Raw genomic sequence first — 111,673 nt, forward strand, 5'->3', positions numbered from 1 at the left:
CGTCCCCGAGGAGTCGTACTGAGTCAGGCGCACTGAAGCCTGCTGTCCCCCGGCCGCACCTGTGGCCGGGGGAGGACACCTCCGGCGCCATCCGTCCGTTCCTCCTGGGGAAGTCGTGGTGGCCCGGGGTTCGCATTGAGGGTGGGAGTCATGCTCTCCGCCCTCACCGTCGCCGCCGCCGTCGCCCTGGGTTCTCCCGCTCCCGAGACGGGAGGACCGCTGGAGCTGGCGCGCTTCGCCGGCCACGTCGTCGCCTGCACGGAGGACGGCCTGGAGGTGCTTGATTCTTCCGGCAAGCCCGTGCGCGGCGTCTCCACGGAGGACGGGCTGCCGAGCCCCTTCTGTCTCGCGCTGGAAGTCGCGGGCGACCGGCTCTTCGCGGCCACCGACGCGGGCATCGTCTCGCTGGATGCGTCCTTCCGGGTGGAGCCCGTGCTCGACGTGCGCTGGCACGCGCTGCCCGACGCCGAGGACGCGAGCGAGGCCGAGTACGTCGAGCGACTGGACGCACTCGCACGGACCCTGCCCTCGGATGCGACCTACACGGTGCTGACCTCGCGCCATGCGGGGACGGAGGATGGGCGCGTGATGGAGCTCGGCACCCACCGGGTGTGGACCGTCGCCGGACCGGTGCTGCACATCGAGGAGGAGCGTCGGGGCGTGCGCGTCGCGACGGAGGACGGGGTGTTCCTCATCGACACCGAGGGGCGGCTCGCGACGCGGTAGCCCTCGCGCCTCGCACCGAAAGCGAGACATCATCGGCCCGTGGCGAAGGTCGGGTCCGTATGCCCATGGAGGGCACGCCGGGTCAGAGCCCTTTTCGGGCCACGGATGGGCAGACGCGCGATGCATGGACGACAAGCGGCACTGGTGGTGATGCTGGCGGGGCTCTGGGCGTGCGGCGGTGAGGATGCGGTGACGAGGGAGGGCTTCGGCGGCGAGGTCGTCCAGGCGCTCTGTGCGCGGGCCGAGCGCTGCGGCGAGTACGCCCACGCGAGCGCCTGCGAGCAGGACATGCGCGGCTGGGGCCGTGACGTCTTCCTGGGGCTCGGCATCCGCTACGACGAGTCCCTGCGCTCCGGCCAGCTGCGCTTCGACGAGGGCGCGGCCCGGCGCTGTCTGGACTCCATCCGTGGAGGCAGTTGTGACAAGCCCGCGCTGTCGCAAGACGCGTGGCAGTTCGGCGTCGAGTACGACGCGGCCTGTCCGGTGCTCGTGGCGCCCGAGTCACCGACGGACTGTCGGAGCAACGTCGACTGTGGCGGGCAGGGGTACTGCGGCCACACGTCGGCGAACGGCTGCGAGGGCGTGTGCGAGGCGCGGGCCTCGGAGGGAGCCTCCGCCACCCTGCCCTGGCACTGCGCGCCCGGACTCGTGCTCCAGGGCTCGCCCGCCCGCTGCGAGCGGCCCCTGGAAGAAGACGCCCCCTGCGTCGCCCAGCAGGGAGGAACCACCTACTCCCTGCCGTGCGCGGAGGGGCTCTGGTGCGACTCGAACGGCTACAAGACGTGCAAGCGCGTGGGTGCGCAGGGCGACATCTGCGAGAACCAGGGCTACTACCCTTGTGGTCCATCCCTCGTCTGCACCAACAACAAGTGCGCCCGCTACGCGAAGGAAGGCTCGGCCTGCACCGCGCCGGTCCATGACCCGAGCCTCGGGCTCCTCGTCAACGTGTGTCAACGGGAGCTCTACTGCGAAGCACTCCCCGGAGAGGCGGGGCTGTGCCGTCAGCGCCGCGCGGAGAACCAGGAGTGCCGACTCGACACCGAGTGCTCGGAGGGACTCCGGTGCAAGGGGGCTCGCTACGAGGTGGGCCTCTGGGGCGTCTGCACCAAGGCCACGGGAGCCGGAGAGGTCTGTGACCATGAGAGCCTCTCCTGTCCCATGGGCTATGCCTGCGCCCAGACCGGCTCGGACAATCGCTGCCTGCCCATCGTCCGAGAGGGAGAGGTCTGCGGTTGGCAGTCCGGCGTGTGCAACGTCAGCAACGCCTGCGAGGACCAGCGGTGCGTCTCCTTCGACGCCACGGTCTGCCGCTGAGCGGGTGACAGGCTCGCGGCTCAGGTGCCCTTCGGGGCCTGGGCCCGGGCGGACAGCTCGCGCTCCACGTACAGCCGCAGGATGTGCATGAAGTCCTGGGCGTTGGTCACCACGCCGAAGGCCTGGTGCGTGCCCCGGTCCTTCAGCTTGCTGACCACGAATTCAGACGAGTCCACGCAGATGGTGGCCAGCTCCCGCAGCGAGCCGTCCTTTTCCGTGACGAACGCGGGCAACATGTTGCCGGTGGCGATGGCATGCAGCGCGGTGGCGACCATCACCGCCATGGTGGCCTTCACCGCGTGACGGCGCATGGCGTCCTGTCCCGCCACGTTGTCCGTCACCACGTCCGGCAGCGGACCGTCATCACGGATGGAGCCCGTCAGGACGAAGGGCACCTGGTGCGTGACACACGCGTGCATGATGCCGTTGGTAATCACGCCCGCCTCCACCGCCTTCGCGATGGAGCCCGCCGCGCGCACCTTGTTGATGGCGCGCATGTGCAGACCGTGTCCTCCAGACGTGGCCTCGCCAGTGCCGCTCATGCCCAGGGTGGTGCCGAAGATGGACGCCTCGATGTCATGCACCGCCACGGCGTTGCCCGCGAGCAGCGCGCCCACGAAGCCGTTGTCGATGAACCACGTCATGTCCGCGCGTGCCCGCGAATGCACCAGCGCCGGCCCCGTCACCCACACCGGATAGCCGCCGCGCTCGCGCTCCTCCACCAACAGCCGCGCCATCTGCGCGTAGTCGATGGGCTTCTCGCGAGACACCTCGCTCGTCATGAACTTGAACTCACCCTCGCCGCCGCCGCCCAGGTACGCCGTATTCACATAGACGCCCTCGGAGCCGTCCTCCGCGTGCCCCACCACCACGCGCTCTCCGGCGCGGACGCGGCGGCCCTCGCGAATCCACAGCACGCCCTGCTCGTCCAGCACGAGCGCGCCGTCCATGCGCGGCTCGCGCGGCATGCGCCACTCACCGCCGAGGCGCACGTAGGTGGGCAGGTTCGTGGTGGTGAAGAAGCCCTCCGGCAACACACCGTCCGCGGGCGCTGGCTGGAAGCGCGCGTCCGGACACCGGGAGAACCGCTCGACCGCGAAGTCAGGATGGGGGATGGAGGTGCTCACGCCGGCACCATGCGCGGACCCACCCACCCGGTTCAAGAACCTTGGCGCGGCCTGGGGCCGTCCGTCCGGTAGGAGGCAGCGCGAAAACTCCTACTCCCCGAGAGAAGGACTCCGACTCCCGGTGACTCGGCCCTCGTGCAAGTGCGCGAGACTTGTTGATCTCACCGAAAGCCCGGGGGAAATACGCGCCGCCAAGCAACTCGGGGTCTCAACCTCCGAGAATAGGTGCAAGTCGTACCTGAAACTCCTCGCCCAGCCGCGAGCCCACGTCCACGGAGCCCTCGTTCCATGAGCTACCGCATCCAGTCCGGCGACACCCTGTCCGCGCTCGCCAAGCGCTACGGCACCAGCGTCGACGCCCTGCAGAAGGCGAATCCTCAAATCAAGAACGTGGACCTCATCTACGCGGGTGACACGCTCAAGCTCCCTGGCGCCACGGACGGCTTCGACGGGCCCTCGGGCCGCACGGGTCCGAACCTCACGGGCGGTGTGGACGGCCCCTCCGGCCCGACGAACTCGGGTGACGGCGTGAAGGGCCCGAAGGGCAGCCCGTTCGACATCGCGCGCTCGCACCTGAACAAGAACGCGGGCTCGTTGAAGATGGAAGGCAGCGGCGTGGGCGCGGACATGGAGGACTGGGTCCCCAACAACGTCAACTGCGCCAACTTCGTCTCCGCGTGTCTGGAGCAGGCGGGCCAGATTTCCAACAGCCAGCACGACAACAGCGTGATGGGCCTGCAGCGCAAGCTGGACGCGGACCCGAACTTCAAGCGCGTGTCCATCCAGGACGCGAAGCCCGGCGACGTGGTGTCCATGAAGGTGGGCGGCGGCGAGCACGTGGTGATGTTCGCGGGCTGGAAGGACGGCAAGCCCCAGTTCATCGGCTCCAACAACGTGAACTCGGACGGCTCGCAGCGCATCAGCTTCAGCAGCATGAGCTACCCCATCATGTCGGTTCACCAGTACCAGGGCTGAGCCGGCGCGACACAGGCCACGAGCAGTGCCCCCGGGGCTTCGCCTCCGCCAATCGAGCGGAAGCGGGGCCCCGTTTCACTTCCGGCTCACGGCTTCGGCGCGAGCGCGAGCGCGGCCTGGATGAGCGGGCTCTTCGCCGCGGACTTCCGCCAGGCGGCGTGAATGCTCCCCGAGGGCACACCGGGCAGGGGCCGCGAGACCACACCGGCCTCGCGAGGGCCACCCGGTAGCAGGGATGCGAGCAGCGAGTAGCCCAGCCCCGCCGCGACGAAGCCGAGGATGGTCTCCGACGAGTCCGCCGCGTGCAGCCGCTTCGGTCTCACGCCCGCTCGCGCCAGCTCCCCAAGTTGGAGCTCTCGCAGGTGTCGGTCCGTGCTGTACGCGATGAAGGCGTCATCCCGGAGCGACTCCAGCCGCACGCGGCGACTCTTCGCCTGGGGATGATGCGAGGGCAGCACCAGGAAGGGGTACGTCCGGCCCACCTCGCGCGCCTCCGCCTCGTCGGGAACTTCGGGCAGGTGGTCCACCACCAGGTCCGTGTCGCCGGAGCGCAGGATGTCCACGGCGGGGACCTTGGACTCGAAGAGGACGACCTCGATGTCCGGGCGCTTCGTCTGGAGTCGCCGCAGCCAGGCGGGCAGCAGGTGGCGCAGGACGTGTCCGGAGGCATGGATGCGCAGCGTGCCGCCCACCTCGCCCTTGCGAAGCGACTGCACCACCGAGTCCAGTCCCTCCAGGAACGGCGCGACGTGCGAGTACAGCGCGCGGCCCTCGGGGGTGAGGACGACGCGGTCCTTGCCCACGCGCTCGAAGAGGGCGACGCCGACCTCGGCCTCCAGGCGTTTGACCTGCTGGTGGATGCCGGGCTGGGTGATGGGATACGGGAAGGAGCTCACCGCTCGCGCGTAGCCTTCTGCACGGGCCACGCGGTAGAAGCCCTCGAGGCGCTGGAGCTGAATCATGCACTCCAGGTTATCAATCTCGCATTGATTAGTTCCATGCGCTTTACGAGCGGAAGCGGCATGTTTTCTCCACGTCAGCGAGAGTACGGCTCGTTTTTGAGGAGACCATCATGTCCCGCTCCACCCCGAAGGTCGTCGTCGCGCACAGCTCCGCCTGGGTCATCCAGACCTGGCTGTCCTTTGCCCTCTCCGTGGGTGTCACGGCCGTCGGCATCTGGAATCTGCCGATGGACCCCTGGGTGAAGTCGTTCCTGGGCATGGGCCTGCTGTTCAGCGTGGGCTCCACCTTCAGCCTGTCCAAGACGGTGCGAGACCAGCACGAGATGGAGCAACTCGGCACGCGGCTGGATGAGGCCCGGGTGGCGAAGATGCTCTCCGAGCACGACCCGATGTCGCCGCCGAAGGTTTAGCGCCTCGCGCGCCCGCCATTGGGTCCGCGCGGGATGAGGTAGCGTCACGCGCATGTTCCAGGGGCTCAGTCTGTTGATTCCAGCCAAGGCCGACCCGGAGCGCGACGCGGTCGCTCGCGCCTGGGAGACAGGGGGAGGCACGGTGCTGCGACTGGACCGCTTCTGGAGCCCGCCCGACGTCACGCCCGCGCGGACCCGCCTCTATGGCAACGACACCTTCTGTCTCGTCCTGGCGCAGAAGCTGGGCCTCACCCTCGTCTCACCGCCCGATGACTTGTTGCTGCGCGTGGACTCCGACTGGCTGGGCCGCGAGGTGCGCGGCTCCACGCTGGAGCAGGTCCTCACGGAGCCCTTCCCACGCTTCATCAAGCCGCAGGTGCCCAAGGTGTTCCGCGCGAGCGTGTGGAATGACCCGGAGTCCCTGCGGAGTGAATGCAAGGGCCTCACGCCCGAGACGCCCGTGCTGTCCTCGGAGGTCGTCACCGTGCGCGCGGAGGCCAGGGCCTGGGCACTCGACGGCCAGCTCCGCACCTGTGCGATGTACGAAGGTGAAGGGGACCTCGCGGAGGCGCGCGCATTCCTGACCACCGTGGCCAGGGAAGCGAAGCTCCCTCGCACCTGCGTGCTGGACGCGGCCTGCGTCGAGGGCCGCGGCTGGGTGCTCCTCGAAGCCAACGCCGCCTGGGGCGCTGGCCTCAACGGCTGCGATGCGAGGGAAGCCGCCCTCTGCATCGCCGAGGCCTCACACGCCTGAGCCGCGACTCAGGGCGCGCCGCGTCCCGAGCGAACGCTGGCGAGTGCATCCTCCAGCAACGGCAGCGCATTCTCCGTCCAGCCCTTCAGCCGCGCGCGGGGAGACAGCGCACGGTGGTCAGGATGAATCAGTCCCGCGACCGTTGCCTCCTCGATGAACTGCGCCTGCTGCTCCGGATTGAGCTCCTCCCAGCGCAAGCCCTTCTCCACCCCCTTGCGCCAGTCATAGCCATCTCCCGAGAGCTGCGCGGCAATCGCCGAGCTGAGGTACGCGGTGCCTCCATGCTGGTGCTGCCACACATGCACCAGCTCATGCACCAACAGCCCCAGGTCGGTGGGGCCACTCCTCGGCGGGACGAAGACGGTGTCACCATGGACGAACGCGCGCCCCGACACACCCAGGATTCCGATGGGCCCCTCCTTCACCCGCACCGCCGCGTAGTCCAGGCTCGCGCCGAAGATGGGGCGCAGCAGCTCCACCTCGAACCCCGACAGCCGGCGCCCCACGGGCTCCATCCACAGCAACACCTGCACCGCGCTCACCACACGCCCGGCCAGCATCAGGAACAGGTCCACCGGAAGCTGCGCCACGCGCCACAACCCACGGCGCAACTGGAAGCGCCCTTCACGCGGACGCGCTCGGGCATACAGGACCAGTCCACCGAAAACGCCCGTGAGCACCACGCGCAGCCCCCGCGCGACACCCCTCAAGGCGCTCACCACCCCCGTGAGCAGACCACGGCCCGCGTCCACCAGCCGCGAGGCCAGCGAGAAGCCCACGCTCATGGGATGAACCTCAGCGTCCCGCGGCGACTCGAAGCGGCTCGCTCAGCCCCAGCGCCGACTCCACCATCGAACGCATCGCCCCCGGACGCCACGGACGCGCGAGCGCGAAGTGCGTCAAGCAGGAGCCACCGAACGCCTCCGCGAGCTCCGGGCAGAAGCGCGAGGACACCAGGATGCGCGGGCCCGCGAAGTCCATCTCCACCAGCCGCGCGAGGAAGTCGTGCGCGGCGCTGCGCTCCGCCGAGTCCAGCACCACCACCACCGCCGCCGGCACCACGCCCATCTCCAGCCGCCGAATCGCCGACGCGATGCCCGTCGCGTGGATCAACCCCACCACCGGCGCCAGCTCCCGCCCCATGGCCAGCCGCAGCAACGGGGACTCGGACACCACCATCACCGAGGGCGCACCCGAGGCCCGCATGGCGCGGCGCGTCTCGTAGACCTCGACAGTACCCACCTCCCTCAAGCGAGGCGCGGGGACGGACTGGAGCAAACGCGGCTGGACGGTGGTGGCGGGGGGCACGCATTGAACAATAGCCAGGAATAGCGGAAATATCAAACTACACTTCAATTATCCGAGTAGTCCGCTCTCTGGGACTCAATGACATACCCACGGCCCCACGGCACAGACCGGGGGGCCATGGATTTATGTTCAGTGAGTCATGACCAACCCAGACATCACTTCCTGCGCTGCGGCATGGGCGCGCGCGGAGGCGGGTTCTCCCAGGGCTCCAGCTCCTCGACGAGCGTCCTCAGCACGGGCAGCTCCGTGGAGCCTCCGTGCTCCAGCGCATGGGAGAGCAATTCGGTGAGGGAGGGACCGACGACGGGGATGTCCGTCGCCGTCTGGCGGGAGCGAAGCGGCGGCGTCACCCGCTCGAGTTCCAGCATCACCTCATCCTCGGGCTGCTTTCCGGGAGGCACCGTCAGGGGCTCCAGCGCGTCCGAGCGCAGGCGCACGTAGCAGTGCGGACGACGACCGCTGCAGTAGCGCAGCGCGATCACCGTCCCATCCGGCAGGTCGACGAGGCACCGCACCGGCACGACGAAGTCTCCGTTTCCGTCAACCGGGATGTGGACCTCGGTGTGCTCGGCCGTGGAGCGCAGGCGCCAGGGCATCGTGTCCGGGAAGAGCATGGCGCGGGCGAGGTGGTCATAGAGCGCGTTCAACTCGGCGACGCCGTGGAAGGTGGAGGCCTCGGTGGCGCGAGTCACGGAGTGCTCGGCGACGATGCGCTCGATGACCTGGGACATGGAGGCGTGGGACCTCCGCACCAGCACCCCCGCGCGAGGCACCAGCGCGCCCTCCGAGTCCACCGCCACCGCGAGCACACCCGCCTCCAGGGACCACGTCTCGCTCCAGTCCGACGTGACGGCCGAGAGCTGGAGCGGAACGCAGGACAGCCCGGCGGGCGCCTCATGCAGCGCGAGGCCAGGCCCCCAATGCCAATCATTCTCATCCCCGTTCTCGACCGACTTCATCATGTCCGCGTGGGACTGCTCGAGAATGGGGTTGCGTCGGTTGAAGCGCCCGGCGTTCCCCACATACGGGAACAGTCGCGTCACCCAGCCCGACGCGCGGTCCCAGCCATACGCCCGACGAGGCTTGTACAGCTCCGACCAGAGCTCGCGGTCCGGGTGGCCTTCCGAGGTGCGCACGAACTCATCGACAATCGGGATGAGCGACGAGGTCCACCAGCCCAGGTCGAACTCGGCGAGGACGTCGATGCGGCGGCGGATGGCCCGCCAGTCCTCCGGAGTTCCAAGCAGGGTGATGCGAGGGATTCCACACATGACGGTGATGGCGAAGTCGAAGTACGGGGACATCGCGTCCATCAACACCACGTCCCCCGCCATGCGCTCCACGTCGGTGCTGGTGGAGAAGTCACACGACAGGAGCCGGGGGAGTCCCGGCCCCAGCTCCTCGCGGAGCAGCTCACGGAAGGACGTGAGGGTGGCGCCGAACTCCTCCTCGGTCCGGGGCGCGGCGGAGACTCCCACCGTCAGCGTCCGTCGGCCCGAGTGTCGGACGAGCCGGCCTCGCAGCGTCTCGGAGTGCAGGCGGATGTGGTGGGCGAACCCCTGGGCCAGGGTGAGCCACACCACGTCCGGGGACAACACCAGGGGGCGATGCTCGGCGAAGGCGATGTGGACGGCGGCGAGCAGCGGGTGCACCCCCTCGGGGTCCACCACCCGGGTGTCCGCGGCCGGCGCCAGCCACAGCGCCTCACCCACCAGGCTCCCCAGGGGTACGGTCTCCAGGGGCGTCACAGCCTCTTCGACGGAATCCACTGCGAAGGTCGTCATCGGTACGTCCCCTCGTCACGGTGTGTGGAATGAAGCCGCCAGCCGACGCCGGCTTTCACGCCCACCTGACAGGACGCTCGGCACGCCACGGGTTGAGATACAGCAGCGTATCCCCGCCGCAAGCAGCGCGGGGCCCGTGCCGTGAACTCAACCCCGCAGGGAACGGACGAGCTCGGGGAGCAGCTCCTCGGCCCGCCCCGTCACCGCCTGGATTCCCTGGGGCGGGGCCACGCCTGAGGGGTCGATGCTGAACATCGGAGTGAGGCGCTTCAGCGCGAGGGCGCGGATGCTCTCCGTCACGCCCACCGAGAACGACGTCCCGATGAAGATGACCAGCCGACTGTGTCGCGCCAGTTCGTACACCCGCTCGATTTCGTACCCGAGGTGCTCCGAGTAGTACTCGTCGAACCACAGGATGTGAGGTCGCACGCGACTGCGGCAGCTCGGGCAGCGCGGCACCGTCTCGGCGCTCGGGCTCGCGTGGAACGCACTGAAGTCGAGCGTCTCCAACGGAATGGTGCCGGTGGGCGGCCCCAGCTCGCAGCCACGGGCGGAACACCGCGCCAGCTGAAGGCTCCCATGCACCTTCACCAACGCCTGACTCCCGGCCTGCTCATGCAGTGAGTCGACATTCTGCGTGACGACGGTGAAGCCGCCCCCCTGCCCCGTCTGCCAGCGCTCCCAGTCCACCAGGGCCGCGTGCGCCGCGTTCGGCTTCGCCTTCCGGGCCAGTTCGAGGCGCTGGAGGTACATCTTCCAGGACTCGTGCGGGAACAGCTTGAAGTAGGCGCGGGTCCCCTTCTGCGTCACCTCGTTCGCCCACACCGCGCCCGGGTCCGTGCCCCGGAACGTGGGGATGCCACTGGCCAGGCTGATGCCGGCCCCCGTGACGACGAGCACGGACTCGGCGGCCACGCCGCGAGCCGTGGTGAGGAGTTCATCGAAGCCCAAGGTCGTCATGAAAACACCTCCACACGGGCGGACGGACGCATCCCGGTGAGCATGACACGCCGCCGCCGACTCCAGGTTACAAAAGCTACTGTGCTGCCGGAACCAGCGTCAGCTCCGCGATTTCGGGAGAGGGTCCCAGCCGCAGGGGCGGCCCCCAGTAGCCTGTGCCCCGGTGCGTGTACACGCGCACGCCGGAGACGGTGGCGAGCCCCCGCACCACGGGCTGCTGCAGCTTGATGAAGAACATGAACGGGAACACCTGTCCGCCATGCGTGTGTCCGGACAACTGCAGGTCCACGCGCACACCGGCCTGAGCCACTCGCAGCGCCGAGCGCGGCTGATGCGCCAGCAACACCACCGGCACGCCTTCGGGAGCCCCGGCGAGCGCCGCGCCTGGACGACTCTCGTGCGAGGGAACGATGTGCCCCGCGTCGTGGTCCGTCACGCCCGCAACGACGAGCCGTGCCCCATCGCGCTCCACCACGCGGTGCGTGTTGCGCAGCACCGTGAGCCCCAACCGAGCCACCTCCGCCTCCCACGCGGGGCCTCCGTGGTAGTACTCGTGATTGCCCGTCACGTAGAACACGCCGAGCGACGCGCGCAGCTCCTCCAGCGGGCGCACCTCCTCGCGCAGCTCCTCCACCCCACCGTCGACCAGGTCTCCCGTCACGGCGATGATGTCTGGGTTCAGCGCGTTCACCTGCTCCACCACGCGCCGCAGCCACCGTCCATCCAGCGTGGGCCCCACGTGGACGTCGGAGATCTGCACCACTCGCAGGCCGCCCAGCCCCGGCTGGAGCCCCTTCACCGGCACCGTCAGTCGCTCCACCGTCGCCTTGCCGCGCGCCGTGACGAACGCGAACACCACCGCCGGCACCGTCACCGCGCCCACGACGCCAGCCTTCCACCGGGCCAGCGCCGGCGCATCCGTCACCACGCCCGTCCACCCCAGCACCACGCCCACGACGTCCGCCGTCACCACCGCGCTGAGCAGGATGCCGAAGCTCCCCAGCCACAGGTACGACGTCCACTGCAACACGCGCCGGGCTGTCGATGGCTCGCCCCGGCCGCCCAGCACGCCGGCCGGTATCGACACGAACAGCAGCACCATCAGCACCACGCCCAGGACGCCCCAGGGTGACGGCCACGCCGGGCTCACGAACAACCGCACCGCGAGGTACGCGTGCAGCCCGCCCATCAGCGTGAGGATGCCGCCCAGGGACATCAGCCAGCGCAACACCCGCCTGGGCGTCGCACGCGACTCCCGCCGTGACTCTCGCTCCACGCTCTCCGACAGCTCCGCCACGGCCAGGACCTCCGAACAGGGTGAATCGCACCCGGTGGGGAGGCGGAGCATAATGGCCGCCTCCGTCGCCTGCCCGGCAACCCGCGCGACCGCCCGTTAGTGAGGGGACCCGGAGATCCTCATGCGCCCGCACCGCCTCGACAGTCCCTGGCAGAGCTGGATGGTGGCGGCCGCGCTCGTGCTCGGCGGACTCGGATGCTTCGCTGGCGGTGTGGCCTGGGTCTCCCGCTCGCTCTTCCAGGGCATCGAGCAGGAGCTGCGCCGCAATGACGTCCACCGCCTGGCGCTGCGCACCGCGGAGTCCAGCCCGCTCGCCACCGGGCGACTGGGCACCCCGCTGACGAGCAGCTTCCTCACCCTGCGAGCCCACGGCTCCACGCCCGACGAGGGGCTCGTGGACTTCGACCTCACCGTCCAGGGCCCGCTCGGCCGGGGCGTCCTCGAGGCCCAGGTGGCCTACGCGACGGACCGCTGGACGCTGCGCAAGCTGGTGCTGCGCCCCGAGCGTGGAGATTCCGTGGAGCTCCCCGCCGGAGGCAGCACGCCCGCCCTGCCTGCGGACTGAGCACACGGGGTGTCCCCACGACCTACCTTGAGTCGCATGAAGACCCCGCGCCTCCTTGCCTTCGGCCTGCTCGCCTGTGGCTCCGCCCTGGCCGCGCCAGCAGCGCCCTCCTCCCTCAACCTCAAGACCCAGGACCGCTCCGTCACGGTCGGCGTCACCGACGACAACCTCTCCGGCCCGGACATCCAGCTCTCCTTCGACGACGATGCCGACGCCGTGCGCGGCCAGGCGTTCGGCCGCCCCGTCAACCTCACCCTGGAGAACGACACCATCCGCGGCACCTACGGCCAGGGTCCCGTGAACGTCAAGGTGACGGACACGAATGACACCCTCGATGCCGTGGGGACCTTCGGCGGCAAGCTCACCAACTTCCAGGTGAGTCCCCAGCAAATCACCGGCACGGTGGGCGCGTGCAGCTACGAGCTGCTCATCACCCGCCCCCACCGCTACGAGGGCGCGCGCACCTGCGGCACCAAGCTGGACAGGAGCGTCTCGCTGACCATTCCTCCGTCGCTCGCGGACGAGGATGAAGAGCTCGTCACCGCGCTCTCCATCCTGCTGGCGCAGTAGCAGCGCGAGCCCTCCGTCTTTCACGCATCGACAAACCCGTGAGGCCGGGACGCGTTCCCGTGTGCTCGCGGGTTGAGCCATGCAACGGGGCGGCTATGGTGCGCCGTCCCTTTACGACGACGGAGCGATTCCATGGCGCAGATGCACGAGGTCGACTTCCACATCTACGGCGACGACCTGCAGTTCGTGGAGGTGGAGCTGGACCCGCAGGAAGCGGCGGTGGCCGAGGCCGGCACCCTCATGTACATGGAGGACGGCATCGAGATGGAAACCATCTTCGGTGACGGCTCGGAGAAGAAGAGCGGCTTTCTGGGCTCGCTGCTCGGCGCGGGCAAGCGGCTGCTGACGGGCGAGTCCCTCTTCACCACCGTCTTCCTCAACCGGGGTGGCGGCAAGCGCAAGGTGGCCTTCGCGGCGCCCTATCCCGGCAAAATCATTCCGGTGAACCTGCGCGAACTGGGCGGAGAGCTGATTGCACAGAAGGACAGCTTCCTCGCGGCGGCGAAGGGCGTGTCGCTGGGCATCGCCTTCCAGAAGAAGCTGGGCACCGGCCTGTTCGGCGGCGAGGGCTTCATCATGCAGCGGCTCCAGGGCGACGGCCTCGCCTTCATCCACGCGGGAGGCACGCTGCGCGAGCGCACGCTGGGCCCCGGCGAATTGCTGCGCGTGGACACCGGCTGCATCGTCGCGTTCCAACCCACCGTGGACTACGACATCCAGATGGTGAGCGGCATCAAGACGGCCTTCTTCGGCGGCGAGGGACTCTTCTTCGCCACGCTGCGAGGGCCCGGCAAGGTGTGGCTCCAGTCCCTGCCCTTCAGCCGGCTCGCGGGCCGCATCCTCTCCGCCGCGCGTCCGGGTGGCGCGCGCGACGAGGGCAGCGTGCTCGGTGGTGTCGGCCTGGGCTCACTGCTCGGGAGCGACGACTAGGCTTTCGCGTCGCCCGCGGAGTCAACCGGTGGCGAGGCACGGCGCGCCTCGCCACTGTGGTTGGGAAGCAGGCTCCGTCACGGGCCCCGACGCCTGCGCATCAAGGTGGCCACACCCACCAGCAGGACCCACGCACCCGCCGCGCCCACGGGAGACGCGCCGCAGCCGCCGCAGCCCACGTTCAACGCGGTGGGTCCACGCACCTCGAAGCCCGTGTTCGGGGACCGGGGGCCCGGCGTTCCCGACTCGCCGTTGACCGAGTACGCCGACACGGCATGCGCCCCCATGGAGAGCGCGCTGTCCGCGGGCACGACGTGACGGAACGTGCCCGTCGAGTCCGCGACGACGGTGACCACGAGGACCCCATCCACCTCGAGTGACACGGAAGCACCGGCCTGCGCGACACCGGCGAACAGGGGCGTCGAGTCCACCAACTCACCCTCGGCGGGCACCACCAGCACGGGCGTCTCACGAGTGACCACGGCGCCACCATCTCCCGAACCCGCGTCCGGGCCCGGCGTCCCCGAGTCCACGGTTCCCGAATCTCCAGCGTCCGGCACCGTCGTGCCCGCGTCCTCGTCCTCCATGACGACCTCGAAGACGGTGTTGGGAGAAGTGGGCCCGGTGTCGTCATTGTTGTGCCCATGAGCGTTGACCCGGTGCGGGCCCGGAGTCAGCGGCGCGTCGTCGGGAATCTGGTAGCGGAAGCGGCCCAAGGAGTCCGTGGGGACGATGACCTCGTCGCGGTTGTCCACGTACAGGCCTACCGTCAGCGCATCGGGCGCCACGCCCGCGATGTAGGGCGTGGGGCCCGTCACCTCGCCATCCTCGGGCACGACGATGATGGGCTGGGAAATCACGGGGGCGGCGGCGACGGTGAAGCTCGAGGCCCCGGGTCTGCTGTACGCGCCCAGGCCCTCGGAGATGGCGGAGACCGTGTGAGCGCCACCAGACAGGGCGGGCAGCGGCTCGTCCACCTCGGTGAAGAAGCTTCCATCGGTGCTCGACGTCACCTGGGCCAACTCAACGCCATCCACGGAGATGATGATGCGCAAGCCCGGGTCCGCCACGCCCTCGATGCGCGGCCGCGCGGAGACATCCACTGCATTCGCGGTCGGCAGGGTGATGGTCGGCGTGGCGGGCGTGGCATACGAATAGGTGTACAGCGTCACGGAACCGCCGCCTCCAACGCCCGCGCCATGCGTGGGGCCATGCGCGCCGGCGCTGGCGGACGTCACCCCCGCGGCGCCTCCCGAAGACCCCACGCCGCACGATAGCGGCGTGCCATTCAGCAGCACGTAGCCACCCGAACCACCCCCTCCTGGCCCGAGCTGGAAGGACGTCGCGAGCACGTTGCCGCCGCTCCCGCCTCGCACATCGAGTTGACCGCAGTTCAACGCGCCAGAGGTCCGCACGATGATGGAGCCACCCGCGCCTCCACCTCCGGCGCCGTCCTCGCCACCCGCCGCCAACGCGTTCACGCCCGTGGCGGAGATGCGGCCCGTTCCCGAAACGTTGGCCGCGCGGAGGAACACCGCGCCTCCGCCCGCGCCTCCCGCGCTCCCCACGCCGTTGTCGCCCTCACCCGCGCCACCACCGCCGCCGAAGAGGAAAGCCTCCACAATCGAGTAGTCCATCCGCGAGCCGCCCAGGCCGCCCACGTCACGCGAGCCATCCAAGAAGGAGGAACGTCCGCCCGTTCCGCCAAAGCCCCGGTGCCCACCGCCCCCACCGCCCGCGTTGTTGCAGTTGCCGCCGCCGCCGCCGTTGAGCAGGTTGCCGCGCCCGGAGGCCGAGCCGAAGCGCTCCACCACCAGGCCCTCTCCCTTGTAGGAGCCGCCCAGCGTGGTGGAGAGGTCTCCTCCCTCGCAGGCCATGCGGGAGCCATTGTTGGTGAAGGCCCCACCCCGGAAGCCCGCGCCGTCGGCGTGGATGGCGCCGTTGTTTGTCAACGTGCCCGAGGCGAGGAAGGCCAGGATGCCTCCGCTGTTCCCATCCCAGGCAGGCGCCACGAGCGAGCCGGACGCCGTCACGCTGACGGTGCTGTATTCGGGCACCGTCACGACCTGGGCGCCCGGAGAGGTATAGGTGTACATGAGCGGCGCCGTGAGCCGGAGCACGGTGGGAGTGCCGACCGTCACCAAGGACACGCGCGCCAGCTCCCAGCGCCCCACGTCCCCGGGGCTCGTCTGGCCCGTGCTGCCCGAAGGGGTGCTGGACGGGAAGCCCATCGTCTGGTGCACCATCACCAGTCCCCCCGTCGGAGGTACCGTGGAGGTCTCCACCGCGAGCGTCGAGTCACCGCGCTGTGCGCCGGTCGGCAACCGCATCGCGGTGTTGATGATGGTGCGCGCGGTGTTGACGGTGAGGGCGCCGCTGCGAGCGTTGCCGAGACCAAAGGAGTCCGGCTCGGCCAGGACGGCGGAGGACCACAGCAGCAGGAGCGGCAGGCAGGGCGCTAAACGCATGTGCCCCCCATGCTGCCTCAGAACCTGGGATTACCGCGAGAGCATGCCAGGTCGTATCTGACGTCAGTCGACCGGACGCGTCAGCGCCCGTGCGTTTCGGGGCGCGAAGAAAGGCTGGCGCACGAGGCGCGGCAGGGTGGGCTTGTCGACACACCAGAGCTGGAGGGCGTCCTCCCATTCCCCCAGCTCGGCCACCGCGCGCACATCGGCGGCGGCGCGGTAGAGGTCATTGAGGTTGTGGACGAGGACGGAGAGGTCCTCCACCTCCCAGCGCTCGGTGATTTCTCCAGCCTGGACGTGCAGCTCCAGGACGGGGCGCTCACGGACGTCCACGACCTTGAGGTTCCGCGCCGCGCCGCCCATGGCCAGGGTGAGGGGTCCCATGAGCTCGTCGGGGCGGACGCCGTAGGCGACGGAGAGGCCGCCGACGAGCAGCCCCGCGTCACACAGGCGCAGCAGGGAGACGTGGGGCGGCTCGCCACGGGGAAGCAGCTCCGTGGCGGCCTCGCGGTCCTTGAGGAGTCGCTCCCGGGTGAGCACGTCGAGCAAGGGGGACATGAGGGCGGTAAGTCTATCGCTCCTCGCCGCTCCAGTAGTCCACCTCGGCGGAGAAGGGCAGGACGGTGTACAGGGTTCGCGCGGCCTTGTCGCCACCTGGGGCGGAGCCAGCGGTGACACAGACCTTCTTCGAGTCCGGGTACACCATGACGTCCGGCTCCACCATGGTGGAGAAGGCGAGGTAGCGGAGCGTCTCGGTGCCGTCGTTGACGAGCTGGTGCGCGCCCGTGGGGCCTATGGGGAGGGCCACGTAGTCGCCGGCCTTCACGGGCAGAGACGTGTCACCCAGGCGCAGGCGGCCAGTGCCGGAGAGGATGAAGTAGGCCTCTTCGTTGGCCAGGTGGAAGTGGAGCGGGAAGGCGTGTTTGCCGGGTGCGAGCTCCATCAGGCTGCAGCCGAGCTTCTGTCCCTTCGCGGCTGCGCCGAGCTGCTTGCGCCGGTACGAGACACGAGCGCCCTGCGTGATTTCGGTCCACGGGAGCGTGGGTTCGTGGACGAGGTGGGGATGTGAGGACATGGGGTGTGCTCCAGGTTCAGGGACGCGTGGCGATGAGGGCGAAGACGCGGTGAGGGATGTCGAGCGCGGGGTGAGGGAAGCGCTCGGCGAGGAGTCGGGCGTGGGCGGCGTCGAAGCGCTCCACGGCATCCGGAGGCAGGGTGGCGCCGACCATGGCGCTGGCGCGGGAGCGGCCTCGCCAGGACTCGTGGGTGTAGGGCAGGAGCACGTCGAAGGAGAACGTCTCCAGGGGTGTGAAGCCCGCATCGCTGACGTCGCGGAGCCACTGCGGGTAGAGACCGACGCCGCAGCCGAAGCGAGCGTGGTCTGGTGGGTTGGGATTGAAGGCATCCATGAGGGCCTCGGTGGCGGCAACAGCGTTGCCGGGCATGGAGACCCAGTCCAGGTGCGCGATGACGAGCTTGCCGCCAGGGACGAGCAGGCGAGCGGCCTCTCGCGCGGCGGTGGGACGGTCGAACCAATGCCAGCACTGACCGGCTGTCACGAGGTCGAACGCGCCGGAAGGCAGGCCCGTGGCTTCGGCGGGAGCTTCGTGTGAGTCGATGGGCAGACCTGCCTCGGAGGCGAGCTGGCGTCCGGCCGCGAGCATGGACGCGGACACATCGAGCGCGATGACCGAGCAGCCGTGTCGCGCGAGCCCTCGTGCGACGGTGCCAGTGCCGGAGCCGACGTCCACGGCACGGAGTCCGGGGCGAAGGACGTTCTCTCGGGCCAGACGGGTGAAGAAGGCGTCCGGGAAACCCATGCGGTGTTTCGAGTAGTCCTCGGACGTGCGACCAAAGTCGACGACAGGCATGACAGTGCTCCTCTCGCGTCGTCCCGAGCGCCGTGTGGGCCGAAAGGCTCACATCGACACGGGGGTCGAGTCGAGTCGACAATGAATGTTCTGGAGGTTGCGGGGATATGAGTAGACGCAAGGGTGGACGCTCTCAATCTCGATTCGACCATCGACCCGAGGAGCAGCTCGTCACCGCGGTGGAGGCGGCGGCGCTCCTGGGGGTGAAGCGGGCGACGCTGTACACGTACGTGAGCCGGGGGCTCGTGCGCTGCGTGCCGGAGCCGGGGACGAAGGAGAACCGTTATGTGCGCTCGGATTTGGAGCGCCTGAAGACAAGGCATGACGCACGTGCAGGGCACGCGGCGGTGGCCTCGGGGGCGCTGCGCTGGGGTGAGCCGGTCATCGACTCATCGGTGTCACAGGTGGGCGCGGAGGGGCTGGCGTACCGGGGACACTCGGCGGTGGCGCTGGCGCTGGCGGGGCGGAGTCTCGAAGCGGTGGCGGAGTTGCTGTGGACAGGGAGGCTCCCGGAGCAGGACCCACGGTGGGCGAGCGAGGAGCCACCGTTTCCACCGTCGGAGCTGGCGAGACTGTTGCCGCGAGACACACCTCCGGTGGCGGCGCTGTCCGCACTGGTGCCACTGCTGGCGGCCAGGGATGTGGTGCGCTTCGCCGCGCCGCCCGAACAGGAGAAGGCACGAGCGAGACGATTGCTGCGTCAGTTGGCGGCATGGGTGTGCGTGGCGCATGCACCAGGGCGGGTGGTTCGGGCACTGCGGGCGGGAACGGTGGCGGAGTCACTGGCGCTGGCGTGGGACACCAAGGTGAAGCGAGCACCGGAGTTGCTCAATCGCGCGCTCGTGTTGTGCGCGGACCATGAGCTGAATGTGTCGACCTTCACGGCGCGGGTGACGGCGTCATCGGGAGCGGACCTGTACGCGTGCCTGTGCGCGGCACTGGGAGCGCTGTCGGGTCCGAGGCACGGTGGGGCGTGTGACAGGGTGGAGGCGCTGTTGACGGAGGTGGGGAAGCCAGAGCGCGCGGCGGCCGTGGTGTACGAGCGGCTGCGCCGAGGCGAGGCAGTGCCCGGCTTCGGCCACCAGCTGTACCCCGAGGGAGACCCGAGGTCCCCGCCCATCATCGAGGCGGCAAGGGAGGTACGACCGGAGGCGCCGAGAGTCAAAGTGGCAAGAGCGGTCCAGGAGGCGATGACAGAAGCGGGGCATCCAGCGCCGTCAGTGGACCTGGGACTGGTGATGCTGGCGGACGCGCTGGGCCTTCCCACGGGAGCGGCGGCGACAATCTTCGCGGTGGGACGCGCGACGGGCTGGGTCGCGCACATCCTGGAGCAAAGGGAACAAGGCCACCTGCTCCGCCCCAGGGCCCGCTATGTGCATGCTCCCCACTCCTCGACTCGAGAATGAGAACCTTCCGCATACAGGGCTGAGGCTTCGAACGATGAACGGGAATCCAATCTCCGAGGGGTGGTAGTCGTGGCCGCGCTCAAGCCGATCCTTTGGGTACTCACCATCATCTCAACAGCCCTGACGACATGGCTCCTTACCGGCATCCAAGGGGAGTGCCTTATCGATGAGGATTGTCGAGGGATGTCTGCTCAATACTGCATGGGGTGGCCAAGAGAGGCGATGCCACTCTCAAAGCCTTGGTGGGGTCGATTTCAGTCGTATCGAAGCTGCGAAATCCTCTGCGGTGATGGGCACCCAGCCTGCCCAGACGATATGGCCTGCGCTGGTTCGGCCCATGGCGCCCCACCGATCTGCATACCCAAGAAATGAGACCCCTACATATCGTGGTGGCCCTCATCATCTTCGCGGCCTGCGTGATCCTCTCGTGGCCCTACTGGATATTCATGTCCCGAACCGACACAGGCGTCCCCCGTGGCTTCTATGCCTGCGGCCCATTTGAAGAAGAGGGCACACTGCGCGTTCGGTATTGCATCGTCGGTGTCGACGGAATCATCCTGCGCGATGAGCGCTCTCCGAGCGGTCGGACTGAACGCATCTGGTACTTGAATGCGAATGGCCGGACAGAATACGCCAGAGAGGTCATCAATCCATGAGCCGATTTCGACAGGCTCAGCATTGCCCCTCCCATGTGGTACCTGCTGAGCTGGAGCAATATCCATGACATCGATTTGCGCTGGACTCGCGATTTTTGGCCTTTGCTTGCCTGTGCCAGGACATCCTGTGGACAGCGTGAAAGCCGCGGGCTGGGTGAACCAGTCAGAGGAGAAGGACACGTGAATGTCCGTACACATGCTCGCCTCGAATTCGTACCAACTCGGGGCGCTTGTCGAGGGCGACCTGAAGCGCGTGACGAGTGTGTGGCTACGGGAGTCGCGCTCGTCGGACCGTGAGAAGCCCGATTCTCCCCTGCGCCGCGCCCTCGATCAGGCCTGTGGTGGCGCGAAGGAAGGGAAGCCGTGTCGCCTCCAGGGGTACTCATTCTGGCGAATCGAGTGCGGCGGAGGATTGCTTTTGTATTCGACGGAAATGAGTCCCGATCGGCATCAACTTCAAGAGGATTGCAAACGTTTCGGTGCGCTCTTGAAGTAAACAAGTGCTCTCCGAACTATGTGGTGCCCGCTGAGCAGGGACAAAAAGGACATGCCTGTCTTGCCGCACAAATCAAAAAAGCCAATCCCGTCCAGCACAGAGGGCATCGCACCTGTACCTGCCAGAAGCGCCAAGCTTCTGCGCAACCGACCTTCCAGAGTCGTGATTGGAAGCGAGGTGACTCGTGTCGTTGACTTGGAGCCAATGGACGTCGGAGGAGAAGAACTCAGGCTCAGGATTGAAATCTGTCGGGCGATGTCAGGCACTCGGCAGTACTTCAGCCGTCTCTGGCGAATCGAACGTTATCGAATCCAGTCAACCTTTCCGCAGCAAGCTGGACGGCCAGCACATGAACCATCCGATCAAGAACTGCTACTGATCGAAGGCGACCTACCAGTCGGCAAGACCACAGGGAGGACGGCAAACGTGGTCCTTCAGGGCACGCTGCGGAAACTGAGGCTACTCCTTGACCGATAGCCTATCTCGTCCAGGTGGCTCGCCCCGCCATTTTCCGAACAAGTTGCCCATGGGGTTGAGCAGGAAGGCCATACTCATGAGAGTGAGCGCTGGGTTCGCTGTCTTGGCGGCCATCTTCCTGCAAGTCTGGTCTGAATCATCGTATTTCAGCGCCAAACCCATGCGACATCTTAAAAACATAGCAACAGCAGTCGTTGACTACAAAAGGGAAACAGGAGCATGGCCTCAGTCGCTGGAAGACCTAGCCCCGCCCAGATGCGCGGGTGACGCATGTATCCTGACGCTAGGGGTTCCCCTCGATGACTGGCGCAAAGAGCTCATGCTCACCAACGATGCTGGATGTCTCGCTGTATGGTCGTTCGGTCGCGATGGGCAGCCCAGCTCCGACGACCTGGTCGTCCGCATCCCAGAGTCGTGTCAGCCCGACAAAGAACACTGACCATCCGACAGAAACACGGCCTGTATCCCGAACAAGGATGTCGCCTTCCCGCCACCCCGCGCACTCCCAGGTTGGCCGCACGCGCGGCACGGTGGACACTGCGCCCGTGGACACACGACGCGCCTATCCTCGTTTCGCCATCGCCTCCCTCTTGGGCAACGTCGCCTTCCTCGCCTCCTGGGGTGTCCTGCTCTCACGCCCCTCCGGTTGGCTCGTGGCAGGCCCCATCCTCCTGGCCCTCTTCGTCATCCTCCGCGTGGGCGGCATGTGGCTCTACGCGCGCCAGCGGACGGAAGACAGCCCGCGCATCCGCCGCGCCGCCATCTTCACCACCCTGCTCGCCTTCGTCGGCGTCGGCCTCTGGGTCCTCACCGCCGTGCGCGGCCCCACCATCAGCTTTTGAGCCGCCCCCCAGAAACGCCTCGCGGGCGCTCCCAGAAGGCCCCAAGGCCCTCCAGAACGCGCCCGCGCGGTACATCAGCTCGCGGCTTCAGAGGGCCGCGTCAGCCCGTCACACGTTGAAGCGGAAGTGCATGCAGTCGCCGTCCTTCACGACGTACTCCTTGCCCTCCATCCGCAGCATGCCCTTCTCCTTCACCGCGGACTCACTGCCCAGCTTCACCAGGTCCTCCCAGCGCATCACCTCGGCCTTGATGAAGCCGCGCTCGAAGTCCGAGTGGATGACGCCCGCCGCCTGCGGCGCCGTGTAGCCCTTGTGAATCGTCCAGGCGCGGCACTCCTGCTCGCCCACCGTGAAGTACGTCCACAGGCCCAACAGCGTGTAGCCCGCCCGCACCACCTTGTGCAGGCCCGGCTCCGTCAGCCCCGCGCTCTCCAGGAAGCCCGGACGCTCGGCCTCGGGGAGCTGCTGGATTTCCGACTCCAGCGCCGCCGCGAGCACCACCACGCCGAAGCCCTCCTTCGCGGCCATCTCCTTCACCGCCGCGACGTGCTTGTTGGCGTCTTCCTTGCCAATCTCGCTCTCGCCGATGTTCGCCACATACAACACCGGCTTGTCCGTCAGCAGGAACAGGTCGTGGATGACGGCCTTCTCCTCCTCGGTCAGCTTCTGCGCCCGCACCGTGATGGCGGAATCCAGCCCGGCCTTCACGCGGTCCAGCAGGGCGACCTCGGCCTTGGCCTCGTCACCGGCCTTGCCGCCCATCTTCGTGTTCTTCAAGGAGCGCTCGCGGCGCTTCTCCACCGTCTCCAGGTCCTTGAGGCACAGCTCCGTGTCGACCACGTCCCGGTCCCTCACCGGATTCACCCCGCCCTCGACGTGGGTGACGTTGTCGTCCTCGAAGCAGCGCAGCACATGCAGCACCGCGTCCACCTGGCGGATGTTGCCCAGGAACTGGTTGCCCAGGCCTTCGCCCTTGGAGGCGCCGCGCACCAGGCCGGCGATGTCCACGAACTCCAGCGACGTGGGGACCTTCTTCAGCGGCTTGATGAGCTCGGAGAGCTTGTCCAGCCGCTCGTCCGGCACGGGCACCACGCCTACGTTGGGCTCGATGGTGCAGAAGGGGTAGTTGGCCGCCTGTGCGCCCGCGGCCGACAGCGCGTTGAACAGGGTGGACTTGCCCACGTTGGGCAGCCCGACGATTCCGATGGATAGCGCCATGGTGATTCCCTGGAACACGCGCGCCGGGGGGCGCGCTTCCCCGAACTAGGCCGACCGGCGGACGCCGGCGTTGCCGGAGCCGCTCAGCGGAAGGCCCTTCACGAACTGCTCGGCCAGCGCGCGGTGCTTGCTGTCGTCCATGCGCTCGCCGATGAGCTTGCCGGCCACATCCATGGCCAGGTCCACCGCCATGGCGCGGACCTCGGCGATGGCCTTCGTCTTCTGCTCGTCGATTTCACGACGCGCGCTCAGCTTCAGCTCCTCCGCCTCCTTGCGGCTCTTCGCCATCAGCTCCTCGCGGAACTTCTCCATCTCCTGCTGGTTGCGGCGCGTCTCCTCGGCGGCCTGACGGCGGGCCTCGGAGATGGCCGTCTTCTGGTCGGCCAAGAGCTTCTCCGCCTCGGCGCGCTCACGCTTGGCGCTCTCGATGGCGGCGGAAATCTGCTTCTCACGCTCCTCGACCAGCTGAAGGATGGGTCCCCACGCCTTCGCCTTCAGGACGAAGAACACGATGACGAAGGTGACGAGGGTCCAGAAGATGAGGCCCGGCTGGACGCTCACGAGGCTGCTGGCGGCGAGGACGTTGGGCAGGAACATGGTGGCGTGTCCGGCGTGAGGGAGGAGACAGCGAGGGAGTCTTCAGGGTGAAACAGCCTGCGAAGAGGCACCGGCACCCGCGATGTGACCCGCGAGCACCGGCGCTTCCCAGGCACCTGCGTTGAAACTAGGCGGTCTTGGTCGCCAGCAGAACGCAAACAACCAGCGCGAACAGCGTGGCGCCTTCGATGAGGGCCGCGGCGATGATCATCGTGGTGCGGATGTCGCCACCGGCGGCGGGCTGACGGCCCGTGGCGTCCATGGCGGCGGCGGCGAGCTTACCGATGCCGAGCGCGGCACCGATGATGGACAGGCCAGCGCCGAAACCGGCGGCGAGGAAGGCAAGAGCGAGGTTGGTCATGGCGGTGCTTCTCTTTTCTAGCGAAGGACCCACTTGTGGGGGGGTCGTGATTCCCTTCAGGACTACCTCTGACGGCCTTTCGAACCGCCAGGTCTTCTACGCGGGGCGCTCGACTGCTCGCGCCCCGCTAACCTGTCTCAGGCGTGCGCCTTGCCGTGGTCGTGGCTGCCGCCCAGCTCGGAGTGGCCGTGGCCGTGGTCATCCGCGTGGCCGTGGTCGTCGTGGTGATGGCCCGTGGCCACCGCCATGCCGATGAACAGCGCCGACAGCAGCGTGAAGACGTACGCCTGCACGAAGGCCACGAACAGCTCCAGCAGGTAGATGGCGAACGCGAAGGGCACGCTCACCACCGCCACCGCCGGATGGCCGAGGATGAAGATGAGGCCGATGAGGAAGAAGAGGACGATGTGGCCCGCCAGCATGTTGGCGAACAGACGCATCGTGAGCGCGAAGGGCTTGGAGATGAGCCCGAGGATTTCCACGGGGATCATGATGATCCACAGCGACCAGTGCACGCCGCCCGTCAGGTGCTTCAGGTAGCCGCCCAGGCCCGCCGAGCGGATGCCCGCAGCCTGCGTCACGAAGAAGGTGCACAGCGCCAGGCCGCACGTGACGGCCAGGTTGCCGGTGGCCGTGGCCATCCAGGGGACGAGGCCCAGCAGGTTCATGAAGAGGATGAAGAAGAACGCGGTCAGCAGATACGGCACGTAGCGCGGGCCGTCCTCCTTGCCGATGTTCTTGATGGCCATCTCGTCACGAACGAAGAGCACCAGCATCTCGATGAGGTTGGCGCCCGTACCGCGCGGCACCAGCTTCGTCTTGTCGCGGCTGCTCCAGATGAAGATGGTGGCCAGGAGCAGCAGCGCCGCCAACCACATCATCACCGTGTGCTTGGTGATGGAGAGGTCCAGGCAGCCCGCCATCAGCCCCGGCCAACCCGTGGGCGCCACCAGCCCGTGGTCCGTCATCACCGGCTCGCAGCTGCCGATGCGCAGCGGCGGAATCGCGCCCAGGTGGATGGGCTGGCTGAGCGGGACCTCGAGCTCGAAGTCGTTCGTGTCCGCGACGTGGTGGAGGATGTAGTCCGGAACACTCGGCTCGCTTCCCTCACCGTGGCCCCCGGACTCCGAAGCCCACGCCGTGGCCACGAACAGAGAGGCGAACAGCACCATTGCCTTGCGCATCACTCGTCTCCGCCCGCCGCGCCCTTGGACGCGGCCATCACGTAGCTGACTTCAATCCATTGCAGCGCGAAGTAGACGCCAAAGAAGCCGGCGATGAACGGCACCGGCTGCAGACCTCGCGAAATCATCCCCAAGAGCCCCACCAACACCGCCACCGCCCGCAGGCCGAAGACCACCGCCACCACCTTCATGGCCGCCTTCAGGTCTTGCTTCACCGCCCGCCGCTTCAACAACAGCGCCACCACGCCCGTCACCGCCGCCAGACCCACACCCCACAGCGCCGACACCCGGTTTTCCACCACCGTCGGCAACAGCCCCGCCACGGCCGCGCCCACCACCGCCACCCCGGCCGCCAGCCCCGCGTGGGAGCCGAAAGGGTCCTTCTCTTCGCCCTGCCCCGTCACTTCCGCTTCCCCAGTCGGGCCATCTCCCGGAGGAATCCGTAGAAGCCCACGCAGATACCCAGCAGGCTCAACCCCAGGAGCAGCCACGGCGCCGTTCCCAGCTTTCCGTCCAGCCAGTAGCCGCCCAGCACGCCCACCACCGCCCCACCCACCAACTTCCACACCGCCGAGACGTAGGGCTCGGCCGCCCGCATGTGGCGAGCCATGGGTCCCAGCTCGCTGCCGTCCGAACCGACCTTATTTGGGGGTTCTTGCTCCACCATTCGGACGCCTCCCCAAACCCTGGGAAACCCTCGGATTTCCCATGCCACCCGATCCAACCCCTTCACACGCGGGCGCCGCTTAACACCGAATGAGCGACACGTGCAACCGCTACAGTGTCCCGGCACGGGACAGCGCCAGCGGGGGTTGCGGCACCGGCAAGCGCAGCTATCACCTCCAGAGCGGGAGCCGGCCCTTTTCGCGAGCCTCACCGAGGGCCCGCCCGCCCCGCTCCCCTGGTGCCCGGCGCCCCAGCGGCCGGGGCGTCGCTCATCCGCGCCGGGGTGTGCGCGTCGCCAGCTTGCTCCTATCCCGATTGTCGGAGGACTCCATGCCCAAGCCCCTCGTGCTGACGTCCCCCCGTTTCAAGGACGGGGACCTCATCCCCATCGCCTTCACCGGCGAAGGAGAGGACACCGCCCCACCCCTGCACTGGGAGAACCCACCCGCCGGGACGAAGAGCCTGGCGCTCATCGTCGAGGACCCGGATGCTCCGGACCCCAAGCATCCCCAGCGCATCTTCTGCCACCAGGTCCTCTACAACATCCCCCCGGGCGCCCAGGGGCTGCCGGAGGGGGCCCAGGTGGACGTGCTGCCCCCAGGGACGCGGGTGGGGCTCAACGACTTCGGCCACCAGGCGTACGGGGGCCCCATGCCCCCCATCGGCCGGCACCGGTACTTCTTCAAGCTGTACGCCCTGGACGTCGTGCTGCCGAACCTGGGCCGGCCTACCCGCAGGGATTTGTTGAAGGCGATGGAGGGCCACATCGTGGGCCAGGCGGACCTCATCGGCCTGTACGAGAAGGTCCACCACCGGGGCTCAGCGCAGGGACCCGGCGCGTCGGCCTGAGTCGCCGCCTGCTCGCTGGGAGACCTGGCGAGTTCATGGACTGACTTGTGGGCGGAGCCCTCGTTTCCGGGCCCGCCCGCATCATTTCCTGTCATCGCCCGCATCGCGCGTGACGCGCGTCAACACATGACACGGGCGTCTCGCGATGTAAGGGAAAACCGCGAGTCGTTGGCCGCGTCTGTGGTCTGGTCATCTAAGTGTCGGGAGCCCCACTTCTCCACCCTTGCATGCGGTGGAAGAGTCATGGGTGCCGTGAATCCATCCATCCGGGGCGGAGCTCCCTATGGCTCCTTCGACGAGATGTCCGTTGGCGTTTGCGTCATCCGCGAGCGTCGCTTCGTGTATGTGAATGATGCACTCGGCATGCTGGTGGGGCACCCGCGTGAGCTCATCGTGGGTCGCCCGGCGACGCTCCTCCTGACGGAGTCGAGCGTGACGGAAGTGATGGAGCAGCAGTCACGCCGACTGCGCGGTGAATCGGTGTCCAGCACCTACGAGGCGGCGCTTCGCACGGCAACAGGAGAACGACAGGTGGAGATGACCATCATTCCCAGCGGGCCCGACTGGGTGGCGCTGGTGCGCGACGTCACGTCGCGGGGCCTGCGGCGCAGCGTGCTCCAGCGGCTGGCGGAGCTGGGCGCGGGGCTGCCCTCCCTGCGCACCGAGGGCGAGGTGCTGCGGCGGGTGTTCTCCGGGCTCGAGGAACTGGGGCTCGCCTTCGCGTGGCTGTCACCCGAAGGTGAGGGCGTGCGGCTGGGGCAGACCTTCGTCCCCGTCGCGCTGGTGCCTCCGGACGCGCGGATGATGAGCGGACGGTGGGTGCGGGACGTGGTGGGCCGCTGGCCGTCCCTGCTGTTCCGGGCGTGGAAGGAGGGCTCGGCCTACTCGAATGACTTGTCACAGGAGGCGGCCTGGTTCCTCGACGGCGCCCAGGCGGACCGCGCTCGGAGCGCGCTGAACCGGGCCGGTCCGGCGCACACCATCGCCGTGCGCATCGACGTGGAGGGCCGTCCCCGCGCGATGCTGGCGGTGGCGGGAGAGTGGCTGCGCGAGGAGGAGATGGCGCCGGTGCGGCTGTTCGGCGCGCAGGTGTCCGCGGCGCTCGATGCGGCGCTCACCATTTCCCGACTGTCCGCGCAGAACACGGCGCTGGCGGCGCTCAACCGACTGGCCTCGGAGGCGGCGTCCGCGCCCCACCCGCGCGCCTTCTTCGGGCCGGGCACGGAGGAAATCGTCGGGCTGGTGGCCTGCGACGCAGTGACCATCCTGCTCCCTCAAGAGAACCAGATGGAGCTGGCGTACGCGCGCGGCATGGACCTGGAGGACGCGGACACGGACCGCTTCGCGCGGCTGTGGCTGGCGGGAGGACTGTGCAACCAGGCCCAGCAGGAGGGCGCGCCGCTGGTGGTGGAGGTGGAAGACTGCCCGAACGGGCTGCGCGAGGACTTGCGACAGCGCGGCTTCCAGACGCTGGTCATCATCCCCCTGCGCGTGCGCTCCCGAGGCGTGGGCACGCTCAGCATCCTCTTCCGTGAGCCCCGGTACCTCACTCCGCTGGAGCTGGAGACGCTGCAGGCGATGGGCACCCACTTCGCGGCGGCCATCGAGACACATCGACTGTTGCAGGAGCTGCGGGGACGCGCCGAGGACATGGCGCTGCTGCACGAGGTGGCGCGGGCCCTGGCCACCACGCTGGAGCTCGACAAGCTGCTGGCCACGGGGGTCACCAGCCTCGCGCGCATCATCGACACACCGGATGCCTATGTCCTCATGCCGAACTCCACGGGCGAGTGGCTGGAGGTCCGCGCGGTGAGTGGCAGCCACCCGGAGCTGCTCGGACGCTGCCTGCCCGCGGGCGCACCGGATGCGTCCGCCACCGGGTTGGCCTTCCTGACGCGCGAGCTGGTGATGGTGGAGGACGCCGTCACCGACGTCCGTGTGGACCAGGAGCTGCGAGACAGCTCCTCCGCGCAGGCGTTCCTGGTGCTGCCCCTGGTGGTGCGGGACAGGCCCGTCGGGGTCATGGTCGCCACGGAGACACGGAGGACCCGCCGCTTCTCCCCCGCTGAAATCGAGCGGGCGAGCGCCATCGCCAACCAGCTCGCACTGGCCCTGGAGGGCGCGCGACTGGTGGAGGATTTGAAGGACAGCTACGTGGAGCTGGCCCGGACGCAGGAGCAGCTCGTGCGTCGCGAGCGACTGGCGGCCCTGGGCGAGCTGTCCGCCGTGGTGGCCCACGAGGTGCGAAATCCCCTGGGCGCCATCTTCAACTCGGTGGCCTCCATCCGCAGAATCATCGGCCCGGGCAGTCCGGCCGAGCCCCTGGTGGACATCGTCGCGGAGGAGGCGGACCGCCTCAACCGCATCGTCGCGGACCTGCTCACCTTCGCTCGACCTCCCGCGCCGCATCCCCATCCGGTGCCCCTGGCGCCGCTGGTGGAAGACGCGGTGCGCGGGGCGCTCGCGGAGTCACCCGGCGCGGTCCGCGTGGAGCTGGATTTGGAGGAGGACGTCCCGCCCGTCACGGTGGACGAGCGGATGATGCGTCAGGCCTTCCTCAACCTGGCCATCAACGCGATGCAGGCCATGCCACAAGGAGGACGCCTGCGGGCCGCGGTGCGACGCGCCGCGGGTGCGCCCGAGGTCATGGTGGAGTTCAGCGACACCGGTCCGGGCATCACCGCCGAGGTGCGCGCGCGCATCTTCGAGCCATTCTTCACCACCAAGGCCAAGGGCACCGGCTTGGGGCTCGCCGTGGTGAAGCGCATCATCGAGTCCCACCAGGGACACCTCACCCTCGACTCCCAGCCGGGCACCGGCACGTGCTTCCGCCTCTACCTGCCGTTGGATTCACCCGCTTCCACGCGCCCGCTGCTGGCCGTTCCGTGACTTGAAGTCGAGAGGAGGGTGGGCTGTCAGCGCCACATCGTGAGCCACGCCACGAGCAGCCCCAGCAGCGACGCGCCCGTGAACAGCGCGACGGCGAGCCAGACGCGGGAGCCCTGAAGCCATCCACCGGAGGGCTCGGGCTCCGCGGTGAGGACCTCGCCGTCACCGGTGATGGCACGCACCAACTCCAGTCGACGCGCCTCGAGGGCCTCCGTGGCCACCGTCTGCGAGATGTCGATACCGAAGCCGACCTGCGTCTCACGCGGCGCGCGTCGGGGGGCGTGTCGCGACATCGCGGGCGTCACCGTGTCCTCGGCGCCCGGCGGGAACAGGGGCTCGTGGGCACCACTGGCTCGCGCGGAGGCCGCCTGCTCGATGGCCACGAGGACCTTCGCCGCATCCAGGGCCTCGGTCGCTTCGACGGGAGACGTGGGCTTCGAGCGAGTCCCTGTGCCGACACCTCCACGCTCGGAACTCGCGTCCGACTCCGAGAGGTAGGTTCCGTATTGCGCGGTCCGCGCTGCGAGGTCTTCCGCCCGGAGAGGCATCGTCGCCAGGGGGTCATCGACACGCGGTGCGTCCGCTCGCGGAGGCACGGCCACGGCGGTGGGTTCATCCTCGTCGGCGTTTCCCCATCCATCCGCGCGCGTCGGCTCGTCGTCGCCGGGACCTTGTCTCGGCTCGCCTGACCCCGGCCTCCTCGGACCAGCAGCGCGCGTCGGCTCATCGTCGCCGGGGCCCTGTCTCGGCTCGCCTGACCCTGTTCGCACCGGACCAGCAGCGCGCGTCGGCTCATCGTCGCCGGGGCCTTGCATCCCCTCCGCGTGTCTCAACTCGCTCGACGCTGTTCGCCTCGGACCAGCCGCTCGCGTCGGCTCATCGTCGCCGGGGCCTTGCATCCCCACCGCATGTCGCAACTCACTCGACGCGGTTCTCCTCGGAGCATCCGCGCGCGTCGGCTCATCGTCGCCGGGGCCGCGTCCACCCGCCACATGCGTCGGCTCATCCTCACCGGGGCCACGCCCGCCAGCGACATGCGTCGGCTCATCCTCGCCCGGACCGCGAGCACCGGCCGCGCGCGTCGGCTCATCCTCGGCCTCGGGCCGCGGGCCCACCTGCGCCCGCTCGGACGGAACGAAGTCATCCGGCGTGTAGATGGCATTGTGCTCGAACGCGAGCGCCGTCGGCGGGGTGAGCGTCGCGACGAGCTCCGGCTCGGTATGCGAGCGCTTCGCCTCCTCGCGCAACAACTCGTCGAGCAGCTTCTCCTCCGCCTTCTTCTCGCGCGGGAAGACCAGCGCCAGCAGCCTCGCGAGCTCCGCGTCCCCCACGCCGGGCGCGAGCTTCGCCTTCAGTCGCGCGAGTTCCGCCCCCATCGCCGCCGCGTCCGGGAAACGATTCGCCGGCTCCGCCGTCAGCGCGCGCATCAGGAACGCATCCACGCTCGACGGCAGCCCCTGCCGATGCTTCCCCGCATTCTCCCACTGCGGATACGCCGCGCGGCGCCAGCGCTCCACCGGGTCTCCCCGCTGCGACAGCGGCTTCCACGCGCACAGCTCCCACAGCAACACGCCCACCGCGTACACATCCGCGCGCCGGTCCACGAAGCGCTTGCGCGCCTGCTCCGGCGACATGTACGTCAGATTCCCAATCACCACCCGGGGCGCCGTCTGCTGCTCCTTCAGCGTGGACTGCGCCGCGCCGAAGTCGATGATCTTCACCTCGCCGTCGTAGCTGATACACACATTGGCCGGTGACAAATCCCGGTGCACCAGATGCAACGCGTGCCCTTCTTCATCCGTGGCATCGTGCGCATAGGCCAATCCCTCACACAGCCGCTCGCCCAGATGCAGGATGATACCCAAGGGCATCATCCGCCCCAGTTGCCGCAGCCGATACGAGAGCCGGCTCAGCGTCTTGCCCCGGACGTACTCCATGGAGAGGTACAGCTGCCCCTCCACCTCGCCCATCGCATACACGCGGGCGATGTTGGGATGCGTCAGCCGCACCACCACCCGGGCCTCGTCGCGGAAGCGCCCCACGAACTGCGGGCTCTCCATGAGCTGCGGCAGGACCTTCTTCACCACACATGCGCGGCGCGGAGCCTCCTCGCGCGCGAGGAAGACCTCTCCCATCCCCCCGGCGCCAATGCGGCGCACCAGGGTATAGGGACCGAAGCGAACGGGCCCCTCGAGGGGCGTCGGCTCAACCGGTCTGGCCAAGCGAGCGGAAGGCCTTTCTCGCCGCCCCGAGCACGTGCGCCACCTCTGCCTCGCCAATGGCCAGCGAGACGAAGGCCGCTTCGTACTGGCTCGGCGGCAGGTACACGCCCGCGTCCAACATGGCGTGGAAGAAGCGTCCGAAGCGCCCCGTGTCAGACGTCTTCGCGCTCGTGTAGTCGAACACCGGCTCCGCCGTGAAGAACACCGTCAGCATGCTGCCCACGCGGTTGACGGTGACGGGCACACCGGCGGCCTTCGCCTCGGCGATGAAGCCCTCCTCCAGCATCCGGCTCACCTGCTCCAGCCGCGCGTACGTCCCCGGCGCCGCCAGCGCCTTGAGACACGCCAGCCCCGCCGCCACCGCCACCGGGTTCCCGGACAACGTGCCGGACTGATACACGGGCCCCGCCGGCGCCACCTTCCGCATGATGTCCGCGCGACCGCCATAGGCGCCCAGCGGCATGCCGCCGCCAATCACCTTGGCCATCGTCGTCAGGTCCGGCTTCAGCCCGTACACTTCCTGCGCCCCACCACGCGCCAGCCGGAAGCCCGTCATCACCTCGTCCAGCACCAGCAGCACGCCGTGCTTCTGACACAGGGCCTGGAGGCCCTGGAGGTAGCCCGGCTTGGGCACCAGCACGCCCATGTTGCCCACCACCGGCTCGATGATGGCGCAGGCGATGTCCTGCCCCTTCTCCGCGAAGATGCGCTCCACCGCCGCCAGGTCGTTATAGGGCGCGGTGAGCGTGAGCTTCGCCAGCGCGGACGGCACGCCCGGCGAGTCCGGCAGGCCCAGCGTCTCCACGCCACTTCCCGCCTTCACCAGGAACGGGTCTCCCGCGCCGTGGAAGCAGCCCTCGAACTTGAGGATGTGCTCGCGACCGGTGAAGCCTCGCGCCACGCGGATGGCGGCCACCGTGGCCTCCGTGCCGCTGGACACCAGCCGCACCATCTCCACGGCCGGCATCGTCCCGCAGATGAGCTCCGCGAACTCCACCTCGCCCGCATGGGGCGCGCCGAACGACGAGCCGCGCCGAGCCGCGTCGATGATGGCCTCCACGATGGGCGGGTAGGCGTGGCCAAGGATGAGCGGCCCCCAGCTCCCCACCAGGTCGACGTAGCGGTTGCCATCCACGTCGGTGAGCCAGGCTCCGGAGCCCTCACGGAAGAAGACAGGGTCCCCGCCGACGCCACGGAAGGCGCGCACCGGAGAGTTCACTCCACCCGGGATGCGCGCCTGCGCGCGGGCGAACAGGGACTGACTGTGAGCGTGATTCATGCCGCGTTCCATAGCACGCGCCGCGACGTCTCCCGCCTCTCCTCTCGCCTGCCCCCATGCTCGCCGCTTCTCCGTCCTGTCGAGTGTCGGTTATGGACACGTCGCGTTGAGACGTCGGCAACGTATCCCTGGAAAATCACACCAGGACGCACATCCGAGCGAGAGGCCGGGGCATCATGGACCTGGAAGACGCGCTGATACAGCGATGTGACGGCGGACCCGAGGACCCAGGAGACTCCCATGGACTTCAAGACGGCGGACCTGTGTGACACCCACTCGGGCACGGCCCACTTCCAGGTCGCCGAGCCCGGCTTCATCGACTACGGCGGGCGGACCACGTTCTCGGGCCTCATCAGCACCGTGCGCGCGCCGGAGGACAACTCGCTCGTCCGCAAGGCCCTGGAGGAGCCGGGCGCGGGGCGAGTGCTCGTGGTGGATGGCGGTGGCAGCCGTCGCTGCGCGCTGGTGGGCGACCAGCTCGCGTTGCTCGCGCAGCAGAACGGCTGGGCGGGCATCATCGTGAACGGCTGCATCCGTGACTCGGAGGAAGTGGGCCGCACCGCCATCGGCGTGAAGGCCCTGGGCACGCATCCGCTCAAGAGCTCCAAGCGCAACGAGGGACAGCGCGACGCGGAGGTGCGCTTCGCGGGCGTCATCTTCAAGCCCGGTCATCGCCTCTACGCGGATGCGGACGGCATCGTCACCTCGGAGTCGACGCTGGACTGAGTCCACGCGCTCCGAGGCCAGATGAGGGCCACGGCGTCGTGGCTACCCGAGGCCAGGAAGGCGCCGTCCTCCGAGAACGCCAGCGCGCCGACCGAATGGGCGTGGCCTTCGAGCGTGGCCAGGAGCGTCCCCTCGCGGCTCCACACCCTCACTCGGCCCGCCACGTCACCCGTGGCCACGAGCAGTCCGTCAGGGGAACACGTCACGGCGAACGTGGGGTCGGGGACCTCCAGCCGGACCTGACGGTACGGGTGCTCCAGTTCCACCAGGAGCACGTGCCCGTACTCCTTCTGGAGCACGACCCACTTGTCATCCGGGGTGAGCGCACGAAAGCGATTCCCCTTCGACACATGGACCGAGGACAGCCATTCATCCTTCTCCAGGTCCACCAGCCGCAGCTCGACGGTGTTGTCCCCGGGCGGCGGACATCTGCGTGAGATGACGCCGAGCCGCCCCGACCGGGACAGCACACGCAGCGCGAGGTCCTCGGGCGCGAGGTCCTTCCTCCAGAGAGGCCGTCCGGTCCGTGCGTCGACGACGCGTATCCAGCGATGCTCGTACCAGCTCTCACTCTCCGCCAGCATCCCCATGTCGTCGGACCAGACCGTCGACGAACCGTTGGAGCATCTCTCCTCCAGTTCCACGTCAGCCCCTCCGAGCAGGCCGCTCAGTCTCATGCCCCCATGCTGGGGCAACAGCCTGAATACACGCCCGCCCCTCACATGGACGCAGGCCCCCTCCGATGCGAACGACTCACGACGCACCTCCCGGCCTGAGTCGCGGTCCCACACCCGGACCGTGCCATCTCCCGCAGCAGTGAGGAGGTGCCTCCCGTCGGAAGAGAAGGTGAGCTGCTCCACCCCGTGGCGATGCGCGGGCCCTGGCACCTCGCGCCGGGTCTGGAGGTCCACCAGCAGGTGGGCCCAGGACTCCCGCTTCGCGAACGATGCCCACCGACCATCAGGGGAGATGACGAAACTCCAGCCAGCGCAACCGTATGAGCTCGGCAGCTCCAGCCACTCCTCCAGCGCCTCGCCTCGGGTGAAGAGCAACCGTCGATTCAGTATTCGCACCTGACGACCATCGGGGAGCAACTGACTTGCGCTGCTGGACACGCGTTGCTCGACGTCGCCCACACACTCCCCCGTCCGGGCGTCATACGTGCGCACGATGCGCCTCAAGCCGGCCCCTGACTGCTTGCACCGGATGAACGCACCCTCTGGCGTGAAGTGCACCCATGGCGGCCCGCACTCGGCATCCCCCTGGACGGACCAGCGCGGGCTCCAGTTCGCCGTATCGAAGACAGACAGCCGAAAAGGCTCGTTGCTGTTCTCCAGCACCAACAGGCTGCCGCCATCCGGCGAGAACACCAGCCACTCCGCTGAACCAGGACTGTCTTCGAGCTGGACGCGCCGGACTTCTTCTTCCCGCTCCAGGTCGAACACGACGAAGCCACTCGGATACTGGGTGCCGGCCAGCAACATCCGCCCGTCCGGCGAGCGCGCGAGGCTGCGGATGTCCGTGCCCAGTCCCTCCCAGCGCCGCAGCTCCGCGCCACTGCGCGCGTCCCACAACCTCATCGTGCCCCCATCGCTCCCGGTGACGATGCGCTCGTCCGGCAGGTAGAGCACGGCGTTCACCCTCCTCGAGTCTCCTCGGAGCGAGAGCAGCTCCCGGCCGTCCTCCAGGTTCCACACCCGGGTCGTCGAGTCTCCCGACGTGACGAGCCTGCGCGAGTCCTCGGAGAAGGCGTGCGTCACCACGCCTCGTGGAAAACCCTCAGGGCCCGGTGCGTGCCAGAAGCGCACAGTGCCACAGCGACTGTGTGCCTGCTCCTGGAGAGGGTCACCGAAAGCATCGAGCCGGGGAAAATTCCGTTCGGGTAGGGGCATGCGGGGCGCCCCCAGCGACGCGCTGGCCCCACGGACCTGACAGGCCTTCGTTCGCGCCCCGTTTCCCTGGCGCAATGTGTCATCACCCGAAACATTTTCGCCGTGCGAAACACAATCAAGACAACCTTCCAGGACGTTCCGCCCTGCGAAATACAGCCATCGAATTACGGGTGACTGTCTTTCCTCTTCGAGGGGAGTGTGGCTACTGTTCCGCCACGATTCTGACGGGGAGAGTGCGATGCAACGACTCGTGGTCGGACTCCTGGCGACAGCTTTCTGTTTGATGGCTTGCAAGAAGGAAGAGGCTTCGACACCACCGTCGGAGGGCGCGCAGGAGCGTCCCGTGGCGGCACCAGACATCAAGACAGACAAGGGCGTCGACCTGGAGAAGAAGGTCGTCTACATCGGCGCGCTCAATGACGAGAGCGGGCCCGGCGCGGCCATCGGCAAGCCCTTCGCCGCGGGCAAGCGGCTGCTCGCCCAGCAGGTGAACGCGGGTGACTCCGGCCTGCTGCCGCCCGGCTGGCGCATCGAGCTCGTCGAGAGGGACCACGCCTACAACCCGCAGAACGCCGTGCAGGCGTACAGCGACATCCACGACCGCGTGCTGTTCCTGGGCACCAGCTTCGGCACGCCCAACACGCTGCCCCTGCGCGACAAGATGACGGCGGACAACCTGGTGGCCTTCCCCGCGTCGCAGTCCTCGGAGATGGCGCGACACCAGTACACGCCTCCCATTGGCGCCTCCTACAAGATGGAGGCGATGCGCGCCATGGACTGGGCCGTGGAGCACGCGGGCGGCGCGGACAAGGTGAAGGCCGCCATCGTCGCGCAGGGTGATGACTACGGGAAGGACGGCCTGGAGGGTTGGAGCGAGGCCGCGAAGCACCACGGCGTCACCATCGTCTCGCAGCAGAGCGTCGCGCCGGGGCAGAAGGACTTCGCCGCCATCATCACCGCGCTCCAGCAGTCCGGCGCCAACTACGTGTTGCTCACGGTGCTGCCCAGCGCCTCGGGTCCCATCCTGGGCACGGCCGCGCAGCTCAAGTATCAGCCCACCTGGGTGGGCCAGACGCCCGCGTGGGTGGACCGCTTCTTCGACGCGAAGGTCATCCCCGGCGCCGTCTTCGCCAACTTCTACTGGGCCACGGGGCTCACCTTCTGGGGCGACGACGTGCCCGGCATGAAGGACTTCCTCGCCCTGGTCGCGAAGTACCCCAACACGCCGAAGGACTTCTACACGCTGTCCTCCTACGTCCAGGGCCGCGTGCAGATTGAAGCGCTCAAGGCGGCCATCGAGTCCAAGGACGTCACGCGGGCCGGCTACCTCAAGGCGCTCAAGGGCATCACCCGCACCACCGCAGGCGGCATGACGGTGGAGCCGGTGGACCTGTCCCGGTTCCCCTACGAGACGTCCGTCGGCGCGCGGGTCCTCAAGCCCGTGCTCGACCAGGGGAGCTGGAGTGTCGTCGCGGGCTTCGCGCCGCCGAAGGCGCTGGGTGCCTCTGCCGCCAAGGCCGCCGATGACAGCAAGTAGTCCTGCCCTGCTGCGCGTGCAGAACCTCCAGGTCGTCTACCACTCGGCGGTGCGAGCCCTCCGGGGCATCACCCTGGAGGTTCCTCACCAGGGCGTGGTGGCCCTCCTCGGGCCCAATGGCGCGGGCAAGTCCACCGCGCTGCGCGCCATCAGCGGCCTGCTCGACATGCACGACGGCGCCATCACCCAGGGCAAGGTGGAGCTGTCCGGGCAGAGCCTCCTGGCCCTTCCCGCCGACGGGCGCGTGCACGCGGGCGTGGTGCAGGTGCTCGAGGGACGTCGCATCCTCGGCGAGCTGTCGGTGGAGGAGAACCTCCTGGCGGGCGGCTTCGGCATGGGCGCCCAGGCACGCAAGGAGCTGGTCGAGTCCGCCTTCACGCGCTTCCCCGTGCTGCGCGAGCGACGGCGACAGAAGGCCGGCTACCTCTCCGGTGGAGAGCAGCAGTTGCTGGCCATCTGCCGGGGACTGATGCGACGGCCCAAGGTGCTGCTCCTGGACGAGCCCTTCCTGGGCCTGTCGCCCAAGGCCGTGGGCGAGGTGTCGGAGCTGATTCAGCGCATCAGCGCCGAGGGCGTCGCGGTGCTGCTCGTGGAGCAGAACGCGCGGGTCGCGCTGACGCTGGCCAGCCACGGCTACGTGCTGGAGACGGGCAAGGTGGTGCTGGACGGCCCCGCGGACACGCTGCGCGAGGACCCCGACGTGCAGGAGTTCTACCTGGGCTTCGGACGCGAGGGGCAGCGTGGCTACCACGAGCTGAAGCGGTATCGCCGCAAGCGGCGCTGGCTTTCGTGAAGGGTGAGGAATGGCACTGCTGGAGCTCGACAACGTGGGCCTTTCCTTCTCCGGGGTGCGTGCCCTGGATGGCGTCTCGTTCTCCATCGAGGCCGGCGCGCTGCACGCGGTGATTGGTCCCAATGGCGCGGGCAAGAGCAGCCTCTTCAACTGCATCAGCGGCATCCATCGCCACATGGAGGGCCGCGTGAAGCTGGAAGGACAGGCGCTCGCGGGCCTGGAGCCTCCGGAGATTGCCCGGCGCGGCGTGGCGCGGATGTTCCAGAACCTGGCCCTCTTCGAGCACCTCACGGTGTTGGAGAACCTGCTGCTCGGCCGTCACCCGAAGTACCGGACGGGACTGTTGCGCAACCTGTTCTGGACGCGAGGGGCGCGCGCGGAGGAGGTCCGCCACCGCGAGAAGGCCGAAGAGGTCATCGACTTCCTCAACCTGGAGCACTACCGGTGGATGCCCGTCTCGGTGCTGCCCTACGGCATCCGCAAGCGCGTGGAGCTGGGCCGCGCGCTGTGCATGGAGCCGAAGCTGCTGCTGCTGGATGAGCCCACGGCGGGACTCAATCAAGAGGAGACGGAGGACATGGCGAACCACCTGCTCGACATCCGTCACGAGCTGGGGGTGACGCAGGTGCTCATCGGCCACGAGCTGCGCTTCGTGATGGACCTGGCCACGCAGGTGACGGTGCTGGACCGGGGTCAGGTCATCGCGAACGGGCCGCCTTCCGCGCTGCGCGAGGACACACGTGTACTGAGCGCGTACGTGGGCGGGGCGGTGGCGGCATGAACGCGGCGCTTCCCCTGAGCCTCCCGGGCCAGCTCTTCCAACGCGCGGAGCAACACCCGCACGCGGTGGCCATCCGCGAGAAGCGCCTGGGCATCTGGAACGAGCTGTCCTTCCAGGGCTACCTGGAGCGCGTCGGCTGGGCGGCGCGGATGTTGTGGGAGCTGGGCGTGCGCGCCGGAGACTCGGTGGCCATCATCAGCGACAACCGTCCGGAGTGGCTGTTCGCGGACCTGGGCACCCAGGCGCTCGGCGCGCGTTCCGTCGGCATCTATCAGACGAATCCACCCTCCGACGTGGCCTACATCCTCAACGACGCCCAGTGCCGCGTCGTGCTCTGCGAGGACCAGGAGCAGTACGACAAGGTCGCCACCGTCGCGGCCGAGACACCCTCCGTCCAGCACATCCTCGTCGTCGAGCCCCGCGGGCTGCGCGGCGTGGAGGACGCACGGCTGCGCACGTGGGAGCGCTTCCTCGAGGAAGGGCGCGCGCTGCTGGAGCGGGAGCCGGGCTGGCTCCGCGAGCAACTCGCGCGACGCACGCCCGACGAGGGGGCCATGGTCATCTACACGTCGGGGACCACGGGGGCGCCCAAGGGAGCGCTCATCTCCAGCCGCAACATGCTGGAGGGCTCGGCGACCTTCACCGCGCAGCTCGGGTTGGGCCAGGACGACAGCGTCGTCTCGTACCTGCCGCTGTGTCACGTCGCGGAGAAGCTGTTCAGCCTGCTGTTGCCGCTCGTCGTCGGAGGGAAGGTCCACTTCGGTGAGGCCCTGGAGACGGTGCAGCACGACGTGGCCGAGGTCTCCCCCACCGTGTTCCTGGGCGTGCCGCGCATCTGGGAGAAGATGCACGCGGCGGTGACGGTGAAGATGCGCGATGCCTCGTGGCTCAAGCGCACCCTCTTCGACACCTTCACCCGACTGGGCGCCGGGATTCGCGAGCGGGAGCGCACCGGACAGCGGCGCTGGTGGGACGCGCTCGTGTGGCGCGTCGGAGACCTGCTCGTCTACCGGCCGCTCCAGGAGCGCCTGGGACTGCGGCGCTGTCGCTTCCCCATCTCCGGCGCGGCGCCCATCTCTCCGGAGCTGCTCGCCTGGTACGACAGCATCGGCGTCCGCATCTACGAGGGCTACGCCCAGACGGAGGGCTCGGGCTCCAGCCACCTCAACGTCCCGGGCGCCACCCGACTGGGCACCGTCGGACGCGCCGTGCCGGGCGTGGAGTGTCGGCTCGCGGAGGACGGCGAGGTGCTGGTGCGCGGGACCAACGTGTTCCTCGGCTACCTCAACAAGCCGGAGGCCACCGCCGAGGTCCTTGATTCCGAGGGCTGGCTGCACACCGGAGACTTGGGCGATATCGACGCGGACGGCTACCTGCGCATCACCGGCCGCAAGCGCGAAATCCTCATCACCTCCGGCGGAAAGAACCTGTCGCCCGAGCGCATCCAGAACGCGCTGAAGAACAGTCCGTACATCAAGGAGGCGGTGGCCATTGGCGACCGCCGGGCCTTCGTCACCGCGCTGGTGCAGGTGGACCCGGAGACGGTGGCGGACTGGGCGCTGCGCCGCAAGATTGCCTTCACCTCGTACACGGACCTCACGCTGCGGCCCGAGGTGCGCAAGCTCATCGAAGAGGAAGTCGCGCGCGCCAATGAAGGACTCGCGCGAGTCGAGCAGGTGCGCACCTTCCGGCTGCTCGCGCGCGAGATGACGCAGGACGCGGGTGAGGTGACGGCGTCCCTCAAGGTGCGGCGCAAGGCGGTGCTCGCGCTGCATTCAGCGCTGGTGGAAGAGATGTACGCGAGGACACGCGAATGACGCAGTTGCTCCAGCTCAGCATCTCGGGACTGGCGCTCGGGGCGAGCTACGCGCTCATCGCCCTGGGCTTCTCGGTCGTCTACCGAGCCTCCCGACTCTTCAACTTCGCGCACGGTGAGCTGCTCAGCCTGGGCGCGTTCCTGATGACGGCGCTCGTCGAGGTGATGCCGTGGTGGCTGGCGCTCGCCGCCTCCGCGTGCCTCACCGGTGGACTGGCCGCGCTCCTGGAGCGCACCGTCCTGCGGCGCATGGTGGGGCGGCCCGTCTTCACCACCATCATCCTGACGCTGTTCCTGGGGTTGCTCCTGCGCGCGGGCATCGTCATCGCCTTCGGCACCGACACGCGCGGCATGCCGACGCCGTGGGACGCGATGGCGGAGGTGCAGGTGGGCAACTCCACCGTGCTCCTGTCGTCACTCATCTCCCTGGGCGCGACGACGGTGGTGCTCGTCGGGATGCACGCGCTGGTGCAGCGCACGCCGATGGGCGTGGCGATGCGCGCGGCCAGTGAGAATCAGGAAGTGGCGCTGGTGCTGGGCATCCCCGTGGGCCGGGTGCTCGCCTTCACCTGGTTCCTGGCGGGAGCGACGGCCGCGGTGGCCGGCATCTTCCTGGGGATGTTCCCGCGCTCGGTGGACTCCAACCTGGGTTACGTGGCGCTGCGCGCCTTCCCCGCCATCATCGTCGGAGGACTGGAGTCGGTGGTGGGCGCGGTGGTCGCAGCGTTCATGTTGGGGCTGCTGGAGGTGCTGTCCCAGGCGTACGTGAATCCGCACCTGGGTGCCTTCGGGCACAACTTCCACGCCGTCTTCCCCTACGCCGCGATGATTCTCTTCCTGGTCCTGCGTCCGCGCGGACTCTGGGGCGAGCACGAGGTACGCCGCGTCTAGGCGCGCCGCGAGACGACATCATGCCAACCCGCCCCCTGGTGATTCGGTACGAGGACGACCTGAAGCTCTTTCCCGGCCTGTGGCAGAGGGCCGGCGTGGTGCTGACATTGAGCATCGCCCTGGCGTACCCGTGGCTGGTGAGCACGCGGTGGCTCACGGTGGGCAACCTGGGGCTGGTGGCCATCGTCGGCGCCGCGTCCTTGATGGTGCTCACCGGCTTCGCGGGACAGGTGAGCCTGGGGCACGCGGCCTTCCTCGCGCTGGGCGCGTACACGGTGGCGGTGCTCGGCGCGAAGCATGGCTGGCCGTTCTGGCTGGCGCTGCCCCTGGCGGGTGGCGTGTCCGCGCTGGTGGGCGTGGTCATCGGCGCCTTCGCGCTGCGGCTCAAGGGTTTGTATCTGGCCATCGTCACGCTGGGCCTGGTGTTCCTCACGCAGCACGTGCTGCTCGCGTATCCAGAGGTGACGAACGGGCTGAGCGGGACTGCGGTGCCCATGTACTGGTGGTTCCGCGATGACGCGGGCGTGGCGGCTTCGCTGAGCGAGACGTGGCGGGTGGGTGGGGTGGGCTTCACCTTCGAGCGGAAGCTGTACTTCGTCTTCGCGCTCCTGGCCGCGGGCACGGTGTGGCTGACGAAGAACCTCCAGCGCTCCGACAGTGGCAGGGCGATGATGGCGGTGAGGGACCAGGACCTCGCGGCGGAGGTGCTCGGGGTCGGCACGACGCAGGCGAAGCTCCAGGCGTTCGGTGTGTCGTCCTTCCTCGCGGGTATCGCGGGGGCGATGTTCGCGTTCCAGCAGCAATACATCACCGTCGAGCCGCCCTTCGACCTGAACCTCTCCATCCAATACATCGCGATGATTGTGTTGGGAGGGGTGGGCACGGTGTTCGGCGCTGTGAGTGGCGCGCTCGCGTTCACCTTCTTGAGTCCCCTGGCGGAAACGGTGGGCGGCGCGATTCCCCTGGTGAACCAGCTCACGTCCGCGCAGCAGGCGACGGTGTTGCTGTCGCTGGTGGTGGTGTTGGTGCTGGTGCTGGAGCCGCTGGGGTTGTTCGGCGTGTGGCTGCGGGTCCGACGGTACTTCCAGGCGTGGCCGTTCCGTTACTGAGTCAATCCAAGTCGTCGACGTTCAATGAGGGAGGGAATCACCATGAAGCGCGTGCTGCTCACTGTCCTGTTCGTATCGTTGCTGTCGGCCACCGGTGCCCAGGCCCAGCAGGCGGACCTGCGTGACTACGAGGCCGGTTTCTTCGTGCCGCACCGGGGCATCATCTCCAACATGTACCTGCGTCACGTATCTGCCTCCGGCGAGCGTGACTTCTCACAACTCCAGGCGGCCTTCCGCGCCACCTACGTGCTCAAGTTCGGTGACCTGGTCGTCGTCCCCTTTGACGTGAGCCTGCCAGTTGTCGACGTGACGGTGTTCACGGGCAACCCCGCGACGCCGTCCGCCCCGAAGACGGCGCTGCGCGCTTCTGGCGTGGGTGACGTCACGTACATCCCCACGATTGGATATGGGCTCGTTCAGAACCCCGAGGACAACACCCATACGTGGTTCGCCTTCACGCCCTACGTCACCGTTCCGGTGGGCCAGTACGACAGCAACAAGCTGGTGAACATCGGCGCCAACCGCTGGGTGGTGCGCCCGCAGCTCGTCGCGGGTCAGCGCTTCAAGAAGATCTTCACGGTGGAGGCGATGGCGAGCATGGCCTTCCAGGGCGACAACGACGAGTTCCTGGTGCCGAGCGCGGAGGGTGGCTCGAAGCTGGTGATGAGCCAGGCGCCGTCCTTCGGCGGCATCTTCCACTTCGGCATGGACCTGTCCTCCACGTTCTTCACCGGCGCGGGGTACATCGTCGAGGCGTCCGGCAAGCGCACGATTGATACGCCCGTGGGTGAGGTGGAGGTCGCCAAGCGCACCACGGTGCAGTCGTTGCGGCTGACGATGGGCATCCGGCTGGAGAAGGCGTCCACGCTGATGCTCCAGTTCCAGCCTGACGTCGCTGTCTCGGAGGGCGTGACGAAGAGCCAGTTCATCGGCGCGCGCTTCACGCACGTGTTCTTCTAGGCCGCGCGTCTTTGGGAGACGGCCCTGTCACTCGGGCCGTCTCCTCGCGGTTGGATGTGCATGGCTCACGTCCGGGTGATGGACACGCCTCCGTCCACCAGCGTCGCGGTGCCTGTCACGAAGGATGCGTCATCGGAGGCGAGGAACAGCGCCGCCTTCGCGAGCTCCTCGGGCGTGGCCACCCGCTTCAGGGCGTGCAGCCCGGTGATGAACGTCTTCGACTCCGGCGACGCGTTCACCGATTGATACATCGGCGTGTCGACACCACCCGGCAGCAGCGCGTTCACCCGGACGCCCTTCGGGCCGTACTCGGCGGCGAGCGCCTGGGTCAGCCCCACCAGTCCGGACTTGCTCGCGGAGTAGGCCGCGGTGCCCGGGAAGGCGAAGCTGTAGCCGACGAACGTCGACGTGAAGATGATGGAGCCCGCGCCCTGCTTCACCATGGGCCCCAGTTGGTGCTTCGCGCCGAGGAAGGCCGCGGTCAGGTTCACCGCCAACGTGTCGCTGAAGCCCTGCTCCGAAACCTCGGTGCTCGGGCCGCTCTCGCCCATGACGCCCGCGTTGTTGAAGGCGATGTCCAACCGGTCGAAGCGCCGCACCGCGAGCGCCACCAGCGCGCGGGCGTACTCTTCCGAGCGAACATCGCCCGCCAGCGCTACGGCCTTTCCACCGGCCGCGACGATTGCGGCGACCAGCGAGTCCAGTTCCTCCTTGCGGCGCGCGCCCACCACCACCTTCGCGCCCTCGGCCGCGAACAGCTTCGCCGCCGCCCGTCCGATGCCCGCGCTCGCTCCGGTGATGATGGCGACCTTCCCGTTCAACCGTTCCATGACTGGCTCTCCCGCGATTCGGCCGGCGAGGTGCCGGCGTCGATGAAAGAGAGATACGCCTCAGCTTTCCTGGGCGTAAGGGTTGGAAGCTGGTCGACTCATTCAGTTTTTATGAATGATGGGAGGCCGCACCCGTGGATCGTCTCCGAGCCTTCGAGGTCTTCGCCTCCGTCGTCCAGCGAGGCAGCTTCACCCAGGCGGCGGACGCGCTCGACACGTCGGCGGCCAACGTCACGCGCTACGTGCACGAGTTGGAGCGACATCTCGGCACGCGCCTGCTCAACCGCACGTCACGTCGAGTGTCGCTGACGGAGAGCGGCAAGGCACTGTACGAGCGGGCGCGCACCATCCTGGAGGAAGTGGCGGAGGCCGAGGCCCTGGCTTCGGCGAGCACCGTCCAGGCACGAGGCCGCCTGCGCCTCAACGCGCCGTTGAGCTTCGGCATCCTGCACCTCGCGCCACTGTGGCCCGTCTTCCTCGAGCGCCATCCAGAGGTCGAGTTGGATGTGTCGCTCTCCGACCGCGTCGTGGACCTCGTCGAAGAGGGCTACGACCTGGCCATCCGAATCTCGCGTGGTGGAGCGGGGAGCAACATCGGCCGGCGGCTCTCCACTTCACACAACCTGGTCTGCGCGTCGCCCGAGTACCTGGCCCGCCACGGTGTGCCGAGGCAACTGGAGGACCTCTCCCAACATGTGTGCGTCGCATACAGCAACTCGTCGATGGCCGAGGAGTGGCCGCTCACGGACGCTGCGGGCAGGACTCAGGTCGTGCGCATGCGCAGCGTGATGCAGAGCAACAATGGCGACACCGTCCGGGCCGCCGCGCTCGCGGGCCGGGGGCTCATCTGGCAACCGAGCTTCCTGATTGGTGAGGACCTTCGCGCCGGGCGCCTGGTGCGAGTCCTGTCGGAGTACTCGCTGCCAGACATCGACATCCTCGCCATCTATCCCAGCCGGCGACACCTCTCCGCCAAGGTCCGACTGATGGTCGACTTCCTCGCCGAGCAGTTCCGAGGGACACCTCCCTGGGAACGGACGTAGTACGAGTCACACAGCAAGGAGGGGCGGGTGAGCGACGAGCAGCAGAGGAGTCTCGACGAGCTGGGGCGGAGGATGGAGGAGCGGGGCTTCGTCTACCGGGACGTTCGCTTCTTCGCGACCTCGGGGATTGTCGTGGGCACCCGGCCCATCCCCAAGTTCATCCCCATCGAAACGCCGCACGGCACAATGGAGCTCGACGTTTCCAGCAGTGAGAGGCGCGTCGCGCTCTATGCCAGCCCACGGGGCTGGGCGGCCCGCGTCACTCCGCATGGAGGTCCGCACTGGATACGCGGTGCGGACACACTGGACGAACTGGAGGCCATCGCGCTCGAGGCCCTGGGGACTTCGATTGTTCCCCCAGGGCCGGACTGGCGAATCGCCGACGATGCGGAATAGGAGCCCGCGCGTCAGAAGAGGACTACGCCCCGAGCATTCACTCCGCTGTTCATGTCGGTGAAGGCCCGGTCGAGCTGGTCCAGCGTGTACGTCGTCGTCACCAGCTCATCCAGCTTGAGCTTCTTCTGCGTGTAGAGCTCCAGCAGCCGGGGCATGTCGCGGTGGATGTCCGCCGTCCCGAACCAGGAGCCGAGCAGCCGCTTCTCGAACAGGGGCAGCACGAAGACGTTCAGGCTGATCTGCTCCTTCACGCTGCCCACGCCGACGACGACACAGGTGCCAGCCTTGCGCGTGCACTGGTACGCCTGCTCGATGGTCTCCTTGCGACCCACCGCTTCGTACGCGTAGTCCGCGCCCCGTCCCTTCGTCAGCTCGCGAATGGCCACTACCGGGTCCGTCTCTCGCGCGTCGATGACGTCCGTCGCGCCGAAGACCTTGGCGAACTCCAGCTTCCTCGGGTGGACGTCCACCGCGATGATGCGCTCCGCGCCGGCAATCACCGCGCCCTGGATGATGTTCAACCCCACGCCGCCCGTGCCGAACACCACCACGGAACCTCCGGGCGGCATCTGCGCCGTGTTGAGCACCGCGCCCACGCCCGTCGTCACCGCGCAGCCAATCAGCGCGGCCTTGTCCAGCGGCGCGTCCTCCGGGAGCCGCACCGCCGCCCGAGCGGGAACCACCGCGTACTCCGCCAGCGCACCGAGCGCGGAGAAGACATTCAGCTCCCGCGAGTCCTTGCGCAGCCGCGAGCTGCCGTCCGGCATCCGGTTGCTCGCGTTGATGCGTTCGCCCAGCTCACACAGGTTCGGACGTTGGATGCGACAGAAGTAACACTCCCCACATTGCGCGACCCACGAGAGGACGACCTTGTCGCCCTTCTTCACGTGGGTGACGTCCTCGCCTACTTCCTCGACGATGCCCGCGCCCTCGTGCCCGAGCACACAGGGGAGCTTCATCTTCACGGTGCCGTTCACCACGGACAGGTCCGTGTGACAGACACCACAGGCAACCATGCGAACGAGTAACTCGCGCGCCTTGGGCGGCTCGAAGCTCACGTCGGTGATGGTCAGCACGTCCTTCTCGAAACACACGGCGGCCTTCATGGGGGCTCCTGATTCGGAGGGAGACAACGAGAGGGGGGACGACGGACGAACGTCAGAGCTGCATCGCTTTGAGTTCCTGGAACTCCTCCAGCCCGTACCGGCCCAGCTCACGGCCATGTCCGGACTGTCGGTAGCCACCGAACGGTGCCAACGGATTGAAGCGGCCACCGTTGATGTCCACCTGACCGGTGCGCATCCGCCGAGCCACCCGCTTCGCGCGCTCCACATCCTCCGACCAGACGCCACCGGCGAGGCCGTAGATGGTGCTGTTCGCGATGCGGACCGCGTCGTCCTCGTCGTCGTACGGCATGATGGCGAGCACGGGACCGAAGATTTCCTCCTGCGCGATGCACATCTCCGGGGTGACGTTCGCGAAGACGGTGGGCTTCACGTAGTAGCCCTTCGGGAGTCCCTCTGGCTGCTCGGGACCACCGGCGACGAGCTTCGCGCCCTCGCGGATACCCTGCTGGATGTACTCACGAACCCGCGTGCGCTGCGCATCGGAGATGACGGGACCGAGCTTCGCCTCACCCTTGAACGGGTCCCCCAGCGTGAAGCCGGCGGCCACCTCCGCGGCCAGCTTCACGGCCTCTTCATGCTGCGCGCGCGGAACGAGCAGGCGCGTGTGGGCCGTGCACGTCTGCCCGCTGTTGAGGAAGCAGTTGCCGACGCTCCGCTTCACGGCGGTCTTGAGGTTCGCGTCATCGAGGATGATGGACGCCGACTTGCCGCCCAACTCCAACGACACCCGCTTGACGGTGGCCGACGCCACCTCCGACACGCGGCGCCCCGCGCGCGTCGAGCCCGTGAAGGACACCATGTCCACCTCGGGGTGACGCACGAGCGCCTCGCCCACAACGGGGCCCGTTCCCGAGACGAGGTTAAAGACCCCGGGCGGCACTCCAGCCTCGTGAAGAATCTCCGCGAGCATGAAGGCGTTGAGCGGAGCCACTTCGCTCGGCTTGAGGACGACGGTACAGCCCGCCGCCAGCGCGGGAGCCACCTTCGCGATGGTCTGATGGAGCGGATAGTTCCACGGAGTGATGCAGGCGACGACGCCCACCGGCTCGCGCACCACCAGGGAGTTGCCCACCTGCTCCTCGAAGGAGAGGTCCTGGAGGAGCTGCACATAGGTGCCCGTAACGGCGATGGGCGTGCCCACCTGGATGGGCTTCGACAGCGCGATGGGCATGCCGAGCTCGCCCGTAATCGTCCGGGCCAGCTCATCTTGCCGCGCCGTCAGCCCCGCCTGGAGCCGGCGCAGCAGGGCCGCGCGCTCCTCGACGGGGCGGGTGGACCACGTGTCGAAGGCGGCACGCGCGGCGCGCACCGCCCGGTCCACGTCCTCCACGGTGCCTTCTGGGATTCGCCCCATGACCTCCTCGGTGGAGGCACTGAGCACATCGATGTGTCCCGTCCCCAGGGACGCCACCCACTCACCGTGGATGTAGAGCTTGTCGTAGACCTGCATGCGGTTCTCCCAACGTCAGAGGAATGAGCGGAGCCGTCAGACGCGCTCCAGGACGGCGGCGATGCCCTGCCCCACCCCGATGCACATGCTGACGAGCGCGTAACGACCACCGGAGACCTGGAGCTGGCGCGCGGCCGTCAGCGCCAGACGCGCACCGGACGCCCCCAGCGGATGACCGACAGCGATGGCGCCGCCATTCGGATTCACCCGGCTGTCGTCCTCGCTCAGCTCCAGTAGCTTGAGGCAGCCGAGCACCTGCACGGCGAAGGCCTCGTTGACTTCGATGACGTCCACGTCGGCCAGCGTCAGTCGCGCCCGCTCCAACGCCTTGCGCGCGGCCGGGACAGGACCCAGGCCCATGGTGCGCGGCGGAACCCCGGCGATGGCGGCCGAGACGATGCGCGCCAGGGGCCTGCATCCCGCCTGCTCCCCCACGTTGAGGGAGCCGACGAGCAGGGCCGCCGCACCATCGTTGATGCCGGACGCGTTGCCCGCGGTGACGACCCCGTCCGGCGCGAGCGGCTTCAGTGTGGATAACTTGTCGAGCGTGGTGTCCGCGCGCGGATGCTCGTCCGCCGACACCGTAGTGACGGCGCCCCGTCGGCCCGGAAGTTCCACGGGGACCAGCTCGCCGGAGAAAAAACCGCGCGCCTGAGCGGTGGCGTATTTCTGCTGGGACGCGAGGGCAAAGCGGTCCGTCGCCGCTCGACCAATGCCCAGATCCCGGGCGATGTTGTCCGCCGTCTCTGGCATCGTGTCTCCGCCGAAGCGAGCCACGAGGCGTGCGTTGGGGAACCGCGCGCCCAGCGTCGTGTCGAAGACCTGGGCTTCACGGCTGTAGGGCGACTCCGCCTTGCCCATCGCGAAGGGCGCGCGGCTCATGCTCTCCACGCCTCCCGCGACGAGTAGCTCACCCTGCCCCGTCATCACGGCGCGCGCGGCATCCAGCACCGCGGCGAGACCGCTGCCGCACAGCCGATTCACCGTGACGCCGCCGACCTCGAGAGGCAGTCCCGCGAGCAGCGCCGCATGGCGCGCCACATTGCGGCTGTCCTCGCCCGCTTGATTGGCGCAGCCGATGACGACGTCCTCGACGGCACCGGGCTCGAAGGGGCCTCGAGTGAGCAGCGTCCGGATGACACCCGAGAGCAGGTCATCGGGACGCACCGGGGCCAGGGCTCCGGCATGACGACCGAACGGAGTGCGCAGCCCGTCGTAGATATAGGCGCTCATGAGAGTCACTTCTCCGGAGTAAGGAGGGAGACACCGAGCCGGGCTCGGCGGGACAACCACGGACTGGCGCGGTAACGGGGGTCTCCGGAGGCGGAGTGAATGGCCTCCAGCACCCTCAGCAGTCTGCGAGGCCCGAGCGCGTCACCCCAGGCCAGCGGCCCTCGGGGATAGCCGAGCCCCAGCGTCACGGCGGCATCAATGTCCTCGGGACTCGCGATGCGCTGCTGCGCGATGTCGCAAGCGATGTTGACGAGCGTGGCGAGCACGCGCTGCGCGACGAAGCCCGTGCTGTCATGGATGCGCGACACCGCAGTGCCGTCCGCCGCGAGCAGCGCCAGCGCCGAGTCCAGGAATGGCTGACGCGTCACCGGCGTCGTCATCACCGTGCGGCGACGCTCCGGGCCGAACAAGAGGTCCACGGCCACGGTGCGCTCGGGGTCCACCTCCAGCGCCAACGCGGTGGTGGTCGCATCACGCCCCAGCGGCGCCACCAGACACAGTGACTCCGGCTCGGGTCGCTCACCGTCATCCGGGAACCAGCCCGCCGCGCGCACCAGGGACAGCAGGGCGTCGCGCCAGCCAGGCTCATCGGCGGCGACCCACACGGGCCGACGCTCGCCCGACGGAATCGCGGGCTCCGGTTCGACGTGAGGTTTGCCCCCCTCGTGTGAATAGAAGCCCCGTCCGCTCTTGCGTCCAAGCAGTCCCGCCGTGAGCCGTTGCCGCAGCACATACGAAGGACGGAAGCGCGGCTCCTGGTAGAACTGCTCGTAGACGGACTCCATCACCGGGTGGGAGACGTCGAGCCCCGTCAAATCCAGCAGCTCGAAGGGCCCCATCCGGAACCCCGCCGCCTCGCGCAGCACCCGGTCGATGTCCGCGAAGGAGGCGACGCCCTCCTGGAGGATGCGCAGCGCCTCTGTGCCGAAGCCGCGCCCCGCGTGATTCACGATGAAGCCCGGCGTGTCCGCCGCACGCACGGGCCGGTGGCCCAGACGCAGAGCCAGCGTCACCAGGGCCTCGCCCACCCAGGACTCCGTACGAGCGCCCTCGATGACCTCCACCACCTTCATCAACGGCACGGGGTTGAAGAAGTGGAAGCCACCGACGCGCCCCGGGCGCTCGCATGCCGAGGCGATGGCCGTCACTGACAGCGACGAGGTGTTCGTGGCCAGCAGGCAATCAGGACCGACGATTCCCTCCAGGCGCGTGAAGAGTTCCTGCTTCACACGGAGGTCCTCGACGATGGCCTCCACCACCACGTCACAGCCCGCGAGTGACGACTCCTGGGGAACCGGCTCCAACCGAGCCGTCGCCGCGCGCGCGGCCTCGGGGGACAAGCGTCCCTTCGCCGCCAGCGAGTCCAGCATCGATGCGACGCTCGCGCGGGCTTCGTCGGCTGCCCGGGGACGGGCATCGAACAGGCGCACTGTGATTCCGGCCTGCGCGGCGAGCTGGGCGATGCCGCGACCCATGACCCCGGTGCCGACGAGGCCCAGCGTGAGCGTGGAGGATTGGACGTCGACCATGTCAGCGTCCCTCGAAGGCGGGCTTGCGCTTGTCCAGGAAGGCCCGCATGCCTTCCTTCTGGTCCCTGGTCGCGAAGAGGAGCTGGAACGCCTTGCGCTCCAGCAAGAGCGCCTCCGACAGCGACGCATCCTGCCCCGCGAGGACGACCTCCTTGATTTGCCGCACGGCCAGGGGCGGCATGCGCGCCACCTTCCGCGCGAGCGCCAGCGCCCGCTCCAGCACCTCCGCGTCGGGGACGACCTCCGTGACGAGCCCCATCGCCTCCGCTTCCCGGGCCGTCATCGGCTCGCCGGTGAGCAGCAGCTTCATCGCCTTGAACTTCCCCACCGCCCGCGTCAGGCGTTGAGTGCCACCCGCGCCCGGCATGATGCCGACACGAATCTCGGGCTGGCCAAAGCTGGCGCCCTCGCCCGCGACAATCATGTCCGCGTGCATCGCCAGCTCACAGCCACCCCCGAGCGCAAAGCCATTCACCGCGGCGATGACCGGGCTGGGGCACTCCACCAGGGATTGCCAGAGTCGATGTGTGTCTCGGAGCAACAGCTCCACGGGCGTCGCCTCCGCCAGCGCTCGCAGGTCCGCGCCCGCGGCGAAGAACTCCGGTCCGCCCGTCAGGACGATGCAACGAACGGCCGTGTCCGCTCCCAGCTCCAGGAAGCAGGCAGCCAGCTCCTGACGCAGCTCCAACCCCAATGCATTGCGAACCTCGGGGCGATGGAGTCGCACCAATGCGACGCCTTCCTCTGGCTTCTCAATGAGCACCTGGGCCATGGGCTGGTCTCCCTAATTTCGCTGTGCGAAATTGAGTTTCGCAAACCTTGACCCATTTGTACTGTCTGTTTATCGTGAAGGCAATCCCGCACTTTCAGGACCGCTATGCGACGCTTCGCAGCCCTCTCATCCCCTCCCAATGACGATGGTGCCCCCTACGTGGAGTCGCTGGAGCAGGTGGGCGAAGAGGAAGTGAAGGACCGTCAGTTCGTGACGGCGCTCGCGCGCGGGTTGGAAATCCTGCGCGCCTTCACGCCTCAGCGCCCCATGCTCGGCAACCAGGAGCTCGCGGCGAGCACGGGGCTGCCCAAGCCCACCATCTCCCGGCTCACGCACACGCTGACGCGGCTGGGCTACCTCACGTATTCCCAGCGACTGGGCAAGTACCAGCTCGGCACCCGCGTGCTGGCGCTGGGCTTCGCGGCGCTGTCCAACATGGGCGTGCGCGATGTGGCGCGGCCCTTGATGCAGGACCTGGCGGACTACGCCAACGTCCCGGTGTCCCTGGGCAGTCGAGACCGTCTGAATGTCGTGTACGTGGAGCACTGTCGCTCCACGGCGGCGGTGACGCTGCGGCTCGACATCGGCTCACGGCTGCCGCTAGGCACCACGGCCATGGGGCGGGCGATTCTCGCGGCGCTGCCGGAGGGCGAGCGTCGCTACTTCATGGGACACATGGCGAAGCGCGAGCCGGAGAAGTGGCCGCGCATCGAGGCCAGCATCGAGAAGTCGCTCGAGGAGTACCGCACGCACGGCTTCACGCTCTCCGTCGGCGACTGGGACAAGGACGTCAACGCGGTGGGCGTGCCCTTCATCGCGCCGGACGGCAGCGGCTTGCTGGCCTTCAACTGTGGCGGCCCGTCCTTCCTGCTCCCACGCCAACGACTGCTCCTGGATATCGGTCCCCGTCTGGTGAATCTCGTCCGCAACGTCGAAGCGGCCCTCCAGCACCGCTGACAAGGAATCCCTGCCATGATTCGCGAGGACGACACGCTGGACCCGCTGCTCGCCATGCTGGAGCGCTTCGTGAAGGAGCGCTTGATACCCAACGAGCATCGCGTCGCGGATGAGGACGCCATTCCTCCCGACATCATCATGGAGATGCGCGGACTGGGCCTGTTCGGCCTGTCCACTCCCGTGGAGTACGGCGGCATCGGACTGAACATGAGCCAGGAGGTGCAGGTGGCCTTCGTGCTCGGACAGACGTCGCCCGCCTTCCGCTCGCTCATCGGCACCAACAACGGCATCGGCTCGCAGGGAATCATCCTGGACGGCACGGAGGAGCAGAAGAGCAAGTACCTGCCCCGCCTGGCCTCGGGAGAGATTGTCGGCGCCTTCGCGCTGACGGAGCCGAACGCGGGCTCGGATGCGTCGTCGCTGAGGACCACGGCCCGGCGCGACGGTGACGTCTATGTGCTCAATGGCACCAAGCGCTTCATCACCAACGCGCCGGAGGCCGGGCTGTTCACGGTGATGGCTCGCACCAACCCCGACGAGAAGGGCGCGGGTGGCATCTCCGCGTTCCTCGTCGAAGCAGGCACACCCGGGCTGCACATCGGCCCCGCCGACCGGAAGATGGGACAGAAGGGCACGCACACCGCCGACGTGCTGTTCGAGGACTGTCGCGTCCCGGCGACCCAGTTGCTCGGGGGCGTGGAGGGCCAGGGCTTCAAGACGGCGATGAAGGTGTTGGACAGGGGCCGGCTCCACATCGCGGCCGTGTGTGTCGGTGTCTCCGAGCGCCTCATCCGCGAGAGCCTCCGCTACGCGATGGAGCGCGAGCAGTTCGGCAAGCCCATCGCGGAGTTCCAGCTCATCCAGGCGATGCTGGCCGACAGCCGCATGGAGGCCTACGCCGCCCGGTGCATGGTGCTGGACGCGGCCCTGCGCAGGGACCAGGGACAGAACATCAGCACCGAGGCGTCCTGCTGCAAGCTGTTCGCGAGCGAGATGGTGGGGCGCGTCGCGGACCGCGCGGTGCAGATTTTCGGCGGCGCGGGCTACATCGCGGATTACGGCATCGAGCGCTTCTATCGGGATGTGCGACTCTTCAGACTCTACGAGGGCACCAGTCAGATTCAGCAACTGGTCATCGCGCGCAATATGATGCGCGAGGCGAGCTGAGCCGGCCCCGCGAGGCGCCGGCGCCACCCCGCCTTGGGAGCAAGCATGTACGTGGCATTCGGAGTCCTTGCTGGCATCACCGTCTCCGTGCTCGCCCTGCGGCAGTGGTTGCTGCGCAGGGAGGGCACGCCCAGCCCGAGCGAGCCCTTCGACGGGCACGTCTACCGGGTCGGCAAGGCGGTCATCGCCGAGCGACGCTGCGAGCAGCCCCGCGCCACGGTCATCGGCATGCACGGCTTCGTGGCGGACATGCGCTACTTCACTCGCCACTACGGCGAGGCGGACATCCAGCTCATCCTGGTGACGAGCTGCGACTACCACCTGCCCATCACCACACCTCGCGAGCAGCCCGCTCCCTGGGCGAAGGTCCCAGCGCAGCCCGAGGGCACCATCTCCCACGACGCCGCGGTGCTGGTGCAGGCACTGGAGCACCTGCCGAAGACGGACGTGGTGCGGGTGCATGGCCACTCGCGAGGGGGCGCCGTCGTGCTGGAGGCCGCGAAGCAGCGACCGGACCTGTTCGAGCGCGTGGAGGTGGTGCTGGAGGCCCCCGTGCTCCCGCAAGCACGGCCGTACACGAGCATGACGCGCTCGCAGGTCTGGCTGCTGCCCTTCGTCATTCCCCTGTGGCGCCGCGCGCCCATCTCCCGCCACAACCGGGGCGCCTGGGGACCGCTGGAGGACGCTCGCAAGCGCGAACTCATCATGGCCTTCCCCTTCAACCCGAAGCGGGTGTCGACCATGGTGGCCAACGTGCTGGACATCGGCGCCTGGAGTCGGGAGCGCGACGCTTCGCTGTTCCGGAACATTCGGCGCGGCACGGTGCTCGTCCCGGGCAAGGACCGGGTGCTGGAGTCCTCCTCCATGCTGGAGAGCGCGCAGCGTGCGATGCCGGAGCTCAGCGTGGTGACGCTGGACGGGTGCAGCCACTTCGTCCTGTGGGACCGGCCGGACGCGCTGCCCTCGCTGGCTCGCGCCACGGAGCGTCCCGCCGCGAGTGGGTGAGCTTCCTACTTCCGATGCCACCAGCGCTTGCGCGCGGCGCGGACATCGGACCAGTCCACCAGGCTGTCGTGCACGTTCTCCTGGCCCCGCTGCGCGTCGGGCATGTCGCCCGACTCCACCCGAGCGATGAGCTCCGGCAGCCGCTCGTAGAACGTGGGTGAGCGGTACTGCGGATGCAGCGTCCACAGGCCAGGGCCCGTGCCCAGGAAGTCCAGCCGCCACAGTCCCTTGCGAGCCATGGTCCGGGTGACGAGGTTCTCCGGCTCCCGGTAGGGGGGGTTGCCGGCGCGCAGCGCCCGCAGGGCATGGATGGGGGGCGCCAGTCGCGCGCGCAGCGGGCCCAGGCGCCGCGTCATGGCGTCGCGGTCCACCAGGAAGACCCGGCTGCTGAAGCGACGGAAACGGAACGCCTGGGGCGCGCCATCCGGCTCATACCAGCGGGCGTCCACGCCAATGGTGCCATCCGCCCTCGGAGGACCCGAGAGCGGACTGCAGCTCACCAGTTCCTCACGCGCGGCGAGCTGCTCCGCCGCCTCCGCCACCCACGACCGTGAGCCGCCGCCAATGAGCATGTCCGCGTCCAGGTGCAGGACATGCCGGTGCGCCGCCTGGGCCACGCCGAAGAAATAGGAGTGATAGGGGCCGCCGCGCGAGTCCTTCATCGGCAGGCGTGAGCCCCCGAAGAAGCGCTCGGAGAGGGCCTGGGTGGTGGCGGGCGAGTAGTCCACCTCCACCACTCGCACCCGAGGGTCCGCGGCGCGCAGCTCCGTGAGCAACGCCTCCATCTTCGGCTTCCGCTCCAACCACGCTTCCGCGAAGCGACTGCCCTGGCTGCGATGCAGGTCCAGCACCAGCAGGATTTCCCGCACGGAGGGACCGAGCTGACGGAGCTGGTGCGGCAGGATGAGTCGCGCGTGCGGGTGGTCCGTGGGCGCCAGGTTGATTTGCAGCGTGACGGCGCTCATGGCGCGCCCGTTCCGGCGTGGAGACCCGAGGCAACACGGACGGGCCTCGCCCACCACGGCCCCTGGTGGGCCGCGAGGCAAAGGCAGACATCTACGAGGTTTGAAGTGGGCTCATCCATGGCGGGCGGGTCACTCCTTGCCACAACCGGATGAATGACTCAACGCGCGGGCGCATTTCCTCGCGCCTTGCTTGCATCGAGAGTGCACGCCCCGGGAGTCGAACCCGGCGAAGGCGGTACGTCAGACCGCTGCCGTCACCCGCTGGCTCGGCGTGCATGTTGCGTATGGTCCTGGCAGGAATCGAACCTGCGACCTCTCGGTTCGCAACCGAGTGCTCTCATCCGCTGAGCTACAAGACCTGAAGAACCGCGTGAGTACCCCGTACGGGAGTCGAACCCGTCTTTCCGCAGTGAAAGTGCGGCGTCCTTCGCCAATAGACGAACGAGGCAACTGGCTGCTGCGAGACCGCTTGGGGAAGTACCTCGTACGGGAGTCGAACCCGTCTTTCCGCAGTGAGAGTGCGGTGTCCTTCGCCGATAGACGAACGAGGCAAGTGGGTACTGCGAGTGAGGGGACCCGGGGAAAAGGAAGAGGCCGGGTCCCCTCTGGGAGCCCGGCCTCGGAGAGCCATGCCGCGTCGGTCGACGTGGCGTGGAAGCTCAGAGTCCGGGTGGAGCTCCACGGAAGGACGCGATGCCTTCCAGGAACTCATCCTCTTCAGAAGCGGTGTCCTGCTCGGTGTTCGCGAACAGCACGGCGATGCCGCGGACAGTGTCGTTCTTGCGCTTGAGATTCATCGGGCTCATCGGATTCACCGTCGGCATGGTCACCGCTCCTTTCGCCTTGGACTGACGCATCTAAAATTGGCTCCTGACAAACCGTGTATTCACGTGAGCAACCCTGATTTAACGTCTCAAGCATGAGTTCATATCGACTCCCCGTTCGGGCGCTCGTTGTCACATGGAACGCCGTCGACGGCATCGGCACCCTGCGCACGGAGGATGGTGGCGAGGTCCGCTTCGGCGCCTCGGCGTGCACCGACTTCGAGCCTGAGACAGGGCTCGACGTATGGCTCGTGGAGACCAAACCCGACCCGCTGGGCCGTGGCGAGCGCGCCAAGGTGGTGAATCGCTCCGGACGCGTGGAGCAGGACAAGCTCTCCCAGTTCGAGCAGGAGGCCGCCGAGGAGGAGGCCCGCTTCGAGCGGGAAGCAGCGCTGCTCGACACCGTGGGGCTCTCCGAGGAGCCGGAGTCCACCGACTACGAGGCGCTGACAGCCAAGGAGCGCTCGCGCCTGGCCCGAGGGCTGATGGAGCTGAAGCGAACCTCCCATCTGGCCGAGGAGCCCTTCACCCACCTGGTCGAGCTGGAGCCCGCCCTCTTCCACCCATACCTCGACGAGCTTTCCCGCGAAGAGGAGCCGGAGTGCCTGGCCTGGGTGGACGCACCGCTGCACCGCGCCCTCGCGCTCACCCAGGAGCTGCGCACGGACTGGACGCCGAATCGTGGCGGGCCTCCCGTGGGCTCGGTGATGAGCCACCAGGACGCGGGGCGACAGGAGCGAGCCCCAGGAGACCCGGTGGCCGCCGCCGCGCTCGCGCTCGGGCGCAGCGGACACCCCGAGGCCCTGCGCGCCCTGGAGCAGTGGATGGCCGGGCTCGGGGAAGAGGAGCAACGCGAGGCGCTCCACCTGCTGTTCCTGGCGGATGTCGGAAGACGCCCCTCTGGAGAGCTGGTGTATCTGTACTCACGGACATGTCTCGAAGGTGTCGCGAGCGAGGCGTCCGAGGACGGCCCCGCGCCCGTGGCGAAGGGACTGCTGTGGTTCCCCACCGTAGGTGCCGCCTGTCTGACCTGCGGTTCCGGACTGGTGGACGCGCTCCGGCTCGATGAAGACACCACGGGCCACCCCTGGCCCACGCGCCTGCCCACCTGCCTCGCCTGCATCTTCCAGGGCGGCGTGGTGCACGTGGAGGTGTCACGGGATGGAACGCTGGGACGGGCCGTCTCCCAGGTCTCTGAATCCCCGCATTCGCACAAGATCCGCCCCCCACCCACGGGCACGGTGGAGCTCGTCCCCGGGCGCATCCGACGAAGCGTTCCACGGAGCGAGCGGGAACAGCACCACCGGCTCGGAGGAGCCCTCTCCTGGATTCAGTCACCGGATGTCTTCGACTGCCCCAACTGTGGCGAGCCCATGCGCGCCGCCGGGCAGGTCCGGGACGAGGACGCATGCTTCTCCGACATCGGCATGCTGTACGCGGTGGCCTGCGGGCCCTGCAGCATCGTCACCACGTTCTCCCAGTCGTGAAGGCCCGCGCGCGGCCCGACCTCCAGCGCTATCCTCCCTTCATGTGGAGGGTGTGGGATGCACGAGGGTGAGGCGTTGGGCGGCTACACGGAGGTGTCGCCCTCGGGAGTCCTGGCGGACCGGGTGGACGCCTTCTGGCGCTTCGTGGCCCCGACGTCCCAGGGAGCAAGCGAACCTCCCCGCGTCCACCGGGTGCTCCCCGACGGCTGCACGGACCTCATCGTCCACTTCCGCGACGCCAGCGCCGTCGGCCGAGGTGCCGAGCCCCGTCTGACGGTGGTCGGCCCCATGGAGCGCTTCGCCCTCGTCGACCTCGAGCCGGGCTCAGTGAACCTCGGCATCCGACTCAGGCCCGGCTGGGCGCTCGCGTTGCTCGGAGTGAGCCCTCGCGAGCTGCGGAACCTGAACGTCCCCGTGGAGGAATGCGCGCCGGTGTTTCGGGCCCTCCAGCAGCGACTGTCGTCCTGTCGCTCGCTGAAGCACGCCATGTCTCTGCTTCAAGAAGAGCTCTCGATTCGCAACGCCTCCCCTCGATACATGCCGAGGGCTCGCACCACCCATGCCCTGCAGTGCATCCAGTCGTCCGCCGGGCAGGTGCGCATGTCCTCACTCGCCCGCACCCTGGGCATCAGCGAGCGGACACTGCATCGGGATATCCTGGAGGAGGCAGGGGTGGCCCCCAAGCTGCTCGCCCGGGTGCTCCGCTTCCAGCGGGCCCTCGCGCGCCTGCGCACGGGGCAACAGGACCTGAGCACCCTCGCGCTCGACTGCGGCTACGCGGACCAGTCCCACTTCACCCGTGAGGTTCGCGAGCTGGCGGGAGTGTCCCCCACCGGGCTCCTGGAATGAGGCCTGTCCGAATTCTTCAAGACGCTCCAGTGGGGGCATGAGAGACCCGCGACTCCTGGCGGTACCTCACCTTCTCCTCGGAGCGTTCCCATGCAGCTCGGCTATGTCATCCTCTACGTCCCGGATGTGCCCGCCACCATCGCCTTCTACGAGACGGCGTTCGGCCTGAAGCGGCGCTTCATCCACGAGAGCAACTCGTACGGAGAGCTGGAGACGGGCACCACGGCCCTGGCCTTCGCGTCGGAGGAGATGGCGGCCCACAATGGCCTCACCGTGCGCTTCCACCGGCCGAAGGAGACCGCCGCCGCGGTCGAGGTGGCGCTCGTCACTCCGGACGTCGCGGCCGCCTTCCAGCGCTCGGTGCAGTCGGGTGCGAGCCCCGTCCATCCACCCAAGCAGAAGCCCTGGGGACAGACGGTGGCCTACGTGAAAGACCTCAACGGCGTGCTGGTGGAAATCTGCTCCCCCATGTCCGCCTGAGGTGAATGGAATCGCCGGGAATCGAACCCGGACCGCCCGGACGCCAGCCGAGTGCTCTCCCGTTAAGCCACGATCCCTGAAGGGGTGCTGCCAGCGCTCCGACAGGGAATCGAACCCTGTTCACACGGTAGACGGCCGTGCTGCGATCCAATCGCATCCCGGAGCTGATACGAACGACACATCTGGATGACAGGATTTGAACCTGCGGCCTCACGGATCCGAACCGTGCGCTCTGGCCAGACTGAGCTACATCCAGGAAACTCACAGCCACTGCGTGCAACGAGTCGGGACGACTGGATTCGAACCAGCGACCTCACGCACCCCAAGCGTGCGCTCTATTCCAAGCTGAGCTACGTCCCGAAACCACCATGCCGCGAGCGGGAGTCGAACCCGCAACCTCTGCATTCTGAGAGCAGCGCCTCTACCAGGTTGGGCTACCGCGGCGTTTGAAACAGACACGAACAACAACTGTGATTGAGTGGAGCCGCCGGGATTCGAACCCGGGACCGCTCGGATGCGAACCGAGTGCTCTCCCGCTGAGCTACGTCCCCATGAATGTCTTTGAGTAAGCAGCCTGCGGGATTTGAACCCGCGTCGTCCTGAGTGGCGCTCAGGTGCCTCGCCTCTCGGCCAAGGCTGCGTGTGCTGGTACTGGTGCGTGCCCGGAAAAAGAGAAGGGCCGGGTCCCCTTTCGGGAGCCCGGCCCTGCCTGCCGTGCCACGTTCGAGAACGGGCGCGGAAGAGTCAGGTTCCGGGCGGACGACCGCCGGCGGTATCTCCCAGCAGGGCTGGAGCAAGAGCGGTGGCAAGACCGGCGGGCGCGAGCGCATCGATGCCGCTGACAGTGTCGTTCAGAATCTCGGGGTTCATCGGGCTCGTCAGGTTCGCCGTCGTCATGGTCACCGCTCCTTTCATCGAGAAATGACGCGCGGATATTTCATCCCTGACATGCGAGTGTTTTCAGACAGGGATTGCCCCGCACACACCAGCATCCGCGAGGCGACACCCTTGTCGCACCGGGGCTGACCGGGCTTCCGGTTCGGGGTATGAGTCAGGACGAAGCCCGCGCCGCTCCCCCCTGGCCGGAGGGGACGCCGACGTCGGGGTGAGACCCCTCGGATGAAGACCACCCTTCCCCTCGCCCTGGCCGCCCTGCTCGCCCTCCCTGGCTGTGCGCAGAACGATGAACCGGCCCTCTGCAACTTGTCGCTCCCAGGGGAAGCGCCAGGCATCGACCCACTGCTCGTCCCGGTGGGCGCTCCCGCGGCGATGCGCGTGGACATCGCCACCCGGACGCTCCAGTGCGAAAGCGGCAAGACGGCCCAGGCTCCCGACACCGCCACTGCGGAGGTCTTCGACCCGGAGAACCAACTCATCCCCTCCGAGGTCTCCCTGCAGGCGTCGGGCACGGTGGCCACGCTGAGCTTCACGCCCACCGTCGTGGGTCGGCACCACGTCATCCTCGCCTTCACCCCGGTGGGTGGCATCCGGCAGCTCGGCGTCTATGCGGCGAGCCACTGGGCGGGGGCTCCCTCCCCCGTCACCCTGCCCCTGCCCCGATGTGGCCAGCTCGAGCGCACCGCGCACGGCCTGTGGCTGTGTGACGGGGTCGCATTGCGCAGCCCCTCCGACCGGCCCCTGCGGCTGGGCACCGGCGCTACGCCTCCCGATGTGGCCGTGTCGGGCAACGTCGTCTGGGTGGTGGGAGATGGGCGGGTGCGCCGGTACGTGGATACGGGCTCCGAATTGGAGCTGACAGGCTCGCTGCTGCTGAGCACGACGACGGGCGTGAAGGTCATCCAGTCGCGACTGGCTTCGGAGAACGAGCTGGTGGTCCTGGACGCCGAGCTCCTGCACCGCTTCGTCTTCACCGACACCGGGGTGCTTGAGTCCCCCACTCCCACGTTCTGGGCGACAGGGCAGCCTCGGATACCCTTTGGCCTGGACAGCGCGGTGGGGCTGCTGGTGCGCGCGGCGGAGGACCAGGTGTTGGTGGTGAGTCAGCCTGGGCCGATCGACAACAGCACGGCCTGCGCCTTCAAGGTCGGAGCGGACGGGGGCTTCCTGCCCGAAGGCCTGCTGTGCGCTCTCGTACGCGGCAGACCCGTGGGGATGGAGGACGGCATCCTGTGGACCCAGGTCGGCGTCAACATCCCCACGTTGAACGCCGGACGCATGCTGCATCGCTGGGGCATCTCCGAGGGGCGGCTCGAGGAACGCAACGCGCTCATCCTGGATGCCTCCATCGCCGTGGCCGACGCGCCCCTCCGAGGGGGCTTCACCGTCCCCGCCCTGTACGCCGTCCCCCGGAAGAACACCGCGCTGACACGGCCGAGGGTCCTCCCTGACAGGTCCGCGCTGGGGCTGGAGCTGATGCCCACCAACATGCCGCTCGCCGAGGGCGCTCGCGCCACCTCACCCCGCTTTCATTGGGGCGGAGACTCGCGCCCCACTGTCGGCTTCACCACGGTCTACGAGCAGGCCCTGCCCTGAATCCACCGGTCCGAGCCCCGGAAGCGACTGGCTGGGGCTCCCACGAACGGTCCACGGCCCCGGGCTGGTGACAGGTTCGGAAAAAGCGAGGGGAGATGGTTGCCTGCCTCTCGCAGTGCCCTCCGTGCGGGTGTAGAGAGGCCGGCGCGTCGCGACTGGCCGCGCGCTCCCACCCTCGGAGGCGAGCCCCATGATGGACAGCCCTCTCAGCGCCTCGCTCTCCATGGAGGAGCTCCATGAAGCGTGGCCGGTGCTCTCCATCGACGAGCGCCTGGAGGGCTTCCGCCTCTTGCCGACCGCGGTGGCGGACGACTTCTTCCTCGCCCTGTCCGCGCGCGAGCAGGCTGAACTCATCCTCCACCTCCCGACATCGGAGCGGCGCACGTGGGTGCGGCTGCTGCCCCCCGACGACCTGGCGGACCTGGTGCAGGCGGTGGAGCCCGAGGAGGCCGACGCCATCCTCGCGCAGCTCGACGACGCGAGCCGGCGCGAGGTCAACGTGCTGCTGGCCTACGCGGAGGACGACGCCGGCGGTCTGATGAACCCGCGCTTCGCCCGCGTGCGGCCGGACATGACCATCGACGAGGCCATCGGCTATCTGCGCAAGCAAGCGCGGGAGAAGGTGGAGACCGTCTACTACGCCTATGCGCTGGACGCGGAGCAGCGGCTGCAGGGCGTGCTCTCGTTGCGCCAGCTCTTCCAGGCCGCCAGCGACAAGAAGGTCGCGGACGTCATGCACCACGACGTCATCACGGTGTCGGAGAACACGGACCAGGAAGTGGTGAGCCAGCTCTTCGCCGAGCACGGCTTCATGGCCCTGCCCGTGCTCGACGAGCAGAACCGGATGAAGGGCATCGTCACGGTGGACGACATCGTCGACGTCGTCCAGGAAGAGGCCACCGAGGACATCCAGAAGGTCGGCGGCATGGAGGCCCTGGAGGCCCCCTACTTCGAGGTGGGCTTCTTCGGCATGCTGAAGAAGCGCATCGGCTGGCTGCTCGTCCTCTTCCTCGGACAGATGCTCACCGCCACGGCCATGAGCAGCTTCGAGGGCGCGATTGAGCGCGCGGTGGTGCTCAGCCTCTTCGTGCCGCTCATCATCTCCTCCGGCGGCAACTCCGGCAGCCAGGCCTCTACGCTCATCATCCGCGCGCTGGCGCTCGGCGAGATGAGGCTGAAGGACTGGTGGCGCGTGGCCCGGCGCGAGGTGCTCTCCGGGCTGGTGCTGGGCTTCGTGCTGGGCGCGGTGGGCCTGGGCCGCATCGTGTTGTGGCAGGAGGTGTCCGGCGCCTATGGCGAGCACGCCTTCCTGCTGGGCTGCGCGGTGGCGCTCTCCGTGCTGGGCGTGGTGACGTTCGGAACGCTCGCGGGCTCCATGCTGCCCCTGGTGCTGCGCCGCTTCGGGTTCGACCCCGCGAGCGCCTCCGCGCCCTTCGTCGCCACGCTGGTGGACGTCAGCGGCGTGGTCATCTACTTCACCGTCGCCAGCCTCCTGCTGCGCGGCACGCTGCTCTAGAGGCGCGAGCCACATCCCTCGCGGGAGGTCCGGCCATGATTCGCACCACCCTTCGGCGCACCCTCACCCTGGAGGCCCCTGAGTCTCCGGGCCGCATCGCCCATGTCTCCGCCGCCAGTGGACTGGTGCGCGTGGGGGAGTGGCTCTACGTCGTCGCGGACGACTCGCTGCACCTGGCGACGTTCCCCGCGCGCGGAGACGCCCCGGGACGACTCGCGCGACTCTTCGCGGGCGAGCTGCCGGAGGAAACCCAGGCACGCAAGGCGGCCAAGCCCGACCTGGAGGTGCTCTGCGCGCTGGGGCCCTTCGCCGGGGCACCTCATGGGGCCCTGCTCGCGTTGCCGTCGGGCTCCTCCTCCGTGCGCATGCGCGGCGCCGTGCTGCCGTTGAGCGCGGAGGGAGCGCTCGCGGGCGAGGCGCGCACGGTGGACTGCTCGGCGCTGTACCAGCAGATTGGCCGGGAGCTGGGCTCGCTCAACATCGAGGGCGCGGCGATGGTGGGCAGCCGCCTGCGGCTGTTGCAGCGGGGCAATGGGGACGCGGGCGTGGACGCGCTCGTGGACCTGGACCGCGAGCGCGCGCTGCGCGGAATCGAAGTGGGCGCGCTGGGTCCGGAGGTGCTGCGCACGATTCGGCGCTGGGACCTGGGCCACGCCGACGGGGTGCGGCTGTCCTTCACCGATGCGTCACCGCTGCCGGATGGGCGGCTCGTCTTCACCGCGACGGCCGAGGACACCCGGAATGCCTACGCGGATGGCCCTGTGGCGGGCTCCGCGGTGGGGCTGCTGGCGCCGGATGGGACGCCGCTGTTCCTGGACTCGGTGGACGCGAAGGTGAAGCTGGAGGGCGTGGACGCGCGGGTGGAAGGTGGCCGCGTGCACCTGCTGCTGGTGGCGGACGCGGATGACCCGACGGTGGCGGCGCCCCTGCTGGAGGCGGTGCTGGACGTACCGGCGTAGGCGCCCTGGATGGGCCCCTCGTCAGTCGTGCTCGTGCGCCGCCTCTTCGGGCCTGCCGCCCACGGCTTCGAGCGAGGAGCGCGCGGGACGGGCCCGGTCGAAGGCCACCTCACGCTCGCCCACACCCTCCGCCGTGGTGTTGGCGATGCGCTTGCGCGCACGGGCGATGTAGTCCTGCACGAGCGTCGGGTCCGGGTGCGTCTTCAGCGTCTCCACCCAGGTCTCGATGGCCTTCTCGTGCTCGCCCGCATCCGAGCGCAGCTTGCCCATCTCGAAGAGGGCGTGCGGGGACAGCTCCGAGTCCGGGAAGCGCGTGCGCAGGTCCGCGAAGGCGCGCGAGGCCTCCTGACGTCGGCCCTCCATCATCGCGATGGCCTGCGCCTGGAGGAACAGGGTGTCGTCCACGAAGACGCTGGTGGCGAAGCGCTCGACGAGGCGGCGCGTCTCCAGCTCACACTGCTGATAGTCGCCCAGCTCGAAGTAGAGCTTGCCCACCTGGTAGTGCAGCTCCGCGCCTTGCGGAGGATTGCGCTGGAGCGCGGCGGTGAGCTGGTCGATGGCGCCGCGCAGGTCGCGGTAGTGCACCCGCAGCAGCTCCGCGAGGATGATGCGGGCCTCGAGTGCCTCGGGGGACTCGGGGCACTGTTGGATGAGCTCGCGGTAGACGCCCACGGCTTCCTTCACCTTGCGCTGCTCCAGCCAGTAGACGTCGGCGGCGCCCTTCAGCGAGCGGGCGCGCAACACGAGCGCCTCCGGCGAGCTGTCGTGGCGCAGCATGTCGAACGCCTTGCGGTATTCGACGAGGGCCTCGTCGGGACGCTTCTCGAAGATGGCGTCGCGGGCTCTCTGGAGGTGGTCGACAGGCTTGTCGCGACGACACCCGGCGCCCGCCAGGGCCAACGCGACGAGGGCGAACCGGAGCGCCCGCACTAGCACTTCTCCGGAGTGACGGTGACGCACCGCGAATCCTCGCAGCTCACACACTCGGCGATGGGCGAGACGTCGGTGACGCACACGTCGACGCGGGAGGTGCGAGGGCAGTCCTCGGACGTGACACAGCGGAAGACGCTCCCGTCTTCACGGGTGACGTCCTGGGCCGTGGAACCGCAGACTTCCAGGTCGTTGCATCCCAGCAACCCCGCTCCGATGGCGGCGAGGACTGCGTGCGTGGCGCGTCTCACGGCGGCGGTTCTACCTGGATTCGCCCACGCCGTCACGGAACGGTGTGTCTGCTCGTCTGCCTACCGGGAGACCCCTTGCACCCTCACCACAGACGGTGAAGCCTGAAAAGCAAGCGTGTCACGAAGTACCCGGCACAATGCCGGTAGGATTTGGCTCACACCCAGGTGAATCAACATGACCGAGGCCATCCACTTCTACAGCGTCACCGACGACCACGGCTGGTGCTCGAACTTCGCGCCCTACCCCATCAAGCTGGGTGGCAAGACGTGGCCCACCAGCGAGCACTACTTCCAGGCCCGGAAGTTCGAAGACCCCACGGACGAAGAAGCCATCCGACAAGCCCGGACCCCGATGCTCGCGGCCCGCCTGGGCAGGGACCGCAAGCGCAAACTCCGACGAGACTGGGAGTCCATCAAGGTCTCCATCATGCGCGAGGCCGTGCGCGCCAAGTTCACCCAACACGAGGACCTCACCCGGCTCCTGCTGGAGACCGGCGACGCGAAGCTCGTCGAGCACACCGACCAGGATGACTACTGGGGCGACGGCGGAGATGGCCGCGGCAAGAACATGCTGGGCCGCATCCTCATGGAGATTCGAGAAGAGCTGCGCGCACGGTAGGGCACCCCGAGTTCCTCTCCTCCCTGGGCCCGTCACTCGCCTGAATCAAGGCCAGTGCATCGATGCCAGGTCCTCGCGAAAGCCCGCCGCGAAGACAAGACTCACCACCACCGCGCCCAGTGCCAACAAGGACACCGCGCCCGCCCACCGCGTCCCAGGGGGCGTCGCGTCCTCACGCCGCCACACCCGCGCGAGCCCCAGCCCCACCACGCCTCCCGCGAGGGCGCCTCCCACGTGCGCCGCGAAGTCGACCTGATTCCCCGTGCGCGACACTGCGATGGGAATCAGTGAAGGCACCAGCAGCCGCAGCGCCATCATCTGAACCTCCACACGGCCCGGCCCCACGGGCAGACGTCGGCTCACCGCCAACACCGCCGCCAGGAGCCCCATCAGTGCCCCCGACGCGCCCACCGACACCACCGCATCCCCATTGAGAGCCATCGACAACGCCCCGCCGCCCAGCGCGCTCACGACGAGCAACACCCCCAGCCACGCTCGGCCCACCATGCTCTCCAGCACCATCGCCCCAAACCAGAGGCAGAAGCCGTTGAGCAGCAGGTGGATGAGGTCTCCATGCAGCAGCGGCGCCAGGAACAGCCGCCACCACTGCCCATGCTCCAGCACCAGCCCCGAGACCAACCCTCCCAATCCCACCAGTGTCTGGAGACCCGGCGCGAGCAGTCCCGTGCCCGGTGAGCCCACGGCGAAGAGGTGCTCCGCCGCGAAGCCAAGCGCCAGCGCCACCAACAACGCCACCGTCAGCACCGGCTTGCGCTCGATGGCCTCCGCGACCTCGACCTCCTGCCCCTCCACCACGCGAGGCTCCCGGAGCAACCCTCTCACGTAGCCACGCGACACCATCGCGCGCCGCCACGTGTTCGCCCACACCTCGCCAGAAGACACGTCCACGTGCATCGCATGCAGGTGGACCTTGTTGAACATGCCGAGCCGGTGACGCTCCAACCGCTCCTGGTCCTCCCGCGTCGCGGGCCCGCTCCCCACTTCGATGAGCTGAAGGCCCACGGGCAGCTTCGTCCCACTCACCGTGCCCGAGTAGTGCAGACACGCCTTGCCCACGCGCTCCAGCGCCGAGGTCTCCAACGTGAAGCGCCGCGAGGGTTCACGCTCCCGGTCCACGATGCAGACGATGACGCATGAGTACCCGTCCGAATACGTGAGCACCGCGTCCGACGCATCGACCAACTCCGCCGCCTCTGTATGCGTGCCGGGCTGAAAGCCCTTATCGGCCATCAACCGCCGCGACAGGTACTCCGCGAACGGCGGCCCGGAAGTCACCGCGGCGGGCGGCGCGGGCACCTGCCCTGTCAACGCTTCCTCGGAGGCGGACTGCGTGGAAGGTGGCGGCGACACAGCGGTTCCTTTCCCAAAGCCCTGACCGATGAGCCTGCACGAGAAGCCCTTCTCCACGCCAGCCGCCCGGCCCCTCCACCACTCATCCCGCACCAGAACCGCTCATGGAGTATCCGGGGCTCCTGGCTGCCCGGCGCGTACCTTCTTCCTCGCCCGGCGCCGCCATCCCGGCGGCGTCCAGTTCGTGGGAGTCCTCCATGTCTCGTGCCCTGCTCCTGGCGGCGTTCGTCGCCGTGCCCCTCATCTTCGGCTGCGCCACCACCTCCGGCGCCAGCAGCGCCGCCACTCCCACTGCGCCCTTCGCGGTGAAGCGCTCCGGACAGGGCCAGCCCGTGCTGTTCATCCCCGGTCTCGCGTCGTCGGGCGAGGTGTGGGAGGAGACGGTCGCCAGGCTCCAGACTCAGTACGACTGCCACGTCTTCACGCTCGCCGGCTTCGCGGGCCAGCCGTCGGTCCCCGCGCCCTTCCTGCCCACCATGCGGCGCGCGCTCGCCGAGTACATCCGCGCGCAGGGATTGAAGAAGCCCATCATCGTCGGACACAGCCTGGGCGGTGCGCTGGCGCTCGGCCTCGCCGCCGACGCACCGGACCTGGTGGGCGGCATCTTCATCGTGGACAGCGTGCCCTTCCTGCCCGCCTTGATGTACCCGGGCGCCACCGTGGAGACCTCGAAGCCGTTCGCCGAGCAGTTCCGCACCCAGATGCGCATGCAGACCGTGGAGCAGCGCAGCCAGGGCTCGCGTCACGCGCTGCAGGTCTACATCTCCGATGAGGCACGACGAGAGGTCGCCGCGCGCTGGGGCGCGGACTCGGACCAGGAGACGGTGACGCAGGCGATGTACGAGTTGGGCATCACCGACCTGCGTCCAGAGCTGTCGCGCATCACCGCGCCCACCTTCGTGCTCGGCTCGTGGGTGGCCTTCGAGGGCCGTGTCCCGCGCGAGGCCGTGGAGGCCAACTATCGCGGCCAGTACCAGACCCTCACCACCGCGCGTGTCGTCATGCACGACACGGCCCGGCACTTCATCATGTGGGACGACCCCCAGGGCTTCCTCGCCACGCTGGAGGGCTTCCTGAAGACCCCCGCTCCCGTGGAGTCACGGCGCTGAGCGTGGTGAACTCTGGTCCCACGCAAGGCAGGAGCTCGCATGTCATCCCGACGCGCCAAGGTGTATGCGGCCTGCCAGGTGGGCGGCTGGGGCCTCTACGGTCTCGTGAACATCCTGCTGACCCTCCTCACGGTGGTGGCCCTGTCGCGAGGCACGGAGCAACTGCTGCCCCGCACGTTGTGGACCCTCGCGATGAGTCTCTCGGGCGGAGTCATCACGCACTTCGCCCGAGCCCCGCTGAACCTTCGCGCGTGGGTGCGACTCCCGCTGCTTCGCCTGGCGCCACGCGTCGTCCTCGCGTGCGTGGGACTGGGCGCAATCCAGCAGGCCGTGGGCCTCTTCCTCGCCTACCCCGTGCTCGGCCTCTACAAGCCCGAGGACTTCTCCTTCGCCTTCGCCATCACCGGCGTCTCGTTCTGGGCCGTGGTGATGCTGATGTGGCTGCTGACCTACTTCACCGTTCACTTCGTGGACCGGGCCCGCACCATGGAGCGCGAGCGCTGGCAACAGCAGGCCGCGGCCCAGACGGCGGAGCTGCGCTTCCTCAAGGCCCAGCTCCAACCCCACTTCCTCTTCAACTGTCTCAACAGCGTGCGCGCCCTCATCGTCGAGGACCCCGCCCGCGCGCAGCAGGCCGTGACGCGCCTGTCCTCCCTGCTCCGCCACGCCCTCTCCGCGCGCGGCCCCGAGACGGTGCCACTGTCCCAGGAGCTCCAGGTGGTGCGTGACTACCTGAGCCTGGAGGCCATCCGGCTCGACGAACGCCTTCGCGTGCGCGAGGACGTGGCCCCGGAAGCGCTCGACATCCCCGTGCCCGCCATGCTGGTCCAGACGCTGGTGGAGAACGCCATCAAGCACGGCATCGCGCGGACTCCGGAAGGTGGCGAAGTGAGCCTGTTCGCCCACGTTCACGGAGGCGCGCTGCTGTTGGAGGTGGCCAATACCGCCGCGCCTCTCGGCACTCCCACCGCGCCCCACTCCAACGGCGTGGGCCTCCACAACGCGAGCGAGCGACTGCGCCTGCTGTGCGGCGCCCACGCCTCGCTCCTGCTCGACCAGACACATGCGGCGCTCACCACGGCGCGCGTCCGGATTCCCCTGCCCTCATGAGAGTCCTCATCGTCGACGACGAACGACTGGCCCGCGCCGAGCTGCGCCGACTGCTGGCCGCCTTCCCTGACGTGGAGGTGGTGGGTGAAGCCACCCACGTGGAAGACGCCTGCCGACAGGTGGAGGCCCTGGAGCCGGACCTGCTGCTGCTCGACATCCAGATGCCAGGCGGTACGGGCTTCGACGTGCTGGCCCGACTCGACGAGCCTCCGGACGTCATCTTCACCACCGCGTATGACGCCCATGCGGTGCGTGCGTTCTCCGTCAACGCACTCGACTACCTGCTCAAGCCCATCGAGGCGGAGCGGCTCGCCGAAGCCCTGGAACGGGTACGCCAGCGCGGCGGCCATGTACCGCACGCGCCTTCACGCACCCAGGACGCATCCCTGGAGCGGGTCTTCGTGCGAGACGGTGAGCGCTGCTGGCTGGTGCAGCTCGCGCAGGTGCCGCTCATCACCTCCGAGGGCAACTACGCCCGGCTGCACCTGGAGGGACATCAGCCGCTGCTGCTGCGCTCGCTGAGCTACCTGGAAGAGAAGCTGGACCCGACGCGCTTCTTCCGCGCCAGTCGCCAGCACCTCATCAACCTCGACTTCGTCGAGACCCTGGAGCCCGGCCCCGGAGGCACGCTGGTGGCGCGCCTGCGCGGAGGCACCGAGGTGGAGATGTCACGCCGTCAATCCCAGCGCTTCCGTGAGCGCATGAGCCTCTGAAGCGCGCGTCAGTTGGCGCCACGCTGGCGCTTGGACGACTTGCCGGAGGTGAGCACCGTGTCCACCGCGGCCACGCTGCTGCGACGCCGCATCTGCTTCACGCGCTCTTCCATCTTCTCGTAGTGCTTCATGCGCGCCAGCATGTGCGGTTCCGAAGTCTGACAATGCAGCTGCGTCACTTCCTGGTGACGACGCCCCATCTCCTGCCACGTCTGGAGCATGGCCTGGTTGCCCAGGAGCCGCTCCTCGACATTGTCCAACACCGCGTCCAGCTGCTCGGCTTCCGCCTCCAACGCCGCGAGCCGCTCCTGGGACTCTTCCGAGGGCGTCGAGCACCCCGTGGTCACCGAGAGGCCCACCACCACCACCGACAGCCCGAGCCACCTCTGCATCCCCACATCGCCTCCCACGTGTCTCGCGCCATCCGCAAGCCTCTCGCGCGAAACCCAAACTAGGGAGGCCCCCCTGACGCGACAACCCGTGCGGGCAAGCGACCCGGCGGACTTTTCACGAAGTGACGATTCTCAACACCGCGGCGCGGGTTGGCGGCGGTGCCAACGCCCTCTTTTCACTCTCGAAGCGCTGGCACATGTACGCCGAGCACGGTGAGCATCGCCCACCAACCGAGAACAGTCCCCGCGCCCGCGCCAAGGACGGGCACAGGAAAGTTTCCGAAGAACGTCGAGCCCACCAGCGCGGCGAAATACAGGACGAAGGCGACGCCCAGTCGCGCGGTCCGCGAATCCCGACTCCGCGCCGCGAGGAGTCCCGGGAGCAACAACCCCGTCATCGCGGCAATCGCCAGGAAGACCCCCAGCACGCCTCGCGAAACGATGAGCACGAGGATGCGCTCCACATGGTCGACCGGAGCGAGCGGGTCGCTCCGCGTCCAGGTGACGACCGCGAGCCCCAGCATCCCCATCGCGATGGGGATGCCCATGCGCCTGTTCACGAAGTCGCCCCCCACCAGCAACGGCAGCGTCGCGAGCGCGAGCGCCGTGGCCTGCGAGGCATCCGGTTGCAGGAGGTGAAATCCCTGCACCAACACCATGAACCCGCACGCGAGCCACCGAGGCCAGCCCCCGCGAGACGCGACGCCGAGCAACAGCCACGGCAGGAAGGCCGCTGACGCGTTGACTCGCACGGGCCCCAGCGACCACCAGCGATGAACACCCTCCAGCCCCGGCGCGGCCAACGTCGCGGCGATGGCGAGACACGCGAGCACGGGGAGCACGCGCTCCGCCCGGCGATGCGACTCCCACGGGCCCCGCGCCAGCAGCATGAAGCCCGCGCCGCCCAACACGATGGCCACGAGGTTCGGAAGAAACGCGGCGGGACGGACACCGTGAGCACTCGCCGCCCAGAGGCCGACGCACGTCGCGAAGACGGGCGCGACGAACCACCAGGGCCGGGAGACCTTCATCACGCCCACGGGCTTCTCATCCAAGACCCCTCGCCTCCGTCCACGCAGGCCCGCGAGTGGCTACGGCCGGTGACGAAGGATGAACTCACACACTTCGCGCGCGGCACCGAAGCCCGCGGGCTTCTGGGCGACGTAATGCACCTGCGCGCGCACCTCGTCGGGGGCCTCGGGCGGCGCGGAGGAGAAGCCCACGGCCTTGAGCAGCGGCAGGTCCACCACCTCGTCACCCATGTAGCCACAGTGCTCCGCGGAGACGTTCAGCAGCGCCAGGAGCTTCTCGAAGTGCGCCACCTTGTCCTGGCTGCCGAAGTGCACGTGTTTGATGCCCAGCGACTGCATGCGCATCTGCGCGGACAGGCTGTCGCCCCCGGAGATGGCAGCCACCTCGATGCCCACCTCCTGGAGTCGCTTGATGCCCATGCCATCCCGCACGCTGTACATCTGCGTCCAGCCGGAGTTGGGCACCCAGAAGATGCGTCCGTCAGTGAGCGTCCCGTCGATGTCGAAAATCATCACCGACAGACGCGCCACCCGCGCCTTGAGCGATTCCAGGTTCTGATTCATCGCGAGCGGCCTACTTCGGCACGGCCTTGAGCGAGGCCTTGCCGTCCTTGATGACGACCTTGAACTCCACCGCCTTGGCGTTGTGCTGCTTGAGCAGCTCCGGCACCTGCTTGCGCAGCGTCGCCGCCACCGACTCGTAGGAGATTTTCGAGGTGTCTTCCTGGCACCGCCGCTTCGCGGTGACATACGCGTCGTACACCGCCCGCAGCTTGTCGTCCGACATGCCTCCGCCACCCGCCGAGGGTGGCTTGGGCGGCGCCGAAGCCACCGGAGCTGGAGGCCGGCTGGGCGCCGTCACAGCAGGCACGGAGGACGGACGCGCCGGGGGAACGGTGGTGCCCGCCGGCTTCGCGGCGGCCATGCCCGGAGGCACCGTCGCGGTGCCCCTCGCCGGAGTGCCACCCACCGGCGACGTAATCGTGGGCAGTCCGCGCGGAGGCGTTCCCGTCACCGGCGCCACGGTGGGCTGGCCCCGAGGGGGCGTTCCCGTCACCGGCGCCACCGAAGGCATTCCACCCGAAGTCAGCGGCGCCACACCCGGCACGCCCGCTCGCGACGCGGGCGCCACGGCGGGTGCCACCGAAGCCACCGCGGAAGACCCGCGCGCGGGCATGGCCGAAGCGGCGGCGGCGATACCGGCCAGCTGCGGCTCGTTGGTGGGGCGGGGGCGGAGCACTTCCTCCACCTCCTCGAAGTCCATGTCGGAGATGTCCTCCGGCAGCTCCACCACGCCCTTCTTCGCGTCACTGCTGGAAGATGTGCCGCGCACCTCCGCGCGACGGCGGGCCTTGAACAAGTCCCTCTTGTACGTGCCCGCCTCGATTTCCTGCAGCGTGCGCGTCCAGAGCCGCTCGTACGTGAGGTACTTGCCGTGGATGCTCCCGACGCGGAACTTCGCGGCGGTGCTGCGGATGAAGCCGGTCTTCAGCCGCATCACCCGCTTCTTGAAGTCGTCGTGGGCCCGCGTGGGCGGATGACGCTCGTTGCCCAGGAAGTACTGCTCGTAGAGGTTGCGGAGCACGGCCAGCTCCGCCTCCAGCGCCTCACACTCCTGGAGGACGGCCTCACTGGAGCTGCTGTCCGCCTGGGGCTTGCCAGCGAAGGACTTCGAAGCGGACTGTCGGGCGTCGGGGGGAGGCATGACTCCTCAGAGTGTCCCCAACCCGCGCCCGGGGATCAACCTCACGCCGCAGACGGTGTCGGCCCCAGACCGCCCGCCGCCTCGCCGGCCCCTCGCCGCCCCTTCTGGTAGAGCAGCACGGCGCCAAAAGCGAACATGCACAGCGAGATGAACTGACTGGTGGAGACGTTGTACCAGGCCTCCAGCGGCACCGCGCCCGCCAGGCCCTGGGCCCCCAACGACTCCAGGAGCCCGTGCAGGGTGCCGCGCTCCACGTCCCCGCGGAACAATTCCACCGTGCTGCGCAGCACCGCGTAGGACATCAGCCACAGGGCGAAAATCTGCCCGTGGAAGCGCCGGAAGCGCCGCGCGTACAAGAGCCCCACGAAGAGGACCAGCTGGCCCACCGACTCGAACAACTGGGTGGGGTAGACACCCAGGGTGTGGCCGTGCTGGACCACCCAGTCGGAGATGCGCATCGCATCAGGCGCCGCCTGGTGCAGAATCTGCCCCGTCGCCTCCACCACGAAGCGCGAGTCCTCCAGCTGCGAGGAGTAGGCGAGGCTCGACGAGCTGCCCACCCGCCCGAGCAGGTCCTGCGCCAACCCCGGCCCCGGGAAGTGCACGGCGGTGGCCGCGTGCGAGGGCGCCACATCCCCCCAGCAGCACCCCGCGCTGAAGCAGCCCAGCCGGCCCAGGCACTGGCCCAGCGACACGGTGGGGATGCACACATCCGCCAGCCGCAGGAAGTCCATGCCGGACGAGCGCGCGAAGAACCAGGCCGCCACGGCCGCGCCGATGAGCCCCCCGTAGAAGACGAGGCCGCCACCCAGCGACAACACCTGCGTCCAGTCCCGCGCGTAGTCCTTCCAGTTGACCAGGATGAAGAGCAGCCGGCTGCCACCGATGCCGCCGATGAGCACCCAGAAGGCCATGTCCATCACCTGCTCGCGCTTCTTGGGCCCCTCCACATCCACCCACTGGCCCTCCACGAGCTTCACCTTGCGCCACTCGTCCTGCGCCAGCCGCCCCGCCACCGTCAGCGCGGTGATGAAGCCAGACGCCAGGAGCACGCCGTAGGTGTGCAGCGGGATGCCCTCGCCCTTGCCCCCGGGGAAGGCGTCGGCGGGCAGCGCGTACTTCAGGCCGAACCACGCCAACCCCGCACCCGCGACGCCGAAACCCAGCGCGCGCAACAGCTTGTCGGTGGAGTTCGTCGCGGCCCGCGTGCCCGTCTTCGGGTCCAGCACGCCCTGCGCGCCTCGCCACCCGTTGAAGGCGATGTAGCCCACCGTGCCCACGGCGACCGCGTACAGCAACAGCTGCGTCCAGAGGCTGGTGAACGTGAAGCGGATGAGGACGGGGAGCATGGAGACCTGCCGGAAGGCGAAAGGGGCGGCGCGGCGCGAAGGCTACCCCTGTCGCGCCGCCAGGCAAGGCGAGGGGGCCCGCCGGTCCGCCCGGCTGCCCTCCCGGGAGGCGTTGCTTCAGGTGGCCTTGGACTCGGCCTGTGCGGGCTTCTCCTTGCGGACGAAGGCGTCCACGAGCAGCAGCCCCACGCCCACGCAGATGGCCGCGTCGGCGACATTGAACGAAGGCCACGCGGCCTTGTCGAACCAGTGGGCTTCCAGGAAGTCGATGACGAAGCCCCGGGCCAGCCGGTCGATGTAGTTGCCCAGCGCGCCACCCAGCACGAGCGGCAGGCCCCACAGCGCCCACTTCTCCTCCGGGTCCGAGCCGGACAGCTTGCGGAAGTAGAAGACGATGAGGACGACCGCGCCCAGGCTCACCACATGGAAGAGCGGCCCGCGCTTCTCCGGGGACAGGCTGCGGAACAGGCCCCACGCGGCGCCCGGGTTCTCCGCGTAGCGCAGGCGGAAGAAGGAGTCGGCCACCTCGATGCTGCGGCGGGGCCGGTAGTGCAGCCCGTCGAAGCCCTGCGGGGGCGGCTCGCCGAACATGGCGCCCAGGCGCCCGCCCAGCGTCTCCTGCCCTTGCATCTGGGAGGTCAGCTCACGGACGACGAGGTACTTCGTCCACTGGTCCAGGACGATGACGCCCAGGGCGACGGCGATGAGGATGACGTATTTGCGAGGCACGCCCGGGGGCTTACACCACCGGGCCCCCGCCCGTCACGGATTGGGGCTCTGGGTGAGGGGCGCCGCGACGGCCTCCGGGCGGCGCACCTTGAGAGAGTCCAGCAGCATGAAGGCCACACCCACGCAGATGGCCGCGTCCGCCACGTTGAAGGTGGGCCAGCGCATGCCTGGCTGGTTGCGCCAATGCCAGTCGATGAAGTCGATGACGTAGCCGCGAATCAGCCGGTCCGCGAAGTTGCCCAGCGCGCCGCCAGTGATGAGCGCCAGCGCCACTCGCACCATCTTCTGGTCCAGCGAGGTGCGGCGGTACATCAGGAAGATGAAGGCCAGCGCCGCCACGCTCACCACGTGGAAGAACGCGCGCCGCACACCGTCCGGCAGGTTCGCGAACAGGCCCCACGCCGCGCCCGGGTTCTCCACGTAGCGGAAGTGCCAGTAGTCCTCGATGAAGCGATAGGGCCGCGTCACCCGCCGCTCACCCTGGGGCGGTGGGTCATTGTCCAGGTTGTGCTGGGTGAGGAAGCCCGTCACCCGGGACACCCCTTCCCGCCCATCCAGGGCATCCGTCAGCCGGGACACAGCCAGATATTTGGTCACCTGGTCGGCGACGAGCACCGTGGTGGCCACGAGGAGGAGGAGGCGTAGGGAAGCTTTCATGAGGCGTCCCAATCCTCTAACCCGCCCCCCCGAGCCCTGACAACCCGGTGAGCGCACCTGGCCCCAGGAGGCCTGCCCGCTCTGTCTCCCTGCCAGCGCTTCTTTGGGGCATGGTGGAGATATGTCGCCTGTTGAGCCCGACGTGAATCCTTCAGTCTCCGACACGCCCCCACCCGCCCCGACCCAGACGGCGAAGCCCGAGAAGCCGACGCTGATGGGGCGCTTCAAGACGCTGATGCTGGAGTACGGCCCGCTGGCGCTGGTGACGAACTACGCCATCTTCGGCCTGGTGCTGGTGGGCTTCTACTTCGCCATCAAGCTGGGCTTCCAGCCGTCGAGCGCTGGCGAGCAGGCGGGCTCGTGGGCGGCGGCCTACGCGGCCTCGCAGGTGGTGAAGCCCTTGCGACTGGCGGCGGTGTTCGTGCTCACGCCGCTCATCGCGCGCATTCCACCGGTGGCGCGCTTCATCGAGCGCAACAAGCACAAGTGGAGCTTCTGAGCGCACGCGGCGACCCGAGCCTGGGCCGCCGCGCGCGAACGTCACCGACTCAGAAGGCGGGGACGCGGAAGTCCTTGATGATGCCCATGTGCTGCATGCCGGAGGCGGCGCTGTCTCCGGCCTGCACCGGCGCGATTTCCGACAGCGGCGTGTAGACGCGGCTGTCGAGCACCAGTCCACCCGGGAAGGTGCTGGAGCCGATGACGGTGGACTGGCGGTACTGGTTCAGGTCCGCGTCCACCAGGACGTGGTCATACGGCTTGCCCCGGCTGAAGTTGGTGTTGACGTTGCCGTTCTTGTCGGCCGGATACGGCGCGGTGGTGACGACCACGTCATCGAACGTGGAGAAGCAGGACTCCGAGCGGCTGTCGGTGTTGAGGTCGCCACCGATGACCAGATAGTCGCTCTCCGGAATTTGCGCCCGGATGTAGTTGACGATGAGGTTCGCCTCGTTGTTGCGAGCGCCCGAGCCCGAGGTGAGCAGGTGCACGCTCACCGCCCAGAGGTCCTTGGGACCGGGGATGTCGATGCGCGCCCACGCGAAGTCACGGTTGGAGACCTGCGTGTCGTTCCACTCACCCGACTGGATGATGGGCCAGCGGCTGATGATGCCGTTGGGGATCTGCGCGCCTTCCTCCCGGTAGTAATGGAAGCCGCTGCCCACCGCGTTCACCAGCGAGCTGATGTCCGCCACGGAGTCGGTCTGGTAGTTGAACTCCTGGATGAGCACCACGTCGGGGTCCACGCCCTGCATCAAGCGGATGCCGTGGCCCGGGTCGTAGTCCTGCCCGTTCCCGCTGGAGATGTTCGCCGCCATGATGCGGATGTTCGTGTAGCTCCCCGTCCCCGTGCCAGCGTCGGTGCTCGTGCCGGCGTCCGTGCTCGTGCCCGCGTCCGTGCTCGTGCCCGCGTCGGTGCTCGTGCCGGCGTCGGTGCTCGTGCCGGCGTCGGTGCCAGGACCCGGACCCGCGTCGATATCGGTACCGGCGTCAATCTCAGTGCCGGCGTCGATCTCGGTGCCCGCATCAATCTCGGTGCCAGCGTCAATCTCAGTGCCGGCGTCAATCTCAGTGCCCGCGTCGATCTCAGGACCCGCGTCGGTCCCAGGACCAGGACCCGCGTCGATCTCAGGACCCGCGTCGGTCCCAGGACCAGGACCCGCGTCAATCTCAGTGCCCGCGTCGACCACCGTGCCAGGCCCCGCGTCAATCTCAGTGCCCGCATCGACCACCGTGCCGGGACCCGCGTCGACCTCGGTACCAGGACCCGCGTCGACCTCGACGTCGCCACCATCCAGCGTGGACCCACCACCGTCGTCGGCCGACGAGCCGCCGTCGGTCTCCTCTCCACCGTCTCCGCCATCCCCCGCGCCCGCGTCATCTCCCGCATCCGGGGTCGCTTCGCAGACCTCGCTGGGCAGACAGAAGGTCGTCTCGCCGCCGTCGCGCTCCTCGCCCGTGGGGCAGCACGCCGCCTCCTCCTGACCACACACGGCCTGCGGTCCACACGGGCGCACGCAGATGGCTCGGTCATAGAACGGGACGTAGCGGCACTCCTCGCCCTCGCCACAGGCACTCGCCCCTCGCTGCGGATCACACTGAACCCACAGCACCCCGCCATCCTCCAGGGGCAGCGGCGTCTTCGGTGGATCCGAGTCACCACAGGCCAGAGCGAGAATCGTGAGCGAAACCGCCGCACACGCGAGGTAGGAAAAAGTCTTCTTCATGCGCTCGGGCCTGCTTCCATGATGACGATTCAAGGGGTGTCGACCGCCAGCACCGGCATGCGGACGGGCACGGGAGTATAGGAGACGACCCGGGCGTCAGTCCTGCGACTTACCGCCAAATCGTACATTTACAGCGGTGAAAATCAGGTGACGAACCTCTCCCAATCCTCTCGGCCGAGACGTCGGGACCGTCGCGGCGGAATCAAGAGCACCCGGTGGTGACTGTTCGACTCCATGGCCGACTGAAGGACTTCCTCTCGCCGGAGAAGCGCGCGCAGGAGACGCTGCAGGTGACGCCCTTGGGCTCGCCCTCGGTCAAGGACCTCATCGAGTCACTCGGACCGCCTCATCCCGAAGTGGACGGGGTGCGCGTCAACGCAGAGCCCGTGGGCTTCGCGCATCGGGTGGCGCCGGGCTCGTTCGTGGAGGCGTGGCCGGCCCTCCAACCCGTGGAAGGAATGCCCCGCTTCGTCCTCGACGTGGGCCTGGGCCGGCTGTCCGGCTTCCTTCGGATGATCGGCTTCGACACCCTGTGGCGCAACGACTTCGCGGACGACGAGCTCGCGCGGATTTCGAGCACCGAGCACCGCGTCGTGCTGACCCGCGACATCGGCGTGCTCAAGCGAGGTGAGGTCGTGCTCGGCTACTTCCCTCGCGCGGCGGACCCCGTGGAGCAGTTGGTGGAAGTGGTGCGTCGCTATGGGCTTGGAGCCCGGATGAAACCGTTCTCCCGGTGCATCGCCTGCAACGCAAACCTGAGTCCCGCCGAACCTCACGAGGTGACGGGCCGTGTGCCCGAAGGTGTCGCGGAACGTCACTCGCACTTCCAGCAATGTCCCGACTGCCGCCGGGTTTTCTGGGCCGGCTCGCACCAAGAGCGCATGCAGGCCCTGGTGGACCGTCTGCGCGCACTGGAATCCGAGCGCTGATCCACGCCCAGGCCACCACACGCCTGGGAACTCCCGCAGTGAAGCCCGCACCTCGCAAAAACATGTGCCCTTGCACTTTTTGCGAGGTCTTTATTGACCCAAAACTCCTGGTGAAAAACCCTTACTGCAAGGATTTCAGTGGGTTGCGGACTTCCCGCCACGGGCACGTGAGTTGCTGAGTTGGCGACACTTCCGTCGCTTTCCCCCAAGCGGCGCGCACAGGAGTCCGTGAGATGGCGCACCGAAACCTACCCCGAAGCCGAGCGAGCGGAGGCTTCACCCTGCTTGTCGCGCTTGGCGTCGTCGTGGTGGTGACGATGGCGGTGATGCTGAGCTACCGGGTGGTGGGCCGCGAGGCGGACACCCAGGCGGATGCGCGCCGGCAGAAGGAGGCGTTCTTCGCGGCGGAGGCGGGGCTGGCGGAGGGTCGCGAGGCCATGCGCCTGCGCACGCCCATCACCGACGAGACCTACAACCAGGTCTTCACCAACCTCCAGAACGCCAACGCCGTCGTCGCGGAGCTGGGGTTGGCCGGTGCCAATCCGCCCTGGATGGAGCTGCTTCCCGCCAGTGCCGGAGACCCCTGGAACTACCTGCGCCTCACGCCGAACGACATGCCGGCCGCCGAGAAGGCCAGCGCTGATGGCGAGGTCTACGTCGACTACCCGGAGCAGAACAACGTCCGCTACCGCGTCTTCGTGCGCGACGATGTCGACGACGGCAACCCCCTGACGGACGTGAATGGTCAAGTCTGGGTGGCCGCCGTGGGCGAGGTGCTGAGCCGGGAGGGACGCCCCACGCGGTCCGTCGTCCAGGCCCTGATTCGCAACCAGGCGCCCCCCATCATCGTGTCTCCCGGATGTCCCCAAGGCGGCTGCGGCGCCGACAACACGCACAGCCCCTCGCAGAGCGGCGGGGGCACCGCCCCTGACATCAGCATCGAACTGCCCCCCAATCCCTGAATCTTCCTCGCTGTCTTGCGAGTCCGCCCATGAAACGACTCCCGCTTCTCGCGCTCCTGCTGCTTCCTGGACTCGCCGCGGCGAATCCCGAAGGCCAGAGTGCTTTCAACAATACCTGCGCGAGCTGTCACACCCTCACACCGCAGCCCTCGAAGAGTGCTTTGAAGGCACAGAAGGCGGGCCACGCGCGTGTCACGACACCCGCGCGGTCTCCGTTGGAGCGCCGGGTCGAGATTGGCAAGCTCGTGAAGGAGCGCTCCAGCGCGGAGCTCCGCACCTGGATTACCGCGCCCAGCGAGGTCAACAAGGAGACCCGTTGTGACACGCGCGGGATGAATCCGACCGACCTGGACGCGTTGGTGGCCTACTTGAAGACCAGCTCGCGGCCGCCCCCGCTGTCTCGCGATGACCAGCTTCGCCAGCAACTCCAGAATGACCTCGCCGCCCGCCGCGCGAAGCAGCGGCTCGAGGCGCGTGAGTCCTCCCGTCCTGAACAGGGGAAGAAGTGATGAGAATCCTGACCCGTGCCCTTGCCGTGCTCAGCCTGCTGGCGGCCCCGCTCGCACCGGCCCAGAACGCCACCAACCTCTGCGAGGACCACCTGGCGGTGGACAAGCAGATGACGTTCAGCGGCACGATGGAGCGCGACCCCGGCGAACCGAACGCGACCATCAACGTCGTACCGGGACGAGGGGCGCCTGAAACCAACGCCACCAACCTCCAGCTCATCCCCCCGAAGGCCCTCGACCCCGAGAAGATCTTCTTCCCGTACGACCAGCGCGTCACCATCAGCTACGTGTTCGAGTCCGCCGGCGCCTCCCACGCGCTGGGCTACATGTTCCTGGATGACGCGATTGATGCGGACTACGTGGACCGGGATTCCGGAGCGCTGCTCGACCTCAACGCCAACGGCATCTACGACCTCCACGAGGACCTGTTCAACATGGCGCCCACCTCGGGCCCCAAGATGCGTCCTTACGTTGGCAAGGCGGGCACTCGCCGCTGCAACAAGCCCTTTACCTCCGGCGGGCTGAGTTACACCGAACCGGAACTCGCCATGAGAGACAACTGTGACGCCACCTTGGAGCGGCGCACAGGAACCCGCGGCCCCCTGCAAGGACTCGCGGATGCCCGCCCGGGCCTGGGGTCCACCCATATCGATACAGACCTCGTGGGTGTCGCCAAGGGCAACGGGAACCCCCCGGCGGCAGCCTTCTCCGACGGTGGGCTGTTTCCCCGCATCCCCAACCTGCTGGAGCCCAAGGACCCGGAGAACGGCGGCAAGGGCATCGGGCAGATGGTCTTCCTGCTCGCGGACGATGATGGCGGCAGAGACACCTATGGCGACCTCCCTGCCATCAGCGACAGCGACGGCGATAACAACGGTATCCCTGACTACAACGTCTCCAACTATGACAACCGGGGCATCCTGGTGGACGAGCGCAGCCGGGACAATGTCATCGACATTCGGGACCGCACCGTGGACCTGGGCCCCATCCCGGGTGGCAAGGAAATCGTCTTCTTCCTCATCGTCTACTACGACTCCCCCCATGGGCCGAACGAGGGCACCGTCTATCCCTGCCTGAAGCAAGCCAGTGACGGGATGTGCCTGCTGCACATCCGCTCCCCCATCTCCGTGTTCTTCTCCAAGTCGGCGTGGAACATGGACCAGAACTCCACGGACAAGCCCGCGGTGGCCGAGCGCAACATCGGCTGCGCGTACGAGGATTCCTGCAATGCCGACGACCCGGCCAGCATGGCCAACGAGTGCATGCTGCAGAACAACTCGAGGAAGATGTGCGGCTGGCTCGACGACCTCACGTTGGCCCGACTGGCGTCAGAGGCAACGTACGGCCAGTTGGTCATGCCCAAGGAGCCGGTGTCGATTCCTCGCCCCGTGGGCAATCGCAATCCCATGCCCCACGTCATCGTGGGAGCGCCGTCCACCGACCCCTTCCGATGGATTCTGGGCTTCGAGGACCTTCCCGGCGGCGGTGACCGCGACTTCAACGACGTGGTGTTCGTCATCAACAAGAAGAATGGCGGCACCGAGCGCTCGGCGAGCCTCTCCGGGGATATCGACCTGAGCGATGCGGCGGATTTCGTCATCACCAAGGTGCGCTTCGGGCGCTATGACGACGCGGCACCCTACCCGAACTACCCGGCCAGGTGCTCCACTCCCCCGTGTTGGACAGAGACCACCCCGGGCGCCTGCAAGCTGCCTGGCCGCCAGCCGCCCACCATCGAGTACTCGGTGGCGGTGGACTGCCACAACGTGGTCTTCGAGAACGGCGCATGGGTTCGCAAGCCGAACTTGAACAGGCAATGGATACCGGTGCGCTTCCCGGCCGACTCCCCCAACTCGACGGAGCTCGACCTGCTGGACATGGGCTTCACCGGCTCGCAGTTGTGCTGGAAGGTGGAAATCACCAGCCCTGATGACCGGTGTATTCCTGTCGTCGACAACGTCAACGTGGGCTATCAGGCCGTCAGGGCGGGAGCGTACTCGCGCTCCTCCCCCTCCACCGTGGGCAACGTCATGCTCTGGGGCGTGAACGAGACCCCCGGAAGCGCCTGGGGCAAGTCCTGGCCCGGCATCGGGCAACCCGAGGCCAGCACGCGCCTCTACGACGACCGCAAGGATTACTCGCTGCGCGGCCGGCTGTATCTCGCCTCGCGCTATGACCCGGAGAACCCCACCGTCGCCAACTTCATGGAGCGCTGGGATGCGGGCAGGGTCATGGCCATGAGCCTCCGGGGCGCCGCCAATCCGCTCGACCGCAAGCTCTACACGCAGGCCGCGGATGACAGCCGCGCCACGATCAAAGGCACCATGACCGGCGACGACGCGGCCGACAACGTCGTCTTCCCTGATTCGCTCTGCAATGAGCAGGTCGCTGGCAAGTACCTCTACGACATCAACAACGACGGCCGGTGTGGCACCCCGACCATCACTTCGCCCGCGATCAAGCACATCCCGGAAGACTTCAACGACCGGAACGTCTTCCTCGAGTGGCTGTACGGATGGGAAGACCACCAGGAGCCAGGTGCCACCAACGTGAAGCGCCCCTGGCCCGTGGGCGGCATCAACCTGTCCACGGTAGCCGTGGCCGTCCCGCCCTACCTGGACTCATGGGCGCAGAACGCGCCGATAGACGAGCGCGACCTCTATCGTCGCAACTTCATGAGGACCCTGGAGCAGCGGCCCACCGTGGCCTACGTGGGGACGATGAATGGCTTCCTGCACGCCTTCGAGTCGGGTGCCTTCCGCGTCGACGCCAATGACACGTGTAGCCCGGGCAAGCTCCAGGCCAATGGCTACTTCAAGCCCTCCGGCGCCGGCTGCGCCCCGCCCATCACCCCGCGCGACTACGGCAACGCCACCGAGAAGTTCGCGTACCTGCCGCGCACGCTGCTCGACCGCTACCGCTACCTCTACGTCAAGTACCAGGGCTCGGCGGAGAAGCCGAAGCCGCAGATGGACGCTTCGCCCACCATCGCCAACGTGGACTTCGGCGGCCTTGGCGCCAAGTGGACGCTCCCCAGCCCCGTACAGGCGACCGACCGCCCCCTGAAGGGCGCCCGGACGGTGCTCGTCTCCGCGACCGGCAAGAGCAGCCCCGCCGTGTTCGCGCTCGACATCACCCGGCCTGACAGCGCCGAGTACCCGATGCCGTTGTGGGAGTTCAATCTGAACGACAACAACATCCTCGGCGCGTTCACGGATGCAGCCGATGACGACGACGACGTTCTGCTGCCGGACAACTCTGGTTCCCGTCACAACCCGTCCGTGGTCCGCATCAAGTGGGGGGACGAGTCGGCGGGCAAGTGGACGGCCATCGTCGGCACGGACTACAAGCCCACGTCGGGCCGCTCCGGCACGATCTACCTGCTCGACATGACGACAGGCAAACCCCTCCGGAAGGGCAACGGCAACCCGGGCAGGTACGCTGGCGTCATCACCCTGGACGAGAACTCGGGCATCGCGGGTGCGACCGCGGCGGTGGACACCAACCGCGACGGCGAATACGACGTCCTGTACGTGCCCACCACGGCGGGAAGCGTGTACCGCATCAACCTGGACTCCGTGGAGACGAACCGCAAGCTTGGACGCCAGGTCAAGACGTGCAAGATCGCCAGCGCTCCGGTGGCGGCCGCGACCCACCGCGACGCGGCGAACAACCCGGCTGGCACAGAGATCTACCAGCAGATTCACGCCAACCTGGCGATCTCGGTGGTGCGCAGCGGCGCCGCGCCTCGGGTCCGCTTCTACTTTGGCACCAGCGACAGCCCGGACGAGTTCAGCGACGGTCCCCCGAACAAGAACGACTATCAGTACCACCTGATGGCCTTCGAGGACACGGACCCCAGGGGCACCGGGGCTTGTGCCCTGCTCGACCCCCTTTGGGTCTCCCCGCTGGACGCCGGTCAGGCCGTGTGGGGCGGCGTGGCGCTGGGCGGTGACAAGGTTTTCACGACCACCGCCGTGGGCACGACCGCGGACCTCTGCAACCTGAGCGAGGACGAGAGCGGCAAGCTCTATTCGACGTCCCAGACGCCGGATGGCAATGGCAGCGTGGCGCAGACGAGCGTGGCCCTGACGGGCCATGGCATCAGCGCACCGGTGGTCCAGGGCAGCCAGGTCATCGTGCTTCCGTCGGGTGGTCCGGGTCGTGGCACGCCCCAATCGCGTGGCGCCCTTATCCCCCCGGGGGTCAACGCGAATGACTCACGCTCGCGTATGCTCATCTACGACCCCATCCCGGATGGAAGGCTGCCACGATGAAGTCTCCGCGGTTCCATACCTCCAGGGGCGTCACGCTCCTGGAAGTGCTGGCCACCATGGCCGTGATGCTGGTGGGCGTCGCGGCGGTGATGACGCTGGTGACGCAGATCAGCGCGTCCAACCGGCGCACCCTCACCGCCACCCAGGCGCAGTTGCTCGCCGAGCGAAGGCTGGAGACCATCACCGCCATGGGATGCTCACCCGCGCCCAACCCGTGCAGCAACCTGGGGTTCCTGGACAACACGCGCGAGCGTGTATGGCAGACGGCCGCTGGGGACCTGCTGCCCGCGAAGCCCACCAATGGCGCCGTCGCGCGTGAGTACGAGGTGGCGGTGGACCTCGACAGCAACGCCCTCGGGGGCTCCATCGAAAATGGCGCGGCGGGATTTCCACCCGTGAATCGGGACCTCGGCGGGGTGGCCAACAGCCCCGGTAACGTCGTCAATGTCCGCGTCTCGGTGAGCTGGATTGAGCCGGCACGCACGGGACGCCAGGTGGTGGTCCTCCAGACGCGGGTGGCGCCATGAGCGGGTCTCTTCGTCGCAAGAGGGGCTTCACGCTGCTGGAGGTGATGATCTCCAGCGCCATTGGCGTCATCGTGCTCGGAGTGGGCCTGGTGGTGGGCATGCAGATGCAGCGGCGTGCCCTCTTCGAGGAACAGACGATGGTGGCCCAGGTGACGGGGCGGGCGGTGAAGGACCTGCTCACCCTGGACGTGCAGCGGGCTGGTATCGGCATGAGCAATTCGCCCATCCAGTTCGCCGATGGAGACCAACGCTTCGCGATTCAGAGCTGGACCGGGCTGGACATGCGGGTGGCGACAGGGCCCTTCGCGTCGGACCTGGGCTTCTCGCTTCCCACCAACGCGCCCTATACGGACATGGCGTCGGACGTGCTGCAGTTGTTCTGGGGTGACCCTCGCAGCATGATTTCGCTCACGGGCTGTGACGGTGGCATCAGCAGCAATGTCAGGGTGGGAGCGGAGCTGTGCACCACTCCGAACCCGCCCACTGTCCTCAAGCCGGCCGCCGGACCGCCAACCCCCATCCTCGTCGCGAACCCCACCCAAGGTGCCCTGGCCTGTCACTTCAGGCTCACGGATGTTCGCGCAGGGGATGCCCGGGTGGTGGCGAGCCCGGGCCTGGGCATCGCCAACACCAACAACGGTCCCTGTTCCGACCCCCTGGACCCCTTGTGGCAGCGGGCGGGGTGGGTGGCCATGCGCACCGTGAGCGCGGCCTACCGGGTGAACTGGGCGGGAGGCAGCCCCGCGCTGGAGTACATGGCTCCCGGCGCGAACACCTGGGCGGTGGTGAGCCGGGACGTGGAGCAGATGACGGTTCGCTATGGCGTCATCAACTTGAACCTGCCCAACAACGCCTACCGGTGGTTCCCCGCCGTGCCTGGCGGGACAAGCATCGACCAGTGCACGATGAATGGCACCACGGCCTGCACCGTGGACGTGTTGGTCTCGGACGAAACCCCGGTCACGACGAATGAGGAACTGCGTGCGCGCCTGCGCCAGCGGGTGCGCGAGGTGGAAATCACGCTGGTCATCCGGACGCCACGCTCGGACCGGTCGGTGGTGGACCCGGCGACCATCAACGTGCTGGACCAGGACTTCTTCCCGCAGGATGGCTTCAAGCGGCGGACCTATACCCTCCGGGTGACGCCCAGGAACTTCGTATCGGCGGGCCTGCAGCCCGCGGCGGGGATATGAGGATGATGCGCGCACGCGGAATGACGCTGTTGGAGTTGATGATCGCGCTGGCGGTGGTGGGGCTGATGCTGTCCATGGCGTTGATGGGCATCCAGCGGCCCATCGACGGGCAGCGTGAGTCGGCCGCGACGCGGGAGCTGTGGTCCTCCGCGCTGCGGGCGCGTCAGCGCGCCATCGCCACCAACCAGCCGGTGCGCATCGTGGTGGAACCCAACATCACGATGCCAGACGGAATGGTGCGGACGGTGGCACGCTGGGAGCGGCTGACGTGCGGCAACAACTGGGACAACAACACCTGTCCCCAGCTCGCCTGCGTCAACGCCACGTGCCGCACCAACGCGGCCTGCTGCTCCGAGGTAGGGCCCGACATCGTCATCCCCGACACCATGAATGCCGCCTCGGTGCACGGGCTCTGCTACCTGCCAGGCATGGGCCGCGCGGTGCGGCCCGGAAACCTGGGCTGCATGCAGGGTCAGCTCGACAACACGGCGGCGCTCGCCGCCGCGGCCCCGGGCAACCTGCAGCTCAACTTCAACGCGGAGTCGGGCCGCCCTCGCAGCCTGCTCATGGTGGAGCCCCTCACCGGTCTGGCGTCGCTGCTCGACTGCGACTCCAAGCAGGCCGAAAACCTTTCCGTGCCCGCGTGCACCGCGCAGCCACCACCTTACTGAGCACTCCGTCTGGAGGGGAGGCCCCGCGGCTTCACCCGCTGACAGACACGAAGTCCCCATGGGCCCGAGTCTCCTCACGGAACTCGGGCCCGTTTCGTTTCGGGCCCTGGCGGCCCCAGAGCATCGGGAGCGCTGGAGACACGACGGGCTCGCGGCATGGAAGAGCCGCGAGCCCGTGGGACTTCCGGACAGGTGGCCTACGCCGCCAGTGCCTCGCGGCACTTGAGGCACACGTCGCCGCCCTGCCCCACCGCTTCCGAGTACGTCCAGCAGCGCGGGCACTTGTGGCCCAGCGCCGGCTTCACCTCGGCCAGCACCTTCACGCCTTCACCGAACACACGCGTCACGTCCAGCGACGTCGCGTCGATGCCCTCCGCGTCCACCAGCTCCACCTGGCTGGTGATGAAGAGGCCGGGCAGCTCGTCCAGGTGCGCCTTCAGGAACTCCCGCACCGGGGCCGACGCCATCAACAGCACCCGCGCCTCCAGCGACGCGCCAATCCGCTTCTCGCGCCGAGCCGCCTCCAGCACACCCTGCACCGCCTCGCGCAACGCGAACAGCTTCGCGTAGCGCTCCGCCAGCGCCGGCTCCAGCTTCGCGCGCGCCTCCGGGAAGCCCGCCAGGAACACGCTCTCCGTCGCCTTGCCGGGCAGGAAGCCCCACGCCTCCTCGGCGGTGAAGCTCATCACCGGTGACAGGAGCCGCAGCAGCACGGAGGCCACCTCGTGCAGCACCGTCTGCGCACCCCGCCGCGCCTTCCCATCCGTGCGCCACGTGTAGAGGCGGTCCTTCAGGATGTCGAAGTACACCGCCGACAAGTCACCGGCGCAGAAGTCCACCACCGTCGCGTAGACGAGGTGGAACTCGTAGTCCTCATACGCCTGCTTCACGCGCGTGACGACTTCCGACAACCGGCCCAGTGCCCACTGGTCCAGCGGCAGCAGCTCCGCGTACGGCACCGTGTGAAGCGCCGGGTCGAAGTCATACAGGTTGCTCAGCGCGTAGCGCACCGTGTTGCGAATCTTCCGGTAGCCCTCCGACAGGCCCTTGAGAATCTGGTCCGACAGGCGCACGTCGTTGCGGTAGTCGCTCGCCGCCACCCACAGGCGCAGCACCTCCGCGCCGTACTGCTGGATGATCTTCTCCGGCGCCACCACGTTGCCCAGGCTCTTCGACATCTTCTCGCCCTTGCCGTCCACCACGAAGCCGTGCGTGAGGCACGCCTTGTAGGGCGACATGTCGCGAGTCCCCACCGCCACCAACATGGACGAGTGGAACCAGCCCCGGTGCTGGTCGCTGCCCTCCAGGAAGAGGTCCGCCGGAATCCGCTGACGGCGCTCCAACACCGCGGAGAACATGCACGCCGAGTCGAACCACACGTCGAGGATGTCCGTCTCGCGGCGGAACTCCCCGTGCCCGCAGCGCGAGCACTTGAAGCCCTCGGGCAGGAAGTCCTTCACCGGCGTGCGGTACCACACGCCCACGCCTTCCTTCTCCACCTGGGCCGCGACCTTCTCCATCAACTCCGGCGACACGAGCGACTCGTCACAGCCCTCGCAGTACGCGATGCAGATGGGCACGCCCCACGTGCGCTGACGGCTGATGGTCCAGTCCGGCCGCGTCTCCAGCATGCCTCGGATGCGGCTGTGCCCCCACGAGGGCACCCACTCCACCTTGTCCACCTCCGCCAGCACCTCCTGACGGAACGTCTTCTCCCCGTGGAACGGCACGTCCATGGGGATGAACCACTGGTACGTCGCGCTCAGGATGATGGGGTTGTGGCAGCGCCAGCAGTGCGGATAGCTGTGCGCCACCGTGTCCTTCGCGTCGTTCAGCAACGCGCCCTTCTCCACGAGGACGGCGATGACGAGCGGGTTCGCCTCGAACACGCGCTTGCCCGTGAGCGCCTCTCCCACCGTGTCGTCGTAGCGGCCGTCCGGGCGCACCGGGTTGTAGATGTCCAGCCCGTAGCGCAGGCCGACCTCGTAGTCCTCCTGGCCATGCCCCGGCGCCGTGTGCACCAGACCCGTACCGGCCTCCAGCGTCACGTGCTCGCCCAGGACGATGCGCCCCCGGCGCGCGTAGAACGGGTGCTGGTACGTCAGGTGCTCCAAATCCTGGCCCTGCGCGTACGCGAGGATGCGCGACGGGTCCACCAGCGCCGCCGCGGACACCTCGCCGCCCGGCAGCTCCACGTGCTTCACCGCCAGCTCGTCCGACTTCACCTCCGCCAGCACCTTGGGCAACAGGTCCTTGGCCACGCAGATGACGCGCGAGCCCAGCTGGTAGAAGACGTACTCCAGCTCCGGATGGACGGCGATGGCCAGGTTGGCCGGCAGCGTCCACGGCGTCGTCGTCCAGATGGCGAAGGCGACGTCCTTGCCCTTCAGCGCGGGCACCCGCTCGGCGATTTCAGGGCCGGCCGCAAAGGCCACGTACACGGACGGGGACTCGTGCTCCTCGTACTCAACTTCCGCCTCCGCCAGCGCCGTCTGGTCATACAGACACCAGTACACGGGCTTCTTGCGGCGGTAGAGCATGCCCCGGCGCGCGAAGACGGCCAGCTCACGGATTTCCTGCGCCTCGTAGGCGAAGTCGAGCGTCTTGTAGGGCGCGTCCCACGAGCCGAACACACCCAGCCGCTGGAACTCCGCCTTCTGGATGTCGATGAACTCCAGCGCGTACGCGCGGCACTGCTCCAGGAAGGCGTCGCGCGACAGGGTGCGCTTGTCCACCTTCTTGTCCTTCAGCCGCTTCTCGACGGCCTGCTCAATCGGCAGGCCATGCGTATCCCAGCCCGGGATGAAGTCGCACCGGCGGCCCACCTGGTTGCGGTACTTCACCACGATGTCCTTGAGGACCTTGTTGAGCGCGTGGCCCGCGTGGAGGTGGCCGTTGGCGTAGGGCGGGCCGTCCGGCAGCACGAAGGGCTCACCCGCCGCGTTCTTCTCCAGAATCTTTCCCCAGATGCCCCGCTCCGCCCACCAGCCGAGCATCCGTGGCTCGAGCTGCGCCAGGTTCCCCTTCATCGGGAACTCCGTGCGCGGCAGGTTGACCGAGTCCTTGAAGTCCTTGTCCTGGGAGGGCGTGTCGCTCATGTCGACAGCGCCCGTAACACGCTCGGTGCAGCGCTTCAATCACCCGCGGGCTTCGCATCCTCGGGAGAAACGGTGCGCCGCACGATGATGACGGCCAGCCTGCCGTCCTTGGCAGGGGTCAGCTTGAGCTGCATCTCGTCCTGGCTGGAGCGATACACCCGGGGCTCGACTTCCTCGAAGCCCGCCTGGGTCAGCTCGTTGCGGTAGAAGACCTCCACGTCCGCCGCCTTCGCGCTCACCGAGTAGACGAGCGTCCGCGCCCCCTCCATGTCCGTCTGCATCATCCCCGCGCCCCCGGGATAGATGGGCGCGACGTTGGACTGCGGACGCGGCCCCTGCGACAGGTCCGCCTGTCCCAGGAACACCGTCGTCGTCCCGTCCGGATTGGGCTGGAGGATGGCCGTGTAAGAGACGAAGGCGCGCGTGTCGATGGCGGTAATCATCGGCTCGCGCAGCAGCTGCGGCTGACGCGACTCCGGCGGGACATGCAGCCCCCACGACAGGAAGCGGTCCACCAGCGCCTGGAGGATGTCCTCCGGCCGCGCCTTGCTGCGCACCGCGCTGAGCTTCACCGGGACGCCGCTGGAGAGCACCGGCTGCGTCACCTCCACCACGCCCACCACGCCAGGCACCTCCCACTTGAAGGGCGTGCGCTGGGCGGCGGCCTGTCCGGCGGACAGCATCCCCCACACCAGCAGACCCCAGGCTCCGCTCCTCACGCGCGCCATCTAGCGAACCCGTCCGCTCTTGCCCTTGCGGGGCGACTCCAGGCCCTCCGGGTCCACGCAGCGCTCCGCGCACTCGTTGAACTTCTTGTCCTGCTTCTCCTGACAGCGGAGGGCGCAGGACTGGAAGGGCCCGGGCTTCGTGGGGTCGTCCGAGGGCGAGGGACACCGGTCCATGCACGAGCGCATGGTGGCGTCGGCCTTGGTGGTGCACTCCATGCTGCACTGGTTGCCATCCGCCAACGCCAGATGAGCCATGAGCACGGCGCCCAGGCCCAGCATCCAGCGCCCACCCGAGAGGGACACGCGCGTCATCTCAATCACAGTCCTTTCCCAGGAAGCAGCCGCCATTGCCGAAGCGCTCCAGGTGAGCCGCGCCATACGGGAACGTGGTGACGCCGATGATGGAGCCCGGCGTCGTGGGCCAGATGCGGGAGATGGGGTCCATGAGGGGAGGGGCCTGGATGAAGTTGACGACGTCCTCACCCGCCGCGCTCATCCAGAAGGTCTTCTCCATCATGCCCAGGCCCACCATGGCGAGCGCCGTGGGAGGCAGCGGGTTCCAGAACAGCGTGGCCTGCGCCAGGTTGCTCGCGGCGGTGGGGATGGGCAGCGTCGTCGGCGCGTAGGTGGACCACACCGCCGCGTGCATGGGCGCGTTGGTGCAGGGGATGAGCTGGTCCTGCATCAAGATGTTGCAGGTGGCCGACTCCAGCGGGCCCGCGAGCCCCCAGTCGTCCACGAGCATGGAGAAGCGACCGTTGCAGGTGCCGCCCACCGCGCGGCCCACCGCGCAGACCCGGAGGTTGGTGAGGGAGTTGTCCAGGTTTCGCTTCTGGTAGAGCGCGCCGTCCGAGGGGCCGTCGAGGAACGAGCTGGGAAAGCGCCAGGTGCTCAGCGTGGCCTCGGCGCCGCACGCCGTGCCGCCGTTGTCCCGGTAGACGAGCCGGGTGGGAATCGCGCCCGTCCAGCCCACGCCCACGTCCATGCCGCAGCGCACCTGCATGCCGGTGCCCTGCGTGAATACCTGGGTGATGCGGCCGGCGCCCGGAACGGAGGACAGGCCCTTGAAGTCCGAGTAGCGCGCCTCGGCGTTCGCGGCGGCATCCCGCATGGAGTCCTCCGCGTCGTCATACGAGACGGGGATGGTGTGCATCTCCCCGTGCGTGCCATCCCACAGCGCGGAGACCGCGGCCTCCTGCACCTTCAGCGACAGGAAGCCCACCTCCGCGAAGTGAATGCCGAAGGCGATGATGGTGACGAACAGCGTGGTGCCGATGGCCGCTTCGAGCAGGGCCTGGCCCCGAGCGTTCCGGCGCTGAAGACGAGAGCGGCGCGGTGTCATCACTGAAGCCCCTTGAAGCCCGCGTTGCGCAGCTCCTGGAAGGTCTGCGCCGCGACGGGCGAGCTGATTCCCAACGTCCCGATGGCGTCGCGCACGCCATTGTTGTCGATGTCCGCGCCCACGAGCGTGGCGCGCCAATACGGATTGAGCAGGTTGGGCGGCTCGCTCCAGTGGTGGAAGCCCAGGCTCTCACCGCGGTGGTAGTAGGCGATGCCCGTGGACAGCGCCGTCTGCGTGCTGTTGGGCGTGCCATCCGCCAGGTTGAAGCTGGTCGCGTCGTACACGTTGCCCGCGCTCCCGGACTCGAAGCGGTAGCGGAAGGACAGGTCCCACGGGTCCAGCTTGCGCGCCATCAGGTCTCTCTGGACGACGGCGAAGTTCTTCGGCTGGCCGTAGTTGTTGCCCTCGCCGTTGAGCAGCAGCGTGAGGTTGTAGTCCAGGAACGGCGGCCAGATGCCAGGGCACGACGAGGGCCCACCCAGGCAGGGCGCCAGCATGTGATTGAAGGGGCCACCGGCATCAGCACCGCCCGTCCACCTGTGCTCGGGCCGGGGCATGAAGCCCCCCGACGACACCAGGGACGCCGTGGTCGACTGGGTCCCCGCGACGCTCGCGGGACAGGCGACGGGGTTTCCGCCATGCAGCAGGTGGTTGTACATCCAGCCGATGCGGCCCTGCTCATCTCCCGTGAGCGCGGGAGCATAGGGAGGCAGCAGCGGCACCTTCCGCCCCGGCTTGCCGAAGTACGTCGTCCCGTTGGTGGTGGGCAGCACCGTCACATCGTCCGGAAGCCAGATGACGAAGTCCAGGTTGGCCTGGTGCGCGGTGTAGTCCCCCAGCCGCCACTGGCGGTGGGTGACGAAGTGGAAGCCGCGGCTGCCCATGGCCGCGTTGACGGCGTGCGCGACGGTGAGCGGCAAATCACAGACGGCGCCATCGTCCGTGCAGGCGATGCCGCCACTCAGCTCGCCCTCGTTGACGCCGCCGATGTCGGGCACCTTCCAGGCGGAGTCTCCCACGAACTTCCCCGGACCCTCGATGTTGCGCAGAATCCTGTTCGTGAAGTGCTGGCTCCCCAGGGCGTCGCGCAGGTCGCGGTAGTTGTCCTGCTGCGCGACGTAGAACGCTCCCTGCGCGATTTGGTGCGCGAGAATCTGGAGGTTCACCATGAAGTCCATGGACTGGAACACGGCCTCCACGCGCGCCTGCTCGATGCGCAATTGCGTCTGGAGCATCCCCAGGTCCGACACGCCCTGGCGCCCGCAGCGGCACTTCTCCCGACACCACGAGCTCTTCGCGGCGCAGGGACAGCCGGTGGCCATGGCCAGTTGGTAGGGCTTCTTGCCAATGCCGAAGCCCGTGTTGGCCGCATTGAGCTGCGCGCGGTAGAGGCTGGCCCAGCTCACCAGGCTGGTGGCGCCCGCCTGCGCCACCGCGTGGCCAATCTGCGCGCGGTTCATCACCGCGATGTTGTTGAAGGTGCGCGCGGTGGCCACCGCGTTGGAGTAGGCCGCCGCGTCCGCCACCGTCTGCAGTTCGATGCGCTCACGCACCTTCATGGAGAAGGAGAGCGTCATGGTGACCATGAGCACCATCAACAAGGTGCCCAGCACGAACAGCACCAGCGTCTGACCACGAGACAGGGAGCGCTTCATCGGGGGCAGTCCATGGTGGCGAAGTGGCGCCGCTTGGCGGGCGTCAGCATCCGCATGGTGAAGCTGGTTTCGATGGGGAAGACGTACTCCTCGCGAGCCACCCGCGAGGCCAGCTCGGAGCGGATGTCACCCGCCAGGTTGAGCGGCGTGGAGAACTCCCCCGCGTTCCAGTTGGCGTTGCGCTCCGCGGGCATCAGCGGATTGGCGGCCGTGTAGTCCTGGATGCCCATCTGCGCCATGAACATGCGCGACATCACCCAGTTCGCGAACGGGATGCGCATCGGGTACCAGTAGATGAGCTGCACCTCCAGCCGCCTCAGGTGCCCCGGGTCGTCGAACGCGCGGTCCTGCGGGCCGTCGATACCGCCCCCCACCAGCGCCCGGTTGATCCACACGATGCCGCCGGTGTGCACGCCGTCCAGGCCGCTCCGGTAGCGGTTGTCCCGGCGCGCGCCGAAGGCCGCCGCCAGCTTCGCCGGCGCGCCACCCCCGCCACCATGCCGCACCTCGTCGGTGGCGCTCGACATGCCCAGGAACGAGTGGAACGAGGGCAGCAGCGCGAGGATGGCCGCGTGGGTCATCCGCTCGCACTCGCCATGCGCCACGCTGCCCGCCCGGGTCGCCTGGAACGCCGCGTACTGCGCCAGCACGCGCGCCTGCAACATCAGGAACAACTGCAACGTGCCCAGCAACAGGAACACCACCAGCGGCAGGGTGATTGCCGCCTCCACCATGGCTTGTCCTGACTGGCCAACATTCCTTCGAGGGTAGGAATTCATGGCAGCACGCATGTTCCAGGGATTTACCCCCCAGAAGACATACGTCAACTTGCCCGTCGCAAAGGGGCTGTCTCCCAGTCAGCGCTACAGGCCGGGCAGCGCGTGTGTCGCGTGTGTCACGGGAATCCCCCGGGGCGCGGCGACCCCAGGGGCGTGGATCAGCGTGATTTCATGCCCTTGGTATCGAGCTGATACTTCTTCACCAGCCGCTCGATGGACTTCCTGTGCAGGCCGCTCTCCCGGGCGGCGCGGGAGAGGTTCCCCTCGCAGCGGGTGAGGACGCTGGTGACGTACTCCCGCTCGAAGTTCTCCAGGAGCTGCTCCTTGGCGTCCTTGAAGGACAGGTGCTCGTTGAAGGGCAGCGGCCCCTCGCGGGCCTGCCCCCGCACCCGGGGCGGGAGACTGGCTGGCTGGATTTCTTCGCCCTCGCTGAACGTGAGCACGTGAGACAGGACGTTCATCAGCTCGCGCACGTTGCCCGGCCACGCGTAGGACATCAGCAGGCTCATGGACTCCGCGGAGAAGCGCTTCTTGCCGTGCTTGAGGACGACCTCCGGGTCCGCGAGGGCTTCCTTGAGGATGAGGGGGATGTCGTCGCGGCGCTGGCGCAGCGGCGGGAGCTGAATCGTAATCACCGACAGGCGGAAGTAGAGGTCCTCGCGGAAGTTGCCCGCCTGAATCTCCTTCATCAAATCCCGGTTGGTGGCGGCGATGACGCGGCAGCTCACCTCGATGACGTCGTTGCCGCCCACGCGGCGCACCTCGTGGTTCTCCAGCACGCGCAACAGCTTGGGCTGCAGGTCCAGGCGCAGCTCGCCCAGTTCGTCCAGGAAGATGGTGCCGCCGTGTGCGCGCTCGAAGGCGCCGGGGCGTCCGCTCACCGCGCCGGTGAAGGCGCCCTTCTCGTGGCCGAACAGCTCGCTCTCGATGAGGTTGGGCGGGATGGCGCCGCAGTCGAGCACCTCCATGGGCGACTTGTTGCGACCCGACAGCTCATGGATGGCGCGCGCCACCAGCTCCTTGCCGGTGCCCGTCTCGCCCTGGATGATGACGGAGACATCGAGCGGGGCGATCTTCTTGATGAGCCCGAATATCTGGCGCATCTTCATGCTCTGGCCGACCATGCCGCACAGCTCGCCGTCGCGGTCCGGCTCGATGGTGACTTCCTCATCCAGCGGCGCGAAGGTCAGCACGGACGAGCCCGCGCGAATCTGCGAGCCCGGTGAGAGATAGGCCCGCTCGATTCTGCGGCCGTCCAGGAACGTGCCGTTGGTGGAGCCCAGGTCCACCAGCAGATAGCCGCGCTCGGTGAACTGGATTTCGAAGTGGTGGCGGCTGGCGGTGCGGTCCTCCACGAGCACCAGGTCATTGCCCGGGTGCGCGCCGCAGCGCAGGCGTTCCTTGTCGCTGACGACGGAGCGTCCGGTGTCCGGCCCGGAGGCCACGGCCAGCCGACACTTGTGGAGCTTCACCGTGGTACGCGGGTCCACCACGAGCGTCTCTCCCAGCAACGGAGAGTGGGCAAGGTCTAACCCGGCGGCATCTCCGGGGCTGGTGTGGATGTCGTCGGGATGCGGATCTGTCGCGCTCATCTGCGTTCGAGGATAGCAAACGCGAACCACGTCACCCGCCCCGTCCGGCGGTACATGGTACGCTCGGGTGCTCCGCCCATGTCTCCCCGAAAAATCCAGCAGAAGAAGGCCCCGGCCACGCCTGGGTCCCCGGCACCCGAGCGCCCCGCGCCGCGTCGTTCACGCGTGAAGAAGACGGTGGCCATCCTGTCCCGGAAGCGCTCGCTCTACTCGACACGCCGGTTGGTGTCCGCCATTCGGGAGCGGGGCCACCGGCCGCTGGTGCTGGACACTCTGCGTTGCTGCCTGCTGCTCGCGCAAGGCGCACCGCGCATGACGTACCGCGGTGTGGAGATGAAGGGCGTGGACGTCGTCGTGCCGCGCATCGGCGCGTCCATCACGGCCTATGGGCTGGCGGTGGTGAACCACTTCGAGATGATGGGTGTTCCGGTACTCAACCCTCCGTCGTCCATCGCACGCAGCCGCGACAAGCTGCGCGCGCTCCAGTTCCTGTCGCGTTCCGGACTGGACATCCCGCGCACGGTGATGGCGCATGACCGCAGCAACGTGCGTCGGCTGGTGGAAGAGGTGGGGGGGCTGCCCGTCATCATCAAGCTCATCAAGGGCACGCAGGGCGTGGGGGTGATGATCGCTCACACGCTGCCGGAGGTGCAGACCATCCTGGATACGTTCTGGGACCTGGGTCAGGAAATCGTGCTCCAGGAGTTCGTCGCGGAGAGCGAGGGCCGGGACGTGCGCGCGCTCGTGGTGGGCAGTCGGGTGGTGGGCGCGATGCGTCGCAAGGCGAAGAAGGGCGAGTTCCGCTCCAACATCCACCGCGGCGGTGAAGGGCAGGCAATCGAGCTTCCTCCCGCGTACATGGAAGCCGCTGTGCGGGCCGCGAACATCATCGGCCTGGAGGTCGCCGGCGTGGACATGCTGGAGGGCCACGCGGGACCCCGGTTGATGGAGATCAACTCCAGCCCTGGCTTCGAGGGACTGGAGGGCGCCACGGGACGGGACATCGCGGGAGAAATCATCGACCACGCGCTGGCTTACGCCGGGTCGAAGTCGGGCGGTCCGCAGTCCTTCGGAGAGTAGGCACGGAGGGCCGTGGAGGTTGCTCGCATGCCCTGAAGCAAGCGAGCAGCCTGGGCCACAGCTACCTCGCATGCTCCTCAGGAACACAGGAATGCATTCAGCGGCCGAGTGTCATGGGGAGTTGGCAGCAGCGCGGCGTGGCCTCTAATCTGGCGGCCCCCCATGAAAACGCTGCACAAGCCGCTGCAGATCACCGTGTACCAGGATGTGTTGTGCTCCTGGTGCTATCTCGCCGACCTGCGCCTGGACGTCTTGCGCCAGGAGTTGGGCGAAGCCGTCCGCTGGAGCGTGAGGCCTTATCCGCTTCGCGTGCACGATGTGCTTCCCACGGAGCGCGAGAAGCGCGGCCTCGTGGAAGAAGTGCAGCGCGCGCAACGCGAGTCGGACCAGACCGCTCCACTGTTGTCCACGGACCTGTGGCTGGGTGGAGACCCACCGCGCAGCAGCGTGCCGGCACTGGCGGCGCTCGAGGCCGCGCGACTCCAGGGACCGCAGGCGCGTGCCTTCCTCGCGCGGGCCATGCAGCGCGCCGCGTTGGAGCAGGGCGTCAACGTGTCGCGCCCGGACGTGGTGTTCGAGCTGGCGTCGCGCGTGGGCCTCGCGATGAACGAGTTCTCCGCCGCGTTCCGCTCCGAGGAGACGCGCCGGCTCATCCTGGATGAGCACCGCGACGCGACGGGCCGCGGCGTGCGCGGCGTGCCCACGCTCGTCATCGGCGGGCGGTGGATGCTGTGCGGTCTGCGCGAGCTGACCGAGTACCGCGAGCACATCCTGGCCTGCATGGGCCGGGTGGCCACGCCCCGCTCGGGTTCCTCCGAGCGGCTGGTGCACTGACGCACGTCCCGCACCGGGGCCCGCATCCCTTCGCGGGCCCCGATGAGCGACCGACGTCAGACTTCTTCCGCGCCCTTGCTGAGCGACAGGTAGAGGCCGGCGAGCAGCAGTTGGAAGAATGCCAGGGCGGGGATGCCCGGCAGACAGCACAGGAAGATGCCCACGATGAAGATGACGGCGCCGATGAACAGGGTGCCGAGCATGCCCAGGCGCTGCCCCTGAGCGGCGGCGAAGCAGCGCTTCAGCGTCTCCACGGGCCCCGGGTTCTCCGCATCCACGAGCGCCGGCTGCATGAGCACCAGCGGCATGACGAGCCAGAGCCCCGGGAAGATGTAGAGCCCGGCGCCCACGACGAACGCCACCACGAGCACGTGCGGCGGCGTGTTCGAAATCACCGCGTTGATCGCCTCCTCCGACGAGCCCACCTCGGCGAGCGACACCCCCGACATCCCGACGAACACCGCGAGCGCGGCGCCGAAGCAGAGGATGATGACGGGGAGCATCACCGCGAACGACAGCAGCAGGGTGAGCAGGTAGGGCACCAGCTTGGAGAGCTGGGAGAACATCCGCCCCAGGTCGGCGCGCTGACCCTGGAGCACGTCCAGGCACATGCGGGTGATGCCGAGGGTGCCCATGCCCTGGATGACCCACGACAACACGGTGCCCACGATGACCATCAGCACGGTGACGGTGGTGCTGCCCGACAGCCCGCCGATGAAGGACAGAATCTGGGAGACGAAGCTGCCCACCATCGCGGCCGCGAAGAAGAGGATGGCGCCCACGCTGAGCATCACCCACTCGCGCTTGAACCGCTCCCAGCACACCTCCAGCAACCCGCCCACGGACCAGTTGTGGCGGTCCAACGGGAAGGCCTGACCCAGGCCCTCGCGCTCACGACAGGTGGGACAGTGCACCTGCGTGCCGCCCTCGCTGCACGTGTCGCACATGAAGTTGCCGCAGCGCGTACAGGTCCGCTGCGCGAGGTGATCCGGGTGCAACGGGCACATCGCCCCCCTGCCCCGACCAAAATCCGATTCCGACATGGGTGCCCTTCTCCTCGCGCGACGGGTCCAGAAAGCCCCGGCGCTCGCATCGCGCTCACACCGCACCTACACCAGCCGGCACGGTGTTCACCAGGGCACACCCCCGGTTAAAGAGGGAGCAGGCGGGCAAGAAGGAGTCCGGCGTGAATTTCCTCCCGGGCCGCCCGTCTTCAGCCCGTGGTCGCGAAGAGGGACTGGCTGGAAGTGCCCTTCGCACGGGAGACTCGTCACATGCGCCGACTGCTCGCACTCGCCATCCCTCTTGCCCTGATGATGGGGACGGGCTGCTACGCCCACTATCACGGCCCCGCCGCCCGCCGCCCCGTGGTGGCGGTGGTGGACTACCGGTTCTCGGGCGACCACCCCATTCCGGACCACGACGGTGGCGGCTGGTGCCCGTACGACCACGTCCACACGCACGGCTACCGCCCGGCCGAGACGCACTACGTCTACACGGACGACGTCTACTACTACCAAGGGCCGACGATGGTCTGGTACTGGGACTTCCACCTGGATCCGCTCGGGGCGTCGTGCGGCCTGCACGGGCGTCACTCGCACGACTACTACCCGAACGCGGGCCGGGCGTACCGCTGGGAGCGCAACCGCGGCTACGTGTATGACCGGACCCACGCCGCCTCCGCGGGCTACGGCTACAGCCGGGCCAGGTCGCGCCCCGCTTCTCGCGGCTCCGTGTCTCGCAACGACGACCGTCCCTCGAACCGGCCTCCTCCCTCCGGCACCGGCTGGGGCACCCAGCCTCCTCGCGGCGGCTCCCGATACGACGGGGACAACAACGGCGGCGGCTGGGGCGGCGGGAACAACTCGGGCGGCAACAACGGCGGTGGTTACGGCCGGGGCAACAGCGGGCGGGACAGGGATGATGACCGCGGCGGCTCGCGTCCCGGGCGCGGCCAGGGGCGAGACCGCGATGACGACAACAACGGCGGTGGCTGGGGCAGCTCCGGCGGCGGCAACAACGGCGGCTACGGCAACAACGGCGGGACGCCTCCGGGCGGCAGTGGCTCCAGCGGTGGCAGCTCCGGTGGTGGCTACGGCAACAGCGGCGGTGGCAGCTCGGGTGGCGGCAGCTCCGGTGGTGGCGGGTACAACGGCGGGACTCCTCCGAGCGGCAGTGGCTCCGGTGGCGGCAGCTCCGGTGGTGGCTATGGCCGAGGCAATCGCGACAACGACAACGACCGCGGAAACAGCAGCAACGGGAGCAGCGGTGGCGGACGCGGGAGCAGCAGCGGCGGAAGCAGCAGCGGCGGCAGCAGCGGTGGAGGAAGCAGCAGCGGCGGCTGGGGCAGCGGTGGCGGACGCAGCAGCAGCGGCAGCAGCAGTGGCGGGAGCAGCGGCGGAGGCCGGAGCTCCGGTGGAAGCTGGGGCAGCGGTGGCGGCAGCAGCGCCCCGAAGAGCTCGGGTGGCGGCTCGTCGGCGCCGGGTGGTCGCGGTGGTTCCAGCAACTCCAAGGACAACAAGGGCGGCTGGCGCTGAGCCCACGGGCGGCACCCCCGCCCTCCACGGCTGATGGATTTCCGACACCGGGCTGCGTCCCTCGTGCTTCCCAGGCGAGTGACGGCCCGGTGTCTGTGTTTGCGGCGTCGGACAGGGGACGGAGCGTTCGCGGGTGGATTGCCGCTCGACGGGGGCATGGAAATGTTGCCGACCGATGAAGCGCCCAATCCTGCTGGCATCCTGTGTACTTCTCGGGCTCGTGTCGTCCGGCTGCGGCTCCGGCGGACCTGCTCCGGACCCCGGCTTCCAGACCGATGACGCCGAGTCGGTGGACCTGGACAACCTCCGCATCCGCGTCAGCGGGCAGGCGCAGGTGCTGCCCGAGGCCGCGCGACTGCTCACGTCCCTGGGACAACCGGTGCCCTCGCTCGGCGGCATGCCCGTCGCCATCGAGGAGCCGCTGCGCGTGGCGGTGAATGACCTCAATGCGACGTTCGGCACGGGCGCCATCGCCGAAGACGGCGCCTTCGCCGTGGCGGAGGTCCCCGTGCGCGAGGTGCACCAGGGGCTGGCCGTGGGACTCAACGGCCCGGGCTTCGTACGCACCGTCACCGTCGTCTACGACAGCGTCTTCACCGGCGCGCGGCCTCGCACGGATGTCATCGAAGCGAGCGCCTGGGCCCTGCCGGAGCAGTTCCACGACGCGCTGTGCACGGCCATGGGTGAGCCGCTGCTGCGTGGCCACACGGAAGACCGGGCCCGCACCCTTCGCGACGCGGGCTTCGCGCTGGGCCGCGTCGTCGACGAGAACGGCCAGCCTCGCGCCGGCGTGCGCGTGGTGCCGGACCGGAGCGAGCTGACGGAGCGCATCTACTACCCGACCTCGGACCTGAACGGCGTCAACCAGGCGGGCACCTCCGCGGAGGGCCTGTTCCTCTACGTTCACACCGCCAGGGACGCGGAGACGTTCCGGCTGGGCGTGGAGGGCGAGGACACCTACGTGGCTCGCAACGTGGCGGTCGCTCCCGGTTGGGGCCTGGTGCTCACCCTGTACCCCGGACTGCATCCGCCCCCGTGAGCGGCACTCAGGCGGGCACCCTGCCCCGCCGTGCGACGCGCGAGGGGGCGCGCATGCGCATCCATGTCCCGGACAGGTGCGTGAGGAACGAGGCAGCGGGCCGCCGCGCGTGACACGGCCGCCCACCCTTGGCGGAAGCACCCGTGCGTTCCGGGGGGACGCCGATGAATCGGACCTGGAGGGCCCAGTCCCGCAGCCAGGCCATGGCCCGCGCGCTCGCATGGGTCGCGGTGGCGGGCGCGCCTCTGCTGGGGCTGCTCTCGCTCGCCGGCTGGGCCGTCTTCGCGCACTCACCGTGGCCAGAAGCCGCGGGCATGCCCATGACAGCGCCACGGACGGGCGTCGCGCTGGTGCTCGGAGGCGTGGCGCTCGGGCTGTACCTGCCCACCCGCCCCTCCCGCGCGCGCCGACGACTGTCCTCCCTCTGCGCGGTGGGCATGTGCCTCATCGCCTGCATCAGCCTGCTGCAGGAAGTGGCGGGCCTGCCACCGGCGCTGGAGTCCTTCCTCGCGAGGACCTTCGGTGTCCTCAGCGCGACGATTCTCCCCTCCCCGCTCACGCCCCTCAGCGTGCTGTTCCTGGGCATTGCCCTGCTGCTACCGGACCGCGCCGGGACTCGACAGGTGTGGCGAGACGCGCTCGTGGTGGCGGCGCTGCTGGTCGCGCTGCTGGGCTTCAATGGACTGCTGCTCGGTCCGCTCTTCGCGTCGGGCGGCGAGTCCCTTCCCCCCAGGCGCGGCATGGGCTTGTACACGGCGCTGGCGGTGCTGCTGCTCGGCGTGGGCCTGCTCTGCGCGCGGCCGGAGCGGGGCCTCGCGGGGCGAATCACGCGGGACACACTCGGTGGGTTCGTCGCGCGTCGGCTCGTGCCCGTGGCAATCCTGGGGCCGTCGCTCCTGGGCGCGGCCCTGTCGCTGCTCAGCCTGGAGGGGATGCTCGGTCGCGAGGCGAAGCTGCCCATCTTCGCCACCTTGTTGAGCGCGGGCGGCGCCGTGCTGGTGCTGCTGTCCGCGCGGGCCCTGGACACGCTGGAGGCGGGACGTCGACGCGCCACCGCGGCGCTCGAGGCCTCCGAGGCTCGCTACCGGGGACTGCTGGAGACGACACCGGAGCCGCTGTTGATAGTGGACCCGGAGGGGCTGCTGCGCTTCGTCAACGCGGAGGCGGAGCGCGTGTTCGGCCATCCGCGCGAGTCACTGCTGGGCCGCGAGGTGGAGCTGCTCGTGCCAGAGGGACTCTTCGGCGGACGCAGCCTGGGGGGCCTGTCGAATGCCCGCGCCATGCATGGCCTGCGCGCCGATGGCACCCGGGTGCCCCTGGAAGCACGCCTGCGCCAGGTTCCTGGCCCCGAGGGTGGCAGCCTGCTCGCCGTGCTCCGCGACGTCACCGAGCGGGAGCAGGCCACCGACCGCCTGCGAGCCGCCCACGAGGAAGCGGAGGTGCAGCGCGGTCTGCTCCAGGCCGTGCTGAATCACGCACCGGTGGGTGTGCTCTTCATCGACCCGGAGCAGGGCACCCTGGTGTCGAACCCCTTCGCGGAGACCTTGCTCGGGCCGCTTCCGGCGCGAGCGAAGCGCGGCTCGTACCTGAGCCGACTGCGCCATCCAGACGGACGTCCCATGAAGATGGAGGAGCTGCCTTCGAGCCGGGCGGCGAAGAGTGGAGAGGTGGTGGGCCCGGTCGAGGTCAAGCTCGTGCGCCCGGATGGAAGGACGACCCCCGTGCTCATCACCGCCGCGCCCGTGCTCGGGCCGCAAGGCGAGCAGCGCGGCGTCGTCGTCACCGGCCATGACCTCACACCCCACCGCGAGCTGGAGCGGCTGCGCGAGGAGTACGTGAGCCTCATCTCCCATGACCTGCGCAACCCGCTGCAGGGCATCACCCTGCGAGCGAGCATGCTGCTGCGCGCCCTGAAGGAGCGTCACCTGGAGCGCGAGGAGCTGCTCACGGACGCCATCCTCCGCAACGTGGCGTGGATGAGTTCCATGATTGAAGAGCTGCTGGAGGGCTCGCGCCTGGAGTCCCGCCGCATCGAGCTGCGCCGCGAGCGGACGGACGTGGTGCGCTTCCTCGAGGACGTGCTGGAGCGGGACGTCCCTCCGGACCTGCGCGAGCGCTTCCGCCTGGAGGTGACGACGCCGCTGCCCATGACCTGGGTGGACGCCCGACGCCTGGAGCGGGTGCTGTCCAACCTGCTGGGCAACGCGGCCAAGTACGGTCCACCCGACAAGCCCGTGGTGGTGCGCGCATCGTCTCGCGAGGGCTGGGTCGTGGTGTCGGTGCGAGACGAAGGCCCGGGGCTCGCACGCGAGGACACCGAGCACGTCTTCGACAAGTACTACCGGACGCGACAGGGCAGCGCGTCCGACACCCAGGGCCTGGGGCTGGGGCTCTACATCTGCCGGCTCATCATCGAAGCGCACGGCGGCCACATCTGGGTGGAGAGCGAGCCGGGCCGGGGCGCCACCTTCTGCTTCAGCGTGCCCACGGCCCCGAAGGACCCCGCGAGCCCGGAGCCGCCTCTTCTTCCAGAGGGGCCCGGGTCGAAGGGAATCACTTGAGACCTAGCGGCGCGCCACCCAGCGAGGAAGCCAGTCCGGCGCCTTCGCGGTGGTGAGCCGCGTCTGGCCGCTGCCATCGGCGCGCATGAGGTACACGTCCGTGTTGCCCTCGCGCTCCGACGTGAAGGCCAGGTACTTCCCGTCGGGGCTCCACGCCGGCATGTCGTCGCGGTGCGTTCCATCCGTCAGCGCCACCGGCGCGCCTCCCGCCACCGGAACCATCCAGAGGCGACTGAGTCCCTCGGGCGCGCGGCTCACGTAGACCAGACGCTGTCCGTCCGGGCTGAAGGCCGGCTCGCGCTCGTCGCCGGAGAAGCCGCTCCCCGACACCGCGCGCAGGTCCGAGCCATCCGGACGCACCAGGTACAGCCGCTCCTTGTCCTCCCGGTCGCTGACGAAGACGAGCCACTGTCCATCCGGACTCCACAGCGGAGAGCGGTCCTCGCGGTGGAAGGCGGTGAGACGCCGCTCCTCCGTGCCGTCCGCCTTCGTCACGTAGATTTCAGGGTCGCCCTCGCGACTGCACACGAAGGCCACTTCCTTGCCGTCCGGCGAGATGGAGGGTTCGAAGCAGCCCTCCTTCACCTGTGTCAGCCGCACCTCCGGCGCGCCCTCGCGAGGCTCCAGGCGCACCAGGTCGCTGAAACCCTGGGCATCCGACTCCGCCACGAGCCACGAGCCATCCGGCGCCCAGCTCGCGTTGCGCGCCCGGGCCCTGGGGGCATGCAGCGGCACCGCGTCTCCACCCGCGAGGGGTTGGACTCGGAGCTGCTGGAACTGAATCCCGCCCTGCTCGCGCACGGCCACCACCAGCAACGACTTCCCGTCCGGAGACACCGGGCCGGGGTAGTCGTCCTCGGGGCCTCGGGTGATTTGCGTCTCCGTCCCGTCGGGACCCACCTGCCACACGTCCTTCTGTCCCGCCCGCTCCGACAGGAAGACCACGACGCCCGGAATGGCGCGTGCCTCCTCCTTCGACAGCGGCCCGGCGCCCGACGCCCCGCCACACCGGCCGGAGCATCCGACGCCAAGCACGGCGAGCGCGGCAAGACTCCACCGCGCTCGCCACGGCCAGGAACGCGGCATCCGTTCTCGGCCTTGCTTCCTCACGTCATCGCACCCGGATGGCGTCCGCCATGACGACGTAGCCTTCGGTGGCCCAGCGGCTGAGCTTCACCTGGTTCCAGCCCGCGGCGAAGCTGTACGTGCCCAGGGCGACCCACGCGCCGCCGTTGGCCTGCTGGTTCACCGTCACCGTGCTGTCGCCACCCGTGTGGCTGATGATGAACGGCGCCGCCGCAGAGCGGTTGGTGCCGGCCACCCACCACCCGTCGATGGTCTTCGTGCCCGCGGACGCCATGTAGAAGTTGAACACCACCGGCTCGGAGATGGGCTGCGTGGAGGCGTAGTAGTAGCCGCTGCCGTAGTAGCCCGCGCTGGTGCCCGCCGCCCACGACGCCGGCACGTCCGTGCGCGCCTTGGTGGAGTCGTTGTTCGCGTTGTGGCTGTCCACGATGATGGTGCCCGTGGGCGTGCCGCCGTCACCGCAGTAGCTCTTGATCTTCGCGATGTAGCTGCTCCACGGCCAGTTCGGACCCGGGTCGGTGCGCGAGGACGGCTGGAGCCGGCCGTGCGCGACGATGTGATAGCTGTCGCGGGTGATGGCCTGGCCCTTGGTGATGTCGCAGGACAGCTTCGCCGACGCGTCAATCTGACCCGCCGGGAAGGACGACTGGCTGGCGAAACCGCCGTGCTCGATGCCCACCGAGAAGTGGTTCACCGACGTGCCGTTGAGGCCGCAGTCCACGTTGCCGTTCAGGCTGCAGGCGTAGCTGGCGCCCACGTGCCAACCGCGGCTCGACTCGCGAACGAGCTGCGAAATCTCGCTGCCGCTCTCGTTGACGACGTAGTGCGCGCTCACGCCCGACGCGGAGTTGACCAGCCAACCCCAGCACCCGGCGTAGCCACCTTCACACGTGTGGATGACAATCATCGACACGTTGGTGCCCGCGGGACGGGCGTTGAAGTTGGGCGACGCGCGCCAGATGGAGGCCGCGTAGTCCGGGCCCGCCGCCAGCGCCTGCATCTTCGGCAGGGCGAACTTCGCCTCCACCTGGGCGCCGTCCAGCGACACCGCCACCTTGCCCTCGGGAGTGAACGCGCCCGCGCCCTCGCGCAGCGCCGCGTACACGTCATTGTGGATGTAGTGCGCCTGCACGTCCGGGTCGGTGATGTCCGTCAGCTGCACGGCGACCGGCGCCCACGCACCCAGGTCCGTCCGGTCGATGCCCGCCTCGGTGGCGTACTTCGACAGCAGCGCCGCGCCAGCGCGCAGGTTGGCCAGCCGGTCGTCACGCACGGCCTCGGCGGAGACACCCGCCAGCGCCGCGCCGTCCGTCACCTTGGCGCCGCGCAGGGCCAGCAGACCGAACGCCGCGGGGCGGCCCTCGAACTCCTCTTCACCCTTCACATGCTCCCAGCGCGTCTCCGTATAGGAGATGGCCTTGAGCAGGCTCACCGGAACGTCGAACTCCTTCGCCGCTTGCGCGAACAGCGCGTCCAGCTCCGTCGGCGTACGACGGGCCGCGTCCGCGACCGCGCGGGCCGCGTCATCCGCCGCGCCCGAGGGAACTTCCGTGGAAGCCGGGGGGGCCTCCTGCGGCGCCTCTGGCTGCGGTCCGCAGGCAGACAGGGCCAGGGCCGCGGCGGTGGCCGCGAACGTCTTGAACATCACGTGCATGGGGAGCTCCTTCGAGGGGGGTCAGCAGCTCTTCGGTCCGCCCCCGTCCACGGGAGCGGCGCAGCGCGGTCCCGTGAGCAGCATGCATGCCAGCCGCTCAATCCCCGCTTTTCACCCCTTCGCACCCCCCAAGGTGGAGCATCCATGCTCCACCTCTCCACCCTCCGCCCCATTCCGAGAAATCCGACTGAACATTTCAACCCGTTGAAATGACGAGCACGCCCACATCAGACCTACTTCCACTCACCCTCCGAATGGCCGCCATTGTCGCAGTGGCGCATTTCGAGACAGCCCCGGCGTAAACTGATTTTACGATAATTCTCGTATTCCTCGTCTTTTCGCATCGGGCCGGATTGAGGCTGGAAGACAGGGGGCGGGGGCGCGTGGAGTTCAGGGGCCCGGCGGTCGAATCATCCGCTATGAGGGGTGCATGCGGCTCTTCGGCATCGGCGACACCCATCTGCCCTCCACGCGACAGAAGGACATGCATCGCTTCGGATGGACGGACCACCCGCTTCCGCTCCAGCGTGCGTGGGACGACATGGTGCGGCCGGACGACGTGGTCATCGTCGCGGGAGACATCTCCTGGGCGACGCGCGCGCACGAGGTGATGGACGACCTGGCGTGGCTGGACGCGAGGCCGGGGCGCAAGCTGCTGGTGCGCGGCAACCACGACTACTGGTGGGGAGACTCGGCGTCGAAGCTGCGCAAGCTGCTGGAGCCGTTCCGCACGCTGGAGGCGTTCCTGCACAACAGCGCGGCGGTGATGGGGCCGTGGGTGATTGCCGGCACGCGGCTGTGGACAGCGCCCGAGGCGCCCCCCATGCCCGGCGGAGAGATGGGCGACGAGCCCGTCAACGACGGCTACGTGGAGCGGGAGACGCGCAGGCTCGCGGTCTCCATCGAGGACGCGAAGAAGAAGGAAGCGGCCAGCCCCATACCGCTGGTGCGAGTGGCCGCGGTGCACTTCCCTCCGCTGTACGCGAACGAGAAGCCCACGGCGTTCAGCGAGCCGATTGAAGCGTTCAAGCCGAAGGTCTGTGTGTACGGACACCTGCACTCGACGGGAATCCCGGCGGGGTTCACCGGGGAGCGCGCGGGTGTGCGCTACGTGCTGGCGTCGTGCGACGCGGCGGGTTTCAAGCCGATGCTGCTCGACGAGGTGTGAGCGGGAGGCGACCTGGAAGGGAGGCGGCGGACACCGGACGTGTCGAGTCGCCTCGCGACAGCGGATGCTCGCGCGAAGGGCCCTTCGCCTGCGTCCGCTCTGGCAGTGAGGCTAAGCTGAGCACGCTTCCGTCATCGGGGCCCGGACCGGAGCAGGAGCCGAGACATGCCGTCCAACAAAGCCGAGCTCGCCGCGCGCCTCGCGGCCACGCAACCTGGCGACGCGGTACGCGGACTGTTCTTCAAGGCGGTGTTCAGCCTCGTCCAGCAGAAGGCCGGACTGGCCACGCTGGAGAAGCTGCGAGTGGGAGACCTGGCGAAGGACTACTCCGACCTGCGCACCTATCCGGTGCAGGAGTTCATCAACCTCCTCTATGTCGCGGCGGACGCGCTGGAGCAGGAGATGGGGACCGAGAACGCCGTGTACCACGCGTGCGGCGAGTCCAACGTCACGCGCTACTCCACCGGCCCGGGGATGCTCATCTTCGGCATCATCTCCCGGGGAGACCCACAGAAGCTCTTCTCAGGGGCGCAGATGGGCTACAGCGCGGCCGTCACGTACGGCACCCGCGAGTATGTGACGACGGGGCCCAAGTCCGGCACGTTGCGCGTCCGCCGGGACATGCTGCCGCCCGCGTATCACGAGGGCATCCTCACCGGCGCGCTGAAGGTGCTGGGGCTCAAGGGCACGGCGAAGGCCCATCCGCAGGGCATCGACCGCGTGGACTACGACATCACGTGGGAGTGATTACTCCACGCGCTCGAAGGTGACGTCGAGCTCGGCGACGACGCGCTCGCCCACGGAGGCCTGGCAGGTGAAGACGTGGTCGGCGCCGTCGTGCGAGCGGCGCGCCGCGCCGAACACCACCGTCTGACCGGCGTACGCGAGGCTGTCCGCCTTGAGGTTCACGTTCTTGGCGAGCACGCGGGCCCAGGGCGCGCCTTCCAGCTTGCGCAGCAGGGTGGTCGCGACGCGAGTCATGCCGCTGGCGACGATGGCCACGGGCATCACCGGGTGCAGGGCGAAGTGGCCCTTGCACATGTCCACCGTCACGGGGCCCAGGGACGCGGTGAGGCTCTCACCGTCCGGGCGCCAGTCGCGCAGGGCCAGCGCCTTGCCGTACGGGTTCTGCCGCAGCCGCGCCCACTCCTCGGGGGTGCGCTGCACGTTGTCCTCGCGACGGGGCTCGCGGCGCATCTCCACGCGGGCCTCACCGAACAGGCGGGTGAAGGCGGCGGCGGACAGCACGTTGTAGTCCACCTCCAGGCGGAACACCGGGGTGCCGTCCGGCGCGGACAAGAGCGTGCGCGCCGTGGCGGTGCGCTTGCCCGTGAAGCTCGCCTGCGCCAGGCCCCAGAGCAGGTCCGTGGAGCGCGCCATCGGCTCGCGGCGCAGCCACTCACCGCGCGCGCCACACGCCAGATAGAAGTGCTGGCCGTCCTTGGGCGTCACCAGCGCCGCGGCGCAGGAGCCGAGAATCGCCATGTGGCGCCCCGCCTCCGCGATTCCGATGAGGCCCGCTTCCGCGTCCGGGTCCTGCTGCACCGGGATGCGCGCCACCACCTCGCCCTGCCCCATCACCGTCACGTCCTTCAACGCGAAGTAGGGGTCCCTCACGCAGATGCGCGGGTAGAGCTCCTGCGCGCTCAGCACCGTGTGCGGCGCCAGGTTCGACCAGTCGCGCAGCGGCTGTTCCGTCCAGGGCGTCACCACCGACGACGACGCGGAAGACGACAGACCGGAGGAGAGGATCGAGGCGGCGGCGTGGGGGGCGACGTCGAGCATGGTGGCTGACCTCAGTTCGGACACAGGGTTGTGCGCGACACCTGAAAGCACTGTAACCGAGCAGGCTTCCGCCAGTACAGAAATATTTCTGTCTGGTGAAAACATTCTCGCACCTGAGGGTCAGTTGTTGCCTGTGCGGCGGTAATTTTATGTCCCAGCAGGACAAAATCACCGATTCCGTGTCACCAGGAGTGTGTCGAAAGACACCCAGAACCCACACGCGACGCGAAGCGTCAGGGCTCGCGTGGGGTTCAACTCACCCCATTATCGCCCGAGTCGTCGCCGTGTTTCCGCAGAGTTACACCGTCACTGGGCACTCAGACGCAGTGCGTCTTTCCGAACACCGTAGGGAAAGTGATGGTGGACCGGCAGGATTCCAGTCCAGGCACCCATTCCAGGCCGGTGGAGGCCTTTTCCAGCGGGCGGGGGTTTTCCGCCGGGGGATTTTCCGGGGGATTTTCCGCCCGGGGCCTCACCTGTCGGGAGGCTCCCGGGCCGGAGCGACACCTGGAAGGAAGCCCGGCCCTCCGGGAGACGAAGGGCCGGGAAACCGCGGGCGTCGGCTACAGCTCCACCTGACTGCCCAGCTCCACCACGCGGTTGGGTGGAATCCGGAAGTAGGCGGTGGCGCTGCGGGCGTTGCGGCTCATCCACGCGAAGAGCGCCTCGCGCCACACCGCCATGCCGGGGCGCTTGGTGGGAATCAGCGTCTCCCGTCCCAGGAAG

Annotated in this window: 104 protein-coding genes and 10 tRNA genes (2 of these 114 only partly in view); 52 read left to right on the plus strand and 62 right to left on the minus strand. The window is 68.4% G+C overall.

Features of this window, described 5'->3' with window-relative positions; genetic code table 11:
- The 3 genes from HUA74_RS27945 to HUA74_RS27955 form a co-directional block, all read left to right on the plus strand.
- Window positions 1-22 carry the 3' portion of an acyl-CoA dehydrogenase gene (locus HUA74_RS27945; RefSeq protein WP_174456987.1) on the plus strand. The gene continues 1,796 nt to the left of window position 1, outside the view, so the window shows 22 of its 1,818 coding nt (coding positions 1,797-1,818); its start codon lies off the left edge, out of view; the stop codon is at window positions 20-22.
- 128 nt (window positions 23-150) lie between these two features.
- Window positions 151-726 carry a hypothetical protein gene (locus tag HUA74_RS27950; RefSeq protein ID WP_174456988.1) on the plus strand — a complete coding sequence of 192 codons (576 nt, stop codon included), beginning with the start codon at window positions 151-153 and terminating at the stop codon, window positions 724-726.
- A gap of 120 nt (window positions 727-846) precedes the next feature.
- Window positions 847-2,040, plus strand: coding sequence for a hypothetical protein (locus tag HUA74_RS27955; protein ID WP_174456989.1), 1,194 nt, complete (start codon window positions 847-849; stop codon window positions 2,038-2,040).
- Window positions 2,041-2,060: 20 nt separating this feature from the next.
- On the opposite strand, the gene HUA74_RS27960 is transcribed toward HUA74_RS27955, so the two are convergent.
- Window positions 2,061-3,167 (minus strand): hypothetical protein, encoded by a 1,107-nt coding sequence (locus tag HUA74_RS27960; RefSeq protein WP_174456990.1) that lies wholly within the window; start codon window positions 3,165-3,167, stop codon window positions 2,061-2,063.
- A gap of 288 nt (window positions 3,168-3,455) precedes the next feature.
- Here HUA74_RS27960 and HUA74_RS27965 point away from each other — a divergent pair, with 288 nt between their 5' ends.
- Window positions 3,456-4,142, plus strand: coding sequence for a LysM peptidoglycan-binding domain-containing protein (locus HUA74_RS27965; RefSeq protein ID WP_174456991.1), 687 nt, complete (start codon window positions 3,456-3,458; stop codon window positions 4,140-4,142).
- 86 nt (window positions 4,143-4,228) lie between these two features.
- Here the strand turns inward: HUA74_RS27965 and HUA74_RS27970 are convergent, their stop codons facing one another.
- Window positions 4,229-5,104, minus strand: a complete 876-nt coding sequence (locus HUA74_RS27970; RefSeq protein WP_141647318.1) for a LysR family transcriptional regulator — start codon at window positions 5,102-5,104, stop codon at window positions 4,229-4,231.
- 110 nt (window positions 5,105-5,214) lie between these two features.
- Between HUA74_RS27970 and HUA74_RS27975 the strand changes: the two genes are divergently transcribed.
- A complete protein-coding gene (locus tag HUA74_RS27975) occupies window positions 5,215-5,514 on the plus strand; it encodes a YiaA/YiaB family inner membrane protein (protein WP_174456992.1) in 300 nt (99 codons plus the stop codon).
- Window positions 5,515-5,566: 52 nt separating this feature from the next.
- Window positions 5,567-6,268, plus strand: a complete 702-nt coding sequence (locus HUA74_RS27980; protein ID WP_174456993.1) for an ATP-grasp domain-containing protein — start codon at window positions 5,567-5,569, stop codon at window positions 6,266-6,268.
- Between the two features lie 8 nt (window positions 6,269-6,276).
- Here HUA74_RS27980 and HUA74_RS27985 read toward each other — a convergent pair whose 3' ends face one another.
- From HUA74_RS27985 to HUA74_RS28005, 5 genes are all read right to left on the minus strand, one after another.
- A complete protein-coding gene (locus HUA74_RS27985) occupies window positions 6,277-7,053 on the minus strand; it encodes a hypothetical protein (protein WP_174456994.1) in 777 nt (258 codons plus the stop codon).
- A gap of 10 nt (window positions 7,054-7,063) precedes the next feature.
- Window positions 7,064-7,510: a hypothetical protein gene (locus HUA74_RS27990; protein ID WP_371817316.1), complete on the minus strand. Its 447-nt coding sequence runs from the start codon at window positions 7,508-7,510 to the stop codon at window positions 7,064-7,066.
- Between the two features lie 221 nt (window positions 7,511-7,731).
- Entirely contained in the window at window positions 7,732-9,360 is a 1,629-nt protein-coding gene (locus tag HUA74_RS27995) for a DUF4419 domain-containing protein (protein ID WP_174456995.1), read from the minus strand.
- A gap of 147 nt (window positions 9,361-9,507) precedes the next feature.
- Complete coding sequence (locus HUA74_RS28000; protein ID WP_174456996.1) at window positions 9,508-10,320, minus strand: Sir2 family NAD-dependent protein deacetylase; 813 nt, start codon at window positions 10,318-10,320, stop codon at window positions 9,508-9,510.
- A 76-nt stretch (window positions 10,321-10,396) separates the two neighbouring features.
- Window positions 10,397-11,617 (minus strand): metallophosphoesterase, encoded by a 1,221-nt coding sequence (locus HUA74_RS28005; RefSeq protein WP_174456997.1) that lies wholly within the window; start codon window positions 11,615-11,617, stop codon window positions 10,397-10,399.
- Window positions 11,618-11,738: 121 nt separating this feature from the next.
- Between HUA74_RS28005 and HUA74_RS28010 the strand changes: the two genes are divergently transcribed.
- The 3 genes from HUA74_RS28010 (at window position 11,739) to HUA74_RS28020 (ending at window position 13,682) form a co-directional block, all read left to right on the plus strand.
- Window positions 11,739-12,182 carry a cytochrome c oxidase assembly factor Coa1 family protein gene (locus HUA74_RS28010; RefSeq protein ID WP_141647311.1) on the plus strand — a complete coding sequence of 148 codons (444 nt, stop codon included), beginning with the start codon at window positions 11,739-11,741 and terminating at the stop codon, window positions 12,180-12,182.
- 36 nt (window positions 12,183-12,218) lie between these two features.
- The gene (locus tag HUA74_RS28015) at window positions 12,219-12,752 is read left to right on the plus strand and encodes a hypothetical protein (RefSeq protein ID WP_174456998.1); all 534 of its coding nucleotides are present in this window, start codon (window positions 12,219-12,221) and stop codon (window positions 12,750-12,752) included.
- A gap of 132 nt (window positions 12,753-12,884) precedes the next feature.
- On the plus strand, window positions 12,885-13,682 hold the full coding sequence (locus HUA74_RS28020) for a TIGR00266 family protein (protein WP_141647309.1): 798 nt from the start codon (window positions 12,885-12,887) through the stop codon (window positions 13,680-13,682).
- A 77-nt stretch (window positions 13,683-13,759) separates the two neighbouring features.
- On the opposite strand, the gene HUA74_RS28025 is transcribed toward HUA74_RS28020, so the two are convergent.
- From HUA74_RS28025 to HUA74_RS28040, 4 genes are all read right to left on the minus strand, one after another.
- Window positions 13,760-16,150 carry an MYXO-CTERM sorting domain-containing protein gene (locus HUA74_RS28025; protein ID WP_174456999.1) on the minus strand — a complete coding sequence of 797 codons (2,391 nt, stop codon included), beginning with the start codon at window positions 16,148-16,150 and terminating at the stop codon, window positions 13,760-13,762.
- A gap of 63 nt (window positions 16,151-16,213) precedes the next feature.
- Window positions 16,214-16,708 carry a hypothetical protein gene (locus HUA74_RS28030; protein ID WP_174457000.1) on the minus strand — a complete coding sequence of 165 codons (495 nt, stop codon included), beginning with the start codon at window positions 16,706-16,708 and terminating at the stop codon, window positions 16,214-16,216.
- Window positions 16,709-16,721: 13 nt separating this feature from the next.
- The gene (locus HUA74_RS28035) at window positions 16,722-17,225 is read right to left on the minus strand and encodes a cupin domain-containing protein (RefSeq protein WP_174457001.1); all 504 of its coding nucleotides are present in this window, start codon (window positions 17,223-17,225) and stop codon (window positions 16,722-16,724) included.
- Window positions 17,226-17,241: 16 nt separating this feature from the next.
- Window positions 17,242-18,021, minus strand: a complete 780-nt coding sequence (locus HUA74_RS28040; RefSeq protein WP_174457002.1) for a class I SAM-dependent methyltransferase — start codon at window positions 18,019-18,021, stop codon at window positions 17,242-17,244.
- A 107-nt stretch (window positions 18,022-18,128) separates the two neighbouring features.
- Here HUA74_RS28040 and HUA74_RS28045 point away from each other — a divergent pair, with 107 nt between their 5' ends.
- The 3 genes from HUA74_RS28045 (at window position 18,129) to HUA74_RS28055 (ending at window position 21,898) form a co-directional block, all read left to right on the plus strand.
- Window positions 18,129-19,427, plus strand: a complete 1,299-nt coding sequence (locus HUA74_RS28045; RefSeq protein WP_174457003.1) for a citrate synthase — start codon at window positions 18,129-18,131, stop codon at window positions 19,425-19,427.
- A gap of 386 nt (window positions 19,428-19,813) precedes the next feature.
- Window positions 19,814-20,083 carry a hypothetical protein gene (locus HUA74_RS28050; RefSeq protein ID WP_174457004.1) on the plus strand — a complete coding sequence of 90 codons (270 nt, stop codon included), beginning with the start codon at window positions 19,814-19,816 and terminating at the stop codon, window positions 20,081-20,083.
- Between the two features lie 1,518 nt (window positions 20,084-21,601).
- Entirely contained in the window at window positions 21,602-21,898 is a 297-nt protein-coding gene (locus HUA74_RS28055; RefSeq protein ID WP_174457005.1) for a hypothetical protein, read from the plus strand.
- A gap of 108 nt (window positions 21,899-22,006) precedes the next feature.
- On the opposite strand, the gene ychF is transcribed toward HUA74_RS28055, so the two are convergent.
- From ychF to HUA74_RS28085, 6 genes are all read right to left on the minus strand, one after another.
- The gene (ychF, locus tag HUA74_RS28060; protein ID WP_174457006.1) at window positions 22,007-23,116 is read right to left on the minus strand and encodes a redox-regulated ATPase YchF; all 1,110 of its coding nucleotides are present in this window, start codon (window positions 23,114-23,116) and stop codon (window positions 22,007-22,009) included.
- A gap of 45 nt (window positions 23,117-23,161) precedes the next feature.
- On the minus strand, window positions 23,162-23,713 hold the full coding sequence (gene atpF, locus HUA74_RS28065; protein ID WP_141647850.1) for a F0F1 ATP synthase subunit B: 552 nt from the start codon (window positions 23,711-23,713) through the stop codon (window positions 23,162-23,164).
- Window positions 23,714-23,840: 127 nt separating this feature from the next.
- Window positions 23,841-24,074: an ATP synthase F0 subunit C gene (locus HUA74_RS28070; RefSeq protein ID WP_141647851.1), complete on the minus strand. Its 234-nt coding sequence runs from the start codon at window positions 24,072-24,074 to the stop codon at window positions 23,841-23,843.
- Between the two features lie 137 nt (window positions 24,075-24,211).
- The gene (atpB, locus tag HUA74_RS28075) at window positions 24,212-25,258 is read right to left on the minus strand and encodes a F0F1 ATP synthase subunit A (protein ID WP_141647852.1); all 1,047 of its coding nucleotides are present in this window, start codon (window positions 25,256-25,258) and stop codon (window positions 24,212-24,214) included.
- Entirely contained in the window at window positions 25,258-25,662 is a 405-nt protein-coding gene (locus tag HUA74_RS28080) for a hypothetical protein (protein ID WP_174457007.1), read from the minus strand. The genes atpB and HUA74_RS28080 overlap by 1 nt, the downstream gene beginning before the upstream one ends.
- On the minus strand, window positions 25,659-25,925 hold the full coding sequence (locus HUA74_RS28085; protein WP_174457008.1) for an AtpZ/AtpI family protein: 267 nt from the start codon (window positions 25,923-25,925) through the stop codon (window positions 25,659-25,661). Before HUA74_RS28085 ends, HUA74_RS28080 begins: the two co-directional genes overlap by 4 nt.
- A gap of 329 nt (window positions 25,926-26,254) precedes the next feature.
- On the opposite strand from HUA74_RS28085, the gene HUA74_RS28090 reads away from it, so the two are divergent.
- Both HUA74_RS28090 and HUA74_RS28095 read left to right on the plus strand, forming a co-directional pair.
- Window positions 26,255-26,773: a YbhB/YbcL family Raf kinase inhibitor-like protein gene (locus tag HUA74_RS28090; protein ID WP_141647718.1), complete on the plus strand. Its 519-nt coding sequence runs from the start codon at window positions 26,255-26,257 to the stop codon at window positions 26,771-26,773.
- Window positions 26,774-27,073: 300 nt separating this feature from the next.
- On the plus strand, window positions 27,074-29,662 hold the full coding sequence (locus HUA74_RS28095; RefSeq protein WP_174457116.1) for a GAF domain-containing protein: 2,589 nt from the start codon (window positions 27,074-27,076) through the stop codon (window positions 29,660-29,662).
- A gap of 26 nt (window positions 29,663-29,688) precedes the next feature.
- On the opposite strand, the gene HUA74_RS28100 is transcribed toward HUA74_RS28095, so the two are convergent.
- Both HUA74_RS28100 and hemL read right to left on the minus strand, forming a co-directional pair.
- A complete protein-coding gene (locus HUA74_RS28100) occupies window positions 29,689-31,884 on the minus strand; it encodes a serine/threonine-protein kinase (protein ID WP_254625283.1) in 2,196 nt (731 codons plus the stop codon).
- Window positions 31,868-33,163 (minus strand): glutamate-1-semialdehyde 2,1-aminomutase, encoded by a 1,296-nt coding sequence (hemL, locus tag HUA74_RS28105; protein WP_174457009.1) that lies wholly within the window; start codon window positions 33,161-33,163, stop codon window positions 31,868-31,870. Before hemL ends, HUA74_RS28100 begins: the two co-directional genes overlap by 17 nt.
- A 240-nt stretch (window positions 33,164-33,403) precedes the next feature.
- Here hemL and rraA point away from each other — a divergent pair, with 240 nt between their 5' ends.
- Window positions 33,404-33,889: a ribonuclease E activity regulator RraA gene (gene rraA, locus HUA74_RS28110; protein WP_174457010.1), complete on the plus strand. Its 486-nt coding sequence runs from the start codon at window positions 33,404-33,406 to the stop codon at window positions 33,887-33,889.
- Here the strand turns inward: rraA and HUA74_RS28115 are convergent.
- Window positions 33,841-35,649, minus strand: coding sequence for a hypothetical protein (locus HUA74_RS28115; RefSeq protein ID WP_174457011.1), 1,809 nt, complete (start codon window positions 35,647-35,649; stop codon window positions 33,841-33,843). The genes rraA and HUA74_RS28115 overlap by 49 nt on opposite strands.
- Window positions 35,650-36,019: 370 nt before the next feature.
- Between HUA74_RS28115 and HUA74_RS28120 the strand changes: the two genes are divergently transcribed.
- From HUA74_RS28120 to HUA74_RS28150, 7 genes are read left to right on the plus strand one after another with little or no spacing between them, the layout of a single operon-like run.
- Complete coding sequence (locus HUA74_RS28120) at window positions 36,020-37,318, plus strand: ABC transporter substrate-binding protein (protein ID WP_174457012.1); 1,299 nt, start codon at window positions 36,020-36,022, stop codon at window positions 37,316-37,318.
- A complete protein-coding gene (locus tag HUA74_RS28125) occupies window positions 37,305-38,111 on the plus strand; it encodes an ABC transporter ATP-binding protein (RefSeq protein WP_141647712.1) in 807 nt (268 codons plus the stop codon). The genes HUA74_RS28120 and HUA74_RS28125 overlap by 14 nt, the downstream gene beginning before the upstream one ends.
- 10 nt (window positions 38,112-38,121) lie before the next feature.
- The gene (locus tag HUA74_RS28130; RefSeq protein ID WP_141647711.1) at window positions 38,122-38,892 is read left to right on the plus strand and encodes an ABC transporter ATP-binding protein; all 771 of its coding nucleotides are present in this window, start codon (window positions 38,122-38,124) and stop codon (window positions 38,890-38,892) included.
- Window positions 38,889-40,709: a long-chain fatty acid--CoA ligase gene (locus HUA74_RS28135; protein WP_174457013.1), complete on the plus strand. Its 1,821-nt coding sequence runs from the start codon at window positions 38,889-38,891 to the stop codon at window positions 40,707-40,709. The genes HUA74_RS28130 and HUA74_RS28135 overlap by 4 nt, the downstream gene beginning before the upstream one ends.
- Window positions 40,706-41,599, plus strand: a complete 894-nt coding sequence (locus HUA74_RS28140; protein ID WP_174457014.1) for a branched-chain amino acid ABC transporter permease — start codon at window positions 40,706-40,708, stop codon at window positions 41,597-41,599. The genes HUA74_RS28135 and HUA74_RS28140 overlap by 4 nt, the downstream gene beginning before the upstream one ends.
- Window positions 41,600-41,619: 20 nt before the next feature.
- Window positions 41,620-42,708, plus strand: a complete 1,089-nt coding sequence (locus tag HUA74_RS28145; protein WP_174457015.1) for a branched-chain amino acid ABC transporter permease — start codon at window positions 41,620-41,622, stop codon at window positions 42,706-42,708.
- Window positions 42,709-42,750: 42 nt separating this feature from the next.
- Window positions 42,751-43,668: a transporter gene (locus HUA74_RS28150; RefSeq protein ID WP_174457016.1), complete on the plus strand. Its 918-nt coding sequence runs from the start codon at window positions 42,751-42,753 to the stop codon at window positions 43,666-43,668.
- Between the two features lie 65 nt (window positions 43,669-43,733).
- Here HUA74_RS28150 and HUA74_RS28155 read toward each other — a convergent pair whose 3' ends face one another.
- Window positions 43,734-44,498 carry an SDR family oxidoreductase gene (locus HUA74_RS28155; protein ID WP_174457017.1) on the minus strand — a complete coding sequence of 255 codons (765 nt, stop codon included), beginning with the start codon at window positions 44,496-44,498 and terminating at the stop codon, window positions 43,734-43,736.
- A gap of 134 nt (window positions 44,499-44,632) precedes the next feature.
- Here HUA74_RS28155 and HUA74_RS28160 point away from each other — a divergent pair, with 134 nt between their 5' ends.
- Complete coding sequence (locus HUA74_RS28160; RefSeq protein ID WP_174457018.1) at window positions 44,633-45,541, plus strand: LysR family transcriptional regulator; 909 nt, start codon at window positions 44,633-44,635, stop codon at window positions 45,539-45,541.
- Window positions 45,542-45,568: 27 nt separating this feature from the next.
- Window positions 45,569-45,937 carry a hypothetical protein gene (locus tag HUA74_RS28165; RefSeq protein WP_174457019.1) on the plus strand — a complete coding sequence of 123 codons (369 nt, stop codon included), beginning with the start codon at window positions 45,569-45,571 and terminating at the stop codon, window positions 45,935-45,937.
- Between the two features lie 11 nt (window positions 45,938-45,948).
- Here HUA74_RS28165 and HUA74_RS28170 read toward each other — a convergent pair whose 3' ends face one another.
- The 5 genes from HUA74_RS28170 to HUA74_RS28190 are packed head-to-tail and all read right to left on the minus strand — an operon-like array spanning window position 45,949 to window position 52,048.
- The gene (locus HUA74_RS28170; protein ID WP_141645114.1) at window positions 45,949-47,043 is read right to left on the minus strand and encodes a Zn-dependent alcohol dehydrogenase; all 1,095 of its coding nucleotides are present in this window, start codon (window positions 47,041-47,043) and stop codon (window positions 45,949-45,951) included.
- 52 nt (window positions 47,044-47,095) lie between these two features.
- Window positions 47,096-48,514 carry an aldehyde dehydrogenase family protein gene (locus HUA74_RS28175; RefSeq protein WP_174457020.1) on the minus strand — a complete coding sequence of 473 codons (1,419 nt, stop codon included), beginning with the start codon at window positions 48,512-48,514 and terminating at the stop codon, window positions 47,096-47,098.
- A gap of 36 nt (window positions 48,515-48,550) precedes the next feature.
- Complete coding sequence (locus HUA74_RS28180; RefSeq protein WP_174457021.1) at window positions 48,551-49,747, minus strand: 3-oxoadipyl-CoA thiolase; 1,197 nt, start codon at window positions 49,745-49,747, stop codon at window positions 48,551-48,553.
- Between the two features lie 5 nt (window positions 49,748-49,752).
- The gene (locus HUA74_RS28185; RefSeq protein WP_174457022.1) at window positions 49,753-51,276 is read right to left on the minus strand and encodes a 3-hydroxyacyl-CoA dehydrogenase; all 1,524 of its coding nucleotides are present in this window, start codon (window positions 51,274-51,276) and stop codon (window positions 49,753-49,755) included.
- 1 nt (window position 51,277) lies between these two features.
- Complete coding sequence (locus HUA74_RS28190; RefSeq protein WP_174457023.1) at window positions 51,278-52,048, minus strand: enoyl-CoA hydratase; 771 nt, start codon at window positions 52,046-52,048, stop codon at window positions 51,278-51,280.
- A 105-nt stretch (window positions 52,049-52,153) separates the two neighbouring features.
- Between HUA74_RS28190 and HUA74_RS28195 the strand changes: the two genes are divergently transcribed.
- Genes HUA74_RS28195 through HUA74_RS28205 form a run of 3 tightly spaced genes read left to right on the plus strand, consistent with a single transcriptional unit; the run spans window position 52,154 to window position 55,177 of the window.
- The gene (locus tag HUA74_RS28195; RefSeq protein WP_141645109.1) at window positions 52,154-53,005 is read left to right on the plus strand and encodes an IclR family transcriptional regulator; all 852 of its coding nucleotides are present in this window, start codon (window positions 52,154-52,156) and stop codon (window positions 53,003-53,005) included.
- 15 nt (window positions 53,006-53,020) lie between these two features.
- Window positions 53,021-54,172, plus strand: a complete 1,152-nt coding sequence (locus HUA74_RS28200) for an acyl-CoA dehydrogenase family protein (RefSeq protein WP_141645108.1) — start codon at window positions 53,021-53,023, stop codon at window positions 54,170-54,172.
- A gap of 45 nt (window positions 54,173-54,217) precedes the next feature.
- On the plus strand, window positions 54,218-55,177 hold the full coding sequence (locus tag HUA74_RS28205) for an alpha/beta fold hydrolase (protein ID WP_174457024.1): 960 nt from the start codon (window positions 54,218-54,220) through the stop codon (window positions 55,175-55,177).
- A gap of 5 nt (window positions 55,178-55,182) precedes the next feature.
- Here HUA74_RS28205 and HUA74_RS28210 read toward each other — a convergent pair whose 3' ends face one another.
- From HUA74_RS28210 to HUA74_RS28235, 6 genes are all read right to left on the minus strand, one after another.
- Window positions 55,183-56,142 (minus strand): hypothetical protein, encoded by a 960-nt coding sequence (locus HUA74_RS28210; protein WP_174457025.1) that lies wholly within the window; start codon window positions 56,140-56,142, stop codon window positions 55,183-55,185.
- 202 nt (window positions 56,143-56,344) lie between these two features.
- A tRNA-Val gene (locus HUA74_RS28215) sits at window positions 56,345-56,417 on the minus strand.
- A 10-nt stretch (window positions 56,418-56,427) separates the two neighbouring features.
- Window positions 56,428-56,501, minus strand: a tRNA-Arg gene (locus HUA74_RS28220).
- A gap of 16 nt (window positions 56,502-56,517) precedes the next feature.
- Window positions 56,518-56,590: transfer RNA gene (locus HUA74_RS28225), tRNA-Glu, on the minus strand.
- A 30-nt stretch (window positions 56,591-56,620) separates the two neighbouring features.
- Window positions 56,621-56,693 (minus strand) — tRNA-Glu (locus HUA74_RS28230).
- Between the two features lie 108 nt (window positions 56,694-56,801).
- Window positions 56,802-56,966, minus strand: a complete 165-nt coding sequence (locus tag HUA74_RS28235; protein WP_174457026.1) for a hypothetical protein — start codon at window positions 56,964-56,966, stop codon at window positions 56,802-56,804.
- Window positions 56,967-57,061: 95 nt separating this feature from the next.
- Here HUA74_RS28235 and HUA74_RS28240 point away from each other — a divergent pair, with 95 nt between their 5' ends.
- From HUA74_RS28240 to HUA74_RS28250, 3 genes are all read left to right on the plus strand, one after another.
- On the plus strand, window positions 57,062-58,453 hold the full coding sequence (locus HUA74_RS28240; RefSeq protein ID WP_174457027.1) for a hypothetical protein: 1,392 nt from the start codon (window positions 57,062-57,064) through the stop codon (window positions 58,451-58,453).
- Window positions 58,454-58,510: 57 nt separating this feature from the next.
- Window positions 58,511-59,302: an AraC family transcriptional regulator gene (locus HUA74_RS28245; RefSeq protein ID WP_174457028.1), complete on the plus strand. Its 792-nt coding sequence runs from the start codon at window positions 58,511-58,513 to the stop codon at window positions 59,300-59,302.
- A gap of 90 nt (window positions 59,303-59,392) precedes the next feature.
- The gene (locus HUA74_RS28250) at window positions 59,393-59,782 is read left to right on the plus strand and encodes a VOC family protein (RefSeq protein WP_174457029.1); all 390 of its coding nucleotides are present in this window, start codon (window positions 59,393-59,395) and stop codon (window positions 59,780-59,782) included.
- Between the two features lie 6 nt (window positions 59,783-59,788).
- Here the strand turns inward: HUA74_RS28250 and HUA74_RS28255 are convergent.
- The 7 genes from HUA74_RS28255 to HUA74_RS28285 form a co-directional block, all read right to left on the minus strand.
- Window positions 59,789-59,859: transfer RNA gene (locus HUA74_RS28255), tRNA-Ala, on the minus strand.
- 104 nt (window positions 59,860-59,963) lie between these two features.
- A tRNA-Pro gene (locus HUA74_RS28260) sits at window positions 59,964-60,038 on the minus strand.
- Window positions 60,039-60,066: 28 nt separating this feature from the next.
- A tRNA-Pro gene (locus HUA74_RS28265) sits at window positions 60,067-60,142 on the minus strand.
- Window positions 60,143-60,151: 9 nt separating this feature from the next.
- Window positions 60,152-60,226: transfer RNA gene (locus HUA74_RS28270), tRNA-Leu, on the minus strand.
- A gap of 35 nt (window positions 60,227-60,261) precedes the next feature.
- A tRNA-Ala gene (locus tag HUA74_RS28275) sits at window positions 60,262-60,333 on the minus strand.
- Between the two features lie 17 nt (window positions 60,334-60,350).
- A tRNA-Gly gene (locus HUA74_RS28280) sits at window positions 60,351-60,422 on the minus strand.
- 104 nt (window positions 60,423-60,526) lie between these two features.
- Entirely contained in the window at window positions 60,527-60,679 is a 153-nt protein-coding gene (locus HUA74_RS28285; protein ID WP_174457030.1) for a hypothetical protein, read from the minus strand.
- A 222-nt stretch (window positions 60,680-60,901) separates the two neighbouring features.
- Between HUA74_RS28285 and HUA74_RS28290 the strand changes: the two genes are divergently transcribed.
- The 3 genes from HUA74_RS28290 (at window position 60,902) to HUA74_RS28300 (ending at window position 64,750) form a co-directional block, all read left to right on the plus strand.
- On the plus strand, window positions 60,902-62,275 hold the full coding sequence (locus HUA74_RS28290; RefSeq protein ID WP_174457031.1) for a hypothetical protein: 1,374 nt from the start codon (window positions 60,902-60,904) through the stop codon (window positions 62,273-62,275).
- 190 nt (window positions 62,276-62,465) lie between these two features.
- Window positions 62,466-63,791, plus strand: coding sequence for a magnesium transporter (gene mgtE / locus HUA74_RS28295; RefSeq protein WP_141645100.1), 1,326 nt, complete (start codon window positions 62,466-62,468; stop codon window positions 63,789-63,791).
- Window positions 63,792-63,826: 35 nt separating this feature from the next.
- Window positions 63,827-64,750: a hypothetical protein gene (locus tag HUA74_RS28300; RefSeq protein ID WP_174457032.1), complete on the plus strand. Its 924-nt coding sequence runs from the start codon at window positions 63,827-63,829 to the stop codon at window positions 64,748-64,750.
- A gap of 21 nt (window positions 64,751-64,771) precedes the next feature.
- Here HUA74_RS28300 and HUA74_RS28305 read toward each other — a convergent pair whose 3' ends face one another.
- Together HUA74_RS28305 and HUA74_RS28310 are read right to left on the minus strand one after the other, a co-directional pair.
- The gene (locus HUA74_RS28305; protein ID WP_174457033.1) at window positions 64,772-65,680 is read right to left on the minus strand and encodes a tetratricopeptide repeat protein; all 909 of its coding nucleotides are present in this window, start codon (window positions 65,678-65,680) and stop codon (window positions 64,772-64,774) included.
- A complete protein-coding gene (locus HUA74_RS28310; protein ID WP_246137398.1) occupies window positions 65,680-65,931 on the minus strand; it encodes a hypothetical protein in 252 nt (83 codons plus the stop codon). The genes HUA74_RS28305 and HUA74_RS28310 overlap by 1 nt, the downstream gene beginning before the upstream one ends.
- Before the next feature lie 175 nt (window positions 65,932-66,106).
- Between HUA74_RS28310 and HUA74_RS28315 the strand changes: the two genes are divergently transcribed.
- Window positions 66,107-66,550: an NADAR family protein gene (locus tag HUA74_RS28315; RefSeq protein WP_174457034.1), complete on the plus strand. Its 444-nt coding sequence runs from the start codon at window positions 66,107-66,109 to the stop codon at window positions 66,548-66,550.
- A gap of 45 nt (window positions 66,551-66,595) precedes the next feature.
- On the opposite strand, the gene HUA74_RS46900 is transcribed toward HUA74_RS28315, so the two are convergent.
- A complete protein-coding gene (locus tag HUA74_RS46900) occupies window positions 66,596-67,921 on the minus strand; it encodes a rhomboid family intramembrane serine protease (protein ID WP_174457035.1) in 1,326 nt (441 codons plus the stop codon).
- 197 nt (window positions 67,922-68,118) lie between these two features.
- Here HUA74_RS46900 and HUA74_RS28325 point away from each other — a divergent pair, with 197 nt between their 5' ends.
- Genes HUA74_RS28325 through HUA74_RS28335 form a run of 3 tightly spaced genes read left to right on the plus strand, consistent with a single transcriptional unit; the run spans window position 68,119 to window position 70,853 of the window.
- A complete protein-coding gene (locus tag HUA74_RS28325) occupies window positions 68,119-69,030 on the plus strand; it encodes an alpha/beta fold hydrolase (RefSeq protein ID WP_174457036.1) in 912 nt (303 codons plus the stop codon).
- Between the two features lie 39 nt (window positions 69,031-69,069).
- Window positions 69,070-70,140: a sensor histidine kinase gene (locus HUA74_RS28330; RefSeq protein WP_174457037.1), complete on the plus strand. Its 1,071-nt coding sequence runs from the start codon at window positions 69,070-69,072 to the stop codon at window positions 70,138-70,140.
- Complete coding sequence (locus HUA74_RS28335; protein WP_174457038.1) at window positions 70,137-70,853, plus strand: LytTR family DNA-binding domain-containing protein; 717 nt, start codon at window positions 70,137-70,139, stop codon at window positions 70,851-70,853. The genes HUA74_RS28330 and HUA74_RS28335 overlap by 4 nt, the downstream gene beginning before the upstream one ends.
- 8 nt (window positions 70,854-70,861) lie before the next feature.
- Here HUA74_RS28335 and HUA74_RS28340 read toward each other — a convergent pair whose 3' ends face one another.
- From HUA74_RS28340 to lspA (HUA74_RS28370), 7 genes are all read right to left on the minus strand, one after another.
- The gene (locus tag HUA74_RS28340) at window positions 70,862-71,245 is read right to left on the minus strand and encodes a hypothetical protein (protein ID WP_217439225.1); all 384 of its coding nucleotides are present in this window, start codon (window positions 71,243-71,245) and stop codon (window positions 70,862-70,864) included.
- Between the two features lie 176 nt (window positions 71,246-71,421).
- Window positions 71,422-72,300: a hypothetical protein gene (locus HUA74_RS28345; protein WP_174457039.1), complete on the minus strand. Its 879-nt coding sequence runs from the start codon at window positions 72,298-72,300 to the stop codon at window positions 71,422-71,424.
- 36 nt (window positions 72,301-72,336) lie between these two features.
- Window positions 72,337-72,840, minus strand: coding sequence for an HAD family hydrolase (locus HUA74_RS28350; RefSeq protein WP_141645089.1), 504 nt, complete (start codon window positions 72,838-72,840; stop codon window positions 72,337-72,339).
- 10 nt (window positions 72,841-72,850) lie between these two features.
- Window positions 72,851-73,981, minus strand: a complete 1,131-nt coding sequence (locus HUA74_RS28355; RefSeq protein ID WP_174457040.1) for an MXAN_5187 C-terminal domain-containing protein — start codon at window positions 73,979-73,981, stop codon at window positions 72,851-72,853.
- 41 nt (window positions 73,982-74,022) lie between these two features.
- Window positions 74,023-75,330, minus strand: coding sequence for a prolipoprotein diacylglyceryl transferase (locus tag HUA74_RS28360; RefSeq protein WP_141645087.1), 1,308 nt, complete (start codon window positions 75,328-75,330; stop codon window positions 74,023-74,025).
- Window positions 75,331-75,447: 117 nt separating this feature from the next.
- Window positions 75,448-76,059 carry a signal peptidase II gene (lspA, locus tag HUA74_RS28365; RefSeq protein ID WP_174457041.1) on the minus strand — a complete coding sequence of 204 codons (612 nt, stop codon included), beginning with the start codon at window positions 76,057-76,059 and terminating at the stop codon, window positions 75,448-75,450.
- A gap of 33 nt (window positions 76,060-76,092) precedes the next feature.
- On the minus strand, window positions 76,093-76,716 hold the full coding sequence (lspA, locus tag HUA74_RS28370) for a signal peptidase II (protein ID WP_141645085.1): 624 nt from the start codon (window positions 76,714-76,716) through the stop codon (window positions 76,093-76,095).
- Between the two features lie 142 nt (window positions 76,717-76,858).
- Between lspA (HUA74_RS28370) and HUA74_RS28375 the strand changes: the two genes are divergently transcribed.
- Entirely contained in the window at window positions 76,859-77,215 is a 357-nt protein-coding gene (locus HUA74_RS28375) for a hypothetical protein (RefSeq protein ID WP_371745747.1), read from the plus strand.
- Between the two features lie 49 nt (window positions 77,216-77,264).
- Here HUA74_RS28375 and HUA74_RS28380 read toward each other — a convergent pair whose 3' ends face one another.
- Entirely contained in the window at window positions 77,265-78,941 is a 1,677-nt protein-coding gene (locus HUA74_RS28380; RefSeq protein ID WP_254625284.1) for an endonuclease/exonuclease/phosphatase family protein, read from the minus strand.
- Window positions 78,942-79,156: 215 nt separating this feature from the next.
- On the opposite strand from HUA74_RS28380, the gene HUA74_RS28385 reads away from it, so the two are divergent.
- The 7 genes from HUA74_RS28385 to HUA74_RS28415 all read left to right on the plus strand — a co-directional run bounded on the left by HUA74_RS28385 (window position 79,157) and on the right by HUA74_RS28415 (window position 88,009).
- The gene (locus tag HUA74_RS28385; RefSeq protein WP_174457043.1) at window positions 79,157-79,870 is read left to right on the plus strand and encodes a Mut7-C RNAse domain-containing protein; all 714 of its coding nucleotides are present in this window, start codon (window positions 79,157-79,159) and stop codon (window positions 79,868-79,870) included.
- Between the two features lie 233 nt (window positions 79,871-80,103).
- Window positions 80,104-80,832, plus strand: coding sequence for a hypothetical protein (locus HUA74_RS28390; RefSeq protein ID WP_174457044.1), 729 nt, complete (start codon window positions 80,104-80,106; stop codon window positions 80,830-80,832).
- A gap of 29 nt (window positions 80,833-80,861) precedes the next feature.
- Window positions 80,862-81,341, plus strand: a complete 480-nt coding sequence (locus HUA74_RS28395) for a cytochrome c family protein (protein WP_174457045.1) — start codon at window positions 80,862-80,864, stop codon at window positions 81,339-81,341.
- Entirely contained in the window at window positions 81,341-85,618 is a 4,278-nt protein-coding gene (locus HUA74_RS28400) for a DUF4114 domain-containing protein (RefSeq protein ID WP_174457046.1), read from the plus strand. The genes HUA74_RS28395 and HUA74_RS28400 overlap by 1 nt, the downstream gene beginning before the upstream one ends.
- A complete protein-coding gene (locus HUA74_RS28405; protein ID WP_174457047.1) occupies window positions 85,615-86,145 on the plus strand; it encodes a prepilin-type N-terminal cleavage/methylation domain-containing protein in 531 nt (176 codons plus the stop codon). Before HUA74_RS28400 ends, HUA74_RS28405 begins: the two co-directional genes overlap by 4 nt.
- Window positions 86,142-87,338, plus strand: a complete 1,197-nt coding sequence (locus tag HUA74_RS28410) for a prepilin-type N-terminal cleavage/methylation domain-containing protein (RefSeq protein WP_174457048.1) — start codon at window positions 86,142-86,144, stop codon at window positions 87,336-87,338. Before HUA74_RS28405 ends, HUA74_RS28410 begins: the two co-directional genes overlap by 4 nt.
- Window positions 87,339-87,340: 2 nt before the next feature.
- A complete protein-coding gene (locus HUA74_RS28415) occupies window positions 87,341-88,009 on the plus strand; it encodes a Tfp pilus assembly protein FimT/FimU (RefSeq protein WP_174457049.1) in 669 nt (222 codons plus the stop codon).
- Between the two features lie 197 nt (window positions 88,010-88,206).
- On the opposite strand, the gene ileS is transcribed toward HUA74_RS28415, so the two are convergent.
- The 7 genes from ileS to HUA74_RS28450 all read right to left on the minus strand — a co-directional run bounded on the left by ileS (window position 88,207) and on the right by HUA74_RS28450 (window position 97,203).
- Complete coding sequence (gene ileS / locus HUA74_RS28420; protein WP_174457050.1) at window positions 88,207-91,107, minus strand: isoleucine--tRNA ligase; 2,901 nt, start codon at window positions 91,105-91,107, stop codon at window positions 88,207-88,209.
- Window positions 91,108-91,142: 35 nt separating this feature from the next.
- Window positions 91,143-91,835 (minus strand): hypothetical protein, encoded by a 693-nt coding sequence (locus HUA74_RS28425; RefSeq protein ID WP_174457051.1) that lies wholly within the window; start codon window positions 91,833-91,835, stop codon window positions 91,143-91,145.
- Window positions 91,836-92,147, minus strand: coding sequence for a hypothetical protein (locus HUA74_RS28430; protein WP_174457052.1), 312 nt, complete (start codon window positions 92,145-92,147; stop codon window positions 91,836-91,838).
- Window position 92,148: 1 nt separating this feature from the next.
- Window positions 92,149-93,177 (minus strand): pilus assembly protein, encoded by a 1,029-nt coding sequence (locus HUA74_RS28435; protein ID WP_174457053.1) that lies wholly within the window; start codon window positions 93,175-93,177, stop codon window positions 92,149-92,151.
- Complete coding sequence (locus tag HUA74_RS28440; protein ID WP_174457054.1) at window positions 93,177-94,832, minus strand: TadE/TadG family type IV pilus assembly protein; 1,656 nt, start codon at window positions 94,830-94,832, stop codon at window positions 93,177-93,179. Before HUA74_RS28440 ends, HUA74_RS28435 begins: the two co-directional genes overlap by 1 nt.
- Window positions 94,829-95,566, minus strand: a complete 738-nt coding sequence (locus HUA74_RS28445) for a TadE/TadG family type IV pilus assembly protein (protein ID WP_246137289.1) — start codon at window positions 95,564-95,566, stop codon at window positions 94,829-94,831. Before HUA74_RS28445 ends, HUA74_RS28440 begins: the two co-directional genes overlap by 4 nt.
- 203 nt (window positions 95,567-95,769) lie before the next feature.
- Window positions 95,770-97,203 carry a sigma 54-interacting transcriptional regulator gene (locus HUA74_RS28450; protein WP_174457055.1) on the minus strand — a complete coding sequence of 478 codons (1,434 nt, stop codon included), beginning with the start codon at window positions 97,201-97,203 and terminating at the stop codon, window positions 95,770-95,772.
- Between the two features lie 78 nt (window positions 97,204-97,281).
- Between HUA74_RS28450 and HUA74_RS28455 the strand changes: the two genes are divergently transcribed.
- Both HUA74_RS28455 and HUA74_RS28460 read left to right on the plus strand, forming a co-directional pair.
- Window positions 97,282-98,283: a RimK family alpha-L-glutamate ligase gene (locus tag HUA74_RS28455; RefSeq protein WP_174457056.1), complete on the plus strand. Its 1,002-nt coding sequence runs from the start codon at window positions 97,282-97,284 to the stop codon at window positions 98,281-98,283.
- A 162-nt stretch (window positions 98,284-98,445) separates the two neighbouring features.
- Window positions 98,446-99,117: a DsbA family protein gene (locus HUA74_RS28460; RefSeq protein ID WP_141644036.1), complete on the plus strand. Its 672-nt coding sequence runs from the start codon at window positions 98,446-98,448 to the stop codon at window positions 99,115-99,117.
- 56 nt (window positions 99,118-99,173) lie between these two features.
- Here the strand turns inward: HUA74_RS28460 and HUA74_RS28465 are convergent, their stop codons facing one another.
- Window positions 99,174-100,160: a hypothetical protein gene (locus HUA74_RS28465; RefSeq protein WP_174457057.1), complete on the minus strand. Its 987-nt coding sequence runs from the start codon at window positions 100,158-100,160 to the stop codon at window positions 99,174-99,176.
- Window positions 100,161-100,391: 231 nt separating this feature from the next.
- On the opposite strand from HUA74_RS28465, the gene HUA74_RS28470 reads away from it, so the two are divergent.
- The 3 genes from HUA74_RS28470 (at window position 100,392) to HUA74_RS46685 (ending at window position 105,254) form a co-directional block, all read left to right on the plus strand.
- Window positions 100,392-101,654, plus strand: a complete 1,263-nt coding sequence (locus HUA74_RS28470; protein ID WP_174456870.1) for a hypothetical protein — start codon at window positions 100,392-100,394, stop codon at window positions 101,652-101,654.
- A 175-nt stretch (window positions 101,655-101,829) separates the two neighbouring features.
- Window positions 101,830-102,693, plus strand: coding sequence for a carboxypeptidase regulatory-like domain-containing protein (locus HUA74_RS28475; RefSeq protein ID WP_174457058.1), 864 nt, complete (start codon window positions 101,830-101,832; stop codon window positions 102,691-102,693).
- A 164-nt stretch (window positions 102,694-102,857) separates the two neighbouring features.
- A complete protein-coding gene (locus tag HUA74_RS46685) occupies window positions 102,858-105,254 on the plus strand; it encodes an ATP-binding protein (protein ID WP_217443584.1) in 2,397 nt (798 codons plus the stop codon).
- A gap of 3 nt (window positions 105,255-105,257) precedes the next feature.
- Here HUA74_RS46685 and HUA74_RS28485 read toward each other — a convergent pair whose 3' ends face one another.
- A complete protein-coding gene (locus tag HUA74_RS28485; RefSeq protein WP_174457060.1) occupies window positions 105,258-106,340 on the minus strand; it encodes an LpqB family beta-propeller domain-containing protein in 1,083 nt (360 codons plus the stop codon).
- A gap of 25 nt (window positions 106,341-106,365) precedes the next feature.
- Entirely contained in the window at window positions 106,366-107,994 is a 1,629-nt protein-coding gene (locus HUA74_RS28490; protein ID WP_174457061.1) for an N-acetylmuramoyl-L-alanine amidase, read from the minus strand.
- 430 nt (window positions 107,995-108,424) lie between these two features.
- On the opposite strand from HUA74_RS28490, the gene HUA74_RS28495 reads away from it, so the two are divergent.
- Window positions 108,425-109,162: a metallophosphoesterase gene (locus HUA74_RS28495; RefSeq protein WP_141644043.1), complete on the plus strand. Its 738-nt coding sequence runs from the start codon at window positions 108,425-108,427 to the stop codon at window positions 109,160-109,162.
- A gap of 165 nt (window positions 109,163-109,327) precedes the next feature.
- Window positions 109,328-109,909, plus strand: a complete 582-nt coding sequence (locus HUA74_RS28500) for a TIGR02265 family protein (protein WP_141644044.1) — start codon at window positions 109,328-109,330, stop codon at window positions 109,907-109,909.
- Here the strand turns inward: HUA74_RS28500 and HUA74_RS28505 are convergent, their stop codons facing one another.
- The gene (locus HUA74_RS28505) at window positions 109,910-110,947 is read right to left on the minus strand and encodes a hypothetical protein (protein WP_141644045.1); all 1,038 of its coding nucleotides are present in this window, start codon (window positions 110,945-110,947) and stop codon (window positions 109,910-109,912) included.
- Window positions 110,948-111,510: 563 nt separating this feature from the next.
- Window positions 111,511-111,673, minus strand: partial view of a potassium transporter Kup gene (locus tag HUA74_RS28510; RefSeq protein WP_174457118.1) — the final stretch only. The gene runs 1,799 nt beyond the window's last position; the window shows 163 of its 1,962 coding nt (coding positions 1,800-1,962); its start codon lies off the right edge, out of view — the gene reads right to left on this strand; its stop codon occupies window positions 111,511-111,513.

The sequence above is a fragment of the Myxococcus sp. CA051A genome, from assembly GCF_013336705.1.
GTDB lineage: Bacteria > Myxococcota > Myxococcia > Myxococcales > Myxococcaceae > Myxococcus > Myxococcus llanfairpwllgwyngyllgogerychwyrndrobwllllantysiliogogogochensis.

What these genes read in the sequence shown, in the direction of transcription:
- HUA74_RS27950 (WP_174456988.1), top strand. Translation starts at nt 151, where the DNA reads ATGCTCTCCGCCCTCACCGTCGCCGCCGCCGTCGCCCTGGGTTCTCCC.
- HUA74_RS27955 (WP_174456989.1), top strand. Translation starts at nt 847, where the DNA reads ATGCATGGACGACAAGCGGCACTGGTGGTGATGCTGGCGGGGCTCTGG.
- HUA74_RS27965 (WP_174456991.1), top strand. Translation starts at nt 3,456, where the DNA reads ATGAGCTACCGCATCCAGTCCGGCGACACCCTGTCCGCGCTCGCCAAG.
- HUA74_RS27970 (WP_141647318.1), bottom strand. Translation starts at nt 5,104, where the DNA reads ATGATTCAGCTCCAGCGCCTCGAGGGCTTCTACCGCGTGGCCCGTGCA.
- HUA74_RS27975 (WP_174456992.1), top strand. Translation starts at nt 5,215, where the DNA reads ATGTCCCGCTCCACCCCGAAGGTCGTCGTCGCGCACAGCTCCGCCTGG.
- HUA74_RS27980 (WP_174456993.1), top strand. Translation starts at nt 5,567, where the DNA reads ATGTTCCAGGGGCTCAGTCTGTTGATTCCAGCCAAGGCCGACCCGGAG.
- HUA74_RS27985 (WP_174456994.1), bottom strand. Translation starts at nt 7,053, where the DNA reads ATGAGCGTGGGCTTCTCGCTGGCCTCGCGGCTGGTGGACGCGGGCCGT.
- HUA74_RS27995 (WP_174456995.1), bottom strand. Translation starts at nt 9,360, where the DNA reads ATGACGACCTTCGCAGTGGATTCCGTCGAAGAGGCTGTGACGCCCCTG.
- HUA74_RS28000 (WP_174456996.1), bottom strand. Translation starts at nt 10,320, where the DNA reads ATGACGACCTTGGGCTTCGATGAACTCCTCACCACGGCTCGCGGCGTG.
- HUA74_RS28010 (WP_141647311.1), top strand. Translation starts at nt 11,739, where the DNA reads ATGCGCCCGCACCGCCTCGACAGTCCCTGGCAGAGCTGGATGGTGGCG.
- HUA74_RS28015 (WP_174456998.1), top strand. Translation starts at nt 12,219, where the DNA reads ATGAAGACCCCGCGCCTCCTTGCCTTCGGCCTGCTCGCCTGTGGCTCC.
- HUA74_RS28020 (WP_141647309.1), top strand. Translation starts at nt 12,885, where the DNA reads ATGGCGCAGATGCACGAGGTCGACTTCCACATCTACGGCGACGACCTG.
- HUA74_RS28025 (WP_174456999.1), bottom strand. Translation starts at nt 16,150, where the DNA reads ATGCGTTTAGCGCCCTGCCTGCCGCTCCTGCTGCTGTGGTCCTCCGCC.
- HUA74_RS28030 (WP_174457000.1), bottom strand. Translation starts at nt 16,708, where the DNA reads ATGTCCCCCTTGCTCGACGTGCTCACCCGGGAGCGACTCCTCAAGGAC.
- HUA74_RS28035 (WP_174457001.1), bottom strand. Translation starts at nt 17,225, where the DNA reads ATGTCCTCACATCCCCACCTCGTCCACGAACCCACGCTCCCGTGGACC.
- HUA74_RS28040 (WP_174457002.1), bottom strand. Translation starts at nt 18,021, where the DNA reads ATGCCTGTCGTCGACTTTGGTCGCACGTCCGAGGACTACTCGAAACAC.
- HUA74_RS28045 (WP_174457003.1), top strand. Translation starts at nt 18,129, where the DNA reads ATGAGTAGACGCAAGGGTGGACGCTCTCAATCTCGATTCGACCATCGA.
- ychF (WP_174457006.1), bottom strand. Translation starts at nt 23,116, where the DNA reads ATGGCGCTATCCATCGGAATCGTCGGGCTGCCCAACGTGGGCAAGTCC.
- atpF (WP_141647850.1), bottom strand. Translation starts at nt 23,713, where the DNA reads ATGTTCCTGCCCAACGTCCTCGCCGCCAGCAGCCTCGTGAGCGTCCAG.
- HUA74_RS28070 (WP_141647851.1), bottom strand. Translation starts at nt 24,074, where the DNA reads ATGACCAACCTCGCTCTTGCCTTCCTCGCCGCCGGTTTCGGCGCTGGC.
- atpB (WP_141647852.1), bottom strand. Translation starts at nt 25,258, where the DNA reads ATGCGCAAGGCAATGGTGCTGTTCGCCTCTCTGTTCGTGGCCACGGCG.
- HUA74_RS28085 (WP_174457008.1), bottom strand. Translation starts at nt 25,925, where the DNA reads ATGGTGGAGCAAGAACCCCCAAATAAGGTCGGTTCGGACGGCAGCGAG.
- HUA74_RS28090 (WP_141647718.1), top strand. Translation starts at nt 26,255, where the DNA reads ATGCCCAAGCCCCTCGTGCTGACGTCCCCCCGTTTCAAGGACGGGGAC.
- HUA74_RS28095 (WP_174457116.1), top strand. Translation starts at nt 27,074, where the DNA reads ATGTCCGTTGGCGTTTGCGTCATCCGCGAGCGTCGCTTCGTGTATGTG.
- hemL (WP_174457009.1), bottom strand. Translation starts at nt 33,163, where the DNA reads ATGAATCACGCTCACAGTCAGTCCCTGTTCGCCCGCGCGCAGGCGCGC.
- rraA (WP_174457010.1), top strand. Translation starts at nt 33,404, where the DNA reads ATGGACTTCAAGACGGCGGACCTGTGTGACACCCACTCGGGCACGGCC.
- HUA74_RS28120 (WP_174457012.1), top strand. Translation starts at nt 36,020, where the DNA reads ATGCAACGACTCGTGGTCGGACTCCTGGCGACAGCTTTCTGTTTGATG.
- HUA74_RS28125 (WP_141647712.1), top strand. Translation starts at nt 37,305, where the DNA reads ATGACAGCAAGTAGTCCTGCCCTGCTGCGCGTGCAGAACCTCCAGGTC.
- HUA74_RS28130 (WP_141647711.1), top strand. Translation starts at nt 38,122, where the DNA reads ATGGCACTGCTGGAGCTCGACAACGTGGGCCTTTCCTTCTCCGGGGTG.
- HUA74_RS28135 (WP_174457013.1), top strand. Translation starts at nt 38,889, where the DNA reads ATGAACGCGGCGCTTCCCCTGAGCCTCCCGGGCCAGCTCTTCCAACGC.
- HUA74_RS28140 (WP_174457014.1), top strand. Translation starts at nt 40,706, where the DNA reads ATGACGCAGTTGCTCCAGCTCAGCATCTCGGGACTGGCGCTCGGGGCG.
- HUA74_RS28145 (WP_174457015.1), top strand. Translation starts at nt 41,620, where the DNA reads ATGCCAACCCGCCCCCTGGTGATTCGGTACGAGGACGACCTGAAGCTC.
- HUA74_RS28150 (WP_174457016.1), top strand. Translation starts at nt 42,751, where the DNA reads ATGAAGCGCGTGCTGCTCACTGTCCTGTTCGTATCGTTGCTGTCGGCC.
- HUA74_RS28155 (WP_174457017.1), bottom strand. Translation starts at nt 44,498, where the DNA reads ATGGAACGGTTGAACGGGAAGGTCGCCATCATCACCGGAGCGAGCGCG.
- HUA74_RS28170 (WP_141645114.1), bottom strand. Translation starts at nt 47,043, where the DNA reads ATGAAGGCCGCCGTGTGTTTCGAGAAGGACGTGCTGACCATCACCGAC.
- HUA74_RS28175 (WP_174457020.1), bottom strand. Translation starts at nt 48,514, where the DNA reads ATGCAGGTCTACGACAAGCTCTACATCCACGGTGAGTGGGTGGCGTCC.
- HUA74_RS28180 (WP_174457021.1), bottom strand. Translation starts at nt 49,747, where the DNA reads ATGAGCGCCTATATCTACGACGGGCTGCGCACTCCGTTCGGTCGTCAT.
- HUA74_RS28185 (WP_174457022.1), bottom strand. Translation starts at nt 51,276, where the DNA reads ATGGTCGACGTCCAATCCTCCACGCTCACGCTGGGCCTCGTCGGCACC.
- HUA74_RS28190 (WP_174457023.1), bottom strand. Translation starts at nt 52,048, where the DNA reads ATGGCCCAGGTGCTCATTGAGAAGCCAGAGGAAGGCGTCGCATTGGTG.
- HUA74_RS28195 (WP_141645109.1), top strand. Translation starts at nt 52,154, where the DNA reads ATGCGACGCTTCGCAGCCCTCTCATCCCCTCCCAATGACGATGGTGCC.
- HUA74_RS28200 (WP_141645108.1), top strand. Translation starts at nt 53,021, where the DNA reads ATGATTCGCGAGGACGACACGCTGGACCCGCTGCTCGCCATGCTGGAG.
- HUA74_RS28205 (WP_174457024.1), top strand. Translation starts at nt 54,218, where the DNA reads ATGTACGTGGCATTCGGAGTCCTTGCTGGCATCACCGTCTCCGTGCTC.
- HUA74_RS28210 (WP_174457025.1), bottom strand. Translation starts at nt 56,142, where the DNA reads ATGAGCGCCGTCACGCTGCAAATCAACCTGGCGCCCACGGACCACCCG.
- HUA74_RS28235 (WP_174457026.1), bottom strand. Translation starts at nt 56,966, where the DNA reads ATGCCGACGGTGAATCCGATGAGCCCGATGAATCTCAAGCGCAAGAAC.
- HUA74_RS28240 (WP_174457027.1), top strand. Translation starts at nt 57,062, where the DNA reads ATGAGTTCATATCGACTCCCCGTTCGGGCGCTCGTTGTCACATGGAAC.
- HUA74_RS28245 (WP_174457028.1), top strand. Translation starts at nt 58,511, where the DNA reads ATGCACGAGGGTGAGGCGTTGGGCGGCTACACGGAGGTGTCGCCCTCG.
- HUA74_RS28250 (WP_174457029.1), top strand. Translation starts at nt 59,393, where the DNA reads ATGCAGCTCGGCTATGTCATCCTCTACGTCCCGGATGTGCCCGCCACC.
- HUA74_RS28285 (WP_174457030.1), bottom strand. Translation starts at nt 60,679, where the DNA reads ATGACGACGGCGAACCTGACGAGCCCGATGAACCCCGAGATTCTGAAC.
- HUA74_RS28290 (WP_174457031.1), top strand. Translation starts at nt 60,902, where the DNA reads ATGAAGACCACCCTTCCCCTCGCCCTGGCCGCCCTGCTCGCCCTCCCT.
- mgtE (WP_141645100.1), top strand. Translation starts at nt 62,466, where the DNA reads ATGATGGACAGCCCTCTCAGCGCCTCGCTCTCCATGGAGGAGCTCCAT.
- HUA74_RS28300 (WP_174457032.1), top strand. Translation starts at nt 63,827, where the DNA reads ATGATTCGCACCACCCTTCGGCGCACCCTCACCCTGGAGGCCCCTGAG.
- HUA74_RS28315 (WP_174457034.1), top strand. Translation starts at nt 66,107, where the DNA reads ATGACCGAGGCCATCCACTTCTACAGCGTCACCGACGACCACGGCTGG.
- HUA74_RS28325 (WP_174457036.1), top strand. Translation starts at nt 68,119, where the DNA reads ATGTCTCGTGCCCTGCTCCTGGCGGCGTTCGTCGCCGTGCCCCTCATC.
- HUA74_RS28330 (WP_174457037.1), top strand. Translation starts at nt 69,070, where the DNA reads ATGTCATCCCGACGCGCCAAGGTGTATGCGGCCTGCCAGGTGGGCGGC.
- HUA74_RS28335 (WP_174457038.1), top strand. Translation starts at nt 70,137, where the DNA reads ATGAGAGTCCTCATCGTCGACGACGAACGACTGGCCCGCGCCGAGCTG.
- HUA74_RS28340 (WP_217439225.1), bottom strand. Translation starts at nt 71,245, where the DNA reads ATGCAGAGGTGGCTCGGGCTGTCGGTGGTGGTGGTGGGCCTCTCGGTG.
- HUA74_RS28350 (WP_141645089.1), bottom strand. Translation starts at nt 72,840, where the DNA reads ATGAATCAGAACCTGGAATCGCTCAAGGCGCGGGTGGCGCGTCTGTCG.
- HUA74_RS28355 (WP_174457040.1), bottom strand. Translation starts at nt 73,981, where the DNA reads ATGCCTCCCCCCGACGCCCGACAGTCCGCTTCGAAGTCCTTCGCTGGC.
- HUA74_RS28360 (WP_141645087.1), bottom strand. Translation starts at nt 75,330, where the DNA reads ATGCTCCCCGTCCTCATCCGCTTCACGTTCACCAGCCTCTGGACGCAG.
- lspA (WP_141645085.1), bottom strand. Translation starts at nt 76,716, where the DNA reads ATGAAAGCTTCCCTACGCCTCCTCCTCCTCGTGGCCACCACGGTGCTC.
- HUA74_RS28380 (WP_254625284.1), bottom strand. Translation starts at nt 78,941, where the DNA reads ATGAAGAAGACTTTTTCCTACCTCGCGTGTGCGGCGGTTTCGCTCACG.
- HUA74_RS28390 (WP_174457044.1), top strand. Translation starts at nt 80,104, where the DNA reads ATGGCGCACCGAAACCTACCCCGAAGCCGAGCGAGCGGAGGCTTCACC.
- HUA74_RS28395 (WP_174457045.1), top strand. Translation starts at nt 80,862, where the DNA reads ATGAAACGACTCCCGCTTCTCGCGCTCCTGCTGCTTCCTGGACTCGCC.
- HUA74_RS28400 (WP_174457046.1), top strand. Translation starts at nt 81,341, where the DNA reads ATGAGAATCCTGACCCGTGCCCTTGCCGTGCTCAGCCTGCTGGCGGCC.
- HUA74_RS28405 (WP_174457047.1), top strand. Translation starts at nt 85,615, where the DNA reads ATGAAGTCTCCGCGGTTCCATACCTCCAGGGGCGTCACGCTCCTGGAA.
- HUA74_RS28410 (WP_174457048.1), top strand. Translation starts at nt 86,142, where the DNA reads ATGAGCGGGTCTCTTCGTCGCAAGAGGGGCTTCACGCTGCTGGAGGTG.
- HUA74_RS28415 (WP_174457049.1), top strand. Translation starts at nt 87,341, where the DNA reads ATGATGCGCGCACGCGGAATGACGCTGTTGGAGTTGATGATCGCGCTG.
- ileS (WP_174457050.1), bottom strand. Translation starts at nt 91,107, where the DNA reads ATGAGCGACACGCCCTCCCAGGACAAGGACTTCAAGGACTCGGTCAAC.
- HUA74_RS28425 (WP_174457051.1), bottom strand. Translation starts at nt 91,835, where the DNA reads ATGGCGCGCGTGAGGAGCGGAGCCTGGGGTCTGCTGGTGTGGGGGATG.
- HUA74_RS28430 (WP_174457052.1), bottom strand. Translation starts at nt 92,147, where the DNA reads ATGACGCGCGTGTCCCTCTCGGGTGGGCGCTGGATGCTGGGCCTGGGC.
- HUA74_RS28435 (WP_174457053.1), bottom strand. Translation starts at nt 93,177, where the DNA reads ATGACACCGCGCCGCTCTCGTCTTCAGCGCCGGAACGCTCGGGGCCAG.
- HUA74_RS28440 (WP_174457054.1), bottom strand. Translation starts at nt 94,832, where the DNA reads ATGAAGCGCTCCCTGTCTCGTGGTCAGACGCTGGTGCTGTTCGTGCTG.
- HUA74_RS28445 (WP_246137289.1), bottom strand. Translation starts at nt 95,566, where the DNA reads ATGGTGGAGGCGGCAATCACCCTGCCGCTGGTGGTGTTCCTGTTGCTG.
- HUA74_RS28450 (WP_174457055.1), bottom strand. Translation starts at nt 97,203, where the DNA reads ATGAGCGCGACAGATCCGCATCCCGACGACATCCACACCAGCCCCGGA.
- HUA74_RS28455 (WP_174457056.1), top strand. Translation starts at nt 97,282, where the DNA reads ATGTCTCCCCGAAAAATCCAGCAGAAGAAGGCCCCGGCCACGCCTGGG.
- HUA74_RS28460 (WP_141644036.1), top strand. Translation starts at nt 98,446, where the DNA reads ATGAAAACGCTGCACAAGCCGCTGCAGATCACCGTGTACCAGGATGTG.
- HUA74_RS28465 (WP_174457057.1), bottom strand. Translation starts at nt 100,160, where the DNA reads ATGTCGGAATCGGATTTTGGTCGGGGCAGGGGGGCGATGTGCCCGTTG.
- HUA74_RS28470 (WP_174456870.1), top strand. Translation starts at nt 100,392, where the DNA reads ATGCGCCGACTGCTCGCACTCGCCATCCCTCTTGCCCTGATGATGGGG.
- HUA74_RS28475 (WP_174457058.1), top strand. Translation starts at nt 101,830, where the DNA reads ATGAAGCGCCCAATCCTGCTGGCATCCTGTGTACTTCTCGGGCTCGTG.
- HUA74_RS46685 (WP_217443584.1), top strand. Translation starts at nt 102,858, where the DNA reads ATGAATCGGACCTGGAGGGCCCAGTCCCGCAGCCAGGCCATGGCCCGC.
- HUA74_RS28485 (WP_174457060.1), bottom strand. Translation starts at nt 106,340, where the DNA reads ATGCCGCGTTCCTGGCCGTGGCGAGCGCGGTGGAGTCTTGCCGCGCTC.
- HUA74_RS28490 (WP_174457061.1), bottom strand. Translation starts at nt 107,994, where the DNA reads ATGCACGTGATGTTCAAGACGTTCGCGGCCACCGCCGCGGCCCTGGCC.
- HUA74_RS28495 (WP_141644043.1), top strand. Translation starts at nt 108,425, where the DNA reads ATGCGGCTCTTCGGCATCGGCGACACCCATCTGCCCTCCACGCGACAG.
- HUA74_RS28500 (WP_141644044.1), top strand. Translation starts at nt 109,328, where the DNA reads ATGCCGTCCAACAAAGCCGAGCTCGCCGCGCGCCTCGCGGCCACGCAA.
- HUA74_RS28505 (WP_141644045.1), bottom strand. Translation starts at nt 110,947, where the DNA reads ATGCTCGACGTCGCCCCCCACGCCGCCGCCTCGATCCTCTCCTCCGGT.